Raw genomic sequence first — 113651 nt, forward strand, 5'->3', positions numbered from 1 at the left:
GCCGGTGCGGCCGAAGCCGGTCTGCACCTCGTCGGCGATCAGCACGATGCCATGGGCGTCGCAGATCCGGCGCAGGCCGCGCATCAGCTCCGGCGGCGCCTGGTGGAAACCGCCCTCGCCCTGCACCGGCTCGATGATGATCGCCGCGACCTGCGAGGCGTCGATGTCGGCCTTGAAGATGAAGTTGATGTAGGACAGCGTGTCCTCGACGGAGACGTTGCTGCCGGCGATCGGGAACGGCGCGTGCCAGACGCCGGGCAGCGGCGGCCCGAACGGCTTCTTGTAGGGCATCACCTTGCCGGTCATGGCGTTGGCGAGCGCGGTGCGGCCGTGGAAGGCGCCGGTGAAGGCGATGATGCCGCTGCGTCCCGTGGCGGCGCGCGCGATCTTGATGGCGTTCTCGGTCGCCTCCGCGCCGGTCGTCAGCAGGATCGACTTCGCCGGTCCCGAGATCGGCGCCAGCGCATTGAGCCGCTCGCTCAAGCGAACATAAGGCTCGTATTGCAGCACCTGGAAGCAGGTGTGGGTGAAGCGGTCGAGCTGGGCGCGGATCGCGGCCACGATGTGCGGATGGCAATGGCCGGTGTTGAGCACGGCGATGCCGCCGGCGAAGTCGACATAGCGCTTGCCTTCGACGTCCCAGACCTCGCTGTTGAGAGCGCGGTCGGCAAACAGCGGCGTCGCGTAGCTCACGCCCCTGACCACGGCCTCGTGTCGTCGCGCCAGCAGTTCTTCATTCGCAGCCAAATTCGCTACCATGGCTCACCTCTCGTGCGGGATTTGAGCAGCAGGCTAGGCCAGGCAGCGGCGTGATCAATCAGCTTGTTCCGCCCGACAGGTGACTTCAAGGCACCAGACAGCCACCGATGCGCCGCTACGGAGCCAGCACCTTCTTCAGCCAGGCGCGGAGCGCCACGATGGCAGGCTCGTCCCAGCGCTCCCTGAGCGCGACGAGCTGATAGGCGCCCATGTGAACCGTCGACGGCAACACCTCGATCAGCGCGCCGCTGCGGATGTCCTCCGCGACCAGCACCTCGTTGGCGAGGGCGACGCCCTGCCCGATGCGCGCCGCCTCGATCGCCAGATGCGCATGCCACAGCCGCTGGCCGCGCAAGCTGATCGGCTGGTCCAGTCCCGCCAGTTCGAACCAGCGCTCCCATTGCGCGGTGGACTCCTCGTGGATCAGCGAGGCCTTGGCGAGGCCCGTGAGCGCCGCGATCGCCGGGAAGCGCGCCAGATAGGCCGGGCTTGCGACGGGAAACACGCGCGGCCGCACCAGCGCCTCGGCCATCACGCTGCCGTTCGGCTCGATCGCCTCGGCATAGACGATCTCGGCGTCGGCCTCGCCGCGCGGCAGGTCGGGATGCGCGAGCGTCGGCTGCAGGTTGATGTCCCAGTTGCGCGGCGGTCCGCTCAGCTCGGGCAGCCGCGCCAGCAGCCGCCGGTTGGCGAGGCCGGGAATGCACCAGATGTTCAGGGTCGCTCGCGCCACCGGCCGCACTTGCGTGGTGGCCCGGGCGATGATGTCGAACGCCTGGGTGACCTCGGCATGGAACTGGCGTCCGGCCTCGGTGAGCGCCAGGCCCCGGCCCTCGGCGCGCACCAGCGCCACACCCAGGCTGCGCTGCAGGTTCTGGAGATGGCGGGACACGACGGTGTGGCTGACGGCGAGCTCGTCGCCGGCGGCGCGCACGCTGCCCTTGCGGCCGACGGCCTCGAAGGCACGCAGCGCGATGAGAGAGGGCAGTCGGGGTCGCGTCATGATCGCACAATTGTCAGCCTGCGCGATCCACGCCCTCGCCCGCTCTTGCAGCGAACCGCCACGATCTGTCGTTGCCGCGGCTGATGTCGGAGCGCCGGCCACCTTGGCGACGTCCGTTGACCGAACGCAGCCGCCCCGGTCGGAGGGCTGCGTGGCGATGAGGGCGCTCACGCGCGTCAGCTCCGCTCTTAGCCCCAGCAATGCGGCGGCGCCAGCCTAGATGATGCCACAGTCCGGGGTCCGCCAGCCCAACCAGGCAGGCGGGTTAACGTCGAGGAAGCCTCGGCAAACAATCGTTAGCCGTCGGACTGGGACCAGAAGATTTTGCCCAAATGTTTCCACAATCCAACTTTGAATCGGCGGTGCTTCGAGCAGGAGAACCCCACATGCGGATCACCCCCGTGATCTTCGTCGGTTCGCTGGCTGCCATCGTCGCCACGGCAGCTCCCGCACTGGCGAAGAATTCCCAGACGGCCAGGGCGGACGAACAATCCGCCTCGACAACGCCGTGCCGCGCCTACCAGCAAGACCCTGATGGAACCTGGAAGGAGCTGCCCTGCCAGGGGCAGACGGCGGCCGCGCCGCGGCGCCAGCAGTCGGTGACCAACACGCCGAGCAACGCCGCGCGCTAGCTGGACGCAAGTTGGCCGGCGCGCGCGCCCCGCGCTCCGGCTTGCATCGAGATCGCAGCGCTCAATAAGGCGGCGCCTTGCGCGCCCGCTGTTCCCGGCCGGCTTCGACCCACCACAACAGATCGTCGGCAAAGCGCGGAAACGCGCGCGCCAGCGACTGACCCGCATCGCCCGTAGGCTTGCCATCGGTCGAGAGCGCCTGTCCGATCGGGCCCACCGCGAGCGTGCTCGACACCACGACCATGCCCATCTCCGACAACGTGCCGTGCCAGGCGGTGGCGGCGCGCGCCCCGGACAGCCGGCCAGCGGAGTAGCTCGCGATCGCCGCCGGGCGCCAGAACCATTCCTCGAGGAAGTGGTCGGTGAGATTCTTGAGCCCCGGCTGCATGCCCCAATTGTATTCGCCGGTCACGAACACGAAGCCGTCGGCCGCGCGGATCTTGGCCGCGAGTTCGGTCATGGCCGCCGGCGCCTCGCCCGGCTCGTATTCCTTGTACATGCGGTCGAGCATCGGCAGGCCGACCGCCTTGGCGTCGATCAGCTCGACGTCCTGTCCCTTGTCGCGCAGCCCATCGACGAGGAATTGCGCGAGCCGGATGCCCATCCGGTCGGAGCGGTAGGAGCCGTAGAGGACAAGGATGCGGGTGCTCATGGCGGTCAACTCCTGGCCGGATGATCCGTGCCAGTCTACCACGCCCACATTGTCATCGAAGCATCGGTATCATCGAAGATCGGCATGACGCCGCGGGTCGGTCCCCAGCCAACCGGCGGCGCGTCGTTGTCGAAGCTGGCGGGGACGCTAGCGCGTCACCGTGGCCGAGGCCGAGCGTTCGGACGGGCGGCCGAACACGCTGCGGCAGCCGTCGCTGAGGCTGGCGCGCTGCTTCATCATGCAGGCGATGATGCGGTCGCGGTCGGGAATCTCGGACGAGCACAGCCGAAACACGTCACCGGTGCACAGCCGCCGCTGGTCGTCCTCGGTAAAGGCGTGGCCCGCGCGCGGGCTGGCGACCATGGCCAGCGCAAGCCCTGCCATTGCCACATTCAAGTTCCGCATCCTGAACAGATGAGTTCGCATCAGTGTCCCCAATTCGCCCGCTGTTTGTCCGGTTCACCCGCTGCTCTCGCATTGCCGCGAAGCAGTTGCCGCCGCAGAATCGAATGATGACACGTCGCTGCGCGCCTTCAACAAGCGCGCGTCTCGCTGCACCACTATTTTGCCGGCTGTTGCATCTTCGACTCCCACGCCGTCGCCGGAACCTGTGAGGCGCCGCCAAATTGTCATTAGGCGAACGCAATCCGGCCCAGCGGCGCTCACACTCTCGCGGCGTAGTGACGACGAACCGATGGTGCTTCGGGCCATCGTCCCCAGAGTCGATGGTTGGGAGTTGAGTCATGGCGTACACGATGATCGCCGAGCGGGAGTCGCAGAAGATCCGCAAGCAGCGCGAAAGCGCGCTGATCGTGATCGCCAATGCGCAGGTGATGGAGGCCGAAGGCTGGCAGGTCGTCATCACCGACGAGGACGGCAACACCCTGCCGCTCGCCGATTTCGAAGCCACCCTCACCCAGAAATTTTCGTCCTGGTACAAGGCCAAGTCGCGGCCGGTGGTCCCGACCACGATCCCGGGGCCGAACCTGTTCGGCGAGCCCGCTGCCGACGCCGCCGAGCCGGAAGCCGTGGTGGCGGCCGAGCTTGCCGCCGAGCAGGTCGAGACAGCGGCGGCCGCCGGGGGCGATGAGGCCGAGGTGCAGGAGATCGCCGAGGACGATTTCGAGACGGCCGAGACAGCGAATGGCGCCCCCGCCGAGAAGGTCGAGCGCGACGAGATCGTGATCGAGGCCGAGGCGATGGCCGACTAGCAATATGGCCGCGCCGCAGCGCCCCCGGCGATGTCGCGCTTCGTAGACGAATCGAGCGGCAGCCCCACAGCCTGGCCGATGCCCGTCGGGCGACTCAGCGCGAATTCTCCCACCACCATCGCGCATCCCGGGGGGAGCGACCCTGAATCCGGGATTCCCGCAAACACAATTTTCTCCATACGGATCAAGCTGATTTGGTCTGTCCAGTCCCGCCGTTGAAATATTCTGCTTTTCCTAAATCCAAATCGATGCTCTTGTCGCGTCATCTCCCGCTCGCAGGAGGGGCGGTTCGCGGTCGTCACGGACGTGGAGCGGGAGGAGCGGTGGACGCGATGGCAGCGCAGCGCATCTTGCGCCGACGAACGCTGGCGTCGCGTACGGTCAAGTCGCGTGGTCCTGGCATCCCGACGCTGATGCCCCCGCGGTGGCGCGCCCAAAGCGCGTCATCGTGCACGGTGACCAGAACGCCCGGCGCACCGGGGAGCGCGCGAAGCAGCCGTGAAGACCATCGCGCGGGGAATGCCGGTTGTCGGCTGAACCTGTGGTGACTGCCGCCTGCTTTTTTCTGCAGGCGGGCCATGGGTTGCGGCCAGCAGCCCGGCATTCCCCGCGCCCTCTGTTCATGACGAGGGCAAAACGAACGGATCACTCGGACGCCGCGCGTCGCGAGAACGCGGGAGCATGCGCACATATCGCAAGTTCTGCGAGAGGTGAGGTCATGAGCGGAGCAACGCTTCCACAAACTCCCTGTCATTCCGGAGTGCGCGGAGCGCGAGCCCGGAATCCATACGCCGCAGCAGAACTTGCGGAGCACGACGGAGCGATACGCCCGCCTCAATCTGCCACTCGTGGTTATGGATGCGCAGATGCGCAATTGCGCATCATAGCTCGCGCTTGCGCGCGCGCCCCGGCATCAAGAGGAGGCGAGATGGCACTCCACCTACCGCCGTCATGCCCGCGAAGGCGGGCATCCAGTACTCCGCGGCCCATCGAGGACTCGCAGCCGCCTCTGGAATACTGGATCGCCCGGTCAAGCCGGGCGATGACAGTGAGTTTGGAGCGGGAGCGGAGGGTCAACGCAGGCAGAAGCAAGCAATGTCAGCCCCTGGCACCATCCCCCCACACTCACAACAGCTTGGCACTCACGAACAAGGTCCGCACCGCATTGGTCGCCTGCACCGTCATGATGGCGTTGTCGGCCGCGTCCTGCAGCGCCGCCATGGCCGTGTCGTGCAGCGACTTGAACTCCATCCATTCGACGGCGTTGAGGCTGGTGAGGAATTGATGCGCCTGCCCGACCGTCGAAATCACGACCGGCTTGCCGTTCACCTTGATGTTGAACGTTGTACGCAGACGCGTTTCCGACTTTGCGGGATCAATCATGAGGACCTTCCGGAAGATGCGACAGGCGGCGCCGCCGCGGTCGCGCCCGGTGACGATGCGTCACTCGGTCTTCTGCGCGGTCCGCGTCGGGGTGCCAGCCTCGAGCCCGACGACGACGACGAGTCGGTTGAACTCGCCGTCATCATACGCCTTCAGGAAGCGATCGTAATTCTTGATCGACACGCAGCCGTTCGAATCGCCCTCCGGACCCAGCATATAGGGGTGAGTCAGCAATCCGCTGCGGCCGAGCGTCGTGCCCTCGACGACGTTCATGCGCAGGGCGCGCACGCCGTGGAACGGCTTCTCGCGCGGCTTCAGGTCATAGGTGGCCGGCGGGGTCGCGCCAACCATGCGCTGATTGACGTGCTCGGGGTCGTCGCGCAGGTTGCCCATGCCGGAGTGAGCCTCGAGGCCGATGCCCGAGGGCAGATAGACCATCTTGGCCTTGATGTCGTAGACGGCCGTCTTTTCGTAGCCGAGCGCGCCGAGATCGACGCCGGAGCGCACGATGCCGCTATCGGGCCCGAGCGAGGCGAACTTGGTCGGGCTCGGCAACATGTCCGACAGCTTCTGCAGAATCGAGCGGTCATCGACGCGGCCGACCGCTTCGGGCGCACTGGCCGACACGAGGCTGGTCGGCAGGTTGGCCACCGATGGGCGCGGCCGCGGCAGCGGCACGCCCGGCGCGGGCATTGCGACCGTGTTGCCTTCCGTCAGGGTCGGCCGCCAGTCGCTGCCGTTGAGGTCACGCGCGCCGGCATCGCGCGACTCCATGCCTTTCACCAGCGCCGCCCGGGCGTCCAGCAGCTGGCGGTCGATGCCGCGCAAGGCGAAACGGTCGAGCGCCCGGATAGCGTCTTTTTCCGAATAGGCCGTCGCCGAGGCGGAAGCCGGCGCGAAGCGGGTCTCGAAGGTCATGGCGGGCGCGGCGGTCGCAGGAAGGGCGGCCGTGGCGACCGGCGGCTGCTCGCTGGTCGCATCGATCCATGCCGCTGCGCCCGCCGCGATCGCCAGTGCTGCAAGCACGAGTGCGATCGCTTCGGAGCGCCCGAAGCGGCCTTGCGACAACAGAACGTCTACGCTTGCTTCACTGGAAGCCATCACGTCCCCGATATACCCCCCTTTTCGAGCACCCGTGGAAGGTGTCCGACCCCAAGGGGTACGATTCGACCCGTCATGACATAGGATGGCAAGAGTGCGGCATAATCTAGACAAAGACCAGCCCGGATTGCTCCGGCGCCGCCGCCGGAGTCGGGCGGATACACGACCGCTCCGGACCGGCAGGCCAATCGATTGTTTCGATAATTCAGGTAGTTGGAGGAAATGATGAATGCCGATTGTCACGACCTCAACCGATTTGTCGACGCACAGAATTCGATATATTCGCGCGTGACCGCCGAACTTGCGGCGGGGCGGAAGCAAACTCACTGGATGTGGTTCATCTTTCCCCAGGTCGAAGGGCTGGGCCACTCCGCGATGGCACAGCGCTATGCCATCCGCTCTCGCGCGGAGGCCGAAGCCTATCTCGATCATCCCGTGCTCGGACCGCGCCTGCGCGAATGCACCCGCCTCGTGCTGGCCGTGAGCAACAAATCGCTCCGCGCGATCCTCGGCTCGCCGGACGACGTCAAGTTCAGATCCTGCATGACGTTGTTTGATTCGATCGCCCCGAACGCGGAGTTCGCGGCCGCGCTCGACCGCTCTTGCGATGGCGCGCGAGATCCCGAGACATTGGCCTTTCTGCAGCGCGGGATGCGATGAAGGCGGGCGCCTCGTCGAGCACGTCACACCGGCGTCACCGGTAGCATGCTGATGAGTTGGCAGGCCGTGCAGCCGTATTTCAGGTGATAGCCGAACAGGAAACTTGATCGCGCCAAGATTTACGGCTCCCATCCGCCGCATTGTTCCCCCTGAGGAGACACGCTCATGAAGAAGTTTTTCCTGATTGCCGCGCTCGCGACCTTCGCCGCCGGTTCCGCCTTCGCCGAGGACAGCTGCGAGACCAAGGCCGTCGGCAAGGACGGCAAGGCGCTGGCCGGAGCGGCCAAGACCTCGTTCATGAAGAAGTGCATGGCCGAGAGCTGTGAGACCAAGGCGGTCGGCTCCGACGGCAAGAAGCTCTCCGGTGCCGCCAAGACCAGCTTCATGAAGAAGTGCGAGGCCGGCGGCTGACCCACAGGCGAGCGACGACACGAGCGCCCCGCCAAGACGCCGGCGGGGCTCGACAACCATCCCGCAAGTTCCATCAAAGGGGAGCGTACCGCAGGCGGCGTTGACATGGTATGTTGTCAGTCGATCTCCACATCGAGCTGCTCATGCCCCTTGCCCCCCTGCTGATCTTCAAACGTGCCGAGGCCCTTGCAGCGTGAGTTCCCCGGAGATCGAGGCGCTCCGCCGGCAACTGCAGGAGCTCGAAAGTGAGAATTCCCGGCTCAAGGCGCTGTTTGCCGCCGATGCCGGCAAGCGCGCACGGGCCGAGACGGCGCTGGCCGAGAGCGAGGAACGCTATCGGACGCTGTTCAACTCGATCGATGAAGGCTTCTGCATCATCGAGTTCTTCGACGGCCCGCATGGGCCGCTGAGCGACTACGTCCACGTCGAGGCCAATCCGGCCTATGCCCTGCATGCGGGCATCCCGAACGTGGTCGGGCAGAAGGTGCGGGAGATGGTGCCGGGCGAGGCCGACGGCTGGGTCGAGCTCTATGGCGGCGTGCTGCGCACCGGCGAGCCGATCCGCTTCGAGCGCGAACTCGTCGCCACCGGCCGCCACCTGGAGCTGGCCGCGTTTCGCGTCGAGCCCGCGACGAGGCGCCAGGTCGCGGTGCTCTTCCAGGACATCACGGCGCGCAAGCGCGCCGAAGCCGCGCTGCAGGAGATCAACGATACGCTGGAAGCGCGGGTCGTCGCGGCGCTCGCCGAGCGCAAGCTGCTCGCCGACATCGTCGAAGGCACCAATGCCTTCGTGCAGGTGGTCGACATGCAGTTCCGGCTGATCGCGATCAACGGCGCCGCCGTCCAGGAATTCCAGCGCATCTTCGGCGTCCAGCCCAAGGTGGGCGATCATCTGCTCGAGCTGTTCAAGGATCTTCCCGAGCACCAGGCCGCCGTCCGCGCCGTGTGGTCGCGCGCATTGGCGGGCGAGGAGTTCGTCGAGGTCGGCGAATTCGGCGATGGCAGCCGTGACCGTCGCTTCTATGAATTGCGCTTCTCGGTGTTGCGCGACGCGAGGGGTGAGCAGATCGGCGCCTATCAGTTCGCCTATGACGTGACGGAACGGCTGCGCGAGCAGGCGCGGCTGCGCGAAGCCGAGGAGGCTTTGCGACAGTCGCAGAAGATGGAGGCGGTCGGACAGCTGACCGGCGGCATCGCGCACGACTTCAACAATCTGCTGACCGGCATCATGGGCTCGCTGGAGATGCTGCAAACCCGCCTGCGCCAGGGCCGCTTCACCGAGGTCGACCGCTACGTCGCCGCAGCCCAGGGCGCCTCGAAGCGCGCGGCAGCGCTGACCCATCGCCTGCTCGCCTTCTCGCGCCGGCAGACGCTCGATCCCAAGCCAACCGACGTCAACCGGCTGGTGATGGGCATGGAGGAGCTGGTCCGCCGCACCGTCGGGCCGCAGATCCATCTGGAGGTCGTGACGGCCGCCGGGCTGTGGCCGGCGCTGATCGACTCCTCGCAGCTCGAGAGCGCCCTGCTCAATCTCTGCATCAATGCCCGCGACGCGATGCCCGAGGGCGGCCGGATCACGATCGAGACGGCCAACAAATGGCTCGACGACCGCGCCGCGCGCGAGCGCGACCTGCCGGCGGGCCAATACATCTCGCTCTGCGTGACCGATACCGGCACCGGAATGACGCCCGACGTGATCGAGCACGCCTTCGATCCGTTCTTCACCACCAAGCCGATCGGCCAGGGCACCGGACTCGGCCTGTCGATGGTCTACGGCTTCGCACGCCAGTCGGGCGGCCAGGTGCGGATCTATTCGGAAATCGGCCAGGGCACCACGATGTGCCTCTATTTCCCGCGCCACTATGTCGGCGAAGCTGCCGCCGCGGATCCTGACCGTGCGGCAATCGCGGCATCGGCTCCGACGGGCAAGACCATCCTCGTTGTCGACGACGAGCCGACGGTACGCATGCTGGTGATGGAGGTGCTCGACGAGCGCGGCTATGCCGTGATCGAAGCCAAGGACGGACCGACCGGCCTTGCCGCCCTGCAATCCGATGCGCGCATCGATCTCCTGGTCACCGATGTCGGCCTGCCTGGGGGCATGAATGGCCGCCAGCTCGCCGATGCGGCGCGCGCCACCCGCGCCGATCTCAAGGTGCTGTTCATCACCGGCTATGCCGAGAACGCGATCCTGGGCAACGGCCAGCTCGCGCCAGGCATGCAGGTGCTGACAAAGCCGTTCGACGTCGAGGCGCTGGCCAGCCGCGTGTCAGAGATGATCGAGGGCTGAGCGCATGATCGCGGCGGCGGCATCCGTGATCAGCTGCGCAGGCCCGGGGCCTCATGACCACTCCGGGCGACGTATTCGGTATAGCCGCCGCCATACTGGTGCAGCCCGTCCGGCGTCAGCTCGAGCACGCGGTTCGACAGCGCGGCCAGGAAGTGCCGGTCGTGCGAGACGAACAGCATGGTGCCCTCGAAGCTCGACAGCGCCGCGATCAGCATCTCCTTGGTCGCCATGTCCAGGTGGTTGGTCGGCTCGTCCAGCACCAGGAAGTTCGGCGGATCGTAGAGCATCTTGGCCATCACCAGCCGCGCCTTCTCGCCGCCCGACAGCACCCGGCAGCGCTTCTCGACGTCGTCACCGGAGAAGCCGAAACAGCCGGCCAGCGCGCGCAGGGAGCCCTGGCCTGCCTGCGGAAAGGAATGCTCCAGCGACTCGAACACGGTCTCGTCGCCGTCCAGCAGATCCATCGCATGCTGCGCGAAGTAGCCCATCTTGACGCTGCCGCCGATCGTCACCGAGCCGTCGTCGGGCTCGGCCGTGCCGGTGACGAGCTTCAGCAAGGTCGACTTGCCGGCGCCGTTGACGCCCATCACGCACCAGCGCTCCCGGCGCCGGATCATGAAGTCGAGCCCCTCATAGATGCGGCGGCTGCCATAGCTCTTCGACACGTTCTTCAACGCGACGACATCCTCACCCGAGCGCGGCGCCGGCAGGAAGTCGAACGCCACGGCCTGGCGGCGCTTCGGCGGCTCGACGCGCTCGATCTTGTCGAGCTTCTTGACCCGGCTCTGCACCTGCGCCGCGTGCGACGCCCGCGCCTTGAAACGCTCGATGAACTTGATCTCCTTGGCGAGCATCGCCTGCTGGCGCTCATATTGCGCCTGCTGCTGCTTCTCGTTCAGCGCCCGCTGCTGCTCGTAGAAGTCGTAGTCGCCGGAATAGGTCGTGAGCTGGCCGGCGTCGATCTCGATGACCTTGTTGATGATGCGGTTGATGAACTCGCGGTCGTGCGACGTCATCAACAGCGCGCCCTCGTAGCCCTTGAGGAAGTGCTCCAGCCAGATCAGGCTCTCAAGGTCGAGATGGTTCGACGGCTCGTCGAGCAGCATGACGTCGGGGCGCATCAGCAGGATGCGGGCGAGCGCGACGCGCATCTTCCAGCCGCCGGAGAGCAGGCCGACGTCCTTGTCCATCATCTCCTCGGAGAAGCCGAGGCCGGCCAGCGCCTCGCGGGCGCGGCTGTCGAGGGCGTAGCCGTCGAGCTCCTCGAACCGCGCCAGCACCTCGCCATAGCGGGCGATGATGTCGTCCATCTCGTCGGCACGATCGGGATCGGCCATGGCAGCCTCGAGCTCCTTGAGCTCGGCCGCGACCGACGACACCGGCCCTGCCCCGTCCATGACCTCTGCCACGGCGCTGCGGCCCGACATCTCGCCGACGTCCTGGTTGAAATAGCCGATCGAAATGCCGCGATCGGTCGAGACCTGGCCCTCATCCGGTTGGTCACGGCCCGAGATCATGCGGAACAGCGTCGACTTGCCGGCCCCATTGGGGCCGACGAGCCCAATCTTCTCGCCGCGCTGGAGGGCGGCGGAGGCTTCGATGAACAGGATCTGGTGGCCGACTTGCTTGCTGATGTTGTCGAGGCGGATCATGAGGGCTCAGGCGGTGGACGGGTTGCCGCCGCTCTTAGTCGATGCGCGCCGCCGGTGGAAGGCGCAATTTTGCACCGCAACTCGCGCCCGAAACCCGCCCGCTCACCGCCCCTGCGGCCGGAAATCCTGGTTGCCGAACGGCTTGTCGGTCGGGATGCGAATGGCGACGTAGCCGCGATCCATCGTCGCGTGGCAGGCATTGCAGCCGGACGTCAGCTCGGTCACCGCGGAGGCGAAGCGCTTGCCATCCTTGGCGGCAATCGCATCGGAAATCGACTGGATCGGCTGGCTGAGGGTGGTCACGTTGTTCACCGGCAGACCCGAATAGAAGATCGCCGCGTCGGTCAGACTCTGCTTGAGCTGCGCGAGCTCGTAACCGGCAAGGTCCCAGTTCTTGGCCTGTCCGGCGAACCACAGCTTGGCGTGCCTGACCTGGATCAGATTCATGATGTCGCCGAGCCGCGGCAGATACTGGTCTGCGTTGGAGCGCGACGGCGTCGCCGCGAGCGACACGACCGAACAGGCCAGCGCAACGCCGACAACCCACTTGCGATACGTCATTCGATCCCCCGCTTCTCAGATCCGAACCCCTGCCATCCAGGATGGACATACCGCTGTCCATATGCGCGGGACTTGCGATTGATCAAGAGCGGCCATTCCGGCCTGGACTTGGCCGACCACTCATCGAGAGGGCGCGACGAGTGCCGGCCTTCAAAACGAATGATCCGCCGAAGCGGCTGCTCCGGCGGATCATCATGTCAGCCCCTGCCCCGGGGTGTTGTGCTCGGCGTCTTAGGCTGCGGCTTTCGCGCCGGTCGGAACCATCGCGATCGTCTTCAGGACCTGAGACGCGATCTGGTAGGGGTCGCCCTGCGAGTTCGGGCGGCGGTCTTCCAGATAGCCCTTATAGGCGTTGTTCACGAACGAGTGCGGCACGCGGATCGAGGCGCCACGGTCGGCCACACCCCAGCTGAAGGTGTCGATCGAGGCGGTCTCATGCTTGCCGGTCAGGCGCATGTGGTTGTCCGGACCGTAGACGGCGATGTGGTCGGCGCGAGCCTCCTTGAAGGCGTCCATCAGCTTCTCGAAGTACTCCTTGCCGCCGACTTCGCGCATGTGCTTGGTCGAGAAGTTGCAGTGCATGCCCGAGCCGTTCCAATCGGTGTCGCCGAGCGGCTTGCAGTGGAACTCGATGTCGATGCCGTACTTCTCGGTCAGGCGCAGCATCAGGTAGCGGGCCATCCACATCTGGTCGGCGGCCGTACGCGAGCCCTTGCCGAACACCTGGAACTCCCACTGGCCCTTCGCCACCTCGGCGTTGATGCCTTCGTGGTTGATGCCGGCCGCGAGGCAGAGGTCGAGATGCTCCTCGACGATCTTGCGGGCGACGTCGCCGACGTTCTTGAAGCCGACGCCGGTGTAGTACGGGCCCTGCGGAGCCGGATAGCCGTACTCGGGGAAGCCGAGCGGACGGCCGTCCTTGTAGAAGAAGTACTCCTGCTCGAAGCCGAACCACGCGTCCGGATCGTCCAGGATCGTGGCGCGGGCGTTCGACGGATGCGGGGTCTTGCCGTCCGGCATCATGACTTCGCACATCACCAGCACGCCGTTGGTGCGGGCGGCATCGGGATACACGGCGACCGGCTTCAGCACGCAGTCGGAGCTATGGCCTTCGGCCTGCATCGTCGACGAGCCGTCGAAGCCCCAAAGAGGCAGCTGTTCCAGGGTCGGAAAAGAGGAAAATTCCTTGATCTGTGTCTTGCCGCGCAAATTCGGCACCGGCTTGTAGCCGTCGAGCCAGATGTACTCGAGCTTGTATTTCGTCATTGAGCCTCTCTGTCTTATCGAAAGGTGGGAGCCCAGCAATCAAAGGCTCCCCGCGCTTACCCGGCCACGATCGGCCAGCGCACTCTTAAGCATGGAACGTGCCAAGTCCCGCGACGTCCCGCCGCATGCGTCGGTGCTCACCCGGAGACCGCGAAGCCTCGCCCGCGCTCGCCAGGGGTGCGGCAAACCAGCGCGGCCGGGTTTGCACGGAGCGCATGGCGGCGCGACCAGCGCGCCAGAAACCCGCTTGTTTCATTGGCATTTGCGGCGACGCGAAAATTGCGCAGAACAAGACAGCAGCAGTTCCCAGACATTTTCGCAAAGCTTCGGCGCCCACTCCGCAACCTTTGATCCGGCCCAAGCGTTAATCAGCTGCCCGTTGCTTCGCAGGGGGCAAAACCGTGTTTGCCCTCAAAACGCGCAATTTGTGATTTCGTTTTGATCATATTGCATTCCCCGGGGCAGCCGCCGATATCGGAAGAGGTAACCACAAGAGAACGAGTCGGGCGCACCATCATGGGCAGTCCGATGGAGAGGAGCCTGTTCAATGGACACAAACGTGAACGAGGGGTCCGCAAGGATCTATCAATTCCCGCGCGGGGGGCGGGCCGGTCTCGCGCCTCGGCAACTCGGAGAAACGCCTGCGCGTCAGGCCGCTCCGTCTTTGCAGCCGGCCATTTACAGCGGCAGCTGGTATCACGACGAGGCGATTCAGGAAGCCAAGCCGGCATGGGACCGCTGATGTCGACAAACCCAGTGACGCATCTTCTGAGCCTTTGCTGAAGGGTCGGACCGCTAAGGTTCCGGCCCTTTTGCTTTCCGAGACCCTCGCCTCCTCCTGCACAAGAGCGGTGGCAGGTGGTTTCAAACTGAATCGCGAATGACGTACACTCGACTCATGTCAGCTGCGTCACCTTCGCATCTCTCCCGTCATCTCGGCCTGCAAGGGGCCAGCAATTTCAGGGATCTTGGCGGATATCCCAGCCGCGACGGCCGCCATGTGCGTTGGCGACATCTCTTTCGCTCCAACCATCTCGGTCGACTGACCGAAGCCGACGCTGCGGTCGTGCGACAGCTCGGCATCCGCTCGGCGTTCGATTTCCGCGGCAAGGAAGAGCGGATCGCAGGCCTCTGTGCGATCGCCGAGATCGCCGTTCATACGCTGCCGATCGAGCCCAGCGTCGTCCCTGTCCTGCGTGACCGCTGGTCGGCCGGACGTTTGACGGTGGAGGACGCCCTGGAGCTGATGCGGGAGTCCTATCGCAACTACATCCTGCGCCACACGCCGCGCTTCCGCGCTCTGTTCGAGCATCTGCTCGGCGATCACGCCCCGCTGGTGATTCATTGCACGGCCGGCAAGGACCGTACGGGCGTGGCCTGCGCGCTGGTGCTTTCTGCCCTCGATGTGCCCGACGAGATCATTTTCGACGACTATCTGCTCACCAACCAGCATTTTCGCCGCGACACGGCTGCCCATCCCGAGCTTCCGCAGGACGTGCTCGAGGCGATTGGCACGGTGCAGGCTTCGTTCCTGGCTGCTGCTCTCGGTGCCGTGCGCGAGTCGTATGGAGATATCGACAGCTATCTGCGCGAAGGCCTTGGTCTCGATGGCCCCGCCCGCACTGCTCTGCAACAGCGCTACCTCGCCAGCTGAGAACCGCGCTCAGTCCGGCAGCTTGGCCGGCTGCACTGAGATCACGCGCGCCGCGGCAGATGACTTGACGGCTTTGATCATCAGTTCGAGCCGAAAGCCGAGCGCCGGCTCCTCGCTCTTGGGTTTGAAGAGAATGGCAGCAAAGCGGAGACGGCCATCGGCATCGAGCTTGACGGGCAGATCCTCGCGCACGCGAAACACCCGCCCCTTCCCGGCCCGCGGCGGAGTCTTCGCGCGGACCGCCTGCTCGACCAGATCATGGAGGTTCAGGGTCACAACGTCGGGATCGCCGACTGCGTAGAAGCGGAATGAATCCGTCTCCCAGCGGCTGTTCGCGACCTCGACCACGGCGCGGCTGTCGGGCGACCAGGCGGCAATCAGATCATAGCGATTGGCACGCATCTCGCCGGTAGCCCAATAGGTACCACCAAGCCGGCCGAGCACCGCGCCGTCCGGCAACCTGATCAGCACGTTGTCGACATCACCGGGCGGCTCGGCCTGTCCGGTCGGCAGACCATCTGAGGTCCGCCAGCCGAACGCGAACCTCCCCGATGGTGAGGCCGTCTCGGGAAATACGCGGATGGCATCCTTGCCATTGCCGCAAATGAAGCTTCGGTGCTGGTCCGGCACACAGGCCGCCAGGGCAGCGGCAGACGACCCTGCCAGACAGGACAGCGCAAGGAAGCTCAGTGTAGCGACGATGAAAGCCCGGTTCATGCAGTCCATGCTAACCGCAGCAGCCGTGCGGCGCGCGTCGCATCCGACCTCGCACGGTCGGCCGCGTGCGATTGGCGAAGATCAGGCCGCTTCGATGTCGGCCGACTCGGCCGCCTCGAGCGCGTCGAGATCGGCAATGACCTCCTCAAACGCGGAGATCGCCTGCTGCACCGCTGCGATCTGCATCAACTCCCATCCGCTCACCGGGCCCGACCGGTTCTGCAATGCGACCACGAGATCCCGCCGCTGCTCTTTCAGCTGCACCAGCGGCAAACCATGGTCCGGCAGATGTCTCATCATGACAAAGCTCCAACGCCCCTCAAGCGGCATGGAAGCAGGCTAGCCGGCCGCGCTGGCGATCTGCTTACGAAACTCCGGCAAATTTTATCGATCAGGCCGGCGGCGCGGGGCTCGCCATGATGGCCTTGGCAAGGACCGCACTCACCGTGGCGGTTGCACATTCGCTCATATGCAGGCCATCGTCATGGCCGTCATCCATGGCCCGCAACGGAATGCCGGCATCACACCAGCCCTTCATGAGATCCCAGCGCCGGAACAGGTTGACGCTCGCGGCCGAAGTCACCTCCTCGATGCGACGTTGCATGTCCCGTGCCTGCTTCAACCGCTCTGGCGGATCGACCATCGCGGCCGTGTACTGCAGGTCCATGACGATGACATCGATCGGTAGCCTGGCCAGCCAGCCGAGGCCGTTGCGGAGCGCCGCTTCGACCTCATCGAGGTTGGAGGTCTGGTAGCGATAGACGGCGTTGGTGCCGACCTGCCAGATCACCAGCGAGGGCTGCTCCGCTATGACGTCGCTCTCGATGCGGGAGAGCTCTTCCGGAGCCTCCTGTCCGCCGATGCCGCGATTGAGGACGTCGATCACGCAGCCGAAATTGGCTTTCTCCTTACGCAGCTTCTGCTCGAGCCGCGCCGGAAACGCCACGATATCGTTGGTGCCAGCGGTCGAGGACGAGCCGAGCGCCACCACGCGGGTCTTGCGCCGGGTCACGAGACTCTCGTGGAAATGCCGGATCGGATAGCGAAACGCAGTGATAACGTCGGGAAATCTGCAAGAGCTTGTCGCGGTCATGGTCACCTCTGACAAACCACGCCTTCAGATTGCAATTGAATGCACCGGCCGCTCAGCCATTGCAACTCGTCCGCAGGGCAATAGTATAAAAAGGGACGCTGCGGGGCGTGTGAACGGGGATCAGGGACGGAATGAACGGAGCAGTGATTGTCATCACGGGGGCGCAGGGCGCGCTCGGGCGCAGCGTGGCCGATCTCGCGCTGGCGCGTGGCGCGCATGTGGCTGGAATCGATCACGCCCAGGCCGAAATCCCTGCCAGTGACGACCGCATCGAGCTCGGAGGCGTCGATCTGTCCGATCCAGACCAGGCCAAGGTCGCAATTGACTCGGTCGCCGCCCATTTCGGCACGCTGGATGCCCTGATCAACATCGCCGGCGCATTTGCTTTCGAGAATGCCGCCGACGGCGACGACAGCGTCTGGGAGAAGATGCATGCTCGCAATCTCATGACCGCGCTGCATGCCTCTCGCGCCGCGATCCCGCACCTGGTGCGCTCCAGCACCGGCCGGATCGTCAATATCGGCGCCATGGGGGCACTGCAGGCCGGTGCCGGCATGGGCCCCTATGCCGCCTCCAAGTCCGGCGTGCATCGCCTGACCGAAGCGCTGGCGGCGGAGTGGAAGGGCAAGATCACCGTCAACGCCGTGCTGCCTTCGACGATCGACACGCCGGCAAACCGCGCCAGCATGCCGAAAGCCGACTTCGACAAATGGGTGACGCCGCAGGAGCTTGCCGAGGTGATCCTGTTTCTGGCCAGCGATGCGGCAAGCGGTGTCACCGGGGCACTGATACCGGTGGTCGGCCGCGTTTAGCAGACCGCGCCGAGCCGCAGTTCGCGCTGACACGACGAGACGCATCGGGCTAGACTCGCGGCGCTTGAGTCGCAACGATGGACGACCCTTGGAAACCGCGCTCTACCTTCCCGTCAAACGCTTCCTCGAAAACCTCGGCTTCACGGCCAAGGGGGAAGTCGGCGGCTGTGACGTGGTCGCGCTGAAGGGTGAGGACCCGCCGATCGTGGTCATCTGTGAGCTCAAGCAGGCCTTCAACCTGGAACTGCTGCTGCAGGCGGTCGACCGCGCCGGCGCATGTGACGAGGTGTGGATTGCCGCTCGATTGTCGGCGCGTGGCAAGGGCCGCGAGAGCGACACACGCTATCGAAATCTGTGCCGACGGCTCGGTTTCGGCATGCTGGCGGTGACCTCCAACGGCCAGGTCGAAGTCCTGGTCCCGCCGCCGACCACTGCGCCGCGCAAGAATCCCAAGAAGCGATCGCGCCTGGTGATCGAGCATCAGCGCCGCAAGGGCGACCCTGTCAGCGGCGGCTCGACCCGGACCCCCCTCATGACGGCCTACCGGCAGCAGGCGCTTGCCTGCGCCTCGGCGCTCTCGGACGGCCCGAAACGCGTCCGCGAGCTGCGAGCGGACATTCCTGATGCACCGAAGATCCTTCAGCGCAATGTCTATGGCTGGTTCGACCGCGCCGAACGCGGAGTCTACGCCCTCACCAAAGCCGGGCACGCGGCCTTGCGCCGCTGGCCCCAGGATATCCACATGACGGCGGCAGCGTTGCCCGATCGCGACATGGTGAACGCATAGCTGGGCTGCCGCGCAGATTTCATATTGCAATGCAACAAAGCTGCTTCTAGGTATCCCCGAAGATTCACGAGGCCTCTTATGAGCGAAGATTGGAACACCAAGTACGGTCCGCGTCGCGTCAGGCGTGATCCCCCGACTCTTGAGGAGGCGATCTTCGCAGCGTCCGGCATCACCGACGACGTCCAGGCTCAGGCTGAGATCGCGTCCGCCCTGATGGGGCTGCCGCTCGAGCAGGTGCTGCCTGAGGTCAAAAAGGCGGTCCGGGTTGCCGCGCGCACCAATACGCGGGTCATCACGGCTGATCAGGGCACGCAGCAGCGCGCCGTCGTGGTCGAGCGCCGCACCGTGCGCCGCTTCAACTTCGACAAGCGCACCGGCACCTGACCGTTGCGCCGCGCCACCGGATAGCCGCCGGCCGGAGCCCGCAACGACTTCCATGACAAAAGCGCGACAGCGAAATCGCCGTCGCGCTTTTGTCATTTGCGAGCGTTGTCATTGACGAGCCGCTCTTGCTCAAGCGGCGCGCTTGTCCCCGTACATCCGGGTCACCAGCTTCCAGCAAGCCCGGTTCAAATTGAAGAATGCACGTGCGGCTGCGATCGGCGCGTCGATCACGAGCTTGGCGAATTCATCCTGGGGCTGCTCGGAGAGATCAATCGTGCCGGTCGACTCGCCATGCCGGAACGCCAGATGCGCACCGAACTTGAAGGCGAGCGCGCGCATGGCGTGGTTCTGCGAACCCGTGGTCACCCGCAGCTTGCGATAGCCCTTCCAGCGCGCTTCCGAGATCACACGCTGGAACAGCAGGCTGCCGACGCCACGGCGGCGCACGCAGGACTCGACGCTGAACGCGATCTCCGGAAGCCCGTCCTCGGACTGCTCCGGCGGATGCAACTCGGCCGCGCCGCGCACCATGCCGTTTTCCATGTAGGCGACGACTATGGTGCCGTCAGCCGCACATCGGGCCGCGTAGCGTTCGATGAAACTGTCATCGAGAAAACCGTTGAACCGATCATGCCGGCTCTCAGGATCGAGCCGCAGCAGATGATCGCGCAGCAGCGGCAGTTCCTCGTGCTGGCTGAGCGTCCGCACATAGCCGAAGCCCGGCCGGGGACGAAAAGTATCTACCTGTGTCACTGCCAAAGACTCCTCTCCGAAGCCCTCCGCGTACAGACGTCTTTCCCTAGACAGCAGCTATATTGTGCATCGCAACATTCATTGCAAGCCCCGTGCTCTACGGAGAGAACATGCGGCCATGCACGGGTCGCGTGAGTTAATGATTCGTTCGTATACGAATGGTCACAGCACCAGCTGAGTCTGGCTGACGATCGCCACCAGCCTACCGTCGTCGGTCTCGATACGGGTCTGCCAGACCTGGGTGCGGCGGCCGCGATGCACCGGCGTCGCAATGGCGGTCACCACGCTCCCCTCCTTGGCGCCGCCGATGAAGTTGGTCTTGCTCTCGATCGTCGTGGTGCCCTTGGCATCCTCGGGCAGATTGATCACGGTCGCAGCGGCGCCGACCGAATCGGCGAGAGCCATGATGGCGCCACCATGGATGGTGTGATCTAGCGTGCAGAGATCCGGCCGGACCTGCATCTGCGCCACCACGCGCTCAGCGCTGGCCTCGGTGAAGATGACGCCCTTCAACTCGGCGAACGGCATCTTCAGCGAATTGATCTTCTCGAGCGGCGTCATGCCGTTTCCTCCCCGCGACCGGACGACACGTCTTTCGCGTGCCTGCACCTGATCTGATTGCATCGAGCTTCGAATCGAAGGCAATGACCTGAGAGGTCATTGCCTTCGCGAGTCACAAAGTCAGGACTTCTCGACACCGCACCATTCGGCAATGAACAGCGCCATGGCCTTGGTCACCTGACGCAGCGAGTCGATCTCGACATATTCATTGAAGCCGTGCATCGCCGCACCGGTGGCGCCGAAGCAGAGGCTCGGGATGTTGTAGTTGAGCCCATAGAAGCGCGTGTCGGTCAGCGCCGTGAAGACGAGATCCTGCACCTCACCGCCATAGACGGCGGCGAATGCCTTGCCGAATGCCGCCTCGGGCTCGGCCGCATGGGTCAGTTCGTAACCTTCCGACAGGAAGCCGGACCATTCGACCACCGGCGGATTGTTCGAGAGAAAGCGGTGATCGCGCGAGGCTGCGGCGACGCAGGCGAGGATCTCGTTCTGGCAATCCTTGACCGACCAGCCTGGCAGGATCGCAATCCGGCAATCGACGTCGCACCAGGCCGGTACGCTCGAGGCCCAGTCGCCGCCTCTGATGATGCCCGGGTTGAAGTTGATCGGATGCGTGAGCGTCTTGAAGTGACGGTCGCTCTTGGCGCGCTCGTTCCACTCCGCTTCGAGCTTCTCAAGCGAATGGATGAGGTGATAGGTCGCCTGGATCGCATTGGCGCCGACGCCGGCCTCGAACACATGGGCGGGGAAGCCGCGCACCTTCAGGCGGAACCAGATCACGCCGACCTGCGAGCGCACCATCTTGCCGCTGGTCGGCTCCGGAATGAAGCAGGCGTCGGCGCGGTAGCCGCGCTGCAAAGTCGAGAGCGCACCGATCCCGGTGCTCTCTTCCTCGATCACGGATTGGACGTGAATGCGCGCAGTCGGCCTGAAACCTGCGGCGTTGATGGCATCGAGCGCATAGAGCGCACCGATCGTTCCGGACTTCATGTCGCAGGCGCCGCGACCATACATCCGACCGTCGCGGATGACCGGCGAGAATGGCGGTGTCTCCCACATGTCGAGCGGACCGGCGGGCACGACGTCGCAATGCCCCTGCAGGATCAGCGAGCGCCCCGCCGTGGTCGCCGGCCGATAGGTTCCGACGACGCTGCGCGCCTTCGAGAAATCATGCTCGATCGGGCCGTAGCCCCGCATGTCCTTCAGATCATCGAGATCGATGTGCCAATCGTCGACCTCGTAGCCGCGAGCGCGCAGGAGATCACCGAACATGTCCTGACACGGCCCTTCGGCGCCGCGCGTCGAGGGGATCGCGACGAAGTCGCTGGTTGCGGCGAGCTGCCGATCGAAGCCGGCATCGACGGCGTCGACGATCCGTTGCGTAGTGTCCTTGGTGATCATGCCCGTTCAGGTTCCAAATTGCTGACGATCCCAGCAAACCATAATTCACCGCGCTGTTGCACCGGATTTGCAACTGCTTTCAGAATCGCAAGCCTCCCCGTACACTGGCGCATACGAAAGACGACAAGACATTTTTTGGAATTTGACATGTCGGATCATCGCAACATTCTCTATTTCCTGCTCGGCATTCTCACCGCGGCCATCGTCGTGCTCGGTTATAATTTCTACCAGGCCAAGAAGCAGCCCGACGGATTTCAGATCAATGTCGGGCCGAACGGTGTGAAGATCGAGGGAAAGTGATGCGTCTTGTCCATAAGTCGCGGCGACGTCGTGCCGCGCAGGCTCTTGCCGGCCTCGGCCTCGTGCTGCTGCTCGCCGCGCCGGCGCAGGCGCAATATGTCGGGCGCGAGCAGGACGTGATCGACCTCAGGCTCGGCCAGCGCGTGCTGGTCGATGACGGCACCTGCCCCGCCGGTCAGGTCAAGGAGGTCTCCGGCTCCCGGATGGCCGAAGCCGGCATTGTCCGCACCACGAAATGCGTGCCCCGCTTCGGGCCGAAGAAGAAGTAGCAGCGCATTCCGGCCGGACGTCGCCAGACGACCGGCGTGACCTGACGCACAGTGCCTCATCGTCGCATCGCCCATGCTCCCGCCGGTGCACAATCGCGGGGGACCGATCATGTCGATGTCACTGGTTGAGGATCACGGCTTCTTCGAGCCGGCAGACCGGCCGCAGCCGGTCAGGGCCGACTTCAGCCGCTATGCCCTGCTCGGCTATTTGTCGATCGCACTGGTGTTCGGCGGCTTCGGCGTGTGGGCCGCCTACGCACCGCTCGACCGCGCGGCGATCGCGCCGGGCACGGTGTCGGTCTCCGGCGATCACAAGGTCGTCCAGCACCGTGAGGGCGGGATCGTCAGGGAGATCCTGGCCAAGGAAACCCACGCCGTGCACCGCGGCGACCTGCTGTTCCGGCTGCAGCCGACCGAGGCGCAGGCCAACACGGACCTGCTGCGCAAGCAGATGGACGCCGCCTTGGCCGAGGAGGCGCGCCTGCTGGCGGAGCGCGGCAATGCGCGGATGATCTCCTTCCCCGACAGCCTGCTCCGTCGGCAGCACGTGCCGGAAGCGGCGCTCGTCATCGCCGACCAGCAGCGCCTTTTCATCGAGCGGCGCAACGGCCTGATCAGCCAGATCAACATCCTGAACTCGCAGATCGCCCAGCAGCAGCAGGAGCTCGCCGGACGCGACCGCCAGCGCGCCGCGCTCGTCGCCCAACGCGCGAGCTTCGAGACCCAGATGAACAACGTGCGGCCGGCGGTCGCCGGCGGCTACTATCCGCGCAACAAGTTCCTCGAGCTGGAACGGGAACGTGCGCGCGTCGAAGGCGACCTCGGCCAGGCGCAGGCGGACGTGGCGCGTCTGACCCAGACGGCGGCGCAAACGCGCCTGCAGATCGACCAGACGATGCAGAAGTACCTTGCCGAGGTCGGCCAGCAGCTCGACGGCACCCGCGCCAAGCTGTCCGACCTGCGCGAGAAGCTCGTCATCGCCGAGGACGTGCTGCGCCGTGTCGACATCCGCGCCGAGCGCGACGGCATCGTCATGAACATGAAGGTCCACACCGTTGGCGCCGTCGTGAAACCCGGCGACACGCTCGCCGAGATCGTCCCGGTCGGCGAAGGCGTCGACGTGATGGCGCATGTCTCTCCGCGCGACATCGAGAGCGTCGCCATAGGCCAGAAGGCCGAGGTGCGCTTCCCCAATTTCTCCTCGCGCACGACGCCCGCGATCTTTGGCAAGGTGCAGAGCGTCTCGGCGGACGCGATGAACGACGAGGCGACCAAGCAGAGCTACTACTCGGCGCGCGTCGTGATCGACTATTCGACCATTCCGCCCGACATCGCCGACAAGATCCTGCCGGGCATGCAGGCCGACGTGATCATCTCCACGGGCGAGCGCACCGTGCTCGAATATCTCGTGGGACCGCTGCTCAACACGCTTGCCAAGACGTTCCGCGAGAAATGATGCGGCGGCCCCTAGACCGACGCGTCCGATGCCGCGCGCGCGACGAGAGCGACGTCGCGCGCGCGGAGCACGCCGACGGCATCGAGGTCCCCGCCCTGCTCGGCATCGGCGAGCGTCTCGTGGGCCAGCCCGGCCACGTCGTGCAGGCCTGCAGCTCTTGCCGCGTGCCCGGACAGCGCCAGCTGCCAGCCTTTGCGCTGCGCCAACTCGGCCAGACGCGCCGGCACGTCGGTCACGGTTCCCAGCACCGCCACGCGCGTCATTCGTCCCAACGCCAATTGTCCGACGACCACCTCGCCGACATCGACGCCGATGGCGAGCTCGACAGGACGACCGATCTCGGCCGCAATCTTTTCATTGACCCGGTCCATGGCGAGATCGATCGCGCCAATCGCCTGCAGCGCATCACGGCAGCCGTGATCCGGCCCGCGCTGCTCGCCGAAGACGGCAAGCACGCCGTCACCGAGGAAGCGATCGATCCGCCCGGCATTGGCTTCGATGGCTCCGGACACGGCGCCGAAGATCTCGTTCATCATGAAGACGAGATCGGAAGCGAGGCGATCGCCCACGATGGCCGCGAAGGCGCGAACGCGAATCTGGACGAGACAGACGGCGCGGCGCTCGCCTTGAACGTCAGCCTGTTCGTTCACCTGCGTCAGTGCTCCAGGGCCTTCCACCAGGGGCGCGATGGTGAGCGGCGCCGCCGGACGAATCTGGCAGGCCAGCCGTACATGCTCCGGGGCGCTCGAGCCCGTGAGCACGGCGCGCTCCTGATGACCCGGCGGCGGCAGCGTCTCTGCACCTTCCAGCACACGAACACGGCACAGGCCGCAACGGGCCCGGCCGCCGCATTCGGATCGATCGGAGAGATGGTTGCTCCTGATGACCTCGAGCAGCGTCGGACCGATGGCGGACTGCACCGTCGCACCATTTGGAAAAGTGATGGCAACCTTCGGCGCCGCGAGCAGCGCAATGTGGCGGAAGATGACGATCGTCACGCCGGCCACGAGCAGCGCCGCAACCGCGATCCGCGAAGACAGCTGCAACAGATCGATCCACTTGCTGTCGAGCTCGCTCGGCCAATGCGTCACCTGCCGCATCCGCTCCGCCATCGCGGGATCGCTCAACAGCCCGGCGACCGCCCGCCCCGACACCACGAAGCCCATCAGCGCCGCCATCGGGACGGCAACGGCAAGCACGACCAGCGCCGGCTGCGCCAGGCGATACCAGCGCCGGAATTTCAGCCAATGATGCAGACCGAGACAGCCATGGACCCACACGAGCAGCAGCAGCATCGTCTGGATCCACGCCGCACGCGGCCAGATCAGCGCCAGCGCGTAGAGGTAGTTGTCCTGAACACCGAACAGGGCATGAGCGACATGCGTCTCGACGATGTGCGGCAACAGCAGCAGCGGGATCGCCAATCCTGTGACGAGCTGAATCAGCTCCCACGCTGGCAGCCGCCAGCTGCTGCGCTGGATCGTCTTTGCCACCGCAAGCACGGCATGCGCCAGCAACGCTGCCAGCAGCACGATCATCCCGGGCCAGGACCGCGTCAGCGCAAGCCGCCACTCCTGCACCTCGTCCATCGCCTCGAGACTGAACAGACCCACCGCGTGATTGAGGAAGTGCGTGGCGGCAAATGCGAACAGGATGAGCCCCGACAGGAGGCGAATGTTTTGGGTCGTCAAAGTGCGCATGTCATGACTGGCGAGAAGACAGAGCTCGAGATCGAGCGGGCGTGTCACTGCGGTAGCGGCTGAGACCGGTCAACTCAAGCACCGGCGGAGCCGTTTCGACCTATGTGAGGTCAGTCACGGTCGCCGATACCGCAATGGACGAACCTCCCCGAGCGCCATCGTGAGGGGATCTGCCATGACGACCACCATCGCCCGAAGCCCGCTGGGAGCCGCGCTCCGCGCCTGCTTCCCCGCGCTCACCGCGACCTTCGTGCTCAGCCTCTTCATCAATGCGAGCATGCTTGCCTCGCCGCTCTACTCCATGCAGGTCTATGACCGCGTGCTCACCAGCCGCAACCTCGGCACGCTGGTGATGCTGACCCTGATCGTCGGCGTCTTCCTGGTGCTGTACGGCATCCTCGAGTTCGCCCGCTCCGGCGTCTTGGCGCGCGCCGGCGTGCAATTCGAAGGCACGCTGCGCCACCCGCTGTTCGAAACGATGATGAAGGCCGAGCTGTCGCCACGGCATCGTTTCGGCCAGCAGATCATCCGTGACGCCGAGACGATCCGCGACTGCATCTCCAGCGGCACCGCCGCGATCGCCTGCGACCTGCCGTGGACGCCGGTGTTCGTCGCGTTGTGCTTCCTGCAGCACGCCTATCTCGGCATCCTTTCGCTGCTCGGCGCCATCGTGCTGTTCTCGCTGGCGCTGTTCACCGAATTCTACACGCGCGCCAGCGTCGAGCGCACCAATGCGCTGGCCAACGAGGCCTCGCGCTTCGTCGCGGCGGCCTTGCGCAACGGCGAGGTCGTGCGCGGCCTCGGCATGGGCGACATCGTGATGGATCGCTGGAGCTGCCGGCAATCGGCGATGGTCGATGCCCACAGCACGCTGGTCGAGCGCGGCGCGGCGATGCACTCCGTGACCAAATTCGCGCGCATGGCGGTGCAGACCTCGCTGCTGTGCATCGGTGCCTGGCTCGCCATCGAGCAGCAGATCTCGCCCGGCGCGATGATGGCGACGTCGATCATCATGGGCCGCGCGCTGGCGCCGGTCGAGCAGGTCGTCGGCCAGTGGAAGCGCATCATCGCCTTCCGCTCCGCCTATCGGCGCCTCGAGGAACTGTTCCATGCCCTCCCCGTCACCGCGGCGCCCACGGCCCTGCCGACGCCGCGCGGGGACATCGACGTCGAGAACGCCGTGGTGTGGCCGCCGGCCGCGGGACGTCCCTCCGTCAAGGGCGTCAGCTTCTCGCTCAAGGCCGGCGAGAGCCTCGCGATCGTCGGCGCCTCCGCCAGCGGCAAGTCGAGCATGGCCCGCGCGATGGCCGGCGTCTGGCCGCTCCGCGAGGGCGTGATCCGTATCGACGGCGCCGCCTACAGCCAGTGGGACCAGAACCGGCTCGGCAAGCATATCGGTTATCTGCCGCAGGACATCGAGCTGTTCTCAGGAACGGTGGCGGACAACATCGCCCGTCTCGCCAGGGTGGACGAGGCCGCGGTCGTGGCCGCAGCCAAGGCCGCGGGCGCCCATGAGGTGATCCTGCGCCTGCCCAACGGCTACGACACCCCGATCGGAGAAGGCGGCGTGGCGCTGTCGGGCGGCATGCGCCAGCGCGTCGGCCTGGCCCGCGCGCTGTATGGCAATCCGCGGCTGCTGATCCTCGACGAGCCGAACTCCAACCTCGACGAGGACGGCGAGCGGGCGCTGGCTCATGCCATGGCCCAGGCGAAGGCCGCCGGCCGGACCGTGATCGTCGTCACGCACCGTCCGCAGCTTCTGGCGCATGTTGACCGCATCATGGTGATGGCCTTCGGCAAGACGCTGGCATGCGGCCCGCGCGACGAGGTGATCGCCAAGATGCGCGGCCAGCGCGTCGTCGTCGCCCACGACCGGGCGACGGCCAGCGCCGCGGCTTGAACCAAACGCAGACAGATCGCACACCCGCAAGGAGTTAGCCATGACCCAGTGCACATCGCCTTCCAGGATCATTCAGCTGACGCTCGCAGCCGCCGTCCTGATGCCGACCACAGCCTTCGCGGAATCACCGCTGACCGCACGTCAGATGCTGGCTCACGCGCAGAGCCAGGCTCTGAATATCCCTGATGAAGTCAAGAAGCCCGAGCCGAACAGGAACGACAGGAAGAGCGGCGAAGCCGTCGTGGCGCCCTCGGGGGCCAGCGCCATCGCGCCCCCGCTTCCAGTGATTGAACCGCCGGCGCCGATCTCGCCGCAACCGACGACGCTCTCCGCCCTGACTGTGCCGGTCGCAAGGCCCGAGCCAGCGTCGCCGCAGACCCGCACCAACTCGCTCACGGCCGCAGCACCGTCGGTCGATGCCGCGCCCGCCACGACGTCGGTCGCGACCACGGCCGGCACACCCGGCGTGGCCCCGACTACGCCGCCCGTTGCAGCCGCGGCCTCTCCGGCAGCGGCCCCCGCGGTTGGCCCCGCCGCAGCGACGGCACAGCCCAGCCTGCCAACCACGATTGCCGCACCGACCCAGCAGGTGCAGGCGGTGGCGCCTTCGTCATCATCAGCGGCGAGACCCGCCGATGCGCGCCGTCCGTCGAAGGCCGCCGCCCCCCCTTCTCGTACCGTCCACAAATCGTCGCCGAGATCGTCGCTCCGCAACGATGATACGGCGATCGGCAACCGGATCTCGCACATCATGCGACGGCCCGAGGTGCAGGCGCTGATGTCGCAATATGGCCTGGAGTGACGACCGCGCACTGCGGGATGCCGGCGAGGGTCAGCGCTCGGCGCGCATCAGCCGGCCGGATCGAACATGCACTGCAGGGCAGGCTTGGCGATCCTGGTGAAGGTCGGTCCGATCTCGGACTGCTTCGGCACGGGCACCCAATCGGCCTCGATCGTCGGCACGCCGGTCTCACTGATGCCGCGCAGCAGTGCTTCGCGCAGGTCGGTATCCTCGACGACAGCGGCCGCATGGTCATGCAGGCAGGAGCAGACGGCTTCGGGGTGCGCCCATCGTCCGAGCATGCGAGGCGCACACTGGCGGACGAACTCGCCGCGCACATCAGGCAGTCGTGCCGAGGGCCGCGCGTCGGCGGAGGACCAGGAGAGGCAGGACAAAGCGGCAAGCGCCGCAGCAGCCAGTCGAAGAAGCATGGTGGACCGCTGGTCTCGTGTTGTTGTCATGTCATCTGCACCGGGCCGGATGACACCACCTGGATGGCAAGTTCTGCCCGTCTCCATTTCATAACCGTTTCAGGTTTCATCGCGTCTGCGGCACAAGCAGAAAACGGTTTCGTGGTCCCACCGCATTGTTTCATGCGGCCCGACTGACGACACAAAATACAATCAAAACGGGAAAACATATCAAAATCAAGCAAAGCGGGATGATTTCAGCGTTCCCCATCGGACCGGCTGCGCCGTGCGAGGCCGAGGTCGATTCCCGCCGATGGAGAGCTTCTTAAGGCCTGTCCGGTAGCGTGCCGCCAGGGAGGCCCGCTCCGCACGGCAACCCGGCGGCGCATGGTGCGTTGGGACGTCGTTGCTCCCTCAGGACCCGCATGGACAAGAACAGCACGTACACCCCCACGCCGGCAGCACCGAAGCGCAGCCCTACTGCCGTGCCGATGGCGCAACAGCGCGCTGAAAACAACGCCGGCTCGACGCCGCAGGGCCTGCTTCGGCTGATCGGCTGCCACGACCCTGCCAAGCGCAAATTGCCTGGCAAGCCCGCGGGCAACCGACCATTGCTCGGCAAGTCGCTTATTGAATGAAGTCACCGCACTTCTGGACTTCGCCGTCATCCGCCTTGCCCCAGGGCATGACCGGGACTGACGACGTCGAGTTCTTCGGCGAGCCCTCGATCAGCCTGTCCGAATAGACCATGTAGACGAGCACATTGCGCTTGGCATCGCAGCCACGCACGATCTGCATCTTCTTGAAGAACAGCGACCGGCGCTGGCGGAACATGTCATCCGCCTGATCGAGCTTGCGCTTGAAGCGGATCGGACCGATCTGCCGGCAGGCGAGCGAGATGTCCGAGACTTCCTCCGCCAGGCCGAGCCAGCCGGCATAGCCTCCCTTCTGCGGGACAGTAAAATGGCAGGCGACGCCCTCGACCTCAGGATCATCAACACCATAGGTCGCGAGCTTGTCATTCGGACTCAGCAGCTTGAACACTGTCGACCGACGGAAGATCAGATCCGGCTCATCCGCGGCGGAGGCTGACACCACGGGCGAAGACAGTCCGATAAGCAATAGGAAAGCTAGGGTTTTCAGCCACAGGTCAAACCGGTTGGTGGCTCTGAACGACATGTCGGTCTCCGTTATACCGCCGATGGCTCGGCATACCGCCCATGTAGGAACACAAATGCCTGCAAGGAAGGCACTCCACGCCTCCGCCTCTCCGATGCGCGTTTAACGCGATGTGAGGCTTTTCTGCTACGATTGGAACGAAACTCACGGCGGGCAGAAGCCCCAAGCTGGTGAACGCAGACTCCGTCTGCGACACTAAAGACCAGATGGTTCTTGAGGATTTGCCGGAATGCTCTGCGTTCGTGCAGCCGCCAGGGGGCGGTTTTATTGTGCAGCAATCGTTTCAGTCCCGCTTGTTCTAGCAGCGACATCTCAGGCTGACGCAGCGTCCTATTACTACTGGAACGACTCGCAGCCGGTCACCATCGCTCCGCCCGCGCTCCCGGCCATGCCCCGCAAGCCCAAAGTGCGCCACGGTCAGAAGCCGGTGACGATCGAGAAGGAGGCCGCCAAGCCGCAGGGGCCGATCACGATCGCGGTGTCGATCAGCAAGCAGCAGCTCAAGGTCTACGACGCCAACGGCCTGTTCGCGGAAGCGCCGGTCTCCACCGGCATGAAGGGGCACTCCACGCCGATGGGCGTGTTCAGCGTGATCCAGAAGCAGAAATTTCACCGGTCGAACATCTATAGCGGCGCACCGATGCCGTTCATGCAGAGGATCACCTGGTCGGGTGTCGCGCTCCATGCCGGTGTGCTTCCGGGCTATCCGGCCTCGCATGGCTGCATCCGCATGCCCGCGAGCTTCGCCCCCCGGATCTATGGCTGGACGCGGATGGGATCGCGCGTCCTGGTGACGCCGGGCGAAGTGGCTCCGGCCAGCTTCTCGCATTCGCTGCTTGCCGCGCTGAAGGCGCCGCCGCCAAGCGCCTCGGTCCAGCCCGACGCCAATGCACCTGCTGCCACCAAGTCGGACAAGGGCGCCGCCGTGACGCCGGCGATCACGGTCGCAACGATCGACCTTCGCGCCACGATCGGCCATGGCGAGGTCGGCCGCTCCGCTGAAGCGATACCGGTTCCCCGCCAGATGCGCACCGCCGATGCCAGCAACGCGAGCGGACTGCCCAGCGTGGCCTCTGACGCCGCGCCGAGCGCCGATCCGGCGCGACCGGACTCGGCCGATGTAAAGGCCAGCGTCGCCGAAACGACGACCGCCGACGAACCGAGCGCCGAGGCCAAGCCCGCCGATGCCGCGCCGGCACTGGCGAGCCAGCCGGCCGACAACTCGGAGGCGGCGGCACCTGAAAAGACGACGGAAGCGCCGGGCAAACTGGAAGCGACCGGCTCGACCGATCTCAAGCCCGCCGATGCCAAAGCCGCAGACTCCGACCCTGCAGACTCCCAGGCCGCTGGCACCAAAGCTGCTGGCACCAAGCCATCCGCCCCTGAGATCGCGGACCAGCCTGCGGTGCCGCCGACGACAACCGCCGATGCGCCAGCCAAGCCGCTCGACGCGCAGGAGCTCTCCAAGGATCCGTCCCGCGTTGTCGCCGCACCGGACAAGCCGATCGCTCCAAAGCCCGAGCTGAAGCGCAACAGCCAGGTCGCCATCTTCATCAGCCGCAAGGATTCCAAGCTGTACGTCCGGCAGAACTTCGCGCCGGTGTTCAACACCCAGGTCACCATCGCCCCGGGCGACAAGCCGCTCGGCACGCACGTGTTCACGGCAACGGCCGACAAGGCTGATCCGGCGACCCTGCATTGGTCGGTCATCTCGCTTCCTGCTTCGGCACGCGCCGCAGCAGCATCGGAGGCCACCAACAAGGTAGCTCGGCGCGGCAAGAAGTCGGCGGAGACCCACGCCGAGTCGAAGCCCGCCATTCAGTTGAGCAGCCCGGCCGAGGCGCTGGATCGCATCACGATCCCGGCGGATGTCATGGCTTGGCTCGGCGAGGCCCTGTCGACCGGCAGTTCGCTGATCGTCTCGGATCAAGGCATCAACCAAGGCGAAACCGGCGAGGGCACGGAGTTCATTCTTTCGCTGCGCTGACGACCGACGAGGTCCCTTTTTCCGCCCCAGCCTAAGGGTATCCCCTTGCTGGAACGCAGTCTGATCCAACGTAAAGCCGTCGCCGTTTCAGTACCGGCTGGCGAACGTGGGGCTTGCGTCCTTTCCGGGGCTGGATCTGCACAGGGAGATTCACATGATCGATCGCAGGATGGTTGTTCTCGGCCTCGGCGCGTCATTGTCGAGCTTGGCACTGACGTCGCACGGCGCCCGCGCCGACGGCACGGCGAGCAAGACCACAGCCTACCGCTTCTCCTTCCCGGCGCTGTCCGGCGAGCCGATTCGCCTGGCCGATTTCGCGGGCAAGCCGGTCATGGTCGTGAACACGGCCTCGCAGTGCGGCTACACCCCGCAATACACCGGCCTGCAGCAGCTCTGGGGCGAGTTCCACGAGCGCGGGCTGTCGATCATCGCCGTGCCCTCCAACGACTTCCACCAGGAGCCCGGGATCGCTGGCGATATCGCCGATCTCGCCAACAAGCAATACGGCGTTACCTTCCCGATGACCGCCAAAGCGGTGGTCACCGGCTCCAATGCTCACCCGTTCTACCGCTGGGCCGCGGAGGCGCGCCCCAAAGACACCCCGCGCTGGAACTTCCACAAGTATCTGATCGGGCGCGACGGCTATATCGCCGACGTCTTCGCCTCCTCGGTCGAGCCCACCGACACCCGGGTGAAAACGGCGGTGGCCCGGATGCTCGCCAACGGCTGAGCAACACTTGGCAAGAATGCGGCGGAAGCTGACAACTTCCCCGTGCTTTTGCCTCGTTTCCTTTTGGCGCCGATCCGGCGGCTGGGCTAGTATCCTTGCCCGGATGGTGGAGCGACTCCTGGCATTGGCGCTCCCGTTGCAACAACCCCGAGGAAACACGAGATGCGGATTGCGGCTGGATTGGTGTTCGCAAGCTCTTTGGCAGCGTCGCTGTTGACGTCTGGCGCGGCCTGGTCGCAGGCCCAGCGCACGGCGGCGGCTGCCGCCCCCGCGCCGGCCGCGGCTCAGCCGGCGGCGGCTCAGACCCAGCCGCCGCGCGCGCCTTGCATGAATCCGGAGGCGCTCGGCGTCGGCCGCACCGTCGAGATCGACACGACCGGCGGCCCGGGCTTCGGCTTCGAGCACTTCAAGGACCTCGACTTCCTCAAGGATCACGAGGTCGTCCTGACCTTCGACGACGGCCCGTGGCCGGAGAACACCCCCGGCGTGCTCAAGGCGCTGGCCGACCAGTGCACCACCGGCATCTTCTTCATCATCGGCAAGCACGCGACCTATTACCCGGAGATCCTCAAGCAGGTGTACAATGCCGGCCATACCGTGGGCACGCACACCTGGTCGCACGCCGCGCTGACCAACAAGAAGCTGACCGACGACCAGCGCAAGGAAGAGATCGAGCTCGGCATCAGCGCCGTGAAATGGGCGCTGGGCGGCAACTCGCCCGCACCGTTCTTCCGCTTTCCTGCGCTGCAGCACCCGCCGGAGATGGTGACCTATCTCGGCAGCCGCAACATCGGCATCTTCTCCTGCGACCTCGACTCGTTCGACTTCAAGGCGCGCAATGCGCAGGCGGTGATCGACGTCACCTTCAAGAAGCTCGACAAGCTCGGCAAGGGCATCATCCTGATGCACGACTTCCACAAGCACACCGCCGAGGCTCTGCCCGAGCTGCTCCGCCGCCTGAAGGCCGGCGGCTACAAGGTGGTCGCGATGCGGGCAAAGGCGCCGGTGCAGTCGCTTCCCAATTATGACGAGCAGCTCGGCAAGGTCGCGAAGCTGCCGACGGTGAGCCAAAGGCCGGTCTCGAGCGTTGTGACGACAGTGTCCGAATGATCGAGGATCCGTTTCGTCAGTGACCAAGCTTCGTCTCGAAGGTTACGTGATCGTGTCGGCCGACGGAATGTTGGCCGACGCCCGCAATGTGATGCCGGCAGCGCTCAAATTCCCCGGCGACGCGATGTTCTTCTCCGATGCGCTCGACAGTGCCGATCTGATCGTGCACGGCCGCAATTCCTATGAGGACCAGCCGAACTCGCCGAAGCGCCGGCGGCTGGTCGTGACACGCTCGGTGGCGGGGATTGCGCCGGACACCGAGAAGCCGCTGTCGACGCTGTGGAACCCGGCCGGCGCCTCGTTCGAGGCCGCCTGCGCGGCTGCCGGGGTCACGACGGGCACCGCGGCCATCATCGGCGGGCCGGTCGTGTTCGACATGTTCATGGACCGCTACGACACCTTCTTCCTGTCGCTCGCACCCCACGTCTCGCTGCCTGGCGGCGCCCCCTGCTTCACGGAGGTCGGTCCAAGCCGTTCGCCGCAGCAGGTGCTGACGGCCCACGGTTTTGCGCCCGCCAATCAGCTGATGCTCGATCCCGACCACGACGTCTGCGTCACCGCCTGGAAGCGCGCCGCCTGAGGCGAGTTGCTAGATGTCGCCATAGGCGCTCTGCTCGGGCGCCTTCGGCCCCTTGCCGTAGCCGAAGATCATGAACAATGCGCCGATGATCGAGAGATTCTTCAGCGCATCGATCAGGGTCTTGGCGTTGTCCGGGGCGGCCTGATTCCAGAAATCGTGGAAATAGAAGATCGTCAATCCGACGAAGACGATCATCAGAGCGGCGAAGAACCGCCCGAGAAAGTTGATCGCGATCATGGCGCCCGCGAAGACCTCAAAGGCGCCGGCCGCGATCGCCAGGATCTGCGGCATCGGCATCTTCGCGGCGGCCTCGAGCTGCGCCGCGTAGGGCGCGAGCACGGTGGGGATCGTGACCTTGGCGGCGATGAGATCGGCGGTCGCCTGAATGCCGAACAGCTTGGTCGCGCCCGTGTAGATGAAGATCACGGCAAACAGAACGCGCCCGAACGTAATGAAACCCGGCATTCCAGCCCTCACGATCAACTTCAAACCATGTGTCGCCGGCCCCTCAGGCCGGATATGTGACGTCGCGAACGCTTTTCAACAATAAAGACGGGCGGAATACGACCGAAACCGGACGAATTCCGCCACACTTCGATCACGCCAACAAGGTCATGCGAACAGCGTCGGCTGCGCCCTCCCCGCCCGCTCCTGGGCCTCGACGGCGGCCACCGCCGTCATGTTGAGAATGCCGCGCGCCGTCACCGACGGTGTCAGAATATGCGCCGGCCGCGCCGGTCCGATCAGGATCGGACCGACCGGAACCGCATCCGCCAGCACCTTGATCATCTGATAGGCGACGTTGGCGGCGTCGAGGTTCGGCATGATCAGCACGTTGGCCGAGCCTTCGAGATCGGAATGCGGCAGGATCGCCTTGCGCGCGGTCGCCGACAGCGCGGTGTCGCCCTGCATCTCGCCGTCGGCCTCGAGGTCCGGACGATGCTGCTTCAGCAGCGCGGTCGCCTGCCGCATCTTGCGTGACGAGTCGGTGTCGTAGCCGCCGAAATCGGAGTGCGAGACGAAGGCGATCTTCGGCTTGATGTTGAAGCGCGTGACGTGATTGGCCGCGAGCGACGCCATCTCGGCGAGCTCCTCGGCGGTCGGGTCAGGACGCACCTGGGTGTCGCCGATGAAATAGGCGCCCTTGCTGGTGATGGTCAGCGCCAGCGCCGCGTAGTCGCTGACCCCCGGCATGAAGCCGATGATCTCGCGGACATGACGCAGATGGCTCATATAGCGTCCCTCGACGCCGCAGATCATTGCGTCCGCCTCGCCCCGGACCACCGCGAGCGCCGCGATGACGGTCGCATTGGTGCGCACCACGGTGCGAGCCGCGTCCGGCGTCACGCCGCGGCGGCCGGCGATCTCGATGTAGCTCTGCACATAGGAGCGGTAGCGCGGATCGTCTTCCGGATTGACGAGATCGAAGTCGCGCCCGGCCTTGATCGACAGGCCGAAGCGCTTGATGCGGGCCTCGACGACGCTCGGACGTCCGACCAGGATCGGCCGCGCCAGCTTCTCCTCCAGCACCACCTGGGTGGCGCGCAGCACGCGCTCGTCCTCGCCCTCGGCGTAGATCACGCGCACCGGCTGCGCCTTGGCTTTCGCGAACACCGGCTTCATCACGAGGCCGGAGCGGAACGCGAAGCGCTCGAGCAGCGCGGTGTACTCGTCGAAATTGGTGATCGGCCGGGTCGCGACGCCGGACTCCATCGCCGCCTTCGCCACCGCCGGCGCGATGCGCAGGATCAGGCGCGGGTCGAAAGGCGAGGGGATCAGCGAGCCCGGACCGAAGCCTTGCGTCTCGCCGGTGTCGAAGCCGCGGCTCACCGCATCCGACGGCGGGTCTTGCGCGAGCTGCGCGATCGCATCGACCGCCGCCTGCTTCATCGCCTCGTTGATCGCGGTGGCGCCGACGTCGAGCGCGCCGCGGAAGATGAAGGGGAAGCAGAGGACGTTGTTGACTTGGTTCGGGAAGTCCGAACGCCCGGTGCAGATCATCGCGTCCGGCCGCGCCGCGCGCGCCTCCTCCGGCATGATCTCCGGGTTGGGATTGGCGAGCGCCATGATCAGCGGCTTCTCGGCCATCTGCTTCAAGAGCTCCTGCTTCAGCACGCCGCCGGCGGAAAGGCCGAGAAAGATGTCGGCGCCGCCGATCACGTCGGCCAAGGTCCGCTTGTCGGTCTTCTGCGCATAGACCGCCTTCCACGGATCCATCAGCGTGTTGCGGCCCTCATGCACGACGCCGTCGATGTCGCAGACCCAGATGTTCTCGCGTTTCGCGCCCATCGACACCAGCAGATTGAGGCAGGCGATGGCGGCGGCGCCCGCGCCCGAGGTCACGATCTTGACCTCGGACAGTTGCTTGCCGGCGAGCGACAGCGCGTTCTTGATCGCCGCGCCGACGATGATCGCGGTGCCGTGCTGGTCGTCATGGAAGACCGGGATCTTCATGCGCTCCTTGAGCCGCGCCTCGATCTCGAAGCACTCCGGTCCCTTGATGTCCTCGAGGTTGATGCCGCCGAAGGTCGGCTCCAGCGCCGCCACCGTCTCGACCACGCGGTCGATGGTGTCGGCGGCGATCTCGATGTCGAACACGTCGATGCCAGCGAACTTCTTGAACAGGACCGCCTTGCCCTCCATGACCGGCTTGGAGGCCAGTGGGCCGATATTGCCGAGCCCGAGCACCGCGGTGCCGTTGGAGACCACGGCGACGAGATTGGCGCGCGCGGTCAGCGTGGCGGCCTCGGCCGGATTGTTGGCGATCTCGGTGCACGCAGCGGCCACGCCCGGAGAATAGGCGAGCGCGAGGTCGCGCTGGTTAGCGAGCGGCTTGGAGGCCTGGATCTCCAGCTTGCCGGGCCGCGGCAGGCGGTGATAGGCCAGGGCTGCGGAACGAAGATCTTCAGAAAAGGACGACGACATACGTGCTCCAGCGTTTCCGACCCGGATTTTTGGTCTCTTGAATTTCGTTCAGACGTCGGTTTTTCCGGCCGGTGGAAGCGCATGTGATGCACGTTGGACGGCTTTCATGCAACATCCGAAACCATGTTCGTCGGCATCCCGGGCCAGCGATTCCCTAATTCGCAGAAGCACATCCCTACTCCATCGATTTCCCTGAGACCATCACCCCTCTGCTGCCTAAGCGTTGGGCGGAGCATATCGAAATGAAACGTGTCGTCATCGCAGTCCTCGTAGCGGTAGCCCTGGGCGCCGCCGGCTTCATCGGCGTCCCCTGGTACGCCCAGGCGCGCGCCGAGCGCGAGGTCGAGGCCAATTTCGCCCAGATCCGCCAGAACGGCGCCACGGCCAGCCACGGCAAGGTCGCCTTCGACCTGTGGTCGCGCAAGTTGACGATCGCCGACGTCAAGCTGGCATCGACCAGCCAACCGCCGGCCAGCGTGACCTTCGGCAGCATCGTCGCCACCGGGCTGAACCAGCCCGACAGCGAGCATGTCACGGCGTCCAGCATCGAGGTCAATGACGTCACGATGGCCGGCAGCCTGGCCGGCGCAGCGCCGATGCGGCTCAGCTACAGGCTGCCGCAGCTGGTGGTGAAGGACTATGCCGGTCCGGCGCGGTTTGCCGCGATCCCCTCCGGCGCCAGCATGCTCGACACCTACCGGGCGCTCGCCCAGCAGTTCGTGACAATCAGCGCATCGTCGGTCTCCGTGCCGCGCACCACGGGCACCATGGACGGCGGCCCCTCCGCCGGCCCGGCCGAATTCGCCTATTCCGGGCTCACGTTCGAGACCATCAAGGCCGGCCGCATCGCCAGCTACAAACTCGACGAGGTCACCTTCACGATGACCCCGCAGCAGCCGGGCGGCAAGGCCGACAAGATGCAGGGCCGCATGGCCGGCATCGTCCATCAGGACATGGACGCCAACGCGATCCTGGCCGTGCTCGATCCCGACGCCGCCAAGGACGACAAGACCTATCGCATCAACGGCAAGTTCACGATGGGCGCCTACGAGATCACCACGGACTCCGGCCTGAAGATGCGCATGGACAGCGCCAGCGCGGACGAGTTCAGCGTGCGGCCCTCCCGGCTGCAGCTGCCCGCGCTGTTCGCCGTCCTTCCGGCAACGCCGGCCGCCCAGCCGACGCCCGAGCAGGCACGCGAGCTGATGGACAGGGTCGCCGGAATCTATGAGGGCATGGCCATCAAGAATGCCGAACTCCGCGGCCTGTCGATCGAGACGCCGCAAGGGCCCGCCAAGCTCGCCTCGTTCCGCCTCGACCTCCAGGACGGCAAAGGCGACATCGCCGTCGAGGGGTTTGACGGCCGCGGGCCGAACGGGCCGATCAAGCTCGGCCGCTTCGCGCTGAAGAGCTTCGATCTCGCCGGCCTGATGCATTTCGCCGCCAAATATTCCGCCGCCGGCGCCAAGCCCGCCCCGGCCGATGCGGCCGAGATGCTCAAGCTGCTCGCCGGCATCGAGCTGAAGGCCCTGTCGACACCCTACAAGTCCGGCGACAAGCCGGTGCAGATCGACACGATCAGCCTCGATTGGGGCCAGTATGTCGGCCCGATCCCGACGCAGGCACGCCTCGTCGCCAAGATGGCCGGGCCGCTCGATCCCTCCAACCCGGCCTTCCTGCCGCTGCTGGTCGCCGGCATCGACACAGCCGCGCTCGATGCCGATCTCGGCCTTGGCTGGACCGAGAGCGCCGGCACCTTCGCGTTGTCGCCGTTCAAGCTCGAGGTCAGCAATCTGATCGGTGCCTCCGCCAGCGTCTCGCTGGCGCGCGTGCCGCGCGACGTGTTCACGGTCGATCTGCAGCAGGCGACGGCGGCGGCGGCGCAGATCGAGGCGTCGGGGATCGAACTGGCGTTGCGCGATCTCGGCGCCGTCGACGTGTTCGTCGCCAACTATGCGCGAACGCACGCGATCCCGCGTGACGCCGCGCGCAAGGCGCTGGTCGACAGCATCAAGGCGATCGGCGCACAGTTCGCCGCCGACAACGCCGATGTCGCCGCCGCGGTCGACGCCCTCGGCCGCTTCGTCGAGAAGCCGCGCCAGACGTTTACGCTGAAGCTCTCGCCGCGCGCCAAGGTGCCCGCCATGCAGCTCGCCCAGCTGATCGCGATCGACCCGCCGAGCGCGCTGGCGCAGTTCAAGATCGAGGCGCAGACGGCGCCGTAAGACTGACGCCGATCGGAGCAGCGCGCCGAAGCAGGACGTGAGTCCACGTCTCTCTCCACGCGTCATTCCGGGGCGCGCGCAGCGCGAGCCCGGAATCCATACTCCGGGACGGTGATTGGTGAAGGAGGTCAAGCGAGCAGACATCCCGATCCTCTCGACCGGTCGTGGTTATGGATTCCGGGCTCGCGCTGCGCGCGCCCCGGAATGACGGGCGGAGAGAGCGTGCCATCAGGCGGCAACGTTGCACGCGGAGAATAGCGCTCGCTGATCAAGACGCACGGTTGGCACCTCGCCGTCAGCACACACGTCCACGATCCCGCGGCTGAAACGCCCGAGTTGATCCGGTTCGTTCCGCCCTCGCTTAGCGAAGAGGGCGCAGGGAATGCCGGGTGCTGGCCGCAACCCATGGCCCGCCTGCGAACAAAAATGCAGGCGGCAGGTACCACAGGTTCAGCCGGTCATCCGGCATTCCCTGCGCGGTGGGCTTGTCGGCTGCTTCGCGCTCTCCCTGGTGCACCGGGCTTGTTGGCCACCATGACGACAATGCGCTTCGAGCGCCTTGCGCTTGACACCAGCGTCGGGGTGTCGAGACCACGCGACTTGACCGCCTGCAATCCGCCGTTCGTCCACGCGCCATCAGCGCGTTGCGACAGACTGCAGCCACCGCCTCCCCACCTCACGTTTCGTGACGACCGCGAACCGTCCCTCTTCATCGAGGCGGGATGCGCGAGAAGATGCAGGTGATCTGCCCGACGGCGCAAGCGGAAACAGTGCGGCAAACTAACACGACGGGCAGTTGGCGCATGGCGGAGATGCGGAAATTGCCCGTCGGGCAGACACGCGGAGGAGAGCGACGAACGACGACGCTGCTGTCTAAGTCGAACCGACTATGCGGATCGGACATCCGGTCTGATCGGTTCTCTCGGTCCAGCCGGTCCCGATCCAACGGAAGCGACTTGCCCCGGGGACTTGGCCGCGCCGTGCACGTTCGGTTAGAACGCGACTCCCGCGAGTCGTCCCGCCTCCGTCCGAAGGAACTCTCATGGCCTTGATGCCGGTGTCCGATGCGTTGTCTGCGGTGCTCGCCGGCGCCGAACCGCTGGCCGAGGAGATGGTCGGGCTGGACGAGGCGTTTCACCGGGTGCTGGCGCGTGACCTCGCGGCGCTGCGGACGCAGCCGCCGGAGGCGATGTCGGCGATGGACGGCTATGCGGTGCGCGCGGCCGATGCCGACAAGCCCCAGGCGCGGCTCAAGGTGATCGGCGAGGTCGCCGCCGGGCGGCCGTTCGATCGCGTCCTCGGGCCTGGCGAGGCGGCGCGCATCTTCACCGGCGGCGTGGTGCCGGACGGCGCCGACGCCGTCGTGATCCAGGAGGACACGATCGCGGACGGCGATCACGTCGTGCTCAGCGAGGCCGCAATCACGGGCCGTCACATCCGGCCGGCAGGAGTCGACTTCCACGAGGGCATGGTGCTGCTGAGCGCCGGGCGCCGGCTGAGCGACCGCGATCTGTCGCTCGCCGCCAGCATGAACCATCCGGCGCTGCCGGTGCGGCGGCGCCCGAGGGTAGCGCTGCTCGCCACCGGCGACGAGCTGGTGATGCCCGGCGCGACGCCGGGTCCGGGCCAGATCGTCTATTCTAACGGCTATGCTCTGCGCGCGTTGGTGCGCAGCGAAGGCGCCGAGCCTGTCGATCTCGGCATTGCCGCCGATACGCTCGACGCCACGGTTGCCGGCATCCGCCGGGCGCGCGAGGCCGAGGCCGACATCCTGGTCACCACCGGAGGCGCCTCGGTCGGTGATCACGACCTGGTCAAGCAGGCGCTCGAGGCCGAGGGCGTCGAGATGGCGTTCTGGAAGATCGCAATGCGACCGGGCAAGCCGATGATGCATGGCCGGCTCGGCGGCATGAGGGTGATCGGGCTGCCGGGCAATCCGGTGTCGTCCTATGTCTGCGCCATCCTGTTCCTGGTCCCCTTGATTCGACGCCTGCTCGGCCGCGACGAAGCGCTGATGCCGCGCGAGACCGCCCTGCTCGGCCGCGAGCTCGCCGCCAACGATTCGCGCGAGGACTATCTGCGCGCCCGGCTGGAGGAACGCGCCGACGGCACGCTGGTCGCGACACCGGTGACGCAGCAGGATTCGTCGCTGCTCGGCCATCTCGCGCTCTCCCAGGCGCTCGTGATCCGTCCGGCCTTTGCGCCGAAGGCGCCGGCCGGCAGCCCCTGCGAGATCCTGCGCCTGCCGAACTGAGCGGTTTTCCCCGGCAAAGCCCGGATCGTTCATCATATTTTTAGGATTGCGGAACACACATCGAACATATAGTGTCCGTTCATGATTTGTTTTTAGTATGTTGCGGGCGACGCGAATACGAACGTCCAACTCCCATTCGCCCTTGGACGCAGGGCGCGGACTCGGACGATACAAACTGGGGACCAGGTCGAGATGCTGACGCGCAAACAGTACGAACTTCTGCGGTTCATCAATGAACGGCTCAAGGAAGCCGGCGTGCCGCCGTCATTCGACGAGATGAAGGATGCCCTCGACCTGCGCTCGAAGTCCGGCATCCACCGCCTGATCACGGCGCTGGAGGAGCGCGGCTTCATCCGCCGGCTGCCCAACCGTGCCCGCGCCATCGAGGTGATCAAGCTGCCCGAGCTGTCGCAGGCCGGCAACAATCGCCGCGGTTTCACGCCGTCGGTGATCGAAGGCAATCTCGGCAAGGTGCGGACCTCGACGCCCGCGCTCGATGATGGCGAGCGCCCGGTCGCGGTGCCTGTTATGGGCCGCATCGCCGCGGGTACGCCGATCGAGGCGCTGCAGACCCGCAGCCACACGATCAGCGTGCCGGCCGACATGCTCGGCAATGGCGATCACTACGCGCTCGAGGTGCGCGGCGACTCGATGGTCGATGCCGGCATTCTCGACGGCGACATGGCGCTGATCCAGCGCAACGAGACCGCCGACACCGGCGACATCGTGGTGGCCCTGATCGACGATGAGGAAGCGACGTTGAAGCGTTTCCGTCGCCGCGGCGCCTCGATCGCGCTGGAGCCTGCCAATACCGCCTATGAGGTGCGCATCCTGCCGCCCAACCGGGTGAAGATCCAGGGTAAGCTGGTCGGGCTCTATCGCAAGTACTGAGCACGTGCTGAGCGCGGACGCGCTGGCATCGGACGACATGCACAGTTGAGCGGCGGCGCGATGCTTGGAGCGTCGCCGCAGCTCAAAAACGAGTCACACGCGAATGCACCTCATGATGTGCAGCGCGGCACGCTCAAACGCTTGTGATCATCAGCGGCCACACGCCATGCAGATCAGCGCAGAATTGCCGTGAAGCGCGCGCTAACATCGCCTCGATGTCCACTCTGATAGAGGCCTGCGCCTGTCCGGGGGGAAGCGTGGGTCGGCTATCTCTCAGCGAGGAGCGATCCGATGTGTGACTACAGCCTCCATGCCGTTGCCTCCCGTCCTGCCAAGGTCGGCGAGACGCTGATATCGACGACCTTCCGCGGCACCGCGACCCGCGGCTTCGCGGTGGAGACCGAGCCCAACGTTGCGGTGTGCATGCTGCCTGGCACCGAGCTCGCCTTCGCCGAGGACGTCCGCTACGACAGCCGCTGGCTCTGGACCCGGACGATCCGCGAGCGCGTCGCCAAGTTCAACACGATCGAAAAGCACATCCCCGACCGCCATCACGACGCCATCGAGTTTGCCGACGGCCGGCACGTGCTCGTCACGCAGCTCTGCGAAGGCCAGCGCGTCACCGTGCTGCAGCTGCCCGTCACCAGGCAGCCGGGCGAGCACCGTCCGGATAGCGCGGAGGAGGCGCCGGCATCGCAGACGACGCGGATTCGCCGGATCAGCATCACCTGACACGCGTCGTCGATTTCGTCGTCTCGGATCGCTCGCCCGCAGCCCTCGGCCGGCACCTGCCGAAGCCGAGGGCGCGAGCATCAGCGCGGAAGCCGGACGAACTAATCCTCGATCACCTGCTCCGCCTCCGGCGGAGTCGCATCCTGGCCACGCGACGCAGGCGCGCGCGGTGTCAGGGTCATGTCGAATTCGCCGGTATCGGCCGAAGCCGGCCACCACGGGCGATCCGTGCCACCAGTGCGCACCGGCGTGACCGCGAAGCCGGCGCCCCGCTGCACCAGCATCAAGGCGCCCTGCTGCTGCAGACGCGGGCGGTCGATCACGGCGGCCGCACACGACGACGGCGCGGCGCGCGCGGTCACGATCAGCGCGGCACGGACGCAATCATCGGCGATGGCGTCGGCGCGCAAGGTCATGGCGACGAAACGGCCATCGGCCATCGCCACGACACAGCCCGCCTCGTCGCAGGACACACCGTCACCGAGTGCAGCATCGGCGGGCAGGCGCGCATCGGCATCGGCGGCGAGCCACTCCTTAGTGACGAACACGTCCTTGCCGGTGCGCATCACATGCAGGCGCCCGTCGCGGCCACGCACCGCCACCGCGCGTCCGTCTCCGGCAATGAGAATGTCGGGCAACGGCGTCGTGGCGGCCCACAGGGTGGCCGCCGCGAGCACGACGGCGCCCGACCAGCGCAGCGGCGTCCGCAACAGCCCGATCAGGATGAGTCCGAGACTGGCCAGGATCAGCGGGCCGATGCCGAACGCCGGAATCCGTCCGACCGCGCCCGGTAGCGCCGCCACCCAGCGCGTCACCGCGATCATCCAGTCGATCCCGAAACCCATCAGCGACCACCAGAAGCCGTCAAGGCCAAACGGCACCGCCAGCAGTCCCATCAGGCCGGCAGGCATCACCAGCACGGACACCACCGGCATCGCCGCGAGATTGGCCAGCACGCCGTAGGGCGTGACGCGATGGAAGTGGAAGGCGGCGTAGGGCGTCGTCGCGAGCCCCGCGATCAGCGAGGCCAGCAGCAGCATCGCAAGCTCGCGCCCGCCCCACAACGCGATGCGCTGCGAGGCGGAGCTGTCCGGCGTCGCGAACAATCTCGGCAGGCCGAACTGCACCAGCGCGACGAGGCCGAGCGTCGCCGCGAACGACATCTGGAAGCTCGGATGCACCAGCGCCTCGGGCGCTGCGACCAGCACGATCATCGCGGCGACCGCGAGCGTGCGGAAGGTGACGGCGCGACGGTCGACCATCACGGCGATCAGCACGACCGCCGTCATGAAGAAGGATCTCTGGGTCGCGACCTCCGCGCCCGAGAGCAGGAGGTAGAACGCGGCCGCGACCAGCGCCGCGACCGCCGCCCACTTCTTGATCGGATGGCTGACGGTGAGGCCCGGTATCAGCGCCAGCAGCGCGCGCACCGCGAAGAACACGACGCCGGCGACGACTGCCATGTGATAGCCGGAGATCGACAGCACGTGGCCGAGGCCGGAGACGAACATCGCGTCGTTGACATCGGGCGTGATGGCGTCGCGCCGCCCGGTCAACAGCGCCGTGGCGATGGCGCGCTCATCGCCGTCGAGCCGGGCGCGGATGCGCGCATCGATCGCATCGCGCAGGCCCTGCATCACAGCCGCATAGCGCAGGCCGAAGCCGGCCGCCTGCGGCGGCGTCACGGTCGTGATCGTTCCCATGACGAAGCCGGAGGCTCCGATGCCCTGGAAGAACATGTCGCGCGCGAAATCGTAGGCGCCCGGCCGCACCGGCGCGAGTGGCGGCAACAGCCGTGCCTTGAGCTGCACGAAGCTGCCGACGTCCGGGGCGGTGCCCTTGCGCACCGCGAGCCGCACCCGCGCCAGCGTGATCGCATTGCGCGGGCTCTCCATCGCAGTCACGCGCAGCACGATGCGGTCGCTGCGCCCGCGAATGTCGCGCGCCTCGACGAAGCCCGCGAGCGACACCGAATAGAGCGGTCGCGCCAGCACCGGATGCGCCACGCGCGCGGTCTTCACCGTCGCCACCGCGAAGCCGCAGGCGGCGGCCGCGATCATCACCGCCGCCGGAAACAGCGGTTGGCGCCGCATCAGCATGGCGACCAGACAGAACAGTGCCGCGGCGATGGCGCTGACCCACAACACCGGCTCGTGATCTGCGGAGAGATACAGCGCGATGCCGGCGCCGAAGGCCACGGGCACCCATGGCAGCAGCCGCCCTGCGCCGGCCTCCTCGCGCGCCCAGCCCCTGAGGCGCGCGGCAAAGGACGGCCATGCGGCCGAGCCGATCGCGGGCCAACCGCCAGCCAGCGCGCCGCGCGGCGGCCAGACGTCGGCCATCACGCCCGCGATCCCGCGACGCCATCCCGGCGGCCTGACCGGCCCCGCCATCGCCACACCACCCGCTACGACACCGGGCCGGAAGGCTACTGGAAGCTGCGCGAGCGCGCCTAGCAGAACAGAACGAGAATCCCGGATTTCTCCATGCGCGATACACTGGAACTTTTTGCACCGCCCGCGCTTATCGGGGTATGGACGCCCACGATATCGACGACCCCTTCTCCGACCTGGATCTGGAGAAGGCCATCCATCTGCGCTGGACCCTCCGGGACATCAAGGCGCACCGGCTCACACTTTCCCCCATCGCCGACGACGACCTGTCGCTGCTGACCGAGCGCGGCCTCGTCGAGGTCAGCGACGGCGTGCCGACGCTGACCGAGGCCGGGCAGGACGCGATCAACTGACCCCATCCGTTGGCACGGGCGGCCTCACCCCTTCGCGACTTCCTTCGCGAAGGTGTCGCGCAGGCCGATGGTGCGGTTGAACACCAGCTTGTCCGGCGTCGAGTCGGGATCGCGGACGAAGTAGCCCTGGCGCTCGAACTGCATCGGCTCGGCCGAATTGCTTTCGGCGATCGCGGGCTCGATGCGCGCATCGGTCAGGACCTCGAGCGAGTTCGGATTGAGGTCGGCGGTGAAGTCGGCCGCGTTCGGGCTCGGATTGGCGAACAGCTGGTTGTAGATGCGAATCTCGGCTTTCAGCGACTGCGCGGCCGGCAGCCAGTGCATGGTTGCCTTGACCTTGCGGCCGTCGGGCGCGTTGCCGCCCTTGGTCTGGGGATCATAGGTGCAGCGCAGCTCGACGATCTCGCCCGCGTCGTTCTTGATGACCTCGCGGCACTTGATGAAATAGGCGTAGCGCAGCCGCACCTCGTTGCCGGGCGACAGGCGGAAGAACTTCTTCGGCGGGTTCTCCATGAAGTCGTCCTGCTCGATATAGAGCTCGCGGCCGAAGGCAATCTTGCGGGTGCCGGCGGAGGGATCGTCCGGATGGTTGATCGCTTCGAGCTCCTCGACCTGGCCTTCCGGATAGTTCTCGATCACCACCTTCAACGGACGCAGCACTGCCATGCGGCGCTGCGCCGTGCGGTTCAGCTCCTCGCGGATGCAAAATTCCAGCATGCCGACATCGACGATGCTGTTGGCCTTGGCGATGCCGATGCGCTTGGTGAATTCGCGCACCGCCGCCGGCGGCACGCCGCGGCGCTTCAGGCCGGCGATGGTCGGCATGCGCGGATCGTTCCAGCCGGAGACATGGCCGTCCTGCACCAGCCGCGTCAGCACGCGCTTCGACAGCAGCGTGTAGGTGAGGTTGAGACGCGCGAACTCGTACTGCCGCGGATGCGACGGCACCGGCAGCTTGTCGAGCAGCCATTCGTACAGCGGCCGGTGATCCTCGAATTCGAGCGTGCAGATCGAATGCGTCACGCCCTCGATCGCGTCCGACTGGCCGTGGGCGTAGTCGTAGCTCGGATAGATCTTCCAGGTGTCGCCGGTGCGCGGGTGATGGGCGTGCAGGATCCGGTACAGCACGGGATCGCGCAGATTGATGTTGCCGGCGGCCATGTCGATCTTGGCGCGCAGCACGCGCGCCCCGTTCGGGAATTCGCCGGCCTTCATGCGCCGGAACAGGTCGAGATTCTCCTCGACCGTGCGGTCGCGGAACGGGCTGTTCTTGCCGGGCTCGGTCAAGGTGCCGCGCGCCAGCCGGATCTCCTCCTGGGTCTGGTCGTCGACATAGGCGAGGCCGGCCTTGATCAGGCCTTCCGCCCACTCGTACAGCCGCTCGAAATAATCCGAGGCATAGAACAGGTTGTCGCCCCAGTCGTAGCCGAGCCAGCGCACGTCGGCCTGGATGGAATCGATATATTCCTGCTCTTCCTTGGTCGGGTTGGTGTCATCGAAGCGCAGATTGCAGCGGCCGCCGAACTCCCGGGCGATGCCGAAGTTGAGACCGATCGACTTGGCATGGCCGATATGCAGGTAGCCGTTCGGCTCCGGCGGGAACCGGGTGACGACGGTCTTGTGCTTGCCGCTGTCGAGATCGGCCTGGACGATGTCGCGGATGAAGTCGCGCCCTGCCTCTGCCGTCGCTGCCGTGTCTGTCGTCGTGGTCATCAAGAAATGTCCTGCTCCGGAATTTGGCAGCCTATGTGCCAAATCCGCCTCCCCCAAGGAAGGCTTTAGTTATGCGATAGGCCTGCTATACACCCCCCGCCCTCTTGAGCCCCTGCCTGGATTTCGTGCTGCCACCCATGACCACCCCGATCGTCACGCGCTTTGCCCCCTCCCCGACCGGCTTTCTCCACATTGGAGGCGCCCGGACGGCCCTGTTCAACTGGCTGTATGCGCGCGGCCGCGGCGGCAAGATGCTGCTCAGAATCGAGGACACCGACCGCGAGCGCTCGACCGATGCGGCGATCGCGGCCATCCTCGACGGGCTGAAATGGCTCGAGCTCGACTGGGACGGCGAGGTCATCTACCAATATAGCCGCGCCGCCAGGCACCGCGAGGTCGCCGAGCAGCTGCTCGCCAGCGGCATGGCGTATCGCTGCTATGCCACCGCCGAGGAGCTGACCGCGATGCGCGAGAAGGCGCGCGCCGAAGGCCGCACCAGGCTCTACGACGGGATGTGGCGCGATCGCGATCCGAAGGAGGCCCCCGAAGGCGTCAAGCCGACCATCCGGCTGCGCGCGCCGCTGACCGGCGAGACGGTGATCGAGGATCAGGTGCAGGGCCGCGTGGTCTGGCAGAACGAGAACCTCGACGATCTCGTGCTGCTGCGAGGCGATGGCAATCCGACCTACATGCTGGCCGTCGTGGTGGACGACCACGACATGGGCGTCACCCACGTGATCCGCGGCGACGACCATCTGATCAACGCCGCGCGCCAGAAGCAGATCTACGATGCGCTCGGCTGGACGGTGCCGTCGATGTCGCACATCCCGTTGATTCACGGGCCCGACGGCTCCAAGCTGTCCAAGCGCCACGGCGCGCTCGGCGTCGATGCCTACCGCGCGATGGGATATCTGCCATCCGCGCTGCGCAATTACCTGGTGCGGCTCGGTTGGAGCCATGGCGACCAGGAGATCTTCTCGACCGAGGAGATGATCGGGGCGTTCGACCTGCCGGCGATCGGCCGCTCCGCGGCGCGCTTCGACTTCGCCAAGCTCGAAAATCTCAACGGCCACTATATCCGTCACAGCGACGACGCCGCGCTGGTGCGCCAGTTCGAGGACGTGCTGAACTACGTGCCGAACGGCGCGGCGCTGAAGGCCAAGCTCAACGACGCCACGCGGGCGCAGCTGACGCAGGCGATGCCGAGCTTGAAGGAGCGCGCCAAGACGCTGCTGGAGCTGATCGACGGCGCCGCCTTCATCTTCGCCGACCGCCCGCTGCCGATCGACGCCAAGGCCGCGGCCCTGCTGACGCCGGACAGCCGCGCGCTGATCGGCCGGCTGCACGAGGCGCTGGCTGGCGTCGAGAGCTGGAGCGGACCGGCCACGGAAGCCGCGCTGCGTGCGTTTGCCGAAACAAACAATCTCAAGCTGGGCGCCGTGGCCCAGCCGCTCCGCGCGGCGCTCACCGGACGGACCACCTCGCCCGGCATCTTCGATGTTCTGGCCATCCTCGGGCGTGATGAATCCTTAGGCCGCCTCGAGGACCAGGCCACCGCATAAGGTCTCATTTCCCCCCATCTTGCAGCGCACAGGGCAATACGATACGCAGTTGTGCGGCACAAATTGGTATCCGGGGCTTTGACGATTGTAACACGTTGCGACCGGCGCGTTTGCGAATGTGAAAGCCGAAGGACACTAGTAAGTATAAGATTCCAGTGCGGTTTCGGACTTGACCATCGCTTAACATGTTCACGGCAACAGTGCCGCGGACGACGCTGACGGCAAGTCAGAGCCCGCACTAGATAAAGTCCACCCGCCCTGCCATCTCTCACAAAGAACAAGGGCCAAGCCTAACGATCTCATCGGGGACAAACGATGGACGCAAAATCCGCAAGCAAGACCGCGACGCTCACCGTCGGCAACAAGAATTTCGATCTTCCGATCCTGAGCGGCACCGTGGGTCCCGACGTCATCGACATCGGCAAGCTCTACGCCCAGACCGGGATGTTCACCTATGACCCCGGCTTCACCTCGACCGGCAGCTGCCAGTCCAAGATCACCTATATCGACGGCGACGCCGGCGTCCTGGAATACCGCGGCTACCCGATCGAGCAGCTCGCCGAGAAGGGCGACTTCCTGGAGACCTGCTATCTCCTGCTGTACGGGGAGCTCCCGACCGCCGCCCAGAAGAAGGATTTCGACTATCGCGTGACCCATCACACGATGGTGCACGAGCAGATGTCGCGCTTCTTCCACGGCTTCCGCCGTGACGCGCATCCGATGGCCGTCATGGTGGCCTCGGTCGGCGCGCTCGCCGCGTTCTACCACGACTCCACCGACATCAACGATCCGAAGCAGCGCATGATCGCGTCGATGCGGATGATCGCGAAGATCCCGACGCTCGCGGCGATGGCCTACAAATACACCATCGGCCAGCCTTTCGTTTATCCGAAGAACTCGCTGTCCTTCGCCGAGAACTTCCTGCACATGTGCTTCGCCGTGCCGTGCGAGGACTACAAGCCGAACCCGGTGCTCGCCGACGCGCTCGACAAGATCTTCATCCTGCACGCCGACCACGAGCAGAATGCCTCGACCTCGACGGTGCGCATTGCCGGCTCCTCGGGCGCCAACCCGTTCGCCTGCATCGCCGCCGGCATCGCCTGCCTGTGGGGCCCGGCGCATGGCGGCGCCAACGAGGCGGCGCTGAACATGCTGGCCGAGATCGGCACCGTCGACAAGATTCCGGACTTCATCGCCAAGGTGAAGGACAAGAACAGCGACGTGCGCCTGATGGGCTTCGGCCATCGCGTCTACAAGAACTACGACCCGCGCGCCAAGATCATGCAGAAGATGTGTCACGCGGTGCTCAAGGAGACGGGCCACGCCGACGATCAGATGCTCAAGGTCGCGCTCGAGCTCGAGAAGATCGCGCTCAGCGATCAGTACTTCATCGATCGCAAGCTGTACCCGAACGTCGACTTCTATTCGGGCATCACCCTGAAGGCGATGGGCTTCCCGGTGTCGATGTTCACCGTGCTGTTCGCGGTCGCCCGCACCGTCGGCTGGATCAGCCAGTGGAGCGAGATGATCGAGGACCCGCAGCAGAAGATCGGCCGTCCGCGCCAGCTCTACACCGGCGTCGCGACGCGGAACTACGTCGACATGGACAAGCGCGGCTGATCGCGACACGTGAACTCATCTCTCGAAGGCCCGTCCAGTACGCTGGACGGGCCTTTATTCTTTGCGACGAATGCCGGCTGGCTTCGATCGTGCGCTGCTGAAGCCGTTGGTGTAGCGCCGATGAACGGCCGACTTTGCACCCCCTGCGAAGCCGAGATTGTTGTCAGAACGGCGCCTGCCGTCCCCCGCGCATCGTCGCCAGCACGATGTCGGCGGCGCGCACGCTCGGCGAGGCAGCGCCGGTCGACATGATGCCGTCGAGCCGATTGAACGCTTCGACCTGGCGCGCGCGGATCGGGCCATTGCCGAGAAGGTCGACGAGCACGGGCGCGAGATTATCCGCCGTGCAGGCTTCCTGCAGGAATTCCGGAATCACGTTCTCGCCGATCACGAGGTTGGCAAGGATCACGGACTGCACGTTGACGATACGTCTGAGGATGAAGGCTTCGACCTCGCCAACGCGATAGGCGGTCACCATGGGCACGCCGGAGAGCGCGAGCTCCAGCGTGACCGTTCCCGATTTCGCGAGCGCTGCATGGGCGCGCCTGAAGGCGCTGCGCTTCTCCGCCTCGCCGGTCACGATGACCGGCGCGACCGGCCAGTGCGCCACCCCGGCCCTGACGGCGGCTTCGAGATGCGGCGTCGTCGGCACCACCGCCTCGAACGGAATGTTCTGCGCCTGCAGCCGTGCCAGCGTCTCGCCGAACACGGCGATGTGGCGCGCAACCTCGCTGCGCCGGCTGCCGGGCAGCACCAGCAGCACCGGCGGCTTGGCATCGCGCCGTGCCTGCTCTGCCGTGCTCGGGCGCAGCGTGGACAACTGCTCGATCAGAGGGTGGCCGACATAGGTGCAGGGCGGCCCACCGAGCCTGCGAAACGCGTCGGGCTCGAACGGCAACAGGCCCAGCACGTGATCGACATAGCCGCGCATCGCCCTGGCACGGCCGGGACGCCAGGCCCAGACCGTGGGCGCGACGTAGTTCACGATCGGAATCGCGCCATCGCGGGCGTGCACCCGCTTGGCGACGCGCTGGGTGAAATCGGGGCTGTCGATGATGACGAGCACGTCCGGCTGTGCTGCAACGATCGCATCGACCGTGCCACGGATCAGGCGCAGGATCTTCGGCAACTGCTTCAGCACGGCGGTGAAGCCGACGATCGACAGCTCCTCGATCGGGAACAGCGAGACGAGTCCCTCTCGCGTCATGTCGCGGCCGCCGACGCCGGTGAATTCGACGCCATCGCCGAGGCGCTGGCGTAGCACCTTCATCAGCCTGGCGCCGAGGCGGTCGCCGGACTCTTCGGTGGCGACGAGACAGATCCTGCGGATGGCCGGCCCGGCCGGCGGCCGCGCCGTCACGCAATCACACCCGTGATGAACACGCCGGCGCGATCGGCGGCCGTGACCGTCTCCTGCGGATCGGCCAGCAGCGTATGGGCGCTGGCGACCGCGACGCCGGCAAGGCCTGCGTTCGACAGACCTTCGACGGTGCGCGGGCCGATGGTCGGCAGGTCGTAGCGGAGATCCTGCCCGGCCTTCGGCGCCTTCACCAACACGCCCCGCCCGACCGCCGAGCGGATGCGACGGTCGGCACGCAGCCGCGCCACGCGGGCCAGCAGCCCGTCGGTCCCCTCGATGTCTTCGAGCGCGACGACATGGCCGTCGATGACGACCACCGCCTGCCCGACATCGAACGGTGCCATCGCCCTGAGCACGGCGAGGCCCTTGGCGATGTCGCCAGTGACCAGGTCGTTCGGCCGGTTCCGCGTCAGAGGCCCTTCGGGCACCAGCAGGTTCGGCGCGACATCCTTGACGCCGATCATGTGGAAGCCATGGCGCTCGAAGATGCGGCCGACGCCCGACAGCAGATGATCGTCACCGCCACGGAACGCCGACCAGATGTAGGGCAGCTCGCGCAAGGTGCCCCAGTCGAAGCGGATCTCGGACACTGCGGGGCGCACGAGGTTGCCGATGAACATCAGCTCGCGGACGCCTTCCGCTTTCAGCAGCTTCAAGGCGTTGCCGAGCTGGCCGAGGCCGATCCAGTGGTGGCGGAAGCGCGCCAGCGGCTTGGGATCGCAGATGCCCTTGAGGGCGAACAGCACCGGCGTCTGGCCGCGCGCGACGATGGCGTCGGCGACCGCGAAGGGCAGCACGCCGCCGGCGGCAATCAGGCCGACAGGCGCCGCGGTCTCGCTGGCCGGCCCGCCCACGACCGTCAGACCTCGGCGGGCGCGGATCTGCCGATCTCCGGCAGACACAGCGCGCGGTGGCGGCCGCCCTCGATGAAGGCGAGGATCTCGGCGATCGCCGGATCGTCGCCGGCCATCGACCGCACTTCAGCCAGCCGATCGGCGAACACGCCGGGGCCGTGGAACAGCTTCTGATAGAAGGCGCGGACGGTGGCGAGGCGCTCGCGGGTGAACTTGCGGCGCTTCATGCCGATGACGTTGAGGCCTTCGAGCGCGGCGTACTGGCCGTTGACGAGACCATACGGGATGATATCGCCGCGCACGCCGCAGACGCCGCCGACCATCACGCCATGGCCGATGCGGGTGAACTGATGCACGGCGGAGAGCCCGCCGATGTAGACGGCATCACCGACCTCGACATGGCCGCCGAGCGTCGCCGAGGTCGCGAAGATCACGTTGTTGCCGACCACGCAGTCGTGGGCGACATGCGCATTGTTCATGAAGAACCCGGCATTGCCGATCCTGGTCAGGCCACCGCCCTTGGTGGTGCCGATGTTCATCGTCACGCCTTCGCGGAAGGTGTTGCCGGAGCCGATCTCGAGCCGGTGCGGCTCGCCGCGATAGCTGAGGTCCTGCGGCGCGCCGCCGAGCACGACGAACGGCGAGATCACGTTGTCGTCGCCGAGCGTGGTGTGGCCCATGATCTGGACGTGGCTGATCAGCCTGCAATTGGCGCCGATCACGACGTTGGGGCCGATGATGCAGTACGGCCCGATAACGGTGCCATCGCCGATGACAGCGCCGTCCTCGACACGCGCGGTGGGATCAATCTTGCTCATTTCAACGCAACCAACTCTTTTCGGCGCAGGTCAGTCAGTCAGCATCGCGCCGACATCGGCCTCGGCAACGACCGTGCCATCGACCTTGGCATCGCCGTGGAACCACCACATCGTCTTGCGCCGGCCGATCGAGCGCATGTGGTACTCGATGGTCTGGCCCGGCAGCACCGGCTTGCGGAATTTGCACTTGTCGATGGTGAGGAAATACACCGCGCGCGGCTTTTCCGTGCCTTCGACCGATTTGATGCCGATCACGCCCGCAGTTTGCGCCATGCCCTCGATCATCAGCACGCCCGGATAGACCGGCCGCTCCGGGAAATGCCCCTGGAAGCACGGCTCGTTGAAAGAGACGTTCTTGACGCCGATGCCGCTGTAGTCGGCGCGGATGTTCTTCACGCGGTCGATCAGGAGAAACGGGTTACGGTGCGGCAGCGTCTTCAGAATCTCGTTGATATCGATGTCCGCAAACCTGATGGGTGACTCCTCCATCACTCCTGTCCTTCGTCCTTTTTCGTCGCGGTCTGATCACGCACCAGCCGTTCCACGGCGACGATCTCGCGGAACCACTGCTTGGTCGGCTTGGCGAAGAAGCCCCCCCACCGGCCGTTCGGCGGGATGTCGTCCTTGACGCCGCTCATCGCGGTCACCTGTGCGCCATCGCCGATCGTCAGGTGATTGTTGATGCCCACCTTCGCCCCGAGCGCGACGTTGTCGCCGATCGTGAGGCTTCCTGCCAGCCCGATCTGGGCCGCCAGGAGGCAATGCCGGCCGATCGTGACATTGTGGCCGATCTGAACCTGGTTGTCGATTTTGGTGCCCTCGCCGATCACCGTGTCGCGCAGGCTGCCGCGATCGATGGTAGTGCCGGCGCCGACCTCGACGTGATTCTGGATCAGTACCCGGCCGGTCTGCGGCACCTTGGTGTGCCCGTCTGCTCCGAAGAAGATGAAGCCGTAGCCGTCCTGGCCGATGCTGCAGCCGGGGTGAATCAGCACGTCGTTGCCGATCAGCGCGCACTGGATCACGGTCCGGGCGCCGACGTTGCAGTCGCGGCCGATCTTGACGTGCGGGCCGATGACGGCGCCCGCACCGACAATGGTGCCCGAGCCGATCTCGGCATGGGCGCCAATCACGGCCAGCGGCTCGACGATGACGTCGTCCTCCAGCCGCGCGGTCGGATCGATGATCGCCTGGGGGGAGATGCCGTCACAGCCGAACCAGGACTGCGGCCGCAGCGCGTCGGCATGCATCTCGCGGGCGAGCTGCACGAAGGCGCGGAATGGCTGATTGGCGCGGAGCACAGCCACATGCGGCGGCACGCGCGCTTCGAAACGCGGGCTGACCAGGCAGGCCCCGGCCTTCGTCGCGGCGAGCTGGTCCGCGTATTTGAGATTGTCGAAGAACGCCAAGTGCATCGGACCGGCTTCGTCGAGCGACGCCAATCCCTTGATCACCTGCTCTCCGCGCGACGGATCGACCAGCGTGGCCTTGGCGGCCGTAGCGATCGCCGCCAGCGTCGTCCGCGGGGGGGATTGGAAGAAGGTCGGCTGGGCCATTCCGTTGTACTCTCGGGGAAAGCGTCTTCGCAAAAAGTCAGAGCCCGGCTCCGATCTCCCGGAACCGAGCTCCTATCTCTTACACCGTCCGGGTGGGCTCAGGCCAACCCGGATTTGGCCCTGGCGGCAGCCTTAGAAGCTGGTGCCACCACCGAACCGGAACTCCTGCGTCCGGTCGAACTGGCCCTTGGTGAGCGGGATCGCGTAGTCGAAGCGCAGCGGGCCGAACGGCGACGCCCACACCAGACCCACACCGACCGAGGTCCGGACCGTGTTCTGGTCGTCGAACTGCAGGCCGAGGCAGGTGCCCGCATTGGTCGGATTGCGGGTCGGCCTGATGCAGCCGGGGGTATTGACTTCGCCCGTCAGAGCCCACGACGTCGGTCCCTGGTAACCCCAAAGCCCACCCGCGTCGGCGTAGACGGCGCCCTTCAGACCAGTCTCCTTGGGCAGGAACCAGAACGGCATCTGCAGTTCGAGCGAAGCGCCCCAGTATTTGGTGCCGCCCAGCGCGTCCTGCGTGCCGAACGGATTGATGTCACGCGGACCAATGCCGTTCGGGGCAAAACCGCGAACCAGGTTCGGACCCATCTGGAAGTGATCGAGCATGCGCAGCTGCGTGTTGCCGATCTTGTTCAGGATACCGCCCTGCAGATGGACGATGCTGACGATGTCCGACACCAGCGGGGTGAAGTACTTCGCATCGAACGCGGTCTTCAGATAGGACACGTCGCCGCCGACACCCGCGAAGTCCTGCTTGAAGTCGACCAGCAGGCCTTCAGTCGGGTTCTTGTTGTTGTCGAGCGTGTTGTAGTTCAGCGTGTAGCCGAGCGCCGAGGTCAGCGTCGCGCCATTCGCCAGCTCCTGGCGGACCGGCAGCGAGGCCTCGCCATTGGCAAAGCAGCCCAGACCATTGTTGCCGGTCGGATCCACGCCGCCATTGGCGTTGATGAAGGCCGGGGTCGGGTTGAACGGCACGAACCGGTTGCCGATCATGCTGCCGGCGGCAAGGTTGTTACAGTCCGACAGCGTCGTCGGCAGCGTGATCTCCTGACGGTAGATCGAGTAGCGCAACTGCAGCGACAGATCTTCACGCAGCTGGAAGCCGAGGCGCGGGCTGAAGCCGAGCGTCTTGGTGCCGTAGGAGATGAAGTTGTTGGCGAGCTGCTGGCGCTGATAGAGGTCGAGACCCAGCGCGACCCGGTAGTCGAGCAGGTACGGCTCGACGAAGGACAGCGAGTAGCCGCGGGCAAACTGGCCGTAGGTCACCGAGGCCTTGGCGAACAGGCCGCGGCCGAGGAAGTTGCGCTCGGAGATCGAGACCTCGGCCAGAGCACCGTCGGTGGTCGAGTAGCCGCCCGAGATCGAGAAGTCGCCGGTGGACTTCTCTTCGAGGTTCACGACCAGGATGACGCGGTCGCTCGACGAGCCAGGCTCGGTCGAGATCTTCACGTCCTTGAAGAAGTCGAGATTCTTCAGGCGCCGCTCGGCACGGTCGACCAGGGCGCGGTTATAGGCGTCACCCTCGGAGATGTCGAACTCGCGGCGAATGACGTAGTCGCGCGTGCGGGTGTTGCCGCGGATGTTGATGCGCTCGATATAGGTGCGCGGGCCCTCGTCGACGGCGAACACCACCGACACCGTGTGAGCCTCGAAGTTGCGGTCGCCGCGCGGACGGACCACAGCGAACGCGTAGCCGCGCCGCGAGGCCTCGATCTGCATCTCCTCGACCGACTTCTCGATGTTCTCGACGTTGTAGAGCGAGCCGACGCTGACGCGCGAATAGCCGCGCAGCGAGTTGGGGTCGAGCGTCGCGATCGTCGACTGGAAGTCGACCGAACCGACCCGATATTGCTGACCTTCCTCGATCTTGAAGGTCACCATGAAGCCCTTGCGCTCAGGGTCGTACTCGCTCAGCGCGGCCACCACCTGCACGTCGGCATAGCCGTTCTTCAGGTAGAAACGGCGGATGAGGTCGCGGTCGGCTTCGACGCGATCCGGATCGTAGACGTCACCCGAGCCGAGGAAGCTCAGCAGGTTGGTCTCGCGGGTCTTGATGACGTCCTTGAGGCGATAGGACGAGAACGCGCCATTGCCGACGAACTCGATCGACTTCACGCCGGTCTTTGCGCCTTCCTCGATCGTGAAGATCAGGTCGACGCGGTTGTTCGGCTGCTCGATCATTTCCGGCGTGACGCGCACGTCATATCGGCCCGAGCGGCGGTAGATTTCGGAGATGCGCTGAGCGTCGGACTGCACCATCGGCCGCGACAGGGTGCCACGCGGCTTCGACTGGACCTCGGCCTGGAGCTGCTCGTCCTTGACCTTCTTGTTGCCCTCGAAGGCAACGCGTCCGATCACCGGGTTCTCGACGACGGTCACGATCAGCCGGCCACCCTGGCGGTTGATCCTCACGTCCGAGAACAGACCGGTCTCGATCAGGGCCTTCAGGCCATCGTCGACCCGGCCCGCATCCAGCGTGCCGCCAGGCCCCGGCTTGAAGTACGAGCGGATCGTCTCCAGCTCGACGCGGCGATTGCCCACCACTTCGATCGAGTTGACCGTCTGAGCCGCAGCTGGCGACGAAACCACCACGCCCGCCAGCGGCAAAGCTGCCGATCCGGCGATCATGATAAAGGCGGCCGCCAAGCCCCCCCGCACCCGCAATCCGAACTTCATGCGCTACGCGCCCTTATTCCGAGGCCGGTTCGGTACCCCTACCAAACCGACAGATTCCCATTTGTCGTTCGCTTGTAGCCAATTTGGCCCCGACGGCAAACGCCGGATATCTCCGAATTTTCAAATTCGTTTCAAAACGTTGCCTATCGGCCACGTCGGAAAAGAGACGCCGTCAGGACCCCGCGATGTGAAGGATATCGTTATAGGTCGTGAAGACCAGGAGCATGAGGATGAGGCCCAGGCCGATTCGGAACCCCATCTCCTGCGCCCGCTCGGACAAGGGGCGGCCGCGAACCGCCTCCACCCCGTAAAACAGCAGGTGTCCACCATCGAGCAGCGGAACCGGGAACAGGTTCAGGAGCCCGATGGAGACCGAGATCATGGCGCACCAGTTCACCAGAACCTGGAATCCGAGGCTCGCCGCCTGTCCGGACAGCTGGGCGATCCGAATCGTTCCGCCGAGCTCGCCGGCATTGCCGGTTCCCGAGAGCAGCGATGCGATGAACTTGAAGGTTGTGCCGATGATGAACCAGACCTGCTCGACGCCGAACTTGATCGATTCGAAGAAGCCGACCGGGACCGACCGCGATTCATCCGGCTTGGCGTTGTATTGGATACCCAGCACGCCGATTCGGTGACTGTTCCCGAACGAATCCTTGCGCTCCTGGAGGGCGGGCGTGGCCTTCAGGGTGATCTCGGAGCCATCGCGCTTGATCAGGAAGGTCAGCTCGGTTCCGGCATTCACCGACACGATCCGCTGCATGTCGCCGAACGTCTCGATCGCCCGGCCGTCGATGGCGGCGATGACGTCACCGGTCTTGAAGCCGGCGGCCGCCGCGACGCTGTCCGGCTGCACCGCATCGACCCGCGGGGTCGTGTTGGGCTTGCCGTAATAGAGCGCCATGCCGGCAAAGATGATCACGGCGAGGATGAAATTGGCGATCGGGCCGGCCGCGACGATCGCGGCGCGCTGACCGACGGTCTTGTGGTGGAAGCTGCCGGCGCGCTCCTCGGCGCTCATCTTCGCGATCGCCTCGGATGAAGGCGTCGAGGCCTCCGATTCGTCGCCGAAGAACTTCACATAGCCGCCGAGCGGGATCGCCGAGATCTTCCAGCGGGTGTTGTGGCGGTCGTTGAAACCGATCAACTCAGGACCAAATCCGAGCGAAAACGTTAGGACCTTCACGCCGGCCCAGCGCGCGACCAGGAAATGGCCGAGCTCGTGGAAGAACACCACGATCGTCAGCACGAACAAAAACGGGATGATGTAGGCGAGAAGGCCGCCGCTCAACGTGTTGAAAATATGGTGGAAAAACTCGGTCATCCGATTCCCTTCCCGCAGGCCCGAAGGCCCATCCAACCCTTTAAGATGCTTTTGCGGCGATTTGAGGCAAGAGGCTCGCGGCCCTTTTTCGCGCATCATGGTCAATGGCGATGGCATCGTCCGCCGAACCAAGAGGTGCCTGATTACCTGACCGGGTCCAATCCTCGAGCGTCGCCTCCACCAGCCGGGCAATCGCACCGAATCGGATCTGCCCGGCGATGAAGGCCGCGACCGCGACCTCGTTCGCGGCATTGAACACCGTCGTGGCGCCGCGGCCGGTCCGCAGCGAATCGTAGGCCAGCCGCAGCCCCGGGAACCGGGCGAAGTCCGGCGCCTCGAACGTCAAGGTGCCGATCTTGGCGAGGTCGAGCCGGGCCGACGGTCCCTTGATGCGCTCCGGCCAGCCGAGGCAATGCGCGATCGGGATCCGCATGTCGGGCGCGCCGAGCTGGGCCACGACCGAGCGGTCGGAAAATTCGACCATGCCGTGAACGATCGATTGCGGGTGCACCAGCACGTCGATCTCGTCCGGCGCCAGCGCGAACAGGTAGGACGCCTCGATCACCTCGAGGCCCTTGTTCATCATCGAGGCCGAATCGATCGTGATTTTCTGGCCCATGCTCCAGTTCGGATGCTTGAGCGCCTGCGCCAAGGTCGCCTGCTCGATGTCAGTGGCCGCCCAGGTGCGGAACGGTCCGCCCGAGGCGGTGATGATGACCCGCACCAGCTCCTCGCGATTGCCCGAGGACAGCGCCTGGAACAGCGCATTGTGCTCCGAATCGGCCGGCAGGATGCAGGCATTCGCCTGCGCGGCGCGCTGCATGAAGAAATCGCCGGCACAGACCAGGCATTCCTTGTTGGCGAGGGCGACCGTCGCGCCGCGGTCGACCGCGGCGAGCGCCGGCTTGAGGCCGGCGGCACCCGACACCGCGGCCATGACCCAGTCGGCGGGACGCGCGCCGGCCTCGATGATGGCGCTCTCACCTGCCCCGCATTCGATCCCGGTGCCGGCCAGCGCCTCGCGCAGCTCGCCGAGCCGCGCGGGATCGGCGACGGCCACGAAGCGCGGATTGAACTCGCGGGCGAGCTTGGCCAGACCCTCGACATTGCTGTTGCCGGTCAGCGCCTCGACCCGGTAGCGCTCCGGTGCGCCGCGCAGGAGATCCATGGTCGAATCGCCGATCGAGCCGGTAGCGCCGAGCACGGTGATGCTGCGCACCTCCGCCACACCGGCCTTGTTGTTCCGCAATGGCACTGCGCTCATGTTTCCACCAAAAATCTCGACCGGCGAGTCGCGCCGGTCACCAAACCAGAAGACCGCGGCCGACGCCGTCGAGGCCGCCGCGCAGCAAACCCACGAATGCCGCGAACACGATCGCGGCGACATAGCCGTCCAGGCGGTCCAGTAGGCCGCCATGGCCGGGAATGATGTGACTGGAGTCCTTGACGCCGAACCGGCGCTTCACGGCGGACTCGCCGAGATCGCCGAGCTGCGACACCACCGACAGCACCGCGGCCATCGCAAGCACCGCCACCAGTCCGCCGGCGCCAGCCAGCGACCAGCCGGCGGCCGCAGCGAGGCTGGCCGCGAAGCCGCCGATCGCGCCGGCCCAGGTCTTGTTCGGGCTCACGCGGGGCGCGAGCTTGGGGCCGCCGATGCTGCGTCCGGCGACATAGCCGCCAATGTCGCTCGCCCACACGACGAGGAACACCAGCACCAGCGCGTGCCAGCCCTCGGATGCATCGAACCGCACGAGGACCGACGCGAGTTCGGCAGCGCAGGCATAGACGAACCCGGCCGCGACCCAGGCGCGACGGCCCGCAGCCAGAACCGTGACGGCAACCAGCCCGAGCGCGAGCACGATCACGGCGACGTCGATCAGGCCGAACGCGCAGCAGATGCCGGCGACCGCGATGGCGAGCGCGCCGGCCGTGCCGACGGAGACCGTGCGGACCTCGCCGACCACCATGAGCCATTCGAGATACAGGCCGACCGCGACGACCGTGACCAATGCGGTCCAGAACATGCCGCCGGCATAGGCCGCACCGAGCGCCAGCGGCACCAGCACCAGCGCCGCCGCGACCCGCATCACGAGATTGCTGGGCGCAGACTTTTTCGGCTGCGCGGCCGCGTCGCGTTGCGCGGCGCTGGCGGCATCTCCCACGGCTGCGGTGTCCGGTTTGCTCACGAGGCGGTTTTCGCCACGAGGCCGCCGAAGCGGCGTTCACGCCGGCCGAACTCGGCGATCGCGCCCTCCAGCGCGGCCTTGTCGAAGTCGGGCCAATGGACGGCGACGAACACCAGCTCGCTATAGGCCGCCTGCCACATCAGGAAGTTCGACAGCCGCTGCTCGCCGCTGGTGCGGATGATGAGATCGGGATCGGGAATGTCGGGCGCATCGAGATGAGCGCCGATGGCGTCGGCATCGATCGAGGCCGGATCGCGTCGGCCCTCCGCGACCTCGCGGGCCAGACGCTGCGCCGCGCGCGCGATCTCCTGGCGCGAGCCGTAGTTGAAGGCCACCACCAGCGTCAGCTTGGTGTTGCCCCGGGTCAGCTCCTCGGCCTCGCTGAGGAGCGCGCAGATGTCGGGCTCGAGCCCGTCGCGCTCGCCGATCACCCTGACACGAACGCCGTCGCGATGCAGGGTGGCGAGATCGTTGCGGATGAAGCGGCGCAACAGGCCGAACAGGTCGCCGATCTCGCTGGCGGGACGCGACCAGTTCTCCGACGAGAACGAGAAGATGGTGAGATAGCGGATGCCGAGCTCATGCGAGGCCCGCACCACGCGGCGCAGCGCCTCGACACCGCGGCGATGACCTTCCGCGCGCGGCAGGCCGCGCGCCGCAGCCCAGCGGCCGTTGCCATCCATGATGATGGCAACATGGGCCGGTCCGTCGGACCGGTCCGGCGCCTCCGTCACCGGGGCCGCGGCTTTGGACATCAGGCGCATCCTTCAGACGGTGAGGATTTCCTTTTCCTTCGCCGCCAGCAGCTGGTCGATCTCCGAGATCACGCTGTCGGTCGCCTTCTGCACGTCGCCGGCGAGCCGCTCCTGGTCGTCCTCGGACATTTCGTGATTCTTCTCGAGCTTCTTGAGGGTGTCGAGACCGTCGCGGCGGACGTGGCGGACGGCGACACGGGCAGCTTCCGCATATTTGTGCGCGACCTTGACCAGCTCCTTGCGGCGTTCCTGGTTGAGCTCGGGAATGCGCAGCCGGATCACCTGGCCCTCGGTGGCCGGCGACAGGCCGAGATTGGAATCGACAATCGCCTTCTCGACCGCCTTGACCATGGAGCGGTCCCAGACCTGCACCGACAGCAGGCGCGGCTCGGGCACCGAGACGGTCGCGAGCTGATTGAGCGGCATGTGCGAGCCATAGGCCTCGACCTGGACCGGCTCGACCATCGAGGCCGAGGCACGGCCGGTGCGCAGGCCGCCGAGCTCGTGCTTCAGCGCCTGGGTCGCGCCCTGCATGCGGCGCTTCAGGTCGTTGAGATCGAAATTGCCCGTGGTCATCACGCTTTCCTTTCCTGCAACCCCGGGCCCTTCACCCGGTCCGGCCGAGCCTTGGAAGGCCATCGGCTGGACTCGACTGCTCCCGGACGAATTCCTGTGTCGCTTACGCTTCTACCGCAGGCACGGAGCCGGTCCAACACCGGCCGCCGACGGTGCCGCGGATCACCCCGCGACGATGGTGCCGCGCCCTTTGCCCTGCAGCATCGCGCCGATCGCGCCGGGTTCGGCAATGGAGAACACAATGATAGGCAGCGACGTTTCCCGGGCAAGCGCGAATGCCGTCGCATCCATCACCTTGTAGCCGCCTTCGATGGCCTGGGAATGGGTCAGCCGGTCGAAGCGCTTGGCGGCCGGATCCTTCTTGGGATCGGCGCTATAGACGCCGTCGACATTGGTGGCCTTCAGCACGGCCTGGGCGCCGATCTCGGCCGCCCGGAGCACCGCAGTAGTATCGGTCGTGAAATAGGGGTTGCCGGTGCCGCCGCCGAGCACGACGATCCGTCCCTCGGCGAGCGCCTTGTGCGCCGCAGCGCGGGTGAACAGCTCGCAGACCTCCGGCATCACGAAGGCGGACAGTGCCAGTGCCGGGCTGCCCTTGCGCTGGATCGCGGCCTCCAAGGCGAGGCAGTTCATCACCGTCGCCAGCATGCCCATGGTGTCGCCGGTCGCGCGGGACACGCCTTGCGACGACACTTCGACGCCGCGCACCATGTTGCCGCCGCCGACGACGACGGCGATTTCGATTCCGAGCTTCTGGGCGGCGATGAGGTCGTCGGCGATCCGATCGACGGTCGGCTGGTCGATACCATGGGAATGCGGGCCGGCGAGATACTCGCCCGACAGCTTGACCACGACGCGACGATAGACCGGCTCAGCCATATGCCAATATGTCCCTATCCCGCGCGTTGAGATCCGGCGCGAAGACCGCGCCGGATCGTAACTGTCTTCGTCGTTACTTCTTGCCGCTGGCGGCGGCGACTTCGGCAGCGAAGTCGGTCTCTTCCTTCTCGATGCCCTCACCGAGTGCATAGCGGACGAAACCGGCCACCTTGATCGGACCGCCGACCTTGCCTTCGGCCTCCTTCAGCGCCTGCGCGACCGACTTGCCGCTGTCATGGATGAAGGCCTGCTCGAGCAGGGTGACTTCCTTGTAGTAGGTCTTCAGACCGGACTCGACGATCTTCTCGATCACGTTTTCCGGCTTGCCCTGCTGACGATACTTGTCGGCGAGCACGTCCTTCTCGCGCTTGACGAGCTCGGGATCGAGACCGGCGGCATCGATCGCCTGCGGGTTGGCCGCGGCGACATGCATCGCGAGCTGACGGCCGAGCACGGCGAGCTCGTCGGCCTTGCCGGGCGATTCCAGCGCCACGATCACGCCGAGCTTGCCGGCGCCCTCGATGACGGCGCCATGCACGTAGCTCGACACGACGCCCTGGCTCACTTCGAGCGAAGCCGCACGACGCAGCGTCTGGTTCTCACCGATGGTCGCGATCGAATCGGCGATCGCGGCCTCGACCGTGATGCTGCCGACCTTGGCGGCCTTGATCTTCTCGACGTCGGCGCCGACGTCGAGCGCGACCTGGGCGATCATCTTGACCAGGCCCTGGAAGTGCTCGTTGCGCGCGACGAAGTCGGTCTCCGAGTTGACCTCGACGACCACGCCCTTCTTGCCCGAGGTCAGCGCGCCGATCAGACCCTCGGCCGCGACGCGGCCGGCCTTCTTGGCGGCCTTCGACAGACCCTTCTTGCGCAGCCAGTCCTGCGCGGCCTGCATGTCGCCGCCGTTCTCGGTGAGCGCGGCCTTGCAATCCATCATGCCCGCGCCGGTCGACTCGCGCAGGTCCTTCACCATCGCTGCGGTGATATTAGCCATCGTTGAACGTCCTTTTGCCTGTCCAAAGCGCGACGCAGCGGATGGCTCATCGCCGTCCGCTGCCAGGAAATATACCTATCTCAGTCGCGATGGCCGGCGTGCGACGCCGGCCAGATTCTTGATCGTGTCGTCTTAGGCGTCGGCGAGCGACTTGGCCTGGGCGACCCAGGCGTCGGCCCGGCTCGGCAGACCGACTTCTTCACCGATCTGGTGCGCCGTGTCGTGGTTGAGCTCGGCGAGCTGCCAGTAGTGGAAGATGCCGAGGTCGTTCAGCTTCTTCTCGATGGCACCCGACACGCCGGTGAGCTTCTTGAGATCGTCGGCGGTGCCACGCGGACCCGGCAGACCCTGGAACGTCGAGGTGGACGCCGCCGGAAGGTCTTCCTCCAGCGGAGCCGCGGATGCGCCGACGTCGATGCCGAGCTCGCCCTGGGCGCGCGAGATGCCGTCGATGGCGGCGCGGGCGATCAGGTCACAATACAGCGAGATGGCGCGGCCGGCGTCGTCATTGCCCGGGACCACATAGGTGATGCCCTTCGGATCGCAATTGGTGTCGACGATCGCGGCGACCGGGATGTTGAGGCGCTGGGCCTCCTGGATCGCGATGTCTTCCTTGTTGGTGTCGATCACGAAGATCATGTCGGGCAGACCGCCCATGTCCTTGATGCCGCCGAGCGAGCGGTCGAGCTTGTCGCGCTCGCGCTGCAGGGTCAGGCGCTCCTTCTTGGTGTAGGAGTTGGCCTCGCCCGAGGACAGCACCTCATCGAGGTGACGCAGGCGCTTGATCGACGCCGAGATAGTCTTCCAGTTGGTCAGCGTGCCGCCGAGCCAGCGCGAATTGACGAAGTACTGCGCGCAGCGCTTGGCCGCATCGGCGACGTTGTCCTGCGCCTGGCGCTTGGTGCCGACGAACAGGATGCGGCCGCCCTTGGCAACCGTGTCGCTCACCGCCTGCAGCGCCGTGTGCAGCAGCGGCACGGTCTGGGCGAGGTCGATGATGTGGATGTTGTTGCGGGCTCCGAAAATGAAATCGGCCATTTTCGGATTCCAGCGGTGAGACTGGTGACCAAAGTGAACGCCAGCTTCGAGCAGCTGGCGCATCGTGAATTCAGGCAACGCCATTGGATATTCTCCGGTTGATTCCTCCGGAAACGCGTGAGCAAAAACGGGCCGTCATGGCCCGGCTTGCCACCGGACGCCCTCTAGGAGAGCCAAGTTTCCGTGTGAGATGGCGCGCTATATAGCCGGATTCTGGCGCAACGCAAGGAAAATGGGCCCCTATTCCGTCTGGAGCAGCTCCGCGACCGCAATCCCGGGCGCAGAACTCGTCCAGCGGATAGATGCCGACCGGCCCCGTCTATGGCCAGCTCGCAGGCCCCTGATCCGGTCAGAGCCTTTCTCGCTTGGAAAGGCCACGCACGCGCGTCCCCGCCGCGGGCGGCCCGATCTTGCGCGAGACGACCGCGCATTCCGATGCCTTCCCTGCTCATGACACACCTTGATACCAGTAGCGCCAGAGCCAATCCCCGTAAATCTCGGAGCCGAGGCGATGACGGGAGCTCGGGAACTGCCAGTCTCCGGCAGCGAAGACGGTGGAACTGTTCTCAGCGCTCCGCGCTGGTCGGTTTCAGCTCGGCGCGGTCGGCATCGAGCCTGGACTTCAGCCCGGCGACGTCATCCATGAACGTCTGCTCGGTTCGGAGCGGGACCAGGCGCAGCGACGGCGGCATCAGCACGTGGCTGATATTGGGCCTGCCCGAGTTCGTGAACGCCTCCGATCGCTGCAGGCTCTGCACCGCGATTGCGACCACGAGCAGCACGCCCACGACGATGCCCTTGGCGATCATGTGGGTGCGCCCGACCTCACGCAGATGAAGGAAGCAGATGGCCGCGAAGACGACCCAGGACACGACGTAGCCGTAGGTAAAGACGGTCGTCCATGTCAGCGCGAACGAGGCGATCTGCGCGAGCTCGCTGTAGAGGAAGAACGCTGCCAGGCCGGCCTGTGCGGTCAGCAGATGCCGGAGGAAATGCGAGCGCCCGGAAAACAGCCGCGCCAGCAGCGCCCAGACGCCGACCCACGCCACGACGACGCCGATCAAGGTCAGGGTCGGCACGAGATAGTCGGACAGATGCGGCTCCGAGGTTTGCGCAAACCAGACCAGGATCGCATTGAGGGCAACCAGAGCGGCACCGAGCACGATCGCGGCGACGATCGGGAGCGCGCCACGCTCGGATCCCGCAAGGCGCTCCGGCTCCACGGCATGACCGGCGTCGCGCACCCGCAACAGGGTCTGGCCGATCCGGATCGGCTCGCTGCCGTCGAGCACCAACTGCGGCTTGCGGCTCTTGCTGCGGCCGAGATAGAGGCCGTTGGCGCTGCCGAGATCTTCGGCGACGAGGCGCCCCTCCTCGTCACGGAAGATGCGGACGTGGCGCGCGGCGACATAGGGGTCGTCGAGAATGACGTGATTGTCGTAGCCGCGGCCGATGCTGATCTCGGCCGCGTCGACGCGGAAGCGGCCGGCGACGTCGCGATGCTTGGACAGGATCTCGATCCAGATCATCGGGCGACCTGCAGCCGTTCGAGGAAGCTCTTGCCGAGCCGCAACGCGTCGTCATAGGCGACCGCCTGCAGATTGAGCCGCGAGACGAGCGCCTCGTCGGCGCGGTCCTGCGTCACCGCGACCAGCACGACGTCATAGAGGTCGTCGAACTCACGATAGCCTTGCGCGCACCACATCACGCGCAGGGGCGGATGCTCGGCCGCCGGTGCGAGGCCGACGAAATCCTCATGGCAACGCTGCGGCGTATACCACTTGCGGAACGAGCCGCCCATCGTCAGCCGCGGCTGCGCCAGCTGCGTCAGCACGGTGGCGAACTGGAATTGATTGAGGTCGATCGACTTCGCGTAGGAATGACTGACTTCGACCACGCCGGTGTTGAGATCGGAGGCGACATAAACGCTCGCCTCCGCCTTGCAGCTGGTCGCATTGATGCTGGCGCGCGGCTTCGGCGATGCGCTGGCGTTGGTGCTGGCCCAGCATTCGAACCACACAGCCCGCGTTTCCGGCGCCTGGTAGGAGCCGAACACGCGATCGCGAAAGCCTTCGTCGCCGAGCGATTTGTAGAGCGCGCCGCGCCAGTTCGCGAGCTGCGCGCTCACGTCCTTGCGCAGATCGCCCGCTGCGGGCTTGGCATCCCGGCCGCGTGCGAGCAGCGCGGCGGCGAACCGGGCCGGCACCAGAAAGCTGATCAGCTGGCCGCCGCGGCGGGTCGCGACATTGACGCCAACCACCTGCCCCTGCGCATTGACCGCCGGGCCACCGCTCATGCCCGGATTGAGCGCGCCGGTGAAGTGGATGTGGTCGTTGTAGCTGTGCTCGACCAGGCCGTTATAAGTGCCTTCGATGATGGTGAAGCCGAGGTCGAGCGGATTGCCGAGCGAGTACAGCCGTTCGCCCTTGGGCACGCTGCCGTCGAGCGCGGCCTTGTCGAACGCAAAGAACGGCGCGTCCCGCTTGTCGACGCGAACCAGCGCGAGATCATTGGGAAGATCGACGGCGAGCAGCGTCACCGCGCCTTGCGTGCCGTCGGCGCCCGTATATTCCAGCCGATAGGTCTTCGGCTCGAGCGCCGCGTCGGAGACGACGTGATAGTTCGTGATCGCCAGTCCGTCGGCCGACACCAGGAAGCCCGAGCCGGTCGACGTCTGCCGCCCCGCATCCGCCACGAGGGTCCGGATCTGCAGGAGGCGCGGCGGCGCTGACGCGTAGACGGTGTCGGCGCCGGGCAGCCCCTGGGCCACGACCGGTGACGAGATGCTCGACATGCCGAGACTGCAAAGCACGGCCACGAACGCGCTTCGCCACAGCAACGCCCGCAAGGTCCGAACAAACGCTGTGATCACTGTGGCCCCCGCAACACGTCGTCGGCCGCCGACGTCCTGCGCCCACGATCGATCAGTCCGGCGGTTCGGCCAATATCGAAAACACGATCGCGTTGCAACCGCCGCGCCGCCGCGGCGGCGCGGGCTCAGCAATGCGGAACGTTCGGCGGACATCTCTTGCCGGCCGCCTGCGGCGGCGGCGCCGGGCGCGGCGGCGGAGGCGCGGGGCGGGCCATCTGCGGCGGAGGCGGAGGCGCCGGCCGAGCCACCGCGGCCATCGGCGGCGGGCTCGGACGAGCCATCTGTGGTGGAGGCGCAGGACGCGCCATCTGCGGCGGGGGTGCGGAACGCACCATCGGCGGTGGGGGTGCTGGGCGTGCCATCTGCGGCGGAGCGGCCGGGCGCATGACTTGCGGCGGCGGCGCCGGCCGGGGCGGTGCCGCCCGGACCATCGGCGCAACCGGCGGTCGTGGCGGCGCCGGCGGCGGGCTCAACCGTGCGGTTGCCGGTGGGGGTACGGGGCGCTGGATCGGCGGCGCCGCCTGCTGGATGCGCGGACTCACCTCGGGCACGCGGCCGCGGGGAGAAACTGATGGGATGGCCGGGCGGACCGGCGTCGCGGACGGCCCCGCCGGCGGAGGCGCGGCGGCCCCGGCGGGCGCGCGGTTCGCGCGAAGATCCGGCCGTACCGACGGCGGCTGGCCCGGACCAGGGGACGCCGGTGCCTGCACATGCGGATTCGGAGCCTGAACCGAGGGAGGAACCGGCGGACCGCCACGTCCCGGGACTGGCAGCGCATTCACGGGGGATGGCCCCTGCCCCGGTCCCCCCGGAGCGGGCGAAGCTCCGCCTGAAGGCGCGTTGGCCTGAACCGCCGGGGGCGCGCCAGGCCTGCCGGCGGGATTGGCAAGCGGTCCGGGCGGCGGGACCTTGCCCTGCTGAATCAACGTCGCGCGCTGCACCACCGCCGGCGGCAGGGCCGGAGCCACCGCCATGGCGGGCGATGTCGCCGCCGCGGGACCTGCGGTCATCGGCGCGGCTGGCGGTGCCGGACGGTTGATCACGGTGTTGATGACGGTCGTGTTGTGGATGTTCTGGTAGATGATGTTGCTCGGCGGTGGCGCGACGAAGGCCGGCGGCCGGACATAGACCGGAATCGGCACGAACACCGGCCGCGGCAGGATGAACAGGCCGACCGGCGCGTAAGGCGGCGGCAGATCGACGAACTCGGGCGGTGGCGGCGGCAGCACGTAGACCGGCGGCGGAGGCGGCGGCACGAAGCCGAACTCTGGATCCGAGAACAGCAGCACCGGCCTTTCGATATAGACGACCTCGTCGAGCGGCGGCGGCGGCACGTCGTATTCGATCATCGCGAAGCTCGGCGGCGGCTCGGCTTGCGCCGACAACATCGCCAGGCGCCGTCGGGCATCCGCAGCATGCGCGCCATAGGGATAACGTTTCAGATACGACCAATAGGCTTCAGGACTGTCGGTGCGATAGGTCCGCCGCCAGGTCAGCGCCTCGCGGCGGGCGGCGACGATGGCGCGCACCCGCCGGGCGAGCGGGTCGCTCGGATAGGCGGCGATGAAATCCTCATAGCCCTGCAAGCTGTCACGCTCCAGCGCCGCGGCGTAGGCCTCCTGCACCGGCAACTCGCGGATCGGCCGGGCGCGCAGCGCCGCCGTCTGCTCGGGGCTTGCCTGCGTGGCCGGCGCATCCGGCGCGCGCTCGAAGAAGGTGAAGGCGGCCTGGACTTTCTGTGCATCCCACGGCACCTGGGCGCCCTTGGTCTCCTCGTTGACGCGCAGCCGCAACCGGTCGAACACCTCCGGCAACGACAGTCCGCCGGCGCGGATCATCTCCGCCAGCGATCGCGCATAGACGCCGTAGGAGCCGGTCTCGTTCGGAGCGATCGTGCCCGGAGCTGCGTTGAAGGCGATCAGCATGTTGTTGTCGGGCTCGACCAGCGCGAGACCGCCTGCAATGGTCGAACCGCCGGTGATGAACGGCTGCTGGCGCGCGGCGTCGAGCACGACCACGCCGGCCTTCAAGGGAACCGCCGCGAGCTGACGCACATAGTCGCTCAGGCGCAGACCTTCGGTCGGGATGTCGACATCGCTGGCGACGTTGGCATCGACGGGAAGGAAATAGTTCTCGCCGGCGAGCTGCATGCCGTAACCCGCGAGATAGACCATCGCCACGGTGTTGCCGTCTGACGACTGCGCCTTGTGAATGAAATCGCGAAAGCTCTTGCGCAGGGTGTCGGCATCGAGATCCCGGGCACCGACCACGTCGAAGCCCGCGGCCTGCAAGGTCTGCGCGATCAGGCCGGCATCGTTGGCCGCGGTGGCCAGCGCGCCCTTGGCATAGGCGCCGTTGCCGACGACCAGGGCGATGCGCTTTTCCGGCGCGGGCTGCTGCGCCTCCGCCGGGCGATGCAAGGCAGCAGTCACCAGCAGGCAGAACGTGACACTGAAAACGATGTTGGCCAAGCGCATGACGGTTCGAGCCCCTTCGAGGCACCAGCTTTGGATTCAGCGCGAGGATGGCTGAACCGCGGTTGAACGGAGGCACGTCCGTACAGTCCTACGCGCAGCTTTTTGTTCCCCCCGCCGTCGCTCCGGCCCGATCAGCAGCCGAGCCAGGGCCGCATCATCGGAAACATCCGCTGACGATCACAGCTGCTGCACGTCCACCACGCCGGTCACCGCCTTGATGGCGCCAGCAATTTGTGGCGAAACCTTGAAGCGGCCGGGCAGCTTCATCTCCACCTCGGTCTCCAGGTCGAGCATCATCACCAGCGAGACCTCGCCCTCGCCCGCGGCTGCCCGAGGCGCCAACGGCGGCGCAGCAGCGCCCTTGGCAAGCCCTCCATTGCCATTCGCCGCGGCACCCTCCGGCCCCTGCAGACGCTTGACGATGGAATCGAGCGGCTTGGTGTCGCGCAGGAAGATGCGCAGGCCGCGCTGCGTCTTGGCGGCGGCATCGTCGAGCGGCTCGGCATGCAGCACGCGCGCGCGGACATCCTCGCCCTGCAGCTCGGCGCCGAGCTGCAGCAGCACCGCCGCGCCGGGCTCGAGCACGTCGCGATATTGTGCAAGGCCTTCCGAGAACAGCACCGCCTCGAAATGACCGGTTGGGTCCGACAGGCCCATGATGCCCATCTTGTTGCCGGTCTTGGTGCGCCGCTCCATGCGCGACACCACGGTGGCGGCGACCTTGCCGGCGGTCGCGCCGGTTTTCACCGCGCGGGAGAACTCGGCCCAGCTCTGCACCCGCAACCGCTTCAATGCTGCCGCGTAGTCGTCGAGCGGATGGCCCGACAGGAAGAAACCGATCGCGTCGTACTCGCGCCGCAGGCGTTCGGCGGGCAGCCAGTTCTCGATGTTCGGCAGGATGATCGCGGGCGCATCGGCCGCATTGCCGAACATGTCGTTCTGGCCCGATGTCGCGGCCTCGTTGGCACGCTGACAGGCGGCGACGATCGCATCGGCGCCGGCGAACACGCGCGCGCGGTTCTTGTCGAGCCCGTCGAACGCACCTGCGGCGGCCAGCGTCTCGACGATGCGCTTGTTGATCGCGCGCGGACTGACGCGGCTCGCGAAGTCCGCGAGCGACGTGAACGGCCCGCCCTTGTTGCGAGCTTCGACGATCATCTCGATCGCCTGCGGACCGACGCCCTTCAAGGCGGCGAGCGCGTAGAAGATGGTGTTGCCGCTGACCTCGAAGGTGGGACCCGAGCGGTTGATCGACGGCGGCTCGACCTTGATCCCCAGGCGCTGCGCCTCGGCGCGAAATTCCGACAGCTTGTCGGTGTTGTTGAGATCGAGCGTCATCGACGCCGCGATGAACTCCACCGGATAATGCGCCTTCATGTAGGCGGTGTGGTAGGACACCAGCGCGTAAGCGGCGGCGTGCGACTTGTTGAAGCCGTAGTCGGCGAACTTGGCGAGCAGGTCGAAGATGGTGTCGGCCTGGTCCTTCGGCACGCCGTTCTTGACGGCGCCCTCGACGAAGCGGACGCGCTGCTTGTCCATCTCGGCGCGGATCTTCTTGCCCATGGCGCGGCGCAGTAGGTCGGCTTCGCCGAGCGAATAGCCGGACATCTGCTGCGCGACCTGCATCACCTGCTCCTGGTAGATGATGACGCCGAAGGTCTCCTTGAGGATCGGCTCCAGGATCGGGTGCAGATATTCCGGCTCCTCCTCACCGTGCTTGCGGGCGCAGTAGGTCGGGATGTTGGCCATCGGGCCGGGACGATACAGCGCCACCAGCGCGATGATGTCCTCGAACCGGTCCGGGCGCATGTCGATCAGCGCCCGACGCATGCCCTGGCTTTCAACCTGGAACACGCCGACCACATCGCCGCGCGCCAGCATCTGGTAGCTCGGCGCGTCGTCGATCGGCAGGGTCGCGAGATCGACATGAATGTCGCGCTGCTTCAACAGCTTCACCGCGACGTCGAGCACGGTCAGCGTCTTGAGGCCGAGGAAGTCGAACTTCACGAGACCGGCCGGCTCGACCCATTTCATGTTGAACTGGGTGACCGGCATGTCCGATTTCGGATCGCGATACATCGGCACCAGCTCGCTGAGCGGCCGGTCGCCGATGACGATGCCCGCCGCGTGGGTCGAGGCGTGACGCGTCAAACCTTCGAGGCGCATCGCGATGTCGAAGGCGCGCGCCACGACGGGATCCTCGTCGCGGAACGCCTGCAGCTTCGGCTCGCCCTCGATGGCGGCGGCGAGCGTGACCGGCGCGGCCGGGTTCTGCGGCACCAGCTTGGTCAGCTTGTCGACCTGGCCATAGGGCATCTGCAGCACGCGGCCGACGTCGCGCAGCACGCCGCGCGCCTGCAACGTACCGAAGGTGATGATCTGCGCCACCTGGTCGCGGCCGTAGCGCTGCTGCACGTAGGAGATCACCTCGCCGCGGCGGTCCTGGCAGAAGTCGATGTCGAAGTCCGGCATCGACACGCGCTCGGGATTGAGGAAGCGCTCGAACAGCAGCGCGAAGCGCATCGGATCGAGGTCGGTGATGGTCAGCACCCAGGCGACCAGCGAGCCGGCGCCGGAGCCGCGGCCCGGGCCGACGGGGATGCCGTGCGCCTTGGCCCATTTGATGAAGTCCGACACGATCAGGAAGTAGCCCGCGTACTTCATGCGCATGATGACGTCGAGCTCGAAGGCGAGCCGCTTCTGATAGTCCTCCTCGGTCATGCCCGGCGCCATGCCGTGCACCTTGAGACGCCGCTCCAGGCCCTCCTCCGCCTGCCGCTTCAGCTCGGCGGCCTCGGCGCTGGCCGCGTCCACGGCATCGGCGCCCGAGCCGGCGCCGACGGTGAAAAACGGCAGGATCGGCTTGCGCGTGCGCGGCCGGTACGAGCAGCGCTCGGCGATCTCCACCGTCGAGGCGAGCGCCTCGGGAATGTCGGCGAACAGCACCGCCATCTCGGCGCGGGTCTTGAATCGGTGGTCGGGCGTCAGCTGCACGCGCTCGGTGTCGGCGATGAGATGGCCGCCGGCGATGCACAGCAGCGCGTCATGCGCCTCGTAGTCGTCGGCGGTCGCGAAATACGGCTCGTTGGTCGCAACCAGCGGCAGCCCTTTTTCATACGCGATGTCGATTAGCCCACCCTCGACGCGGCGCTCGCGCTCGACACCGTGGCGCTGCAGCTCGATGTAGAGACGGTCGCCGAACATGGTCGCCAGGCGCTCGCAGCGCTGCGCCGCCAGCGCGGCCATGTCGTGCTGGATCGCGAGCGAGATCGGTCCATCGGGACCACCCGTCAGCGCGATCACCCCATCGACGCCTTCGGTCAACCAGTCGAACTTGATGTGCGGCGCCTGATGCGTCGGCGTCTCCAGGAAGGCGCGCGAGTTCAGCCGCATCAGATGGCGATAGCCCTCCTCCTTCGCGGCCAGCAGGACGATCCGCGCGGGCTGTGCGACCGCAGCCGCATTGCGCGCATTCGGGTCCATGTCGCCGAAGTCGATCGCGAGCTCGCAACCGACGATCGGCTGGATGCCATAGCCCGCCATCTTGTCGGAGAATTCCAGGCCACCGAACATGTTGTCGGTGTCAGTCAGCGCCAGCGCGGGCTGGCGGTCGGCCTTGGCGAGCTCGCCGAGCTTGGCGATCTTGATCGAGCCCTTCAGCAGCGAATAGGCGGAATGGACGTGAAGATGGACGAATCCGGCGCTGGACATGCTCGCCTTGCAACTTCCTAGGGGCTTCCGAAAGCAGAGTCACCGGCCAGCAGAGAGACATGGCTATCGCCATCGCCCGAGAGCCCGACCGACTCGCCCGCTCATGATATCGGATCAGCCGCCGCGGAGTCCGGCCACCTGGACCGCTGTCCGGCTTTTCCCCAGTCGCGCCCGCAAAAAATCAAAGCTGCGGAATGATTTGCGCCCACAGCGCGATCATCCCGACGAACAGCGTGATGGACGCCAGTGCGGCGGCTTCTTCAACGAAAACCTTCAGCATGGGGACCTCCCTGAGCTAGAACATATGAAGAACAATGTTCCTTTTTCGTTCTCAGGTCAAGCACGCTGACGAGGAGCGCGCCCCGCCGCCGCGGCGCGTGGTTAATCTGTCGGCTGACGCTACGAAAAAGGCCCCGGCGCGAACAACGCCGGGGCCTTCGATCCATCGCTGCCGGAGCGAATCAGTACCTTGTCGCCACCGGGCCGCCGAAGCGATAGTTCAGGCGGGCGGTGAAGATGTCGGCGTCCTGCTTGATGCTGTCGGAGCCGAGCGCACCGAAGCTCACGGTCTGACGATCCATGAACAGATGGTCGTACTCGACACCCAGCGACCAGTTCGGAGCAAAGCCGTATTCCAGGCCGGCGCCGACCACGCCGCCCCAGCGCGTGTTGTCGTTGGAGGCGAGGAAGCCGCCCGTGGCAGCATTCGTGATCGTGTAGGTGTTGCTGGTCACAGCCGCACCGCCCTTGGCGTAGAGCAGCACGTTGTTCCAGGCGTAGCCGACCTGGCCGGTGAACAGACCGAACGCATCGGTCTTGGTGCGGTTGCGGGTGCCGAACAGGGCGCTCACATTGTCGCCGGAGAAATCGGCCCAGTTGCCCTGCGCTTCCACGCCGAACACCAGCTGGCCCATCTGCCAGCGATAGCCGACCTGGCCACCGACGGTGCCGCCGGACGAATCGTGCGAGCCCTCGCGGCCGCCACCCACCAGATCCCAGGTGTTGTGGGTCCAGCCGCCGCCGCCGTTCACACCGATGTAGAAGCCGCTCCAGTCATAGATCGCGGCCATCACCGGCGGCGGTGCCTTCGTGTAGGGACGCGCAGCGAGATCCGCGGCCAGCGCCGGCGAGGCCAGCACCACGATCGCCGTCGTCATCAACACAAGTTTCTTCATCACAGGTCCAGTCTCGTCTCATTTGGCCCCCAGGCCAGCCGCACGTCTTAACCATCCGGGCCACAATTGCTGTAGCGTCGTGGTCACAGCGCGCTTCTGAACGAGCCCTGGACATGTCCGGAAATTAATCTGCAATCACAGTGTGTTGATGGAACATTCCAACTTGCAATCGGAGACCGACCGACTACACACGAAGCGACATCCGCGCCGCCTCGCCACGCTGCGCAAATGCTGTCATCACGAGATGAAGGGAGATCGTTGATGCGTGACGTGTTCTTTGCAGCCCTGGCTGCAGCCGGCCTCGTGGTCGCGACCCATGCGCCGGCGCACGCCGTCGGCGTCAGGCATGCGTTCTGCCTGCAGGGCGACCAGCACCCGGGACTCAGCAACTGCACCTTCGACACTTACGCGCAGTGTCAGGCGACGGCCTCGGGCCGCCTGCTGACCTGCATCGCCAATCCTTATTTCGCCGGCGTCAGCAATGATCCGCGCGCGACGCCCTATCCCTATCCGCACCGGCAGCGCATCAAGCCGCGGCCGCCGGCGCCGAATCCCTACGCCCCCTTCCCCAATCCCTTCGTGTTCGAAGAGGATTGAGCGGCGCATCGTCGGCGCGCGGCGCCGACCAGGCCGACTTCTCCTGTTGATTTGATCGCCGGGGCCGTGGCCTCGGCGATCCGCTTTCGGCAGCGACCGACGCCTGCGTCAGCGCATCATTCCGAAGCCCGGGCCGAACTTGTAGTTCAGCTTCACGAGGCCGATGTCGACGTCCTGCTTGATGCGGTGGGTCATCGCGGGCTGGCCCGCGGCGGCAACGAAGTTCAGGTTCTTGTTGCCGAGAAAGATGTGGTCGTACTCGACGCCGACCGACCAGTTCGGCGCGAAGCCGTATTCGATACCCGCACCGATCGTGCCGCCCCAACGCGTCGTATTGGCGCGATCGAGCATCACGTTGGTGCCGGTGGTGAAGGTGTCGTAGCGATCGCCGACGACCGCGGCGCCGCCTTTGACGTAGCCGAGAATGTTGTCGAAGGCGTAGCCGACCTGGCCGGTGAACAGGCCGAAGCCGTTGGTGCGTGAACGGTCGCTGACATTGGGAAGAATCAGGTTGCGGTTCGTGCCCTTGAAGTTGGCCCAGTCGCCCTGCGCCTCGACGCCGAACACCCAGTTCGCCATCTGGTAGCGATATCCGACCTGGCCGCCGACCGCCGCGCCGCCGCCGCCGGAGCAGCCCTCGCGATTCGCCGCCGGGTTGACCGCAACACCTGCGTTCGAAACGAGGTTCCAGCAGTCGCGGCTGGAGCCGCCGCCGGCGTTGAAGCCGATGTAGAAGCCGCTCCAATCATACACCGTGGCCATGACGGCCTGTGGAGCCTTGGTGTAGGGACCCTTCTTCACTGGAAGATCAGCCGCGAAAGCAGACGTCGCCACGGCGATTGCGCCGAGCCCCACCATTGCGCCGAAAAGCGTTTTCATCATCGAACTCCGTAGCTTCTGTCCCAAGGTCCCCAAGCCCTCTATTCCGTCGCAAAACATGCAGCGCGGCGTAGCGCCCATGCCCCTGCATCCGCTCCGTCGACATCATCTGTTGGGCAGATTGGAATGTTTCTTTCCGGCTTTTATGGGATTTGGCGCAAGCACCGCCATTCCAATGGCTTGGTCGCTTCATGAACAAACAACTAATAAGCTATGTGGAGGAGTCGTGACCTACGTCCATGGTCCGCCACAATGAGAGCGGCGTCAAAATCGTGACGGAGAAACTCCCGGTCACGGAATGAACCCTGTCGCGTCTCAGTCGTGAATTCTTTCGGGCGTCACGACGTATCTTGCGAATGCCTAGCATCATCATGCGCAAAACGGACGATTGTATGATCGCCATCCGCCTGCAACGGGTTGCAGGCGCCGCCGGTCGCGACGTTCATCGCAGCGGCGGTGACGCAAACGTGTAGTAGATCGCAAGCTTCAGCGCGGGATCGTCATTGGCCTGGAACGTCGCATAGCGCAGCCTCACGCGCCCCTTCTTCGGATGCTCGAGCAGCTTCTCGCCCGCAGCAAGCGCATTGATGTCGTGAGCCGCCCAGAATTCATCGAACTCGCGACTGCCGTGCCGCAGGTGCGCGATCAGATCCAGGAAGGCAGGATCGCCCGCCCACAAATCATATGTCGCGCGAAACTGCGCGACCATGCGTCTTGCCAGGTCCTTCCATTGCGCGCCGAACAGGCGGCGTACGCCCGGCGTGCACAGCATCAGCAGCAGCGTGTTGCGCTCCTCGTCAGCGAGCTGTGAGAAGCCGAATATCTCGTCCGCCGCAGCGTTCCAGGCCAGCACGTCCCATCGTCGTCCCGAGATATAGGCCGGCTGGTTCAGACTTTGCACGAGCTCGCGAAGGCGGACCGGCACCTCCTCGCGGACGAAAGGTTTGCGCGCGGACTCCCGCGCCAGCGCCCTGAGATGCGCATGCTCCGCGCGTGACAGGCGCAGCGCGCGCGCCAGCGCGTCGATGGTCGACGATGAGGGCTTCACCGCGCGGCCCTGCTCAATACGGATGTACCAATCGACGCCGATGCCGGCGAGCTCCGCCACCTCCTCGCGTCGCAGCCCTGCGGTGCGACGCCGCCGCCCGGACGCGAGCCCGACCGCCTGCGGTGTCAGCTTCTCGCGCCGGGAGCGCAGAAAGTTTCCGAGCTCCGCATGTCTTGGATCACTCATGGTCTCGTTCCCGCCGAAAGCGATGCCGCAGGCTAGGTCCTACAATCCTAGGATAATACCAGGCCTTCCCGGGCGCAGCATAGACGGGCAGGCTCGGTTGTCGCGACTCTTGAATGGAGAATGATCATGAAGGCAGCCGTGCTGAAACGCTTTGGATCGCCGCTGGAGATCGAACAGGTCGATGACCCCGTGCTGGGCACCGGCGAGGTCATCGTCGATATCGTTGCAGCCGGCGTGCTGTTCTACGCGAACGAGGTGTTCAGCGGCGAGCGGAAGTACCTGCTGGAATTGCCGGTCATCCCGGGGACGGGAGGCATCGGACGGGTCAGCGCCATCGGCCCCGACGCGACGCATCTTGCGATCGGCGACTGGGTGTACTGCGATCCGACCGTGCGCTCGCGTGACGACGTCGTCGCGCCCGACATCACCTTGCAGGGCCTGAGCGCGCGGGGACCGGGCGGCTTGAAGCTGCAACAGCATTTCCGGCACGGCTCGTTTGCCGAGCGCATGCGGGTGCCGACGGAGAACGCCAAGCCGATCGGCGCCATCGACGCACGCGACGCCGCGCAATGGTGCGCGCTCGGCACCCTGCTCGTGCCCTATGGCGGCTTTCTCGCCGCCAATCTGCAGGCTGGCGAGACCGTGCTGATCAGCGGCGCGACCGGCAGGTTCGGCAGCGCCGCGGTCGCGGTGGCGCTCGCCATGGGCGCCGCTGCGGTGGTCGCGCCCGGCCGCAACGAGGCGATGCTGGCCGAGCTCCGGCGCAGGTTCGGATCCCGCGTTCATCCGGTCAAGCTGTCGGGCAACGAGAGCGAGGACACCATCAGCATGAAGCGCGCGGCACCCGGCCCGATCGACTGCGTGCTCGACATCATGCCGCCGTCGGTCACGACCGACGTCGTGCGGTCCGCCGTGATGACCGTGCGTCCCTACGGACGCGTGGCGCTGATGGGAGGCGTCGGGATGCTGGGCGGTCCCGGGCTCGACTTGCCCTATCCCTGGATCATGCGCGACTGCATCACGATCCACGGCGTCTGGATGTACCCGCCGAGCGCGACGGGCAAAATGGTCAGTCTGATCAGGGCTGGGCTGCTCGACCTCGCGCAGTTCGAGTCGACGTCATTCGCCCTCGATCACGCCAACGAGGCCGTCGCGCATGCCGCCGCACACCGCGAGCCATTCCAGATGACGGTGATCAGGCCGTGACTGCGTCCGGGCTCAATCGAGCTCGACCACCTTGCCGCCGACGATGGAGACGCGTCGATCCATGCGGCCGGCCAGCTCCATGTTGTGGGTCGCGATCAGCATCGCAACCCGTGTCGCCTTCACCAGTTGCATCAGGGCGTGGAAGACGTGATCGGCCGTGGCAGGATCGAGGTTGCCGGTCGGCTCGTCGGCCAGCAGCGCGCGCGGGGCGTTGGCGACCGCGCGCGCGATCGCGACGCGCTGCTGCTCGCCACCGGACAGCTCGGAGGGACGATGCTTGATGCGCTCGCCGAGCCCGAGATAGGCCAGGATCTCGCTCGCCCGCTTCACCGTCTCCGAACGCTTGAGGCCGCGGATCATCTGCGGCAGCATCACGTTCTCCAGCGCCGTGAACTCCGGCAGCAGGCGATGCGACTGGTAGACGAAACCGATGTCGGTGCGACGCATCTGGGTGCGCTCGATGTCGGTCAGTTGCGAGGTCGGCGTCCCCGCGACATAGACTTCGCCCTCGTCCGGGCTCTCCAGAAGGCCCGCGATGTGCAGCAATGTCGACTTGCCGGAGCCCGACGGCGCCACCAGCGCCACCGACTGCCCAGCCCACAGCGCCAGCTTGGCGCCGTCCAGAATGGTCAGCTGCTTCTCGCCCTGCATATACCGGCGTTTGATCTCGTGAAGATAAACGACCGGGACGTCCTCGGCCCCCTGCTCTTCCATCAGCGCCTCACTCGTAGCGAAGCGCTTCGACCGGGTCTAATCGGGCGGCGCGCCAGGAAGGATAGAGCGTGGCCAGAAACGACAGGGTCAGGGCCATGATGACCACGGCGCTGGTCTCGCCGGCGTCGATCTCGGCCGGCAGCTTGGACAGGAAGTACAGCGTCGGATCGAACAGATCGGTGTTGGTCAGCCACGACAGAAACAGCCGGATGGTCTCGATGTTCATGCAGATCAGCAATCCGACGATGAAGCCGGTGAGCGTGCCGACCACGCCGATCGAGGCGCCGGTGATCAGGAAGATGCGCATGATCGCGCCTTGCGAGGCGCCCATCGTCCTGAGCACGGCGATGTCCTGGCCCTTGTCCTTCACCAGCATGATCAGGCCGGAGACGATGTTGAGCGCGGCGACCAGCACGATGAGGGTCAGGATCAGGAACATCACGTTGCGCTCGACCTGGAGCGCGTTGAAGAAGGTGGAGTTGCGCTGGCGCCAGTCGACCAGGAACACCGGCCGGCCGGCCGCCTCGGTCACCGTCTTGCGGAACTGCTCTACCTTGTCGGGATTGCTGGTGAAGATCTCGATCGCGGTGACGTCGTTGTTGCGGTTGAAATAGGCCTGCGCCTCCGCCAGCGGCATGAACACGAAGCTGGAATCGTACTCCGACATGCCGATCTCGAATACCGCCGCCACCTTGTAGGGCTTGATCCGCGGCGTGGTGCCCATCGGCGTCACGGCACCCTTGGGCGCGACCAGGGTGATGCTGTCGCCGGCATGCAGCGACAACAGGTCCGCGAGCCGGCGACCGATCGCCACGCCCTGTCCCTCGTCGAAGCCTTCGAGCGTGCCCTGCTTGATGTTCTTGGCGATCGACGTCAGGTTCGTCAGGTCCTGCGAGCGGATGCCGCGGATGAACACGCCGGACGCATTGAATGGGGACGAGCCGAGACCCTGGCCATCGACCACGGGAGCGGCGAGCCGGATGCCCTGCACCTGCGAGATCCGCTCGGAGACGTCCTTCCAGTCGGTCAGCGGCGATTCCAGGGGCTGCACCAGGAGGTGGCCGTTCAAACCGAGGATCTTGTCGAGCAGCTCCTTGCGGAAGCCGTTCATGACCGCCATCACGATGATCAGGGTCGCGACGCCGAGCATGATGCCGAGGAACGAGAACCCGGCGATGACGGAGATGAAGCCTTCCCGGCGCCGGGCACGCAGGTAGCGCCCCGACAGCATCCACTCGAAGGGCGCGAAAGGCGCGGTCTGCACGGGTTCGGTCATGGCTTCATCCATTGCGCGATCATCCCATGATTCGGGCCGATTGTGGCCGGATTGGCCGTCAGCGGGCCGCCTGCTCCGGTGGATAATCCGCTGATCGAACGAGCCACTCAGCCCACGCTTGTCGCGGCGCCGAGCCGGGCGACGACGTCGGCCGGCGTCATCATCTGCCGCGCCCCGTCGCTGCGAGTCTTCACCTCGACCTTGCCCTCGGCGAGGCTCTTGGGGCCGACCATGATCTGCCAGGGGATGCCGATCAGATCGGCGGTCGCGAATTTGCCGCCAGCGCGCTGCTCGGTGTCGTCATAGAGCACGTCGACGCCCTTGGCGAGGAGATCGCGGTAGAGCTGCTCGCAGGCGGCATCGGTGTCGGAGCCGCCCTGCTTCAGGTTGAGGATGACGGCCCGGAACGGCGCCACCTCCTCCGGCCATTTGATGCCTGCGTCGTCGTGACAGGCCTCGATGATGGCCCCGGCGAGGCGCGACACGCCGACGCCATAGGAGCCGCCATGGATGGTGACCTCGGCTCCATCGGGGCCGGCGACCAGGGCCTTCATCGGCTCGGAATATTTGGTGCCGAAATAGAAGATCTGGCCGACCTCGATGCCGCGGGTATGGACGCGGCGGTCCGCCGGCACCTCAGCCTCGAAACGAGCACCGTCGTGGACGTCCTCGGTCGCGGCATAGAGCGAGGTCCACTCCTTGATGATCGGCGTCAGGTCCCCGTCGTAGTCGACGGACGCCGGCGGGATCGGCAGATCGAGCACGTCGCGGTCGCAATACACGCCGGACTCGCCGGTCTCGGCCAGCACGATGAACTCGTGGCTGAGATCACCGCCGATCGGGCCGGTCTCGGCGCGCATCGGGATGCCCTTCAGGCCCATCCGCGCGAAGGTGCGCAGGTAGGCGACGAACATCTTGTTGTACGCGCGGCGCGCGCCGGCTTCGTCCAGATCGAACGAATAGGCATCCTTCATCAGGAATTCGCGCCCCCGCATCACGCCGAAGCGCGGACGCTGCTCGTCGCGGAATTTCCATTGGATATGATAGAGATTGAGCGGCAGATTGCGGTAGGACTTCACGTAGGCCCGGAAGATCTCCGTGATCATTTCCTCGTTGGTCGGCCCATACAGCAACTCACGCTTGTGGCGATCGGCGATGCGCAGCATCTCCGGGCCGTAGGCATCGTAGCGGCCGCTCTCGCGCCAGAGGTCAGCGAGCTGCAGCGTCGGCATCAGCAGCTCCAGTGCGCCGGCCCGGTTCTGCTCCTCACGGACGATCTGCTCGATCTTCTTCAGAACCTTGAAGCCCAGCGGCAGCCAAGCATAGATGCCGGCCGCCTCCTGCCGCAGCATGCCGGCGCGCAGCATCAACCGGTGCGAGACGATCTCGGCTTCCTTCGGATTTTCTTTCAGAATGGGCAGGAAAAACCGCGACAGACGCATGGGCCAAGCCTTCGGGATTCGGTTCGGGCTGGCGCAGTCAAAGCGGATCGGACGGCAAAACACAAGACTGGGTTTGAGAAAAAGCGGCTAAGCGACCGGATTCCCAATCATTTTACTGGTTGCGCTGATGCGGTGGATGAACACGCCGCCGCGCCATCTCGCCTGCCGACCGCGATGACCGCGGCCGGCAGGGTCCTCGACCTCAAGCGCCCTATTGCCGCCGCGCCTGTTCCGCAGACCATTTGTCGAGATCGCCGATCTCGGCGCTGCCCTCGATCGTTTCCACGACGCCGTCACGGGTCACGAGCATCGTGCGCGGAATGTCGCCCTGCCAGGAGGGGTCGATCTCGTACCGCAGCCGCTCGACGAAGCCGTCGCTGAAGATGAAGTTCTCGGCGGCGGCAAGGCCGGCCTTGTCCAGCATGGCCTCGGTCGCAGCATGGAGGTTAGGCACCAGGTCGGCGCTGACGGTGACGACGTCGATCTCGGGATGATCCGCCATGAACTTGCCGAGTTGCGGCAGCTCGATCTTGCAGGGGCCGCAGGTCACGCCCCAGAAATGGATCAGCGTCGGTCGGCCCGCATGGGCCCTGAGAACCTCGCGCCAGCTGCCACGCTCGAACGGTTTCAGGGACTGGGGAGCCGCGGTGCTCGACGCGGTCAGGGCGACGAGACTTGAGATCGCAAGGGCAGCCAATGCGCGCTTCATGACTCGTCTCCAATCGCCTGCAACCGATAGCCGTCCGCCTTGGTCATCCAGGACAGAAAGATCTGCTTGCCGCGTGCGACCAGCAGCGGATGATCCGACGCATTGTTCGTGCTGGCAACGGCGCGCGGCTTCGACCAGATCTCGCCATCGTCGCGCGACTGCATCACCATGACCGTGGTCTGCTCGCCGTCGAACTCCTTCCACACCAAAGTGGTCATCTCTGACGTCGCAAGCAGATAGGGCCGCGTCGGGTTACGGTCGGGGCGGCCGATCGGCATCGGGTCAGAGAAGGTCCGGCCGCCATCGCGCGAATGCGCATAGAACAGACCCTTGCGGACCTTGCCACTGGTGAACCAGGCGACATGGTAGGCACCGCTGGGCCCGACCGTCAGGGTCGGTCCCTGGTGCGGGCAGGCCTTGATCTGCCAATCGTCGGTACTGACCCGGTAGACATCGCCGGGCGTGGCGAGGTCCTTGAAGGTCACCACCGCATGATCGCGTACGCTGCCCTCGAAGATGTTGCGGAAGATCACGACCGGACGTCCCGGCCCCGCAAACGCGAGGCCCAGCCGGCAGCATTCGCAGGTATTGTCCTGGGCCATCGTCGCCTCGGCATAGGTGGCACCGCCATCGCGCGACGAGGCGAAGAACAACGCGGCCCCCTCGTAAGCACGCCCCGCAGCCTTCGCCGGCACCCGGTTGCGTTTGTCGAGCCAGGCCACGAAGGCGGTCCCATCCTGGTCGAGCGCCAGCGCCTCGAAACGCTGGCTCTCGTTGCTCGCCGTGACCGGACGGACAGGCGCGAAGCTCTTGCCGCCGTCGTCAGACCGCGTGGTGAGCACCTGCCCGTTGAAGGCCTGGTCGCGGAAGATCGAGAACGCCACCGCGATCCCGCCCTTGCCGTCGACCACCAGCTTCGGACGGGCATCCGGTCCCCAATCGAGATTGAGCGGCTGGTCGTTAACCGGCACCGCCGTGGACAGCGTGCGGCCCTCATCACTCGAGCTTGCGACCGACACCCGCCCGCCGGCCATCCAGGCCAGCCAGAGCTTGCCGTCGCCGGCGAAGAACGGGGTCACCTTGGTGGCGCACCGAAGCTCGGTGCCCTCGCAGGCGGCGTCCGAGCCGTGCTGATGCGCCATCTGGGCTTGGGCGATCGGCGCACAAAGCAGACCTATCGCTACTCCGAGCAGAGCACTCTTGAGCCGTACCGTTGCTGTCATGCTGGTCCTCATCGGAATGCCACCTTCATGCCGGCCAGGAACGCGCGTGGCGAGCCGGCGTAGATCGTCCCGGTGCTCGCCACGCTCTGTACGCCTGAGATCATCGCGTTCTGCACATTGTTCGCGGACGCGATGTAGGTGCGGTCGAACACGTTGCGGACCTCGAAGAAGACGTTCAGCGACTTGAACGTCTCCGAAGCCAGCTCAGTCTTGTAGTGAACGTTCAGGTTGACGAGCTCGTAGCCGGGCGCCTTCTGCAGGTTGCCGTTGTCCATATAGAAAGAGTCCTTCCATTGGAGCTCGACGAAACCGCCGAGCCCGGCAAGTCTCCCGCTGTCGTGATCATAGCCCAGCCGCGCCGTCAGCTCGTTCGGCGAGATGCCAGGGATCTTGTTGCCGGCGCGGTTGAAGCTGAAAAGCGTCGATCCGCTGGCGAGGTTCTCGGTATAGTCGGTGTAGGTTTGGTCCAGATAGGTATAGGCGGCGGTGAAACGCCACCCCGACAGGAACCGCCAGTCCGCAGCCAATTCGACACCCTTGTGCTCCGAACGCGGAGCGTTGAACGTGTAGGACGTGTTCTTCGCTCCCGTGACGGCCTGAGTGACGATCTCGTTGCGAAAGAATTCATAGAAGCCGGTTGCACTCAGGGTCACCGCTCGATTAGGCGTCCAGTCGAAACCGACATCATAGCCGAGGTTGGTCTGGGACTTGAGCTGAGTATTGTTGCCGAAATCCCCAGTCGGCAGGACGAACAGGTTGGACGCCTGCGGCGTACCATAGCCGGTGGCCACGCGCGCCCGCAGCAACCAGTCGCTGTTCAAGCGATAGAGCAAGGCCAACTCGGGCGCGAGATTGTCGAACTGCCGGTCAGCGGTCGTGATCCCCACCGACGTGGTGGGGGCCGTTCCGGTGTACGTATAGGCCGTGTTCACGCCGCGCAGATGCGTGCGCTCCCAGCCAAGCCCGGCCACGGCAGTCAGTGCTGTCGTCAGCTTGAGCTCTTCACGCGCACGCAAGCCATAGTTGGTCGTCTCGCTCCAAGTATTCGCCGACAGCCGTCCGAGCGCTGCGTTGCCACCGGGGACGACGAATCGCGTATCGCCGGACGCGGTGAGCGTGTTGTAGAAGGCGCCGAAGAACGTCGTCGATTCCAGCCCGAAAATTTCACCGCGCTTGGTGACGTCGCTCATGTAGTTGTAGGAGGGATAATCACCAATCGCGCTGGTCGATCCGGTCGGCTGGCTGATGTTGCGATCGTCGAACGTGAACTGGTTGCGCCACGTCGTGGTGTTGTCGAAATCATGCTCCCAGCGCCCGCCGACGATGGTACGGCGGTCGTTGCGGCCAAGTCCGGCCTGTAGCGCAGTTTCTAGGTCTGGCCCATTGGACGTATTGAAGCCGTTCCTGTTGAGCGAAACGAAGGCGCAGCCGGTCGCCATCGTAGCATAGGTCGTGCAGCCTTGCTGATAGGGGTTCTGATTAAACTGGCTGAGCGTGTAGCGCAGCGGCAACCGCGTCTCGAGCTCGTTGTTGATGATCTTGACCGTGAAGCGATCGTCCGGCGTGACCTTCAACGTCCCGAGGAAATTGACGGTCTGGGTGTTGAACCAGCTGTTGCCGAGATAGCCGTTGCCGCGGACGTCGCTGGTGAACAGCGAGCCCTCGAAATTGCCGACCTTCTTGCCGAACGTCATGTAGTTGCTGAGATAGCCGAAGCTGCCGCCCTCGCTGCCGATCTCCGCGCCGTCGATGCTGCCGCCCGGACGGGTACGGAAATTGATCGCGCCACCGGTCGCATAATTGCCGTAGAGCGCCGAGGACGGCCCGCGGATCACGTCGACGGCGCCGTAGGCATGGGGATCGATCAGGTCGCTGCGTGACAGACCGTCGGGCTGCGTGACAGGAAAGCCGTCCTCGAACAGCGCGATGTTGCGGATGCCGAAGCCGTTGCGCGCATTGGAGCCGCGGATCGAGATGCCGAGGTCGCGCGGACCATTGCCCTGCTTGAGCGAGACGCCTGGACTTTCGCGCAGGATGTCGCCCACGGTGAACGCCGGCCGGTCGTCATAGCGGCTGCGGTCGATCGTGGTCGCGGTCTGGCCGGAGGGCGACTGGCCAAGCTGGTCGCGTGCGGCGCCGGCGGCCCGGTCGGAGGCGGCGACGCCCTGCCCGGACGTGTTGGCGACGGATGCAGCCGCCGGCTTCGGCGCGCGGGTGCGGACGGCTGCGGCCTGTCCGGCCGGCTTGCGCGCCGTCCGCTGTGCCGCCGCGCGCGGCGCGTCGACAGTGACGGATGGCAATTCTCGCTCGGCCTGGGCGTGCGCGATCGTGGCCGGCTGCAACAGCACCAGCGCCATGGCGATCACGCTCGCGCCTGCGAGGGCATGACGACGAAACATGTTTGACTTCCCCAATGCCGGCTATGCGGCCGGTCTTCCTGAACTGAACGGGCCGGCCCGCGCTGGGCGGTGCCGGTGACGACGTCGGTGCTCAGGTCAGAAAGGGAGGTCCTCTGGGTTGCGCCTGGGACCAGGCGGCGAGACGGACAAGCCGGAGCTCACGCGCGGTCCAGTCGACGCGTGCCATGCTCCGAAGCGGCGCCGCGTGAGCCGGCGCCGGCGGCGCATCGAGCGCCGCGGCGGCGTGGAGCACGCAGCACATCACGCAATCGAGGCCGCAGACTGTGCGGTCGGCATCGCGATCGGATGGTACCACGTCCGCCTCGGCATGGCAGATGACGGCGCCATTCAGTGGATCAAAGGACGCGATCGCCGCCGCGGTCATGGCGGACGCCGCCACCGGCGCCAGCACCTGGATGATCAGCGCCAGCAGAGCCACCGGCAGAAGGCGCGCCATCCAACGGCGCCGCGTCATGCGGCGGGCGCGGCCGTTGCATCGGCAGGGCGTGATCGTACTACCGGATGTCATGACAGGCCGAGCGTTCCATCAGCGGCACGCAACGCCTGCCCGGCCTGCGCGTCAGGCAGTGGCAGGCCCGCAAGCGAGCCCGCCGGGACAGAGCCGTTGAAGACGCACCGATCCATCGAATGTCCCCTGTCGCCAGGCAGACGCGTTACATCACATCTTGTGCTCGTGCTTCATCATGCTGCCGCCCTCGCCGCCCGGCGCCTTGGCGCCGACGGGCTGCACCTCGAGCGTGACGGCCACCTTGCCGGCTTTCTCGAACTCCAGCGTCACCGGCAGCTTGTCGCCCTGCTTCAGCGGGCTCTTCAGCTCCATCAGCATCAAGTGATAGCCGCCGGGCGCCAGTGCCACGGTCTTGCCGGGCTCGATCTCCAGCCCCTTCTCCAGCGGGCGCATCGTCATCACACCGTTGGTGACCGCCATCTCGTGAATCTCGATGTGACCGGCGATCTCGCCGGACACGGCGACCAGGCGGTCCGGCGCGCTGCCCTTGTTCTGGATCGTGAGATATCCGGCGCCCGTCTTGGCGCCGCCCGGCGTGGCGCGGCTCCACGGCTGGGAGATCACGAGGTCACCGGCCTTGATGTCTGCGGCGGAGGTGGCGGGCGAGGCGGCCAGCAGGAGAGCGAGTGCAAGCAGGGAGCGTCCGATGAACGTCATGGGGGATTCCTTTGTGAGGGTCGTCGCGGTGCGCGATTGAAGCCTTGTCGCGGGTCGACCCGGCAACGGCTGACCGGGCAGACCAGGCAAGGCGGTTTTGCGAATGAGAGGGGACAAGCCGCAGAGCGGCCGACGCACTAGGCTGCGGGTGGCGCTCTTGCCTGCGCGAGCGACCAGGCCCGGGCCGCGCGGAGAAGCGGCGCCATTGCCCGCCAGACCACGACATGCGAGGCCTGCTCGGGAACATCGACGACGGACAGGTCCGGATCATCGAGGGCGACCGGCTGCACCAAGCAGCAGAGGGCACAAGAAGAGCATCCCCGCTTGGACGAATCGTCATCGGCAGGTGCGGAATCCGGCTGGCTATGGCAGATCTCGACGCCACGCAGCGGATCGGAGGCGGCCGATACGGATGCCCAGGCGCCACCGATCGGCGCCAGGATCTGCACCACCAGTGCGATCAGCACGATCGGAAGAAACGCTTGCAGCCGCTGCCGCATGAATGCCCGCCAAATGAACCCGAATCTTGTGCCCCAGCCGACGCCATGAGTCGAGGACGCTCTGAGCACAGTCGGGGACATTCGGCCGGCGGTCGTTGATTAAGAACAACGCCGCGGGCGTTCGCGAACCGCCGGACCGAGCGGTATTTTAGAACCAATGACGGGAAAAGCCGAAAACAAATCCCGCGAATTGCAATGACTTATCGATCATTTCGTGGTCTGCGCGAAATTTGAACAATCGTTGCCGAAAAGGATGACAAACGCAAAAAGATCGTCTACGAATTTGGGCCTCAGGCTAACGCTTGCGGAAGTCTGGTGGTCCAAGTCTCGGGAGGAGCCCTGGCGCGCAACAAGCAGCGTCACCCCGCTTAACAAGATCAAATCTGAACTTGCGGGATATTTAAAGGGTCGACACAATTTCCGAGCAGGGCCCGCTGCCCTGCTCTATTTTTTTGCAGCTGCCGCGAACTTCCCTTCTCATCCGACGGTATCGCGGGCCGCATGAACGCTGCCTGAACATCCCGATCAACTCAGGCCACCGCTGACGCCGCGAAGCGCGCCAACGGAGCACGCCACCGTGTCCTGGTCTGCGGCCATGGCAGTGTCACCGACAGCGGTTCGCGGCCGGTCACCGTCCAGCGCAGCCGCCCCTCCTCGATGTCCAGAATGCCGGCGGCCTCGGCCGGAGCGCCCGAGATGAACGTCTCAGTCAGGGACTGCAGGGTCAGGTGCGACGTGCCATCGACCGTCGTCAGCGTATTCCAGTGAACATGTCCGGCGAGCGCAACGATCGGGCACGGCGCCTCCGCGATGGCCGCGCGGATTGCGTCGGTCTCGGCATAGGCGGCGTGTCCCGGATTGGCTTCGAAGTAGTAGTTGCCGGTCTGAGCATGTCCAGACAGCGGCACGTGACTGACGAGCAGGGTCGGCCGATCATCCTGCCAAAGCAATCGAACCAACTCCTCGAGGTCGCTCGCAGACAGGCGAAAGCCACGCTCCCGCGTGAGCCCCACGTCGGGCTGCCAGAACACGCACCTGATATCGCCAACCGTCAGAGCGCGCGATCCGCTCGGACGATCCAGGATCGCTTCATTGTCGGCGAGACTGAGCAAGGCGACATCGTGATTGCCGCTGACGTGATGATGCACCGGCACGAGCTTTCCGAAGCACATCGCGACGTCGCTCTGCAGCAGGCGATCCCGCTCCGGATCCTCGTCCGAGATCCTGTCGCCGAGATCGATGACTGCATCGAAGCGCCCACTGTTGACCTCTGCGACAAATTGCTCGAGCAGCGGCAGCGCCATCGATCCGCGCTTCGTCGGCGTGTCCTGGCCGTGATGAATATCGCCGATGACGGCAATGCGCGTCGTTGCCAAAGCTGATCTCCCAGAATGCCTTGCGCGAAGATGGCGTCGCAGCGCCGCGTACCACGAACGCATCACGGTTTTCTGACATCGCGTGCAGCGCGGAAGTCCCTCGATGCAGCGCACAACATCCGGCTGTAGCGTGATTAGTTCGGTTGTGAAACAGTGCAGGTCTTGGTAGCGCAATCAATGACGCCGCCAGACAACGATGGGACAGGGAGCACGGGATGTCCGGCACTGACAAAACGTCCAAGAAAACGGTCAAGACCAGGCGCGATCTTCTCCAGGCGGCCACGGCCGCGGGCTCGGCGGCGGCCCTGCTCGCCGGCTTCGGCATCAATCCGGCGCTCGCCGCCGAGATGGGCCGCTCCGAAAAGCCGCTCAAGGCGGCGTTCTCCAATGCCGGCCTGCAGGCGACCTGGTGCGCCCAGGGCAAGCAGGCGGCGGAATGGTGGGGCAAGCTGCTCAATGTCGAGGTGACCTGGTTCGACGGCCAGCTCGATGCGGTGAAGCAGCGCGCGGCGATCGACAACATGGCCTCGCAGAAGTGGGACTTCGTCGCGATCCAGGCGTTCGGCATCGGCACGCTGACGCAGCCGGTGCAGAAGATGATCGACGCCGGCATCCCCGTCATCGACATGGACACGCTGATCGCCCCGCTCGATCAGATCAACGTCCACTCCTTCCTGGCGCCCGACAACGAGTTCATGGGCGCATCCGTGACGCAGGCGCTGGCAACGGCGATGGGCGGCAAGGGCAAGATCATCATGACGCAGGGCGCGCTCGGCCACACCGGCGCGCAGGGCCGCGCCAAGGGCTTCAACTCGGTGATCAAGCAATTCCCGAACATCGAAGTGCTCGACACGCAACCGGCCGACTGGGACGTCTCCAAGGCGGCGCGGCTGTGGGAGACCTATCTGACGAAATATCCGCAGATCGATGCGGCGTTCTTCCACAATGACGACATGGCGCTGGCCGCCTACAACATCATGAAGGCCCGCAACCGCACCAACATCCTGATCGGCGGCGTCGACGCCATGCCGCCGGCGATCCAGGCGGTCAGCGACGGCCGCATGTTCGCGACCGTGCGCAATCCGTCCTGCCGCATCCATGGCGGCGCGATCGTCGCGGGTGTTGCCGCGGTCACGGCCGGCGAGAAGAGCGGCCAGGGCATTCCGAAGCATGTGATCACCGACGGTCCGGTCGTGACCAAGGCCAATGCTCCGGGCATGCAATGGATGGAGGATCACTTCCTGATCTGAAGTCTCCTCCCATGCTGGACAGCCGCCCACCACTGCTGGAATTGCAGGACATCACCAAGTCGTTCGGCGGCGTCACCGCCTTGCGCGGCGTCGATTTCACCCTTCGTCCCGGCGAGATTCATGGTCTCGTCGGGGAGAACGGCGCCGGCAAGAGCACGTTGATGAAGATCATCGCCGGCGTGCACACCGGATTCTCCGGCCGTTTCCTGCTCGACGGCCGCGAGGTGCATTTCAACTCCACCCGCGACGCTCGCGCCGCCGGCATCGCCATGGTGCATCAGGAACTGAGCGTCGCGCCGGATCTCACGGTGGCCGAGAACGTGTTTCTCGGCAACCAGCCGACCAATGCACTGGGCATCGTGCAGTGGCGCCGCATGGCGCGCGAGGCTGCCGAACAACTCAAGAAGCTCGGCATCGACGCCGATCCGATGAGCCGGCTCGGCGATCTGCCGATCGGCGTGCAGCAGTTGATCGAGATCGCGCGCGTGCTGTTCTCCGGCGCCCGCATCATCATCCTGGACGAGCCGACCTCGGCGCTGTCGCCGCCTGAAGTCGAGCGGCTGTTCGCCGCCTTGCGCAAGCTGCGCGAGCAGGGCACCGGGATCATCTTCATCTCGCATTTCATCGAGGACATCCTGCTGATCTCCGATGAGGTCACGGTGTTCCGCAACGGCCGCAAGATCATGGAGACGCGGGCCGCCGACACCAGCAAGGCGGCGCTGATCGAGGCGATGATCGGCAAGGGGCGCGACGCGCTCGAAGACAGCTACACCCACGACATCACCCTGCCCGCGCCGCCGCTCGACAAGCCCGTAGTGGTCGAAGCCGACGGCCTGTCGCTGGCCCGCAATCTGAAGCGCGTGTCGTTCGCGGTGCGCGCCGGAGAGGTGCTCGGCGTCTACGGCTTCATGGGCTGCGGCCAGCTCGAGCTGGCGCGGATCCTGTTCGGCAAGCTCGCGCCCGATGCCGGCGAACTGCGAATCTCGGGCGAGCGCAACCGGTTCAAGAGCACGGCGGATGCCCGCCGCGCCGGCATCGCCTTCGTGCCGGAGAGCCGACGCGACATGCTGTTTCTGCAGGAGCCTGTCTACAAGAACGTCTCGATCAGCATCCTCGACCGCATCAACGCGGTGCTGCTGAAGCCGTCGCGCGAGCGCGCGCTGGCGAAGCGCCAAGTCGAGCAATTGCAGATCCGACCGGCCGATGTCGAGATCGACCTCGGCCTGCTCTCCGGCGGCAACCAGCAGAAGGTCGCGCTGGCGAAATGGCTCAGCCATCCGCCGCGACTTCTCGTGCTGTGCGAGCCGACCCGCGGCATGGATGTCGGCGCCAAGAGCGACGTGATCGGAATCGTGCGGCAACTGCGCGACCAGGGCATTGCCGTGATCGTGCTCTCGACCGAGCCGGAAACCGTGCTGTCGCTGGCCGACCGCGTCATCGTTCTCAAGCGCGGCGAGGTCGTGCGCGAATTCGCCGGCGAGACCATCAGCAAAGACCGTCTGCTCGAGGCGGCGTAGGGAGACTTCCATGGCGCATGGCGAGACCGTTCCGATGCCGGAGGCGCCGCCGCGACGCACCGGCGGCGTCGCGTCCGTGTTGCGCTCGCAGATGCGCAACATCGCGCCGTTCCTGACTTTGATCTTCCTCACGGCGTTCTTTGCGATCGCAAGTCCGTCCTTCGCGACGCTCGACAATGTCGGCAACATCCTGACGCAAGTGTCCGTGACCGGCATCATCGCGGTCGGTCTGACATTCGTCATTCTCTGCGCCGAGATCGACCTGTCGATCGCGGCCATCGCCAACGTGACCGGCATCGCAGTAGCCTATTTCACGCTGCAGGACTCCTACGTCAACATCGCCAACGTGCCGATGCCGGGCTTTGTCGCGATTCTGCTCGCGCTGGCGCTGTGCGCGCTGCTCGGCGCCGTCAATGCGTTCGGCTTGACGGTGATCGGCATTCCCTCCTTCATCATGACGCTGGCGATGATGCAGATCGCGGCCGGCATCTCGGCGATGCTGGTGCGCGGCCAGATCGCCTACAAGGTGCCTCCTCTGATCACCACGCTGGGTTCAGGCTCGATCGCAGGCGTGCCCTGGATCGTGATCGTCGCCGCGCTGATGCTGCTGCTCGGTCATCTCGTTCTGACCTACACGCGGTTCGGCCGCTACGTCTACATGGTCGGCGGCAATCGCGAGGCGGCCGAGTACTCGGGCCTGAACGTCAAGCTGATCCTGGGCAGCGTCATGGTGATCTCCGCGGTCTGCTCGGGGATCGGCGGCATGCTCGGCGTCGCACATTTCGGCAGCGCGCAGCAGAACGAGTTCGACACCTATCTGCTCGACTCGATCGCCGCCGTCGTGGTCGGCGGCACCAGCCTGTTCGGCGGCCGCGGCGGCATCGGCAACACCATCGTCGGTCTGTTCGTGCTCGGCGTGCTGAACAACGGCCTCGACCACGTCAACATCGACAGCTTCCTGAAGATCCTGATCCGCGGCCTGATCCTGCTGGCGGCCCTGGTGATCAACGTCTACGCACAACGGCTGCGAGCGAAAGCGGCGGACTAGAGCATGATCCGGAAAAGTGGAAACCGGTTTTCCGAAAGATCATGCTCAAACAAAGACAAAGATCATGATGCGTTTCCGCCGAAACGCATCATGATCTAGCCGTAGGGTGGGCAAAGCGAAGCGTGCCCAGCATCAAGGCCGCCGAGCACGCGCTGCCGTAGCCGGAAGGGCGACGGCGGAAGCAATCGAGCGCCGCGCGAGGACTTTGGATTGCTTCGTCGCTTCGCTCCTCGCAATGACGAGAGAGGTCATTCAAAACGCTGGCTGCCAATGACGCAGCTCGCGGGCGGCCTTCGTAAGCGCGTCGATCGACGTGAACGATGCTGTCTCGGTCATCAGCTTTCGCGCCAGTCGCAGCGCCCTCGCCTCGCACACCGCGCGCTGCTTCGCATCTTCGATCAGTTCGAAGTCGATGTTGTGCGCCAGACCCAGGATGCGGCGGATGATCTTCGCGGCCGTGAAGCCGACGGCGTCCTGGAACAATCTGGCCATGTAGGCCTGGCGCTCCGTCTCCAGCCGCGCGGCTCCTGCCTCTCCCGGAAACAGCGACGGCGAATAGGCATCGCCGTGCGCCTCGCTGCGCCATAGCGCCTGGAATTTGTCCGCAAATCCCGTCCACACGCGATCGACGGTCGCGAGCACCCAGCTCTCGAAGGCTTCCCGATCTCCCGGCTCCCGCTCATGTCCTGCTGATGCGAAATAGGCCATCAGCAGGTTGGCCAGAACGGCGCCGACGTCGAACCCCATCGGTCCATAGAACGCGAATTCGGGATCGATCACCTTGGTCTCGGTGTCCGTGACCATGATCGAGCCCGTATGCAGGTCACCATGGATCAGCGCCTCGGCGCTCGACAGAAACTTCAGCTTCAGCCGGGAGATCGCGACATGCAGATCGAGATCGGCGCGGATGTCCGCCGCCGTCGCATCCAGCCATGGCGTGGTCCAGCGGTTCTGCTCGGCGATCCGATAGGGATCAGTGAAGATCAGGTCCTCGGTGATCTTGCACAGCGCATGGTTGCCGGCGAAGCTCGCAATCGCCTCCTTCTTCTCCGCGGCCGACAGCGCGAGGTCGGACGAGAAGAACAATGTCCGCGCCATGAAGGTCGTGATGTGATCGACGAAGGCGGGATAGATCGTGCCGGCGACCAGGCCCTTGCGCATGATGATGTGCGGCTCCAGCAGCTCCATCGCCGTCAGCGCCAGCGCATGATCATGATGGATCACCGCCGGGACCAAGCCTGACGCCAGCCGCCCCTGTTGGGTGAGCGCGAGATGCTCGAAGTGCGCGCGCGACAGCGGCAGTGGCCAGCTCTCGCCGACCAGCCGCACGTAAGGCAGCGCCTGCTTGACCGCCAGTCCGCCTGACGATCCCTTGACGATGAAAACGAGGTTGAGATTGCCATCGCCGACCTCGGAGATCGACCAGTGCTCCGCTGGTCCTCCAAGTCGAGCCGCGACCGCTGGCGTCCTCGCGAGATGGTTGCGAAGATCCGCCTCGTTCAGAATGCGATAGCCCGATGGCGTCCCCTGCCCGGCTTCGGCCGATGTCGTCACGCGCAACCTCCCTGTCGCTCTTGTTTTGACCTCCTATAGCAAAAAAGCCGATGCACGTCCGTGCATCGGCTCCGACAGAATGTTGTGCGATGCGAGCGAGCTAGAACGGCAGGCCCATCAGCTTCGAGAGCCTCTCGATGCTGAGATAGCCGGCCTGATACGCCAGCAAGGCGAGCCCAAAGATGACGGCCGACAGAAACGTCGTCCAGAGCAGGCGTCGTCCCATCAGGCTGATCGTCGGCGCGCCTGGATCCGTGCCCGGCGAGGCGCCGCCGGTCTCGTGCTGGCTGCGCACCCCGAACGGAAGGGTCACGAACAGCATGACCCACCACAGCACGAAGTAGATCGCGAGCCAGGTGGAGATCGTATAGGCCATGGTCGCCCCGCTGCCTCAGGCCTGCTCGATCTCGACGAGCGCGCCGGAAAAATCCTTCGGGTGCAGGAACAGCACCGGCTTGCCGTGGGCGCCGATGCGCGGCAGCCCGTCGCCGAGCACGCGGGCGCCTTCCTTGATCAGCGTGTCGCGCGAGGCGATGATGTCGGGCACCTCGTAGCAGACATGATGGATGCCGCCATCGGCATTGCGCTCGAGAAACTTGGCGATCGGCGAGGACTCGCCGAGCGGCTGGATGAACTCGATCTTGGTATTCGGCAACGTCACGAATACGGTGATCACGCCGTGATCCGGCAACGGCAGCGGCGCCGAGATCTCGGCACCGAAAGCGGCGCCATAGATCTTCGCCGCCTTCTCGGCATCCTTGACCGCGATCGCCACGTGATTGAGCCGGCCCAGCATCGGTTCCTCCACTGTTTGGTTATCGTTCAATCCGCCCGCGTCAGACTTCCAGGACGTGCACCAGGCAAATCGGCTTCTTGCCCCATTGCTCGTTCACAGCCGAGCGAACCGCTCGCCGCACCGATTCCGCCGCGGCGTCGGGATCGCGCCGCCGCGCCCGCGGCAGGCCCTCGAAGGTCGAGACGACGGCATCGAATACGATGTCGTCCATCGGCTCGCCGGCGACAGTCTTCTCGGGGATGCCGACCATGTCGACCTCGGGATCGTCAGCCAGTTCGCCCTTCTCCGTAATGGCCATGGCCACGAAGATGCAGCCGGCGAAGGACATCTTGCGCCGCTCGACCACGGCTCGCGACTTCGAATCTTCGACGATGGTGCCGTCCTTGTAGAGACGGCCCGCCGGCAGCTGATCGATGATCCCGGGATCGCCGGGGCCGAGCTTGACCAGATCGCCGTTGCGGCAGGTGATGACCTTCGGCACGCCGCAGGCACGCGCCAGCCGCGCATGCTCGTGCAGATGCAGCGCCTCGCCGTGGACAGGAATCAGGAGCTGCGGCCGGGTCCAGGCGATCATGTCGCGCAGCTCGTCGCGGCGCGGATGGCCGGAGACGTGAACCAGATGATTGCGGTCGGTGATGATCTCGATGCCCTGCTGCACGAGACCATTGATGACCGCGCCGACCGCCTTCTCGTTGCCGGGAATGGTGCGCGAAGAGAAGATGACGGTGTCGCCCTTGTTCAGGGTGACCAGCGGATGATCGTCATTGGCGATGCGCGCCAGCGCCGCACGCGGCTCACCCTGGCTGCCGGTGCACAGCGCCAGCACCTTGTCGGCGGGGAAGTGGCCGTAGAGATCCATGCCGCGGAAGTTCTGCACGCCGTCGAGATAGCCGGTTTCGCGCGCGACCTGGACGACGCGCTCCATGGCGCGGCCGACGATGACGACCTCGCGCTCGGCCTCACGCGCCGCTTCCGCCACGGCGCGGATGCGCGCGACGTTGGAGGCAAAGGTGGTGACGGCGACGCGGCCCTTGGCTTCCTTGACAAGCGCCGTAATCGTCTTGGCGACCTCGGCCTCGGATGGCGAGCGCCCCTCGCGTACGGCGTTGGTGGAGTCACCGATCAGCGCGAGCAGCCCGGCATCGCCGAGCTCGCGCAGCCGCTTCTCGTCGGTCGGCACGCCCAGCACCGGCGTCGGATCGATCTTCCAGTCGCCGGTGTGCAGGACCGTGCCGACCTCGGTATGGATGGCGAGCGCGTGCGATTCCGGAATCGAATGCGCGACCGGAATGAACTCGACGTTGAACGGACCGATGTCGACACGGCCGCCTGACGGAATGACCTTGACCGGGATCTTCGCCGGCAGGCGCTCAGCCTCGCATTTCGCCTCGAACAAGGCGGCGCTGAACTTGGTCGCGTAAATCGGACATTTCAGCCGCGGCCAGAGATCGATGATGGCGCCGAAATGATCCTCATGCGCGTGCGTCAGCACCAGGCCGACGAGATTCCTGCCCTCCTTCTCCAGGAAGCTGACGTCCGGCATGATCAGGTCAATGCCGGGCAGATGCTCCTCGTCGCCGAAGGAGACGCCGAGATCGATCGCGAGCCAGGAGCGCTGGTGGCGATTGCCGAGACCGTAGATCGACAGGTTCATGCCGATCTCGCCGACGCCGCCGAGCGGCGCAAAGGTCAATTCGTCCGGACGTGCCATCTAGACCGCTCCCTTGGATGCGACCGAGCCGAAATGAACATCACCGGCCGTGATCGGCTCCAATCGTCCCTCCGCGGTCCGCACCAGCATACAACCCTGTTCATCGATCGTGTCGAAAATCCCCTCGATGATAGCATGTCCGGACCTGATGGCGACGGGCTGGCCGAGGCCCGCGGCCCGCTCCAGCCACAGCTTTCGGATGTCGCCGAAGCCGCGTCCCTCGTTCCAGATGCCGAAATACTCGACCCAGGTATCGGAGAGAGCGGTGAACAGATCCTCGGCGCTCACCTCGACTCCAATGTCTCTGAGCGAGACCGCCGGTGTCGGGGTATCGGTCGGCGCCGCCACCACGTTGGTCCCGATGCCGGCCACCACCGCCAGCCCGCCGGCCACCCGTTCGGCCTCGAGCAGCATGCCGACGATCTTGCGGCCGCCGGCGAGCACGTCGTTCGGCCACTTCACCGAGAAATCGAGTGAGGAGCTGCCGCCGGACCGCAGCACGGCCTCGCGGCTGACCTGCCGCAGAGCGCTCGATATGGAGAGGCAGGCGGCGAAGCCGAGCGTGGCGGCAACAGCGGGCGCGACGTTCAGCACTTCGAGGACGGAGGAGGCCAGATTGCCCCGTGGCGCAATCCATGGCCGCTGGCGGCGGCCACGTCCGGCGGTCTGCTCCGTCGTGACGAACCAGCTTGCCTTGGCGCCCTGCCGCGCAGCGGAGAGGGCCTCGATATTGGTCGAGCCGGCCCGATCGAAGACGACGAGCCCGTAACCGCTGGCAGCGGCCCGGGCCCCAAGAGCAAAGGTCATCTAGAACAGCGACTTCGCCGCGGCCGCGGCCGCGCTGACCAGCGGGCCGGGATAGGCGAAGAACAGGATGTTGAAGACGCCGGAGATCGCGAGCACCGTGCGCAGCTCGATCCGGACCGGATCGACGCTCGGCAACGGCTCGTCGAAATACATCGTCTTGACGATCAGCAGGTAATAATAGGCGCCCACGACGCTGGTCAGCACGCCAATCACCGACAGCGTGAACAGCCCGCCCTTGATCGCCGCGACGAACACGTACCACTTGGCGAAGAAGCCAGCGAGCGGCGGCACGCCGGCCAGCGAGAACAGCAGCATCGCAAAGAAGAAGGCGAGCAGCGGATTGGTGCGCGAGAGGCCGGCGAAATCGCTGATCTTCTCGAACGACTGGCCGTTGCGCTTGATCGCCATGATCACGGCGAAGGAGCCGAGCGTCATCGCGACGTAAATCGCGATGTAGGTCAGCACGCCCTGCGCGCCCTCCACCGTGCCGGCGGCGAGTCCGACCAGCGCGAAGCCCATGTGGCCGATCGACGAATAGGCCATCAGGCGCTTGATGTTGGTCTGGCCGATCGCGGCGAACGAGCCGAGCGCCATCGAGGCGATCGAGACGAACACGATGATCTGCTGCCACTGGAAGGTGATGCCCGGGAACGCGGTGAGCGCGACGCGCACGAACACGGCGATGGCGGCCACCTTCGGCGCGGAGGCGAAAAAGGCGGTGACCGGCGTCGGCGCGCCTTCATAGACGTCCGGCGTCCACATGTGGAACGGCACCGCCGAGACCTTAAAGCACATGCCGGCGAACAGGAAGACGAGGCCGAAGATGATGCCGACGCTGCCGGTCTTGGTGGCCGCCGCGATGCCGGCAAAGCTCACAGTGCCGGTGAAGCCGTAGATCAGCGAGGCGCCGTAGAGCAGCATGCCCGACGACAGTGCGCCCAGCACGAAGTACTTCAGGCCGGCTTCCGTCGACTTGACGTTGTCGCGATGGCTGGCGGCAACGACATAGAGGGCCAGCGACATCAGCTCGAGGCCGAGATAGAGCGTAATCAGGTCACCGGCCGAGATCAGCACGAGCATGCCGAGCGTCGAGAGCAGGACCAGGATCGCATATTCGAAGATGCGGCGGTCCGGCTTCGACAGGAACTCCGCCGACATGATCAGCGTCGCGGCCGAGCCGATGATCGCCAGGATCTTCAGAAAGCGCGCATAGCTATCGGCGATGAAGCTGCCGCCGAAGGCCTGACCGCCCTGCTGCCTGAGCACCACGATGCCCACCACGATCAGGAGCGCAACCGCGAGGCCGGTGACGATCCCCGTCGTCCCCTGCCCGCGAAACGCGCCCAGCATCAACAGCGCCATGGCCCCCAAGGCCAGCAGCAGCTCCGGCAGCACCACCCAAAGCTGAGGCCCAAGATTCTCGATCATCGTCTCTGTCCCGACCCCAAGGGTCTCATCATTGGAGCAGCGCGGCGGCCTTCACGGCCGTCACGGCGGTATTGTAGTTGGTGACGAGCTGCTGCACCGAGGCCGCCGACATGTCCAGGATCGGCTTCGGATAGACGCCGAACAGGATGGTCAGCGCCACCAGCGGAAACAGGATCACGCCTTCACGCAGAGTGAGGTCCTTGATGCTCGCGAGCGACGGCTTGGTCAGCGCGCCGAACACCACCTTGCGGTACAGCCACAGCGCGTAGCCGGCCGACAGGATGACGCCGAAGGTCGCGAAGAACGCAGTCGGGATCGACACCTTGAAGGTACCGAGCAGGGTCATGAACTCGCCGACGAAACCGGAGGTGCCGGGCAGGCCGACATTGGCCATGGTGAACACCATGAACACCAACGCGTAGATCGGCATCCGGTTGACGAGGCCGCCATAGGCCGCGATCTCGCGGGTGTGCATGCGGTCGTAGACGACGCCGACGCAGAGGAACAGCGCGCCCGAGACGATGCCGTGCGAGATCATCTGGAACACGCCGCCGGCGACGCCCTGCATGGTGCCGGCGAAGATGCCCATCGTCACGAAGCCCATATGCGCCACCGACGAGTAGGCGATGAGCTTCTTGATGTCCTCCTGCATCAGCGCGACCAGCGAGGTGTAGATGATCGCGATCGCCGAGAGCGTCCAGACCAGCGGCGCGAAATCGTGCGAGGCCAGCGGGAACATCGGCAGCGAGAAGCGCAGGAAGCCGTAGCCGCCCATCTTCAGCAGGATCGCGGCCAGGATCACCGAGCCCGCCGTCGGCGCCTCGACGTGCGCGTCCGGCAGCCAGGTGTGGACCGGCCACATCGGCATCTTCACCGCGAAGGAGGCGAAGAAGGCCAGCCAGGCCCAGGTCTGCAAGTTGCGCGGCACCGCGGTGTGCATCAGCGTCGGAATGTCGGTGGTGCCGGCGTTCCAGTACAGCGCCATGATGGCGAGCAGCATCAGCACCGAGCCGAGCAGCGTATAGAGGAAGAACTTGAACGACGCGTAGACCCGGCGCGGCCCGCCCCAGACGCCGATGATCAGGAACATCGGGATCAGGCCGCCCTCGAAGAACAGGTAGAACAGCACGAGGTCGAGCGCCGAGAAGGTGCCGACCATCAGCGTTTCCAGGATCAGGAACGCCATCATGTATTCGCGCAGGCGGTTCTTGACCGACTTCCAGCTCGCCACGATGCAGAACGGCATCAAAGCGGTGGTCAGGATCACGAACGGCAGCGAGATGCCGTCGACGCCCATGTGATAGCTGATGCCGGCCGCCAGCCAGTTCGACTTCTCGACGAACTGGAAGTCGGTCTGGCCGGGGTCGAAGCGCAGCACCAGGATCACCGACACCGCGAAGGTGATCAGCGTGGTCCACAATGCGATCCAGCGCGCATTGCGCTGGGCGGCTTCGTCATCGCCGCGGACCAGATAGATCAGCAGCGCGCCGACGAGCGGCAGGAAGGTGACGACGGAGAGAATTGGCCAGGTGGTCATTGCTGGCCCCCCATGAACATGAACCAGGTGATCAGGCCGGCGACGCCGATCAGCATGGCAAAGGCATAGTGATAGAGATAACCGGTCTGGATCTTGACGACGTTGCGCGTGACGTCGAGCACCCGCGCCGACACGCCATCCGGACCGAATCCGTCGATGACGAACCCGTCGCCCTTCTTCCAGAGGAAGCGGCCGAGCCACTTCGCCGGACGGACGAAGATGAAGTCATAGAGCTCGTCGAAGTACCACTTGTTGAGCAGGAAGTTGTAAAGCAGCGGCTGCTGCGCGGCGAGCTCCTCCGGGATGTCCGGACGCTTGACGTAGAAGAAGTAGGACACCGCGAAGCCGCCGACCATCATGATGAAGGGCAGCTGACCCAGCCAGAACGGCATGTGCTCCATGTCCTCCAGGATGTGCGGGTTCATCTTCAGCGACTCGCCGAAGAAGTGCTCGACACCGTGGGGATCGACGAACAGGCCCTTGAACGGGAAGCCCGCCAGGATCGAGCCGGCCGCGAGCACGCCGATCGGGATCAGCATCCAGATCGGGCTCTCATGGGCGGCGTCGTAGTGATGCTGGTCGTGCGGCGTGCCGAAGAAGGTCTTGAACACCAGACGCCAGGAGTAGAACGAAGTCAGGCCGGCGGCGACGATCGTGAGGAAGTACGCATAGGTCGCGAACGGATTGTGCGCGGCATAGGCGGCCTCGATGATCGCGTCCTTGGAGAAGAAGCCGGCGAAGCCCGGGAAGCCGGTCAGCGCAAGCGTCCCGACCGTCATCACCGCGAAGGTGTACGGGATCTTGCGCCACAGGCCGCCCATGTTGCGGATGTCCTGCTCGTGGTGCATCGCGTAGATCACCGAGCCGGCGCCCAGGAACAGCAAGGCCTTGAAGAAGGCGTGCGTGAACAGATGGAACATGCCGACCGAGTAGGCCCCTGCCCCCATCGCCACGAACATGTAGCCGAGCTGCGAGCAGGTCGAATAGGCGACGATGCGCTTGATGTCGTTCTGCACGAGGCCGACGGTCGCCGCGAAGAACGCGGTGGTGGCGCCGAAAAACATCACGACGGCCTGCGCGTTCGGCGCGAGCTCGAACAGCGGCGACAGGCGCGCCACCATGAAGACACCGGCAGTGACCATGGTCGCGGCGTGGATCAGCGCCGACACCGGAGTCGGGCCTTCCATCGCGTCCGGCAGCCAGGTGTGCAGCAGGAACTGCGCCGACTTGCCCATCGCGCCCATGAACAGAAGCAGACAGGTGAGCGTGAGCGCATCCGCATGCCAACCCAGGAAGTTGATCGTCGTCTTGCCGGCGATGCTCGGCGCAGCGGCGAAGATGGTCTCGAAGTCGGTCGACTTCGTCAGCAGGAAGATCGCGAAGATGCCGAGCGCGAAGCCGAAATCGCCGACGCGGTTGACGACGAACGCCTTGATCGCGGCCGCATTGGCCGAGGGCTTCTGGAACCAGAAGCCGATCAGGAGGTAGCTGGCGAGACCCACGCCCTCCCAGCCGAAGAACAGCTGCACGAGGTTGTTGGCGGTCACCAGCATCAGCATCGCGAAGGTGAACAGCGAGAGATAGGCGAAGAAGCGCGGACGGTTCGGATCCTCGTCCATGTAGCCGATCGAATAGAGGTGCACGAGCGAGGACACGCTCGTCACCACGACCAGCATCACCGCCGTGAGCGTATCGACGCGCAGCGCCCAGGACACTTGCAGCTCGCCGGAATTGATCCAGGGCAGCAGCTCCTTCACGCCCGCTTCGTGGTGCATGAAGCCGACGCTGACCAGGGTCGCCCAGGACAGCGCGGCCGAGACGAACAGCAGCGCGGTGGTGATCGCCTGCGCGGCCCAGGTGCCGGAGGCCGGCGGCTCGGCGACGTGGTGATCGTCGTGGCCATGACCGTGATCATCGTGGCCGTGGTCGTCATGCGCATGGGCATGCGCGTCGGCGGCGCCATGAGCATGGCCGTCGTCGTGATGCTCGACCTCGTCGCCGCTCGGATGGCGCCCATGCGCCCCGAGCAGCGCGATCAGGCCGGCCAGGATCGCGCCCAGCAGCGGCAGAAAGACAATGGCCTGGATCATTCGCCCGTTCCCTTACGCATGACCTTGCCGGCGAGCCGGCCCCCACTGTTGCGGATCATGCGCCTTAGCCCTTCATCAGATTGACGTCTTCAACCGCGATCGAGCCGCGGTTGCGGAAATAGACCACCAGCACGGCCAGACCGATCGCCGCCTCGGCCGCGGCGACCGTCAGCACCAGCAGCGCGAACACCTGGCCGACGATGTCGCCGAGGAAGGTGGAGAACGCCACAAGGTTGATGTTGACCGCGAGCAGGATGAGCTCGACCGACATCAGGATGACGATGATGTTCTTGCGGTTCAGGAAGATGCCGAGGATGCCCAGCGTGAACAGCATCGCGGCGACCGCGAGGTAGTGCCCCAGTCCGATGGTCATTTCACCCACTCCGCGGCATCCGTGTCCTGCAGCCCCTGCCCGACCGCGACCTTGCGAACGGCCATCGCCATCTCAGGCGTGCGGGCGTTCTGGACGTTGATGTCCTGGCGCTTGACGCTGGCCTTGTGGCGCAGGGTCAGCACGATCGCGCCGATCATCGCCACCAGCAGGATCATGCCCGACAGCTGGAAGTAATGGACGTATTTCGTATAGAGCACGAGGCCGAGCGCCTCGGTGTTGGTGACGTTGGTCGGGATCGCCGCCGTGATCGCCTTTGGCGTCGTCGGGTTGATGACCCAGTACGACACCGTCAGCAGCAGCTCGAACAGGAAGATGCCGCCGACCACGAGACCAATCGGCATGTACTGCAGGAAGCCCTCGCGCAACTCCGTGAAGTCGACGTCGAGCATCATGATCACGAACAGGAACAGCACCGCGACCGCGCCGACATAGACGACGACCAGGATCATCGCCAGGAACTCCGCCCCCATCAGCACGAACAGGCCGGAGGCGTTGACGAAGGCGAGGATCAGATAGAGCACCGAGTGAACGGGGTTCTTCGAGACGATCACCATCACGGCCGAGGCCACGCAGACCGCCGCGAACAGATAGAAGAAGAGCGCAGGAAGGATCATCGGACGGCCTCAGCGGTACGGCGCGTCGAGCGCGATGGCTTTGGAGATTTCGCGCTCCCAGCGGTCGCCGTTCGCGAGTAGCTTGGCCTTGTCATAGTACAGCTCCTCGCGGGTCTCGGTCGCGAACTCGAAGTTCGGGCCCTCGACGATGGCATCCACCGGACAGGCTTCCTGGCACAGGCCGCAATAGATGCACTTCACCATGTCGATGTCATAGCGCACCGTACGGCGGGTGCCGTCGTTGCGGCGCGGGCCGGCCTCGATGGTGATCGCCTGCGCCGGGCAGACGGCCTCACAGAGCTTGCAGGCGATGCAGCGCTCTTCGCCGTTGGGATAGCGGCGCAACGCATGCTCGCCGCGGAAGCGCGGCGAGATCGGGCCCTTCTCGAACGGATAGTTCAGGGTCGGCTTCGGCTGGAAGAAGTAGCGCATCGCGAGGAAGAACGCGGAGACGAACTCCTGCAGCAGCAGCGACCGTGCAGTGGCGGAGATGTTCATGACAGCCTCATTTCGGCGCGATACCGGCGAAGTGCAGCACGCCCGCGACAACGACCACCATGGCCAGCGACAGCGGCAGGAACACCTTCCAACCCAGTCGCATCAACTGGTCGTAGCGGTAGCGCGGCACGATCGCTTTCGCCATCGCGATCAGGAAGAACATGAAGAACAGTTTCAGCGAGAACCAGATGACGCCCGGCACCCAGTTGAACGGCGGCAGGTCGATCGGCGGCAGCCAACCGCCGAGGAACAGGATGGTCGCCAGCGCGCACATCGTGGTGATCGCGACGTACTCGCCGAGCATGAACAGGAGATACGGCGTCGAGCCGTACTCGACCATGAAGCCGGCGACGAGCTCCGATTCCGCCTCGACCAGGTCGAAGGGCGGGCGGTTGGTCTCGGCCAGCGCCGAGACGTAGAACACCACGAACATCGGGAACAGCGGCCAGACGTACCAGTTCAGGATCGTCAGCTGCGGCAGGCCGATCAGGCTGGCGAGGCCGCGCGCATGCTGCGCCTCGACCACCGCCGAGAGGTTCAGGGTGCCGGCGCAGAGCAGAACGGTGATGATCACGAAGCCGATCGAGACCTCGTAGGACACCATCTGCGCCGCGGAGCGCAGCGCCGCCAGGAACGGATACTTCGAGTTCGACGACCAGCCGGCCATGATGATGCCGTAGATCGACAGCGACGAGATCGCGAAGATGAAGAGGATGCCGACATTGATGTCGGCGATCGCCCAGCCGAGATTGGTCGGGATCACCGCCCAGGCCGCTAGCGCGAGCACGCACGACACCAGCGGCGCCAGCAGGAACACGCCCTTGTTGGCGCCGGCCGGAATGATCGGCTCCTTGAGCACGAACTTCAGCAGGTCGGCGAACGACTGGAACAGGCCGAAGGGCCCGACCACGTTGGGACCCCTGCGGATCTGCACCGCCGCCCAGATCTTGCGGTCGGCGAGCAGGATGTAGGCGATCGCGACCAGGAGGACGACGAGGAGCAGCACGCTCTGCGCGATCATGATGATCAGCGGCCAGAGGAAGCCGGTCCAGAACGAGCTTGCGAAGAAATCAGCCATCAGGTCACGCTCACTCCGCTGCCGTCAGCATCTGCCCGGAGGCCAGGCGGGAGCATTCCGCCATGACCGCCGATGCGCGCGCGATCGGATTGGTGAGATAGAAGTCGTCGATGACAGGCTTGAACGGCGCCTTTTCGAGGCTACCGCCCTTGCCTGCCAGGGTCTTGATGTCGGCGATCTTGCCGGCCTCGATCTGGTCGATGCGGGCCAGATGCGGCACCGCCTTGATGATCTCGGCACGTAGCGCCGCCAGCGAGTCGTAGCCGAGCTTGCGCCCGAGCACGTCTGACAGCGCGCGGATGATCGCCCAGTCCTCGCGGGCCTCGCCCGGTGGGAACGATGCGCGCGCCGCGATCTGCACCCGGCCCTCGGTGTTGACGTAGAGGCCGGACTTCTCGGTGTAGGCGGCGCCCGGAAGGATGACGTCGGCGCGATGCGCGCCGCGGTCGCCATGGGTACCGATGTAGACCGTGAACACGCCCTCGGGCACCTCGACCTCGTCGGCGCCGAGCAGGAACATCACGTCCATGGTGCCGAAGGTGGTCATCTGTGCGCCGGTCAGGCCGGTGCCGTTGAAGCCGATGTCGAGCGCGCCGACGCGGGACGCGGTGTCGTGCAGCACCGCAAAACCGTTCCAGTCGTCGCGCACGGCGTTGACGTCCATCGCGATCTTGGCGGCGAGCGCCAGGATCGCGCCGCCGTCGTGACGCGCGGCCGCGCCGGCGCCGACCAGCACGATCGGGTTCTTGGCGTTGCGGAAGGTGGTTGCGAAGGAGTGCTTGCCGGCGGCGACGTCGCTCAGCGAGTCCGTGCCCGCGCCGATGTGCTCATAGGCATAGGTCAGATCGGCCTTGGGGCCGACCAGACCGACCTTGAGCTGGCCCGAGCGCCAACGCTTGCGAATGCGGGCGTTGAGCACGGCCGCTTCCTTGCGCGGATTGGCGCCGATGATCAGGATCGCGTCGGCCTGCTCGATGCCGGCGATGGTCGGATTGAACAAATAGGACGAACGGCCAAGCTTGGCGTCGAAGCTGTCACCGCCCTGCACCGCCACGTTGGTCGAGCCGAGCTTCGCGAGCAGATCCTTCAGCGCATACATCTCCTCGACGGCCGCGAGATCGCCGGCGATGGCGCCGATCCGCTTGCCGTCGATGCGCGACAGTTTTGCGGCGATCGCCTTGAACGCCTCCGGCCATGTGGCCGGGCGCAGTTTGCCATCCTCGCGGACGTAGGGACGATCCAGCCGCTGCGTCCGCAGGCCGTCGACGACGTGACGGGTCTTGTCGGAGATCCACTCCTCGTTCACGGCGTCATTGATGCGCGGCAGGATGCGCATCACCTCGCGACCGCGGGTGTCGACGCGGATCGCCGAGCCCACGCCATCCATGACGTCGATCGACTGCGTCTTGCCCAGCTCCCACGGACGCGCCGCGAAGGCATAGGGCTTAGAGGTCAGCGCGCCGACCGGGCAGATGTCGACCAGATTGCCCTGCAGCTCCGAGCTCAGCGCCTGCTCGAGATAGGTCGTGATCTCCATGTCCTCGCCACGGCCTGTCGCGCCCATTTCCGGCACGCCGCAGACTTCCGCCGAAAAGCGGACGCAGCGCGTGCACTGGATGCAGCGGGTCATCGAGGTCTTGACGAGCGCGCCGAGATATTTGTCCTCGACGGCACGCTTGTTCTCGGCGTAGCGGCTGGTGTCGACACCATAGCCCATCGCCTGGTCCTGCAGGTCGCACTCGCCGCCCTGGTCGCAGATCGGGCAATCCAAGGGATGGTTGATCAGAAGGAATTCCATCACGCCTTCGCGTGCCTTCTTGACCATCGGCGACCGCGTCGAGATCTCCGGCGGCTCGCCCTTCGGGCCCGGCCGGCAGTCGCGCACGCCCCAGGCGCAGCTCGCGACCGGCTTCGGTCCGCCCTTCACCTCGACGAGGCACATCCGGCAGTTGCCGGCGATCGACAGCCGCTCGTGATAGCAGAAGCGCGGAATCTCGGCGCCCGCCGCCTCGCACGCCTGCAGCAGCGTGTACTCCGGCGGCACATCGATCTCTTTGCCATCGATGATGATCTTGGTCATTGCCTCACATCTCTCTCAAACCACGGACCACCGCGCCGCGCGCCGAGAGGGCGCAAGCGCGGAGGAAAACCTTGCTGGCGGATCGGACCGCCATACCTACTCCGCCGCCACCATGTGCGCGGGATCGCGCACGCCGACGTCATCGACGTCAGCCTTGTGCGAATACTGATCGATCCGCGCTTCGATCTCGTGACGGAAATGCGTGATCAGGCCCTGGATCGGCCAGGCCGCGGCGTCGCCCAGCGCGCAGATCGTGTGCCCCTCGATCTGCTTGGTGACCTCCAGCAGCATGTCGATCTCGCGCTTGTGGGCGCGGCCCTCGGCCATGCGGGTCAGCACGCGCCACATCCAGCCGGTGCCCTCGCGGCACGGCGTGCACTGGCCGCAGCTCTCATGCTTGTAGAAATAGGAGATGCGCGCGATCGCCCGGATCAGGTCGGTCGACTTGTCCATCACGATGACGGCCGCGGTCCCCAGGCCCGAGCGCAGCTTGGAAAGGCTGTCGAAATCCATCGGCGTGTCGATGATCTGCTCGGCCGGCACCATGCGCACCGACGAGCCGCCGGGAATGACGGCCTTCAGATTGTCCCAGCCGCCGCGGATGCCGCCGCAATGCTTCTCGATCAGCTCGCGGAACGGGATGCCCATCGCCTCTTCGACGTTGCAGGGCCGCTCGACGTGACCGGAGATGCAGAACAGCTTGGTGCCGACATTGTTCGGCCGGCCGATGCCGGCGAACCAGGACGCACCGCGGCGCAGGATGGTCGGCGCGACCGCGATCGACTCGACGTTGTTGACGGTCGTCGGGCAGCCATAGAGGCCGACATTGGCCGGGAATGGCGGCTTCAGCCGCGGCTGGCCTTTCTTGCCCTCGAGGCTCTCGAGCAGCGCGGTCTCTTCGCCGCAGATATAGGCGCCGGCGCCATGCGCGACATAGATGTCGAACGGCCAGCCATGGATGTTGTCCTTGCCGACCAGCTTCGCGTCATAGGCCTGATCGATCGCCGCCTGCAGCCGCTCGCGCTCCCGGATGAACTCGCCGCGCACATAGATGTAGCAGGCATGCGCGTTCATCGCGAAGCTGGCGATCAGGCAGCCCTCGACGAGATGATGCGGATCGTGCCGCATGATCTCGCGATCCTTGCAGGTGCCGGGCTCGGACTCGTCGGCATTGACCACGAGATAGCTCGGCCGGCCGTCGGTCGATTCCTTCGGCATGAACGACCATTTCAGGCCCGTCGGAAAGCCGGCGCCGCCGCGGCCGCGCAGCCCCGACGCCTTCATCTCGTTGATGATCCAGTCGCGCCCCTTGTCGATCAGCCCCTTGGTGCCATCCCAGCTGCCGCGCCGGCGCGCGCCTTCGAGGCCCCAATCGTGCAGGCCGTAGAGGTTGGTGAAGATGCGGTCCTTGTCGTCGAGCATCAGACGGCTTCCTCTGAGATCAGCGGTTCGACTGCATGGTGGCGATGAAGGTGGCGCAGCCGCCAAACACCAGGGCCCACAGCAGACTGGACTCCAGCGTCGCGTTCAGCGCGAACCGCTGCAGTACGAAAATGAAAGCGGCGGCAGCAAGCGTATGCAGCGCCACGTAGCGCCAGTTCTTCATCGCGGCGCCCTCTTGGGTCAGGGCCGCAACGCGGATGCGATTGCGGCTCATGTCTTCTCCTTCAGCGTGGTCGGCCCGCCCGCCGGCGCCGAGAACTGGCGCCCGTTCTGCGGACCCGGCGTCGGCAGATTGCCGGTCGCGAAGCCGTCGAGCACCTTGCCGAAGCTCTCCGGCGTCAGGTCCTCGTAGGTATCCTTCCAGACCTGCACCATCGGCGCATTCACACAGGCGCCCAGGCACTCGACTTCTTCCCAGCTGAAGTCGCCGTCCTTGGAGAGGTGGAAGGGATCGTGATGGATCCGGTGCTTGCAGACCTCGATCAGCTCCTCGGCGCCGCGCAGCCGGCACGGCGTGGTGCCGCAGACCTGGACATGCGCCTTCTTGCCGACCGGCTGCAGCTGGAACATCGTGTAGAAGGTCGCGACCTCGAGCACGCGGATATAGGGCATGCCCAGCATGTCGGCGACCACGCGGATGGCCGCTTCCGAAACCCAGCCCTCGTTCTGCTCCTGCGCGCGCCACAGGATCGCGATCACGGCCGAGGCCTGGCGGCCTTCCGGGTATTTGGCGATCTGGGCCTTGGCGAAGGCGAGGTTTTCATCCGTGAACGCAAAGCTCGCGGGCTGGAGGTCCTTCGGGGCAAGACGGCGGACGGACATGGCTCTCTAGTCTTTCATTGCATGCGGCGCGCGGCACTTGCATTGAGCGCTGCGACGCGATTCTGCCAGAAGGCACTTGCAGTTCCGAACACGTTGTAGCCGACGTGCGTGGATACCTTGATACGGTCGAGGATCGACAGCTCGGTCACGGTCTCGAATCGGCCGCTCGCGGGGTCGTAGACCATCAGCTGCATCGGCGTCTGGTCGAGGATGTAGCGCGACACCGTGTGATTGCGGTCCTGCCCGTGCTCCTCGCACAGGATCATGCTGTCGGTCGCGAGCAGCCGGGCCCCGCCCTTGATCGCCTCGATCTCCACGCCCTCGACGTCGAGCTTGATCAGGTACTTTCCGGACGCAGCGACCTTGCCGTCGTCGATGAGGTCGTCGAGCGCCATCACCGGCACCTGCTCACCGTCAGCGCCATCGCCGGCGATGCTGAAGGCCTCATGCTTGGTCCCGCTCAGGTGCGCAACGCCGCGGCGTTCGCCGATCGCGCACTTCATGACCTCGAAGCGGCCGCCATTGATCTTGGAATTGTTGGCGAGCTTGGCGAAGTTCGCCGACGACGGCTCGATCGCGATCGCCTTGTGCGATCCATACGGCGCGCTCGACACCAGCACAGACCAGTAGCCGTAATTGGCGCCGCCATCGATGAAGGTGTAGTCGACATCGACGCTGCCGAGAAACAGCAACTCGAGCTCGTCCTCATAGTGATAGGCGCGGTTGAGCAGCTTGCTCCAATAACCGTCCCCATAGGGAAACTCGAACACCGCATCCGGGTTGAGCTTCACTGCGAGGTTGCGTTCCGGCAGCGCGAGGCGCAGCAGATTGGCGCAGCGATTGTAGCCGCGATGCGAGAAGTGCGACGAGATCTTCGAGCCGGTGGACAGCGCCAAGGCAGCCGTGCGCTCCCAGAGGTTCGCTCCTTCGAGCGCCCCGGAAGCACGATCGAACTGGATCGGCGCATGGCCCATCAGCGATCCACCTCCCCGAACACGATGTCGAGCGAGCCGAGAATGGCCGAGACGTCGGCGAGCAGATGGCCGCGGCACAGGAAGTCCATCGCCTGCAGATGGGCGAAGCCCGGCGCGCGGATCTTGCACTTGTAGGGCTTATTGGTGCCGTCGGAGACGAGATAGACGCCGAACTCGCCCTTCGGCGCCTCGACTGCGGCGTAGATCTCGCCGGGCGGAACGTGAAAGCCCTCGGTGTAGAGCTTGAAGTGATGGATCAGCGCTTCCATCGAACGCTTCATCTCGCCACGGCGCGGCGGCGAGATCTTGTTGTCGGTGATCAGCACCGGCCCCTGTCCATCAGGCGCGCGCAGCTTGGCAATGCACTGCTTCATGATGCGCACGGACTGGCGCATCTCTTCCATGCGGATCAGATAGCGGTCGTAGCAGTCGCCATTCTTGCCGATCGGAACGTCGAAATCCATCTCGGCGTAGACGTCGTAAGGCTGCGACTTGCGCAGGTCCCAGGCGGCGCCGGAGCCGCGCACCATCACACCGGAGAAGCCCCACTCCCAGGCCTGCTTCAGGGTGACGACGCCGATGTCGACATTGCGCTGCTTGAAGATGCGGTTGCCGGTGAGCAGCTGGTCGAGATCGTCGACCACCTTCAGGAACGGATCGCAGAACGCGTCGATGTCGTCGATCAACTTCGGCGGCAAGTCCTGGTGGACGCCGCCGATGCGGAAGTAGTTGGCGTGCATGCGCGAGCCGGAGGCGCGCTCATAGAACACCATGAGCTTCTCGCGCTCCTCGAAGCCCCACAGCGGCGGGGTCAGCGCACCGACGTCCATGGCCTGCGTGGTGACGTTGAGCAGATGCGACAGCAGCCGGCCGATCTCGGAATAGAGCACGCGGATCAGCTGGCCGCGGCGCGGCACCTCGATGCCGAGCAGACGCTCGGCGGCGAGGCAGAACGCATGCTCCTGGTTCATCGGCGCGACGTAGTCGAGCCGATCGAAGTACGGCATCGCCTGCAGATAGGTCTTGGTCTCGATCAGCTTCTCGGTGCCGCGGTGAAGCAGGCCGATATGCGGATCGACGCGCTCCACGACCTCGCCGTCCAGTTCCAGGACGAGACGCAGCACGCCGTGCGCGGCCGGATGCTGCGGCCCGAAGTTGATCGTAAAATTGCGAAGTGCCGGGCTCTGCTCGTTCAT

The 113651-nt window shown here is 65.7% G+C and carries 103 protein-coding genes (1 of these 103 running past the window's edge); 32 read left to right on the forward strand and 71 right to left on the reverse strand.

Translation table 11 applies throughout. The annotated features are described in order from the left end of the window. Nucleotides 1–759: the 5' portion of a 4-aminobutyrate--2-oxoglutarate transaminase gene (gabT, locus tag QXZ94_RS10635; protein WP_315720368.1), read on the reverse strand. The gene continues 531 nt to the left of window position 1, outside the view; only the first 759 of its 1290 coding nucleotides appear in the window; the start codon lies at nt 757–759; its stop codon lies beyond the left edge, outside the window. A 115-nt stretch (nt 760–874) separates the two neighbouring features. Then, entirely contained in the window at nt 875–1762 is an 888-nt protein-coding gene (locus tag QXZ94_RS10640; protein WP_315720369.1) for a LysR substrate-binding domain-containing protein, read from the reverse strand. Nucleotides 1763–2148: 386 nt separating this feature from the next. Between QXZ94_RS10640 and QXZ94_RS10645 the strand changes: the two genes are divergently transcribed. Beyond that, nucleotides 2149–2394 (forward strand): hypothetical protein, encoded by a 246-nt coding sequence (locus QXZ94_RS10645; RefSeq protein ID WP_315720370.1) that lies wholly within the window; start codon nt 2149–2151, stop codon nt 2392–2394. 61 nt (nt 2395–2455) lie between these two features. Here the strand turns inward: QXZ94_RS10645 and QXZ94_RS10650 are convergent, their stop codons facing one another. Beyond that, complete coding sequence (locus QXZ94_RS10650) at nt 2456–3046, reverse strand: NAD(P)H-dependent oxidoreductase (protein ID WP_315720371.1); 591 nt, start codon at nt 3044–3046, stop codon at nt 2456–2458. Nucleotides 3047–3193: 147 nt separating this feature from the next. After that, the gene (locus tag QXZ94_RS10655) at nt 3194–3451 is read right to left on the reverse strand and encodes a hypothetical protein (protein ID WP_246739045.1); all 258 of its coding nucleotides are present in this window, start codon (nt 3449–3451) and stop codon (nt 3194–3196) included. A 338-nt stretch (nt 3452–3789) separates the two neighbouring features. On the opposite strand from QXZ94_RS10655, the gene QXZ94_RS10660 reads away from it, so the two are divergent. Next, entirely contained in the window at nt 3790–4257 is a 468-nt protein-coding gene (locus QXZ94_RS10660; protein WP_315720372.1) for a hypothetical protein, read from the forward strand. A gap of 1125 nt (nt 4258–5382) precedes the next feature. Here QXZ94_RS10660 and QXZ94_RS10665 read toward each other — a convergent pair. Both QXZ94_RS10665 and QXZ94_RS10670 read right to left on the reverse strand, forming a co-directional pair. Then, on the reverse strand, nt 5383–5640 hold the full coding sequence (locus QXZ94_RS10665) for a hypothetical protein (protein ID WP_315720373.1): 258 nt from the start codon (nt 5638–5640) through the stop codon (nt 5383–5385). 60 nt (nt 5641–5700) lie between these two features. Next, nucleotides 5701–6741 carry a DUF2778 domain-containing protein gene (locus QXZ94_RS10670; RefSeq protein ID WP_315720374.1) on the reverse strand — a complete coding sequence of 347 codons (1041 nt, stop codon included), beginning with the start codon at nt 6739–6741 and terminating at the stop codon, nt 5701–5703. Between the two features lie 225 nt (nt 6742–6966). On the opposite strand from QXZ94_RS10670, the gene QXZ94_RS10675 reads away from it, so the two are divergent. The 3 genes from QXZ94_RS10675 (at nt 6967) to QXZ94_RS10685 (ending at nt 10102) form a co-directional block, all read left to right on the forward strand. Next, nucleotides 6967–7401 carry a DUF1810 domain-containing protein gene (locus tag QXZ94_RS10675; protein ID WP_315726200.1) on the forward strand — a complete coding sequence of 145 codons (435 nt, stop codon included), beginning with the start codon at nt 6967–6969 and terminating at the stop codon, nt 7399–7401. Nucleotides 7402–7566: 165 nt separating this feature from the next. Beyond that, nucleotides 7567–7812 carry a hypothetical protein gene (locus QXZ94_RS10680; RefSeq protein WP_172109516.1) on the forward strand — a complete coding sequence of 82 codons (246 nt, stop codon included), beginning with the start codon at nt 7567–7569 and terminating at the stop codon, nt 7810–7812. A 193-nt stretch (nt 7813–8005) separates the two neighbouring features. Further along, on the forward strand, nt 8006–10102 hold the full coding sequence (locus QXZ94_RS10685; protein ID WP_315720375.1) for a PAS domain-containing sensor histidine kinase: 2097 nt from the start codon (nt 8006–8008) through the stop codon (nt 10100–10102). A gap of 29 nt (nt 10103–10131) precedes the next feature. On the opposite strand, the gene abc-f is transcribed toward QXZ94_RS10685, so the two are convergent. From abc-f to QXZ94_RS10700, 3 genes are all read right to left on the reverse strand, one after another. Then, nucleotides 10132–11754, reverse strand: coding sequence for a ribosomal protection-like ABC-F family protein (abc-f, locus tag QXZ94_RS10690; protein ID WP_315720376.1), 1623 nt, complete (start codon nt 11752–11754; stop codon nt 10132–10134). Nucleotides 11755–11856: 102 nt separating this feature from the next. Further along, nucleotides 11857–12315: a hypothetical protein gene (locus QXZ94_RS10695; RefSeq protein WP_172132090.1), complete on the reverse strand. Its 459-nt coding sequence runs from the start codon at nt 12313–12315 to the stop codon at nt 11857–11859. A gap of 231 nt (nt 12316–12546) precedes the next feature. After that, the gene (locus QXZ94_RS10700; RefSeq protein WP_172109520.1) at nt 12547–13581 is read right to left on the reverse strand and encodes a glutamine synthetase beta-grasp domain-containing protein; all 1035 of its coding nucleotides are present in this window, start codon (nt 13579–13581) and stop codon (nt 12547–12549) included. Between the two features lie 547 nt (nt 13582–14128). On the opposite strand from QXZ94_RS10700, the gene QXZ94_RS10705 reads away from it, so the two are divergent. Then, nucleotides 14129–14323 (forward strand): DUF2735 domain-containing protein, encoded by a 195-nt coding sequence (locus tag QXZ94_RS10705; RefSeq protein WP_315720377.1) that lies wholly within the window; start codon nt 14129–14131, stop codon nt 14321–14323. Between the two features lie 138 nt (nt 14324–14461). Then, the gene (locus QXZ94_RS10710; RefSeq protein WP_315720378.1) at nt 14462–15235 is read left to right on the forward strand and encodes a tyrosine-protein phosphatase; all 774 of its coding nucleotides are present in this window, start codon (nt 14462–14464) and stop codon (nt 15233–15235) included. Nucleotides 15236–15244: 9 nt separating this feature from the next. Here the strand turns inward: QXZ94_RS10710 and QXZ94_RS10715 are convergent, their stop codons facing one another. From QXZ94_RS10715 to QXZ94_RS10725, 3 genes are all read right to left on the reverse strand, one after another. Further along, nucleotides 15245–15952: a hypothetical protein gene (locus QXZ94_RS10715; protein WP_315720379.1), complete on the reverse strand. Its 708-nt coding sequence runs from the start codon at nt 15950–15952 to the stop codon at nt 15245–15247. A gap of 81 nt (nt 15953–16033) precedes the next feature. Continuing rightward, nucleotides 16034–16252, reverse strand: coding sequence for a hypothetical protein (locus QXZ94_RS10720; RefSeq protein WP_009027809.1), 219 nt, complete (start codon nt 16250–16252; stop codon nt 16034–16036). Between the two features lie 91 nt (nt 16253–16343). Then, entirely contained in the window at nt 16344–16964 is a 621-nt protein-coding gene (locus tag QXZ94_RS10725) for an SGNH/GDSL hydrolase family protein (protein WP_315720380.1), read from the reverse strand. A gap of 212 nt (nt 16965–17176) precedes the next feature. Between QXZ94_RS10725 and QXZ94_RS10730 the strand changes: the two genes are divergently transcribed. From QXZ94_RS10730 to QXZ94_RS10740, 3 genes are all read left to right on the forward strand, one after another. Further along, nucleotides 17177–17857 (forward strand): SDR family oxidoreductase, encoded by a 681-nt coding sequence (locus tag QXZ94_RS10730; protein WP_172109525.1) that lies wholly within the window; start codon nt 17177–17179, stop codon nt 17855–17857. 88 nt (nt 17858–17945) lie between these two features. Further along, nucleotides 17946–18644, forward strand: coding sequence for a DUF2161 domain-containing phosphodiesterase (locus QXZ94_RS10735; RefSeq protein WP_315720381.1), 699 nt, complete (start codon nt 17946–17948; stop codon nt 18642–18644). A gap of 78 nt (nt 18645–18722) precedes the next feature. Next, nucleotides 18723–19028 carry a hypothetical protein gene (locus QXZ94_RS10740; RefSeq protein WP_172109527.1) on the forward strand — a complete coding sequence of 102 codons (306 nt, stop codon included), beginning with the start codon at nt 18723–18725 and terminating at the stop codon, nt 19026–19028. A gap of 129 nt (nt 19029–19157) precedes the next feature. On the opposite strand, the gene QXZ94_RS10745 is transcribed toward QXZ94_RS10740, so the two are convergent. From QXZ94_RS10745 to QXZ94_RS10755, 3 genes are all read right to left on the reverse strand, one after another. Then, nucleotides 19158–19781, reverse strand: coding sequence for a GNAT family N-acetyltransferase (locus QXZ94_RS10745; RefSeq protein ID WP_315720382.1), 624 nt, complete (start codon nt 19779–19781; stop codon nt 19158–19160). A gap of 162 nt (nt 19782–19943) precedes the next feature. Further along, nucleotides 19944–20342, reverse strand: coding sequence for a PaaI family thioesterase (locus QXZ94_RS10750; RefSeq protein WP_315720383.1), 399 nt, complete (start codon nt 20340–20342; stop codon nt 19944–19946). Between the two features lie 120 nt (nt 20343–20462). Further along, complete coding sequence (locus QXZ94_RS10755; RefSeq protein WP_315720384.1) at nt 20463–21743, reverse strand: ArgE/DapE family deacylase; 1281 nt, start codon at nt 21741–21743, stop codon at nt 20463–20465. Between the two features lie 147 nt (nt 21744–21890). Here QXZ94_RS10755 and QXZ94_RS10760 point away from each other — a divergent pair, with 147 nt between their 5' ends. From QXZ94_RS10760 to QXZ94_RS10770, 3 genes are all read left to right on the forward strand, one after another. Beyond that, nucleotides 21891–22043 (forward strand): hypothetical protein, encoded by a 153-nt coding sequence (locus tag QXZ94_RS10760; protein ID WP_172109530.1) that lies wholly within the window; start codon nt 21891–21893, stop codon nt 22041–22043. Further along, nucleotides 22043–22312, forward strand: a complete 270-nt coding sequence (locus QXZ94_RS10765) for a DUF6719 family protein (RefSeq protein WP_315720385.1) — start codon at nt 22043–22045, stop codon at nt 22310–22312. Before QXZ94_RS10760 ends, QXZ94_RS10765 begins: the two co-directional genes overlap by 1 nt. 109 nt (nt 22313–22421) lie before the next feature. Further along, a complete protein-coding gene (locus QXZ94_RS10770; RefSeq protein ID WP_315720386.1) occupies nt 22422–23768 on the forward strand; it encodes an HlyD family type I secretion periplasmic adaptor subunit in 1347 nt (448 codons plus the stop codon). An 11-nt stretch (nt 23769–23779) separates the two neighbouring features. Here the strand turns inward: QXZ94_RS10770 and QXZ94_RS10775 are convergent, their stop codons facing one another. Continuing rightward, complete coding sequence (locus QXZ94_RS10775; protein WP_315720387.1) at nt 23780–25468, reverse strand: 2Fe-2S iron-sulfur cluster-binding protein; 1689 nt, start codon at nt 25466–25468, stop codon at nt 23780–23782. Between the two features lie 175 nt (nt 25469–25643). Here QXZ94_RS10775 and QXZ94_RS10780 point away from each other — a divergent pair, with 175 nt between their 5' ends. Next, on the forward strand, nt 25644–27368 hold the full coding sequence (locus QXZ94_RS10780; RefSeq protein ID WP_315720388.1) for a type I secretion system permease/ATPase: 1725 nt from the start codon (nt 25644–25646) through the stop codon (nt 27366–27368). A gap of 40 nt (nt 27369–27408) precedes the next feature. Continuing rightward, nucleotides 27409–28170: a hypothetical protein gene (locus QXZ94_RS10785; protein ID WP_315720389.1), complete on the forward strand. Its 762-nt coding sequence runs from the start codon at nt 27409–27411 to the stop codon at nt 28168–28170. A gap of 47 nt (nt 28171–28217) precedes the next feature. On the opposite strand, the gene QXZ94_RS10790 is transcribed toward QXZ94_RS10785, so the two are convergent. Then, nucleotides 28218–28580, reverse strand: coding sequence for a hypothetical protein (locus QXZ94_RS10790; protein ID WP_315720390.1), 363 nt, complete (start codon nt 28578–28580; stop codon nt 28218–28220). Between the two features lie 404 nt (nt 28581–28984). Here QXZ94_RS10790 and QXZ94_RS10795 point away from each other — a divergent pair, with 404 nt between their 5' ends. Next, nucleotides 28985–29197 (forward strand): hypothetical protein, encoded by a 213-nt coding sequence (locus tag QXZ94_RS10795; RefSeq protein WP_315720391.1) that lies wholly within the window; start codon nt 28985–28987, stop codon nt 29195–29197. On the opposite strand, the gene QXZ94_RS10800 is transcribed toward QXZ94_RS10795, so the two are convergent. Further along, nucleotides 29187–29738, reverse strand: a complete 552-nt coding sequence (locus QXZ94_RS10800) for a CreA family protein (RefSeq protein WP_315720392.1) — start codon at nt 29736–29738, stop codon at nt 29187–29189. The genes QXZ94_RS10795 and QXZ94_RS10800 overlap by 11 nt on opposite strands. 229 nt (nt 29739–29967) lie before the next feature. Between QXZ94_RS10800 and QXZ94_RS10805 the strand changes: the two genes are divergently transcribed. The 4 genes from QXZ94_RS10805 to QXZ94_RS10820 all read left to right on the forward strand — a co-directional run bounded on the left by QXZ94_RS10805 (nt 29968) and on the right by QXZ94_RS10820 (nt 34145). Then, complete coding sequence (locus QXZ94_RS10805) at nt 29968–31725, forward strand: L,D-transpeptidase (RefSeq protein ID WP_315720393.1); 1758 nt, start codon at nt 29968–29970, stop codon at nt 31723–31725. 154 nt (nt 31726–31879) lie between these two features. Continuing rightward, nucleotides 31880–32455, forward strand: a complete 576-nt coding sequence (locus tag QXZ94_RS10810) for a glutathione peroxidase (RefSeq protein ID WP_315720394.1) — start codon at nt 31880–31882, stop codon at nt 32453–32455. A gap of 162 nt (nt 32456–32617) precedes the next feature. Then, nucleotides 32618–33565 carry a polysaccharide deacetylase family protein gene (locus QXZ94_RS10815; protein ID WP_172132102.1) on the forward strand — a complete coding sequence of 316 codons (948 nt, stop codon included), beginning with the start codon at nt 32618–32620 and terminating at the stop codon, nt 33563–33565. A 19-nt stretch (nt 33566–33584) separates the two neighbouring features. Next, nucleotides 33585–34145, forward strand: coding sequence for a dihydrofolate reductase (locus QXZ94_RS10820; protein ID WP_315720395.1), 561 nt, complete (start codon nt 33585–33587; stop codon nt 34143–34145). A gap of 9 nt (nt 34146–34154) precedes the next feature. Here the strand turns inward: QXZ94_RS10820 and QXZ94_RS10825 are convergent, their stop codons facing one another. Beyond that, nucleotides 34155–34610, reverse strand: a complete 456-nt coding sequence (locus tag QXZ94_RS10825; RefSeq protein WP_315720396.1) for a DoxX family protein — start codon at nt 34608–34610, stop codon at nt 34155–34157. Nucleotides 34611–34757: 147 nt separating this feature from the next. Next, nucleotides 34758–37070 (reverse strand): NADP-dependent malic enzyme, encoded by a 2313-nt coding sequence (locus tag QXZ94_RS10830; RefSeq protein WP_315720397.1) that lies wholly within the window; start codon nt 37068–37070, stop codon nt 34758–34760. A gap of 242 nt (nt 37071–37312) precedes the next feature. Here QXZ94_RS10830 and QXZ94_RS10835 point away from each other — a divergent pair, with 242 nt between their 5' ends. From QXZ94_RS10835 to QXZ94_RS10850, 4 genes are all read left to right on the forward strand, one after another. Next, nucleotides 37313–39295 (forward strand): hypothetical protein, encoded by a 1983-nt coding sequence (locus tag QXZ94_RS10835; RefSeq protein ID WP_315720398.1) that lies wholly within the window; start codon nt 37313–37315, stop codon nt 39293–39295. 1042 nt (nt 39296–40337) lie between these two features. Next, nucleotides 40338–41549, forward strand: a complete 1212-nt coding sequence (glp, locus tag QXZ94_RS10840; protein WP_315720399.1) for a gephyrin-like molybdotransferase Glp — start codon at nt 40338–40340, stop codon at nt 41547–41549. A 192-nt stretch (nt 41550–41741) separates the two neighbouring features. After that, on the forward strand, nt 41742–42440 hold the full coding sequence (gene lexA / locus QXZ94_RS10845; RefSeq protein WP_315720400.1) for a transcriptional repressor LexA: 699 nt from the start codon (nt 41742–41744) through the stop codon (nt 42438–42440). 291 nt (nt 42441–42731) lie between these two features. Further along, nucleotides 42732–43172, forward strand: a complete 441-nt coding sequence (locus QXZ94_RS10850; RefSeq protein ID WP_315720401.1) for a hypothetical protein — start codon at nt 42732–42734, stop codon at nt 43170–43172. A gap of 101 nt (nt 43173–43273) precedes the next feature. Here QXZ94_RS10850 and QXZ94_RS10855 read toward each other — a convergent pair whose 3' ends face one another. Beyond that, nucleotides 43274–45565 (reverse strand): ComEC/Rec2 family competence protein, encoded by a 2292-nt coding sequence (locus QXZ94_RS10855; protein WP_315720402.1) that lies wholly within the window; start codon nt 45563–45565, stop codon nt 43274–43276. Nucleotides 45566–45705: 140 nt separating this feature from the next. On the opposite strand from QXZ94_RS10855, the gene QXZ94_RS10860 reads away from it, so the two are divergent. Then, nucleotides 45706–45918: a hypothetical protein gene (locus tag QXZ94_RS10860; protein WP_172109548.1), complete on the forward strand. Its 213-nt coding sequence runs from the start codon at nt 45706–45708 to the stop codon at nt 45916–45918. 24 nt (nt 45919–45942) lie between these two features. On the opposite strand, the gene QXZ94_RS10865 is transcribed toward QXZ94_RS10860, so the two are convergent. Beyond that, entirely contained in the window at nt 45943–47631 is a 1689-nt protein-coding gene (locus tag QXZ94_RS10865) for a glutamine--tRNA ligase/YqeY domain fusion protein (RefSeq protein ID WP_315720403.1), read from the reverse strand. A 137-nt stretch (nt 47632–47768) separates the two neighbouring features. On the opposite strand from QXZ94_RS10865, the gene gltX reads away from it, so the two are divergent. After that, nucleotides 47769–49193 carry a glutamate--tRNA ligase gene (gltX, locus tag QXZ94_RS10870; RefSeq protein WP_315720404.1) on the forward strand — a complete coding sequence of 475 codons (1425 nt, stop codon included), beginning with the start codon at nt 47769–47771 and terminating at the stop codon, nt 49191–49193. Nucleotides 49194–49508: 315 nt separating this feature from the next. Then, entirely contained in the window at nt 49509–50813 is a 1305-nt protein-coding gene (gltA, locus tag QXZ94_RS10875) for a citrate synthase (RefSeq protein WP_315720405.1), read from the forward strand. Nucleotides 50814–50976: 163 nt separating this feature from the next. Here the strand turns inward: gltA and lpxB are convergent, their stop codons facing one another. The 19 genes from lpxB to QXZ94_RS10970 all read right to left on the reverse strand — a co-directional run bounded on the left by lpxB (nt 50977) and on the right by QXZ94_RS10970 (nt 76073). Then, nucleotides 50977–52173, reverse strand: coding sequence for a lipid-A-disaccharide synthase (gene lpxB / locus QXZ94_RS10880; protein ID WP_315720406.1), 1197 nt, complete (start codon nt 52171–52173; stop codon nt 50977–50979). After that, a complete protein-coding gene (locus tag QXZ94_RS10885; protein WP_315720407.1) occupies nt 52170–53027 on the reverse strand; it encodes an LpxI family protein in 858 nt (285 codons plus the stop codon). Before QXZ94_RS10885 ends, lpxB begins: the two co-directional genes overlap by 4 nt. A gap of 5 nt (nt 53028–53032) precedes the next feature. After that, complete coding sequence (gene lpxA / locus QXZ94_RS10890; RefSeq protein ID WP_315720408.1) at nt 53033–53845, reverse strand: acyl-ACP--UDP-N-acetylglucosamine O-acyltransferase; 813 nt, start codon at nt 53843–53845, stop codon at nt 53033–53035. A 30-nt stretch (nt 53846–53875) separates the two neighbouring features. Then, entirely contained in the window at nt 53876–54334 is a 459-nt protein-coding gene (gene fabZ / locus QXZ94_RS10895; protein ID WP_172184774.1) for a 3-hydroxyacyl-ACP dehydratase FabZ, read from the reverse strand. Then, the gene (lpxD, locus tag QXZ94_RS10900; RefSeq protein ID WP_315720409.1) at nt 54334–55401 is read right to left on the reverse strand and encodes a UDP-3-O-(3-hydroxymyristoyl)glucosamine N-acyltransferase; all 1068 of its coding nucleotides are present in this window, start codon (nt 55399–55401) and stop codon (nt 54334–54336) included. The genes fabZ and lpxD overlap by 1 nt, the downstream gene beginning before the upstream one ends. 132 nt (nt 55402–55533) lie before the next feature. Then, nucleotides 55534–58080 carry an outer membrane protein assembly factor BamA gene (gene bamA / locus QXZ94_RS10905; protein ID WP_315720410.1) on the reverse strand — a complete coding sequence of 849 codons (2547 nt, stop codon included), beginning with the start codon at nt 58078–58080 and terminating at the stop codon, nt 55534–55536. A gap of 172 nt (nt 58081–58252) precedes the next feature. Next, nucleotides 58253–59404 carry an RIP metalloprotease RseP gene (rseP, locus tag QXZ94_RS10910; protein ID WP_172109558.1) on the reverse strand — a complete coding sequence of 384 codons (1152 nt, stop codon included), beginning with the start codon at nt 59402–59404 and terminating at the stop codon, nt 58253–58255. Between the two features lie 40 nt (nt 59405–59444). Further along, the gene (dxr, locus tag QXZ94_RS10915; RefSeq protein WP_315720411.1) at nt 59445–60668 is read right to left on the reverse strand and encodes a 1-deoxy-D-xylulose-5-phosphate reductoisomerase; all 1224 of its coding nucleotides are present in this window, start codon (nt 60666–60668) and stop codon (nt 59445–59447) included. 37 nt (nt 60669–60705) lie between these two features. Next, the gene (locus tag QXZ94_RS10920; protein WP_315720412.1) at nt 60706–61593 is read right to left on the reverse strand and encodes a phosphatidate cytidylyltransferase; all 888 of its coding nucleotides are present in this window, start codon (nt 61591–61593) and stop codon (nt 60706–60708) included. Further along, nucleotides 61590–62348 (reverse strand): isoprenyl transferase, encoded by a 759-nt coding sequence (locus QXZ94_RS10925; RefSeq protein WP_172132644.1) that lies wholly within the window; start codon nt 62346–62348, stop codon nt 61590–61592. Before QXZ94_RS10925 ends, QXZ94_RS10920 begins: the two co-directional genes overlap by 4 nt. A gap of 12 nt (nt 62349–62360) precedes the next feature. Then, entirely contained in the window at nt 62361–62924 is a 564-nt protein-coding gene (gene frr / locus QXZ94_RS10930; RefSeq protein WP_172109562.1) for a ribosome recycling factor, read from the reverse strand. A gap of 162 nt (nt 62925–63086) precedes the next feature. Further along, nucleotides 63087–63803, reverse strand: a complete 717-nt coding sequence (gene pyrH / locus QXZ94_RS10935) for a UMP kinase (protein ID WP_315720413.1) — start codon at nt 63801–63803, stop codon at nt 63087–63089. 73 nt (nt 63804–63876) lie between these two features. Further along, complete coding sequence (tsf, locus tag QXZ94_RS10940) at nt 63877–64800, reverse strand: translation elongation factor Ts (protein ID WP_315720414.1); 924 nt, start codon at nt 64798–64800, stop codon at nt 63877–63879. Nucleotides 64801–64932: 132 nt separating this feature from the next. Then, nucleotides 64933–65922: a 30S ribosomal protein S2 gene (locus tag QXZ94_RS10945; RefSeq protein ID WP_172109565.1), complete on the reverse strand. Its 990-nt coding sequence runs from the start codon at nt 65920–65922 to the stop codon at nt 64933–64935. 482 nt (nt 65923–66404) lie between these two features. Beyond that, nucleotides 66405–67367, reverse strand: a complete 963-nt coding sequence (locus QXZ94_RS10950; protein ID WP_315720415.1) for an FHA domain-containing protein — start codon at nt 67365–67367, stop codon at nt 66405–66407. Next, complete coding sequence (locus QXZ94_RS10955; RefSeq protein ID WP_315720416.1) at nt 67364–68710, reverse strand: serine protease; 1347 nt, start codon at nt 68708–68710, stop codon at nt 67364–67366. Before QXZ94_RS10955 ends, QXZ94_RS10950 begins: the two co-directional genes overlap by 4 nt. A 125-nt stretch (nt 68711–68835) precedes the next feature. Continuing rightward, nucleotides 68836–71187 (reverse strand): caspase domain-containing protein, encoded by a 2352-nt coding sequence (locus QXZ94_RS10960; protein ID WP_315720417.1) that lies wholly within the window; start codon nt 71185–71187, stop codon nt 68836–68838. A gap of 177 nt (nt 71188–71364) precedes the next feature. Next, a complete protein-coding gene (dnaE, locus tag QXZ94_RS10965) occupies nt 71365–74898 on the reverse strand; it encodes a DNA polymerase III subunit alpha (protein ID WP_315720419.1) in 3534 nt (1177 codons plus the stop codon). Nucleotides 74899–75359: 461 nt separating this feature from the next. Continuing rightward, the gene (locus QXZ94_RS10970) at nt 75360–76073 is read right to left on the reverse strand and encodes an outer membrane protein (RefSeq protein WP_172185660.1); all 714 of its coding nucleotides are present in this window, start codon (nt 76071–76073) and stop codon (nt 75360–75362) included. Nucleotides 76074–76334: 261 nt separating this feature from the next. On the opposite strand from QXZ94_RS10970, the gene QXZ94_RS10975 reads away from it, so the two are divergent. Beyond that, nucleotides 76335–76670: a DUF3551 domain-containing protein gene (locus QXZ94_RS10975; RefSeq protein WP_172109571.1), complete on the forward strand. Its 336-nt coding sequence runs from the start codon at nt 76335–76337 to the stop codon at nt 76668–76670. A 108-nt stretch (nt 76671–76778) separates the two neighbouring features. Here QXZ94_RS10975 and QXZ94_RS10980 read toward each other — a convergent pair whose 3' ends face one another. Further along, nucleotides 76779–77552 carry an outer membrane protein gene (locus QXZ94_RS10980; protein WP_172132651.1) on the reverse strand — a complete coding sequence of 258 codons (774 nt, stop codon included), beginning with the start codon at nt 77550–77552 and terminating at the stop codon, nt 76779–76781. A gap of 439 nt (nt 77553–77991) precedes the next feature. Next, nucleotides 77992–78783: a helix-turn-helix transcriptional regulator gene (locus QXZ94_RS10985; protein WP_315720420.1), complete on the reverse strand. Its 792-nt coding sequence runs from the start codon at nt 78781–78783 to the stop codon at nt 77992–77994. Nucleotides 78784–78909: 126 nt separating this feature from the next. On the opposite strand from QXZ94_RS10985, the gene QXZ94_RS10990 reads away from it, so the two are divergent. Next, complete coding sequence (locus QXZ94_RS10990; protein WP_315720421.1) at nt 78910–79989, forward strand: zinc-binding alcohol dehydrogenase family protein; 1080 nt, start codon at nt 78910–78912, stop codon at nt 79987–79989. A 12-nt stretch (nt 79990–80001) separates the two neighbouring features. Here the strand turns inward: QXZ94_RS10990 and QXZ94_RS10995 are convergent, their stop codons facing one another. The 10 genes from QXZ94_RS10995 to QXZ94_RS11040 form a co-directional block, all read right to left on the reverse strand. After that, a complete protein-coding gene (locus QXZ94_RS10995; protein WP_172109575.1) occupies nt 80002–80703 on the reverse strand; it encodes an ABC transporter ATP-binding protein in 702 nt (233 codons plus the stop codon). A 7-nt stretch (nt 80704–80710) separates the two neighbouring features. Beyond that, complete coding sequence (locus tag QXZ94_RS11000) at nt 80711–81991, reverse strand: lipoprotein-releasing ABC transporter permease subunit (RefSeq protein WP_172109576.1); 1281 nt, start codon at nt 81989–81991, stop codon at nt 80711–80713. A 95-nt stretch (nt 81992–82086) separates the two neighbouring features. Then, nucleotides 82087–83421 (reverse strand): proline--tRNA ligase, encoded by a 1335-nt coding sequence (gene proS, locus QXZ94_RS11005; protein ID WP_315720422.1) that lies wholly within the window; start codon nt 83419–83421, stop codon nt 82087–82089. Between the two features lie 211 nt (nt 83422–83632). Then, nucleotides 83633–84130: a TlpA family protein disulfide reductase gene (locus QXZ94_RS11010; RefSeq protein WP_172109578.1), complete on the reverse strand. Its 498-nt coding sequence runs from the start codon at nt 84128–84130 to the stop codon at nt 83633–83635. Then, nucleotides 84127–85353 carry a sialidase family protein gene (locus tag QXZ94_RS11015; protein WP_315720423.1) on the reverse strand — a complete coding sequence of 409 codons (1227 nt, stop codon included), beginning with the start codon at nt 85351–85353 and terminating at the stop codon, nt 84127–84129. Before QXZ94_RS11015 ends, QXZ94_RS11010 begins: the two co-directional genes overlap by 4 nt. A gap of 8 nt (nt 85354–85361) precedes the next feature. Then, complete coding sequence (locus QXZ94_RS11020) at nt 85362–87752, reverse strand: TonB-dependent receptor family protein (RefSeq protein WP_315720424.1); 2391 nt, start codon at nt 87750–87752, stop codon at nt 85362–85364. 91 nt (nt 87753–87843) lie between these two features. Then, nucleotides 87844–88209 carry a DUF2946 family protein gene (locus tag QXZ94_RS11025; protein ID WP_315720425.1) on the reverse strand — a complete coding sequence of 122 codons (366 nt, stop codon included), beginning with the start codon at nt 88207–88209 and terminating at the stop codon, nt 87844–87846. 222 nt (nt 88210–88431) lie between these two features. Continuing rightward, on the reverse strand, nt 88432–88938 hold the full coding sequence (locus QXZ94_RS11030) for a copper chaperone PCu(A)C (RefSeq protein ID WP_315720426.1): 507 nt from the start codon (nt 88936–88938) through the stop codon (nt 88432–88434). A gap of 137 nt (nt 88939–89075) precedes the next feature. Beyond that, nucleotides 89076–89438: a DUF2946 family protein gene (locus tag QXZ94_RS11035; RefSeq protein WP_315720427.1), complete on the reverse strand. Its 363-nt coding sequence runs from the start codon at nt 89436–89438 to the stop codon at nt 89076–89078. A gap of 530 nt (nt 89439–89968) precedes the next feature. Then, the gene (locus QXZ94_RS11040) at nt 89969–90814 is read right to left on the reverse strand and encodes a metallophosphoesterase family protein (RefSeq protein WP_315720428.1); all 846 of its coding nucleotides are present in this window, start codon (nt 90812–90814) and stop codon (nt 89969–89971) included. A gap of 215 nt (nt 90815–91029) precedes the next feature. Here QXZ94_RS11040 and QXZ94_RS11045 point away from each other — a divergent pair, with 215 nt between their 5' ends. Genes QXZ94_RS11045 through QXZ94_RS11055 form a run of 3 tightly spaced genes read left to right on the forward strand, consistent with a single transcriptional unit; the run spans nt 91030 to nt 94629 of the window. Further along, entirely contained in the window at nt 91030–92064 is a 1035-nt protein-coding gene (locus tag QXZ94_RS11045; RefSeq protein ID WP_172109586.1) for a sugar ABC transporter substrate-binding protein, read from the forward strand. 11 nt (nt 92065–92075) lie between these two features. Beyond that, entirely contained in the window at nt 92076–93581 is a 1506-nt protein-coding gene (locus QXZ94_RS11050; protein WP_315720429.1) for a sugar ABC transporter ATP-binding protein, read from the forward strand. Between the two features lie 10 nt (nt 93582–93591). Continuing rightward, nucleotides 93592–94629, forward strand: coding sequence for an ABC transporter permease (locus QXZ94_RS11055; RefSeq protein WP_315720430.1), 1038 nt, complete (start codon nt 93592–93594; stop codon nt 94627–94629). A 252-nt stretch (nt 94630–94881) separates the two neighbouring features. On the opposite strand, the gene mtnK is transcribed toward QXZ94_RS11055, so the two are convergent. The 18 genes from mtnK to QXZ94_RS11145 form a co-directional block, all read right to left on the reverse strand. Then, complete coding sequence (gene mtnK, locus QXZ94_RS11060) at nt 94882–96183, reverse strand: S-methyl-5-thioribose kinase (protein ID WP_315720431.1); 1302 nt, start codon at nt 96181–96183, stop codon at nt 94882–94884. Between the two features lie 100 nt (nt 96184–96283). After that, entirely contained in the window at nt 96284–96559 is a 276-nt protein-coding gene (locus tag QXZ94_RS11065) for a DUF1467 family protein (protein WP_172109590.1), read from the reverse strand. Between the two features lie 15 nt (nt 96560–96574). Next, a complete protein-coding gene (gene mce / locus QXZ94_RS11070) occupies nt 96575–96979 on the reverse strand; it encodes a methylmalonyl-CoA epimerase (protein ID WP_172109591.1) in 405 nt (134 codons plus the stop codon). A gap of 40 nt (nt 96980–97019) precedes the next feature. Beyond that, entirely contained in the window at nt 97020–98690 is a 1671-nt protein-coding gene (locus QXZ94_RS11075; protein ID WP_315720432.1) for a ribonuclease J, read from the reverse strand. Further along, a complete protein-coding gene (locus QXZ94_RS11080; protein ID WP_315720433.1) occupies nt 98691–99497 on the reverse strand; it encodes a biotin--[acetyl-CoA-carboxylase] ligase in 807 nt (268 codons plus the stop codon). Then, entirely contained in the window at nt 99498–100925 is a 1428-nt protein-coding gene (gene nuoN / locus QXZ94_RS11085) for an NADH-quinone oxidoreductase subunit NuoN (RefSeq protein ID WP_315720434.1), read from the reverse strand. Nucleotides 100926–100953: 28 nt separating this feature from the next. Beyond that, entirely contained in the window at nt 100954–102462 is a 1509-nt protein-coding gene (locus tag QXZ94_RS11090; protein WP_315720435.1) for an NADH-quinone oxidoreductase subunit M, read from the reverse strand. Further along, nucleotides 102459–104552 (reverse strand): NADH-quinone oxidoreductase subunit L, encoded by a 2094-nt coding sequence (nuoL, locus tag QXZ94_RS11095; RefSeq protein ID WP_315720436.1) that lies wholly within the window; start codon nt 104550–104552, stop codon nt 102459–102461. The genes QXZ94_RS11090 and nuoL overlap by 4 nt, the downstream gene beginning before the upstream one ends. A gap of 64 nt (nt 104553–104616) precedes the next feature. Next, nucleotides 104617–104925, reverse strand: a complete 309-nt coding sequence (gene nuoK, locus QXZ94_RS11100; protein ID WP_006611001.1) for an NADH-quinone oxidoreductase subunit NuoK — start codon at nt 104923–104925, stop codon at nt 104617–104619. Beyond that, nucleotides 104922–105560 (reverse strand): NADH-quinone oxidoreductase subunit J, encoded by a 639-nt coding sequence (locus QXZ94_RS11105; protein ID WP_315720437.1) that lies wholly within the window; start codon nt 105558–105560, stop codon nt 104922–104924. Before QXZ94_RS11105 ends, nuoK begins: the two co-directional genes overlap by 4 nt. Nucleotides 105561–105569: 9 nt before the next feature. Continuing rightward, complete coding sequence (gene nuoI, locus QXZ94_RS11110; protein ID WP_006611003.1) at nt 105570–106058, reverse strand: NADH-quinone oxidoreductase subunit NuoI; 489 nt, start codon at nt 106056–106058, stop codon at nt 105570–105572. Nucleotides 106059–106065: 7 nt separating this feature from the next. Further along, complete coding sequence (nuoH, locus tag QXZ94_RS11115) at nt 106066–107136, reverse strand: NADH-quinone oxidoreductase subunit NuoH (RefSeq protein ID WP_315720438.1); 1071 nt, start codon at nt 107134–107136, stop codon at nt 106066–106068. 10 nt (nt 107137–107146) lie between these two features. Then, on the reverse strand, nt 107147–109216 hold the full coding sequence (nuoG, locus tag QXZ94_RS11120) for an NADH-quinone oxidoreductase subunit NuoG (RefSeq protein WP_315720439.1): 2070 nt from the start codon (nt 109214–109216) through the stop codon (nt 107147–107149). Between the two features lie 96 nt (nt 109217–109312). Further along, nucleotides 109313–110638 carry an NADH-quinone oxidoreductase subunit NuoF gene (nuoF, locus tag QXZ94_RS11125; protein WP_315720440.1) on the reverse strand — a complete coding sequence of 442 codons (1326 nt, stop codon included), beginning with the start codon at nt 110636–110638 and terminating at the stop codon, nt 109313–109315. 19 nt (nt 110639–110657) lie between these two features. Beyond that, nucleotides 110658–110873: a hypothetical protein gene (locus QXZ94_RS11130; RefSeq protein WP_315720441.1), complete on the reverse strand. Its 216-nt coding sequence runs from the start codon at nt 110871–110873 to the stop codon at nt 110658–110660. After that, nucleotides 110870–111481: an NADH-quinone oxidoreductase subunit NuoE gene (gene nuoE, locus QXZ94_RS11135; protein ID WP_315720442.1), complete on the reverse strand. Its 612-nt coding sequence runs from the start codon at nt 111479–111481 to the stop codon at nt 110870–110872. The genes QXZ94_RS11130 and nuoE overlap by 4 nt, the downstream gene beginning before the upstream one ends. 14 nt (nt 111482–111495) lie before the next feature. Next, the gene (locus QXZ94_RS11140) at nt 111496–112455 is read right to left on the reverse strand and encodes an FkbM family methyltransferase (RefSeq protein WP_315720443.1); all 960 of its coding nucleotides are present in this window, start codon (nt 112453–112455) and stop codon (nt 111496–111498) included. Further along, a complete protein-coding gene (locus QXZ94_RS11145; protein WP_315720444.1) occupies nt 112455–113651 on the reverse strand; it encodes an NADH-quinone oxidoreductase subunit D in 1197 nt (398 codons plus the stop codon). Before QXZ94_RS11145 ends, QXZ94_RS11140 begins: the two co-directional genes overlap by 1 nt.

This window comes from Bradyrhizobium sp. SZCCHNS2022 (assembly GCF_032377575.1).
Classification (GTDB): Bacteria; Pseudomonadota; Alphaproteobacteria; order Rhizobiales; family Xanthobacteraceae; genus Bradyrhizobium; species Bradyrhizobium aeschynomenes.

Bases quoted from the DNA above. Each gene is read 5' to 3' on its own strand.
- QXZ94_RS11130 (WP_315720441.1), bottom strand. From the start codon at position 110,873: ATGAGCCGCAATCGCATCCGCGTTGCGGCCCTGACCCAAGAGGGCGCC.
- gltA (WP_315720405.1), top strand. From the start codon at position 49,509: ATGGACGCAAAATCCGCAAGCAAGACCGCGACGCTCACCGTCGGCAAC.
- QXZ94_RS10680 (WP_172109516.1), top strand. From the start codon at position 7,567: ATGAAGAAGTTTTTCCTGATTGCCGCGCTCGCGACCTTCGCCGCCGGT.
- QXZ94_RS10755 (WP_315720384.1), bottom strand. From the start codon at position 21,743: ATGATCACCAAGGACACTACGCAACGGATCGTCGACGCCGTCGATGCC.
- nuoI (WP_006611003.1), bottom strand. From the start codon at position 106,058: ATGAACATCTCCGCCACTGCACGGTCGCTGCTGCTGCAGGAGTTCGTC.
- QXZ94_RS11050 (WP_315720429.1), top strand. From the start codon at position 92,076: ATGCTGGACAGCCGCCCACCACTGCTGGAATTGCAGGACATCACCAAG.
- QXZ94_RS10970 (WP_172185660.1), bottom strand. From the start codon at position 76,073: ATGAAGAAACTTGTGTTGATGACGACGGCGATCGTGGTGCTGGCCTCG.
- QXZ94_RS10960 (WP_315720417.1), bottom strand. From the start codon at position 71,187: ATGCGCTTGGCCAACATCGTTTTCAGTGTCACGTTCTGCCTGCTGGTG.
- QXZ94_RS10785 (WP_315720389.1), top strand. From the start codon at position 27,409: ATGACCCAGTGCACATCGCCTTCCAGGATCATTCAGCTGACGCTCGCA.
- QXZ94_RS10815 (WP_172132102.1), top strand. From the start codon at position 32,618: ATGCGGATTGCGGCTGGATTGGTGTTCGCAAGCTCTTTGGCAGCGTCG.
- dxr (WP_315720411.1), bottom strand. From the start codon at position 60,668: ATGAGCGCAGTGCCATTGCGGAACAACAAGGCCGGTGTGGCGGAGGTG.
- QXZ94_RS11015 (WP_315720423.1), bottom strand. From the start codon at position 85,353: ATGACAGCAACGGTACGGCTCAAGAGTGCTCTGCTCGGAGTAGCGATA.
- QXZ94_RS10760 (WP_172109530.1), top strand. From the start codon at position 21,891: ATGTCGGATCATCGCAACATTCTCTATTTCCTGCTCGGCATTCTCACC.
- fabZ (WP_172184774.1), bottom strand. From the start codon at position 54,334: ATGGAGGAGTCACCCATCAGGTTTGCGGACATCGATATCAACGAGATT.
- QXZ94_RS10640 (WP_315720369.1), bottom strand. From the start codon at position 1,762: ATGACGCGACCCCGACTGCCCTCTCTCATCGCGCTGCGTGCCTTCGAG.
- pyrH (WP_315720413.1), bottom strand. From the start codon at position 63,803: ATGGCTGAGCCGGTCTATCGTCGCGTCGTGGTCAAGCTGTCGGGCGAG.
- QXZ94_RS10775 (WP_315720387.1), bottom strand. From the start codon at position 25,468: ATGCGCACTTTGACGACCCAAAACATTCGCCTCCTGTCGGGGCTCATC.
- proS (WP_315720422.1), bottom strand. From the start codon at position 83,421: ATGCGTCTGTCGCGGTTTTTCCTGCCCATTCTGAAAGAAAATCCGAAG.
- dnaE (WP_315720419.1), bottom strand. From the start codon at position 74,898: ATGTCCAGCGCCGGATTCGTCCATCTTCACGTCCATTCCGCCTATTCG.
- QXZ94_RS10835 (WP_315720398.1), top strand. From the start codon at position 37,313: ATGAAACGTGTCGTCATCGCAGTCCTCGTAGCGGTAGCCCTGGGCGCC.
- QXZ94_RS10950 (WP_315720415.1), bottom strand. From the start codon at position 67,367: ATGATCTGGATCGAGATCCTGTCCAAGCATCGCGACGTCGCCGGCCGC.
- QXZ94_RS10750 (WP_315720383.1), bottom strand. From the start codon at position 20,342: ATGACGCCGCTCGAGAAGATCAATTCGCTGAAGATGCCGTTCGCCGAG.
- QXZ94_RS10705 (WP_315720377.1), top strand. From the start codon at position 14,129: ATGGACACAAACGTGAACGAGGGGTCCGCAAGGATCTATCAATTCCCG.
- lexA (WP_315720400.1), top strand. From the start codon at position 41,742: ATGCTGACGCGCAAACAGTACGAACTTCTGCGGTTCATCAATGAACGG.
- QXZ94_RS11020 (WP_315720424.1), bottom strand. From the start codon at position 87,752: ATGTTTCGTCGTCATGCCCTCGCAGGCGCGAGCGTGATCGCCATGGCG.
- QXZ94_RS10655 (WP_246739045.1), bottom strand. From the start codon at position 3,451: ATGCGGAACTTGAATGTGGCAATGGCAGGGCTTGCGCTGGCCATGGTC.
- nuoH (WP_315720438.1), bottom strand. From the start codon at position 107,136: ATGGCTGATTTCTTCGCAAGCTCGTTCTGGACCGGCTTCCTCTGGCCG.
- nuoK (WP_006611001.1), bottom strand. From the start codon at position 104,925: ATGACCATCGGACTGGGGCACTACCTCGCGGTCGCCGCGATGCTGTTC.
- QXZ94_RS11090 (WP_315720435.1), bottom strand. From the start codon at position 102,462: ATGACCACCTGGCCAATTCTCTCCGTCGTCACCTTCCTGCCGCTCGTC.
- QXZ94_RS11065 (WP_172109590.1), bottom strand. From the start codon at position 96,559: ATGGCCTATACGATCTCCACCTGGCTCGCGATCTACTTCGTGCTGTGG.
- abc-f (WP_315720376.1), bottom strand. From the start codon at position 11,754: ATGATCCGCCTCGACAACATCAGCAAGCAAGTCGGCCACCAGATCCTG.
- nuoL (WP_315720436.1), bottom strand. From the start codon at position 104,552: ATGATCCAGGCCATTGTCTTTCTGCCGCTGCTGGGCGCGATCCTGGCC.
- QXZ94_RS10945 (WP_172109565.1), bottom strand. From the start codon at position 65,922: ATGGCGTTGCCTGAATTCACGATGCGCCAGCTGCTCGAAGCTGGCGTT.
- QXZ94_RS10860 (WP_172109548.1), top strand. From the start codon at position 45,706: ATGGACGCCCACGATATCGACGACCCCTTCTCCGACCTGGATCTGGAG.
- QXZ94_RS10925 (WP_172132644.1), bottom strand. From the start codon at position 62,348: ATGTCCAAAGCCGCGGCCCCGGTGACGGAGGCGCCGGACCGGTCCGAC.
- nuoE (WP_315720442.1), bottom strand. From the start codon at position 111,481: ATGTCCGTCCGCCGTCTTGCCCCGAAGGACCTCCAGCCCGCGAGCTTT.
- QXZ94_RS10795 (WP_315720391.1), top strand. From the start codon at position 28,985: ATGGACAAGAACAGCACGTACACCCCCACGCCGGCAGCACCGAAGCGC.
- QXZ94_RS10865 (WP_315720403.1), bottom strand. From the start codon at position 47,631: ATGACCACGACGACAGACACGGCAGCGACGGCAGAGGCAGGGCGCGAC.
- QXZ94_RS10720 (WP_009027809.1), bottom strand. From the start codon at position 16,252: ATGATGAGACATCTGCCGGACCATGGTTTGCCGCTGGTGCAGCTGAAA.
- QXZ94_RS10850 (WP_315720401.1), top strand. From the start codon at position 42,732: ATGTGTGACTACAGCCTCCATGCCGTTGCCTCCCGTCCTGCCAAGGTC.
- QXZ94_RS10975 (WP_172109571.1), top strand. From the start codon at position 76,335: ATGCGTGACGTGTTCTTTGCAGCCCTGGCTGCAGCCGGCCTCGTGGTC.
- QXZ94_RS11075 (WP_315720432.1), bottom strand. From the start codon at position 98,690: ATGGCACGTCCGGACGAATTGACCTTTGCGCCGCTCGGCGGCGTCGGC.
- QXZ94_RS10650 (WP_315720371.1), bottom strand. From the start codon at position 3,046: ATGAGCACCCGCATCCTTGTCCTCTACGGCTCCTACCGCTCCGACCGG.
- QXZ94_RS10765 (WP_315720385.1), top strand. From the start codon at position 22,043: ATGCGTCTTGTCCATAAGTCGCGGCGACGTCGTGCCGCGCAGGCTCTT.
- QXZ94_RS10805 (WP_315720393.1), top strand. From the start codon at position 29,968: ATGCTCTGCGTTCGTGCAGCCGCCAGGGGGCGGTTTTATTGTGCAGCA.
- QXZ94_RS10700 (WP_172109520.1), bottom strand. From the start codon at position 13,581: ATGACGAAATACAAGCTCGAGTACATCTGGCTCGACGGCTACAAGCCG.
- QXZ94_RS10790 (WP_315720390.1), bottom strand. From the start codon at position 28,580: ATGCTTCTTCGACTGGCTGCTGCGGCGCTTGCCGCTTTGTCCTGCCTC.
- QXZ94_RS10780 (WP_315720388.1), top strand. From the start codon at position 25,644: ATGACGACCACCATCGCCCGAAGCCCGCTGGGAGCCGCGCTCCGCGCC.
- lpxD (WP_315720409.1), bottom strand. From the start codon at position 55,401: ATGGCCCAGCCGACCTTCTTCCAATCCCCCCCGCGGACGACGCTGGCG.
- gltX (WP_315720404.1), top strand. From the start codon at position 47,769: ATGACCACCCCGATCGTCACGCGCTTTGCCCCCTCCCCGACCGGCTTT.
- QXZ94_RS10665 (WP_315720373.1), bottom strand. From the start codon at position 5,640: ATGATTGATCCCGCAAAGTCGGAAACGCGTCTGCGTACAACGTTCAAC.
- QXZ94_RS10810 (WP_315720394.1), top strand. From the start codon at position 31,880: ATGATCGATCGCAGGATGGTTGTTCTCGGCCTCGGCGCGTCATTGTCG.
- QXZ94_RS11055 (WP_315720430.1), top strand. From the start codon at position 93,592: ATGGCGCATGGCGAGACCGTTCCGATGCCGGAGGCGCCGCCGCGACGC.
- QXZ94_RS11000 (WP_172109576.1), bottom strand. From the start codon at position 81,991: ATGGATGAAGCCATGACCGAACCCGTGCAGACCGCGCCTTTCGCGCCC.
- QXZ94_RS11045 (WP_172109586.1), top strand. From the start codon at position 91,030: ATGTCCGGCACTGACAAAACGTCCAAGAAAACGGTCAAGACCAGGCGC.
- QXZ94_RS10660 (WP_315720372.1), top strand. From the start codon at position 3,790: ATGGCGTACACGATGATCGCCGAGCGGGAGTCGCAGAAGATCCGCAAG.
- QXZ94_RS10675 (WP_315726200.1), top strand. From the start codon at position 6,967: ATGAATGCCGATTGTCACGACCTCAACCGATTTGTCGACGCACAGAAT.
- QXZ94_RS11080 (WP_315720433.1), bottom strand. From the start codon at position 99,497: ATGACCTTTGCTCTTGGGGCCCGGGCCGCTGCCAGCGGTTACGGGCTC.
- frr (WP_172109562.1), bottom strand. From the start codon at position 62,924: ATGACCACGGGCAATTTCGATCTCAACGACCTGAAGCGCCGCATGCAG.
- QXZ94_RS10800 (WP_315720392.1), bottom strand. From the start codon at position 29,738: ATGTCGTTCAGAGCCACCAACCGGTTTGACCTGTGGCTGAAAACCCTA.
- QXZ94_RS10710 (WP_315720378.1), top strand. From the start codon at position 14,462: ATGACGTACACTCGACTCATGTCAGCTGCGTCACCTTCGCATCTCTCC.
- QXZ94_RS11010 (WP_172109578.1), bottom strand. From the start codon at position 84,130: ATGAAGCGCGCATTGGCTGCCCTTGCGATCTCAAGTCTCGTCGCCCTG.
- glp (WP_315720399.1), top strand. From the start codon at position 40,338: ATGGCCTTGATGCCGGTGTCCGATGCGTTGTCTGCGGTGCTCGCCGGC.
- nuoN (WP_315720434.1), bottom strand. From the start codon at position 100,925: ATGATCGAGAATCTTGGGCCTCAGCTTTGGGTGGTGCTGCCGGAGCTG.
- nuoG (WP_315720439.1), bottom strand. From the start codon at position 109,216: ATGACCAAGATCATCATCGATGGCAAAGAGATCGATGTGCCGCCGGAG.
- bamA (WP_315720410.1), bottom strand. From the start codon at position 58,080: ATGAAGTTCGGATTGCGGGTGCGGGGGGGCTTGGCGGCCGCCTTTATC.
- QXZ94_RS10855 (WP_315720402.1), bottom strand. From the start codon at position 45,565: ATGGCGGGGCCGGTCAGGCCGCCGGGATGGCGTCGCGGGATCGCGGGC.
- QXZ94_RS10825 (WP_315720396.1), bottom strand. From the start codon at position 34,610: ATGCCGGGTTTCATTACGTTCGGGCGCGTTCTGTTTGCCGTGATCTTC.
- mce (WP_172109591.1), bottom strand. From the start codon at position 96,979: ATGCTGGGCCGGCTCAATCACGTGGCGATCGCGGTCAAGGATGCCGAG.
- QXZ94_RS10830 (WP_315720397.1), bottom strand. From the start codon at position 37,070: ATGTCGTCGTCCTTTTCTGAAGATCTTCGTTCCGCAGCCCTGGCCTAT.
- QXZ94_RS10995 (WP_172109575.1), bottom strand. From the start codon at position 80,703: ATGGAAGAGCAGGGGGCCGAGGACGTCCCGGTCGTTTATCTTCACGAG.
- QXZ94_RS10670 (WP_315720374.1), bottom strand. From the start codon at position 6,741: ATGGCTTCCAGTGAAGCAAGCGTAGACGTTCTGTTGTCGCAAGGCCGC.
- QXZ94_RS10990 (WP_315720421.1), top strand. From the start codon at position 78,910: ATGAAGGCAGCCGTGCTGAAACGCTTTGGATCGCCGCTGGAGATCGAA.
- QXZ94_RS11145 (WP_315720444.1), bottom strand. From the start codon at position 113,651: ATGAACGAGCAGAGCCCGGCACTTCGCAATTTTACGATCAACTTCGGG.
- QXZ94_RS10730 (WP_172109525.1), top strand. From the start codon at position 17,177: ATGAACGGAGCAGTGATTGTCATCACGGGGGCGCAGGGCGCGCTCGGG.
- QXZ94_RS11105 (WP_315720437.1), bottom strand. From the start codon at position 105,560: ATGATCCTTCCTGCGCTCTTCTTCTATCTGTTCGCGGCGGTCTGCGTG.
- QXZ94_RS10740 (WP_172109527.1), top strand. From the start codon at position 18,723: ATGAGCGAAGATTGGAACACCAAGTACGGTCCGCGTCGCGTCAGGCGT.
- QXZ94_RS10985 (WP_315720420.1), bottom strand. From the start codon at position 78,783: ATGAGTGATCCAAGACATGCGGAGCTCGGAAACTTTCTGCGCTCCCGG.
- QXZ94_RS10715 (WP_315720379.1), bottom strand. From the start codon at position 15,952: ATGAACCGGGCTTTCATCGTCGCTACACTGAGCTTCCTTGCGCTGTCC.
- tsf (WP_315720414.1), bottom strand. From the start codon at position 64,800: ATGGCTAATATCACCGCAGCGATGGTGAAGGACCTGCGCGAGTCGACC.
- QXZ94_RS10980 (WP_172132651.1), bottom strand. From the start codon at position 77,552: ATGATGAAAACGCTTTTCGGCGCAATGGTGGGGCTCGGCGCAATCGCC.
- QXZ94_RS11035 (WP_315720427.1), bottom strand. From the start codon at position 89,438: ATGCGGCAGCGGCTGCAAGCGTTTCTTCCGATCGTGCTGATCGCACTG.
- lpxA (WP_315720408.1), bottom strand. From the start codon at position 53,845: ATGAGCAAGATTGATCCCACCGCGCGTGTCGAGGACGGCGCTGTCATC.
- nuoF (WP_315720440.1), bottom strand. From the start codon at position 110,638: ATGCTCGACGACAAGGACCGCATCTTCACCAACCTCTACGGCCTGCAC.
- QXZ94_RS10695 (WP_172132090.1), bottom strand. From the start codon at position 12,315: ATGACGTATCGCAAGTGGGTTGTCGGCGTTGCGCTGGCCTGTTCGGTC.
- QXZ94_RS11025 (WP_315720425.1), bottom strand. From the start codon at position 88,209: ATGGCGCGCCTTCTGCCGGTGGCTCTGCTGGCGCTGATCATCCAGGTG.
- QXZ94_RS10770 (WP_315720386.1), top strand. From the start codon at position 22,422: ATGTCGATGTCACTGGTTGAGGATCACGGCTTCTTCGAGCCGGCAGAC.
- QXZ94_RS11140 (WP_315720443.1), bottom strand. From the start codon at position 112,455: ATGGGCCATGCGCCGATCCAGTTCGATCGTGCTTCCGGGGCGCTCGAA.
- QXZ94_RS10645 (WP_315720370.1), top strand. From the start codon at position 2,149: ATGCGGATCACCCCCGTGATCTTCGTCGGTTCGCTGGCTGCCATCGTC.
- rseP (WP_172109558.1), bottom strand. From the start codon at position 59,404: ATGACCGAGTTTTTCCACCATATTTTCAACACGTTGAGCGGCGGCCTT.
- QXZ94_RS11030 (WP_315720426.1), bottom strand. From the start codon at position 88,938: ATGACGTTCATCGGACGCTCCCTGCTTGCACTCGCTCTCCTGCTGGCC.